The sequence below is a fragment of the Myxosarcina sp. GI1(2024) genome (assembly GCF_053543375.1).
On sequence record NZ_JBKGTY010000001.1, the window covers coordinates 1 to 113,696 of the forward strand.

Consider the following 113,696-nt stretch of genomic DNA (forward strand, 5'->3'; position numbering starts at 1 on the left):
TTCTTTCATAAAGTAAGTGCGATCGGGCTTTAGAATAATGTTAAAGTTAATCAGTAAAGGTATTCTATCTTATTTTGTCTGTTTAAATTGTTTAAGTACCGCTAATTCAATACCCTCTAGCTTTAGTTCGTATTTACTATTCGAGACTACTTGGGGTTTATGAGTAAAGGTAGCTTTTTCTGCTATGTCTAGGATTTTGGTCAGATAATTCCCATAGTCATAAGCTCTTTGTTTTGCACTAAAGGCTACAAACGCTGTCTTATCTACTGGAATATAAATTATCTCAGGACTAATCTCTACCTTATTTACAGGGGTCATCCCTTCCTTATAATCTGCTAGCTTAATAGGTATTTTGGGGTCTGGGTAATGAGGTTTTTCGTACAACTCCTCCCTAACCTTTATTGGTTGCTTCGCGGGAGGTTTGGTAAAGTCGTGGACTTCTACTAGTTCTCTAGCTAGTTGTAGGGTAATGCCCTCAATAATTAACTCTTTAGGATAGTCCTTTAAATATTCGGCTTCCTCGAACCAAGATTTAGTTGATAGCCCTTGTTTGTAGCAAAGCTCATCCCTCCAGTCGTAGCCATCTGAAGGGATTTTAAATCCAATGTGAATACAGTCTGTGTCTCGGTCATAGACTACATTGTCTGCTAATTTTACTAGATGTTGTTCTTTATCTATTTCTGGCGTGTGGGGTATATCTGGTTGTGGTGGATTGAATACTTTATGCTCTTTTTCTTCAAGATATTCTTCACTATGAAATACAGCTATATTGTCGGGGTCTTCTTTTTGTAGCTCCTCAATAAATTTATAGTTTGGGTTGCTATCATCTATATACTCAATTTCGTCTTCTTCTTGAGAAACTTCCTCAAGGTATTTAGGTTGTTCCTGTGGAAAGAGGTTTAGTATATGCTCTTTGAATAGCCATAGATATTTACCTACCCCAATCTGTTCTATCGCTGATTTAACGGTACTTAAACAATTTAAACAGACAAAATAAGATAGAATACCTTTGCTGATTAACTTTAACATTATTCTAAAGCCCGATCGCACTTACTTTATGAAAGAAACTACTCCCGCAGCCATGCCTCCCTGTTTCGATAGATGAGATGGTGTCAAAAGTTTGATGATTTACTGAGAACTAAAGCGCAAAAAAGGGAATTCAGACATTATTTAGGAGGATTATTAGGGGAAAGTGAGCGAAAAAATGTATCTCAAATGGCTAAAGACGCAGTAGAGGTCACATACCACAAATTACACCATTTCTTAACTGAAGCAACTTGGTCAGCGAACAAGATAAATGAACGTCGCTTAGAAGTGATGAACAAGTGTAATCAAACGAGAATCAGTAAGGGATTTAGTCTAATTGTTGATGACTCTGGGCATAGAAAAAGTGGTAACTTTACCGCAGCAGTAGGTCGTCAATATATTGGGGAAATTGGGAAAACAGATAATGGCAATGTTGTAGTAACAACTCATCTATATGATGGCCAAAAAAGCTTACCTTTAGACATAGAACTATATCAACATGGTAATTCGTTGCCCGAAGGAAAGAAAGACAGAGAATTCAAGAAAAAACCCACCTTAGCCTTAGAATTAATCGATAAAAGTTTGAAGAGGGGATATCGACCAGGACTAGTATTAATAGATTCGTCCTATGGTAACAACACAACTGTTTTACTCGAACTGGAAAAAAAGAAATTAAAGTATATAGGAGGAATCGCTAAAAATCGTAATATTTTGGTTAAAACTCCATCAAATCAATTAGAAAAAATCAGAGTAGATGAATATGCTCAATGGTTATCTGATGAGGAATTTAAGGAGATTCAAATCCAGGGTGAAAAACCTAGAACCGTCTGGGTAGCAATAATAGAAGCAGAAATATCAAGGCTAGAAGGAATCAGAAAAATAGCTATCGTCATGAGTGCACCAATCTTTGAAGATGCTGAAGATATTGACTACTTACTCACAAATGTTGAGGGAGAAATAGGGTAATGTTGCAAAAACTTAAGACAAACTTGTAGTATTTAACAAACGTAAATAACTACTAGACCAGATGAACTCAAAGCAACCATTTAAGTGGAAACATTTTCAAGGAGAAATAATTTTACTTTGTGTGAGGTGGTATCTCCGCTATGGTTTGAGTTATCGTGATTTAGCAGAAATCATGCAAGAGCGAGGACTATCTGTAGACCACACCACGATTTACCGATGGGTGATGATTTATGCACCACAAATAGAAAGAAGAGCCAGAAAGCATCTCATCTCAACTAATGACTCTTGGCGAGTAGATCAAACTTATCTCAAGGTCAAAGGAAAATGGAAATATCTATATAGAGCAGTTGACAGCAATGGTATTACCATAGAGTTTATGTTTAGTGCCAGGAGAGATAAACAAGCTGCTAAAAGATTCTTGAAGAAAGCCCTGAAATCGAGACATAATAAGCAGCCAAGAGTTATTAACGTAGACCAAAATCCTGCTTATCCCGCAGCAGTTGAAGAACTTCAAACGGAAGAAATTATCTCTAGTGAGTGTGAATTGAGACAGAACAAATATCTTAATAATATCATCGAGCAAGACCATAGATTTCCGAAAAAGCAGGCTAAGTATAAATTATACTTTCAACATTTCCACTCAGCATGGCGGACATTAAAAGGGTATGAAATCATGAATGTGATTCGCAAAGGGCAAATAAAAAATATCGCTAAAGGTGACATCTTGGGACAAAGAAATTTTGTCTATTCTCTGTTTGGGATCGCTGTCTAAAAAATTAGTTAATCACAGGTATATTCTCTCTGTTCGGATTTTTTGCAACAGAACCACTCTGGAGAATGCCACCACCAAGATTAACCTTTGTTTTGTCAGACTGATGCTCAAAAGATTAGCTGCTGCTTAGATAGATCTCAAATGGGTTCTATAAGTGGATTGTTTATTTTATTCCCACTCGATCGTTCCCGGTGGTTTTGAGGTTATGTCATAAACTACTCTATTTACCCCTTTAACCTCGTTGACCATACGATTGGAAATGGTTTCTAACATCTCGTAGGGAACTTTTGCCCAATCTGCAGTCATACCGTCTTCGCTAGTGATAAAGCGCAAGACAATCGGGTAAGCATAAGTACGTTTATCTCCCATTACGCCCACACTCCGAATTGGCAACAACACGGCAAACGCTTGCCAAAAATCGTGATAGACTCCTTGTCTGCTAATTTCGTCTCGTACTACATAATCGGCATCGCGCAAAATATTGAGTCTTTCGGCGGTAACTTCGCCAATAATCCGAATTGCCAAACCAGGACCCGGGAAAGGATGGCGGCGCACGATTTCTTCTGGCAATCCAATCGAACGAGCGACTTTGCGCACTTCATCTTTAAATAGCTTGCGTAGGGGTTCGACTAATTTAAAACGGAGGTTTTTAGGTAAGCCGCCTACGTTATGATGACTTTTTATTTTTACTGCGACTCTTTCGCCAGTTTTCGGATCGACATTGGTATCGGCAGATTCGATTACGTCGGGGTAGAGGGTTCCCTGGGCTAAATAGTCAAATGGTCCCAATCTTTGAGATTCTTCCTCGAATACGCGGATAAATTCATGTCCGATGCGACGACGTTTCAGTTCTGGATCGGTCACGCCTTTCATTTGTTCGAGAAAGCGATCGCGGGCTTGAACGTATTCTACGGGAATGTGAAACTGCTCTTTAAAAATTTGCATCAATCGTTCGGGTTCGCCTTTACGCATAAATCCCTGATCGATAAACATACAGGTCAAGCGATCGCCAATGGCTTGATGGAGTAAAAAAGCCAAAGTAGATGAATCTACTCCTCCAGACAGAGCCAGCAATACTCTCTTGTCTCCTACTCTAGCTTTAATTTCACGGATTGCTTCTTCGACAAAAGCCTCTGTCGTCCAGGTGGGTTCGCATTCGCAAATATGATAGACAAAGTTACGAATTAAAGCGATACCGCCTTCAGAATGCACTACTTCGGGGTGAAACTGAACCCCAAATAGTTTGCGCTCGGGATTGGAAATTGCCGCGCAGGGAGTATTTTGGGTACGAGCTAAAACCGAAAATCCTGGTGGTAACTCAGTACAGGAGTCACCATGACTCATCCACATAATCGAGCCATTTTCTACATTAGTTAATAGATCTGTGGGGTCTTCAATTTCTAGGTGCGCTCTGCCGTATTCTCCCAGCTTGACCTGCTCTACCGTGCCTCCAAGCTGTTTGACCATCAGCTGCATTCCATAACATACCCCTAAAACAGGAATATTTAGCTCCCAAATTTGCGGGTCGCATTGAGGTGCATTTTTATCGTAGACAGAATTAGGCCCTCCAGAAAGAATAATTCCTTGAGGATTGAGTTGGCGTAACTGTTCTGCTGTAGTTCGGTATGATATTACTTCTGAATAAACCTGAGTTTCGCGAATTCTACGAGCAATTAGCTCGGAATATTGAGAGCCAAAGTCAATGATAATAATTTTTTGGCGATTGAGAGTACTAGCTAGAGACTTGGAAGATAGAGTCTCTGAGTTTTTAGGGCTTGGTTTTGTCTGAATAGTCACTATTCTCTAGAGAATTTTGTTGGTTTAAGCAGTTGAATGAGTTACACTAATTTACAAACTTTAGGCTTTAACTACTCAACTTTAAATTTATGAGTTATAATTGCTAGGGGCTTTATGGATTTTTTGATGAATTTATTAAGTATTCTTAATAGAATATCATAAATTCGATAGTAGATGGATCGCATTAGGGCTTTTGGTAACGATTTTTCTTTGGCGGTCAAATAGCACCGAACCCAAAATTAATTTACGTTCGCTGTACTTACTGATGTAAGCTGTAGTGCGAGTGTCGATTTGAGAGGCGATCGCATCGTATAACAATTCTACCCAGTTACTACCATCTCTAGCATCTAAATTGCGCAACAAACATAGAGCTGCTTCGGTAGTGGTGCAGGCAAATACCTGTCGTAAAATTTCAACGGGCATACCGAGTAAAGCGCAATGGGTAGTAAAAATTTCTAGCCTACCATCGGCTAAATGATTGTGAGTGTGAAAAATTCCGCCAGCTAGTTTGATTAATTTGCCGTGATAACCAAACAAAACAATCGATTTAACTCCACAAAGTGCCGCGGCGACTAACATCGAACCCAACCAATTAGCAGTTTTTACCATTCGTTCGGAATCGATCCCCATTTGTCGTGCCAGATCCATACCATTTTCGCCAATGCAAAATACTAAAAGCTTGAATAATTGTGCTTTGGCTTCCAATTCAGCCTGGTAAGCTGCCAATTGACTGGGGGCAACTAGGGGCTGGACGATACCAGTAGTACCTAACAGAGATAATCCTTCAACCACCCCAAAAGCCTCATTGGAGGTGCGCTGGGCTAGTCTACGTCCTTCTGGCAAAATAATAGTTACGGTAAGATTTTCTTGAGGATGTAATAAAGGCTGAAGGTTGGATATTATCAGTTCTCTGGCGTAACTGTAGATAGCGGCGCGATTGCAGTCGTTTAGCTGACGACCGATGCCTTCTCCTCCTTTAATTTCGATTTTTCCGGCAGTAGTTGCCACACTCAATGCCACTAATGCCCAGACGGGTGTATTGCGAGTTAAATCTAAATGATCTCCAGGATCGCTACGGGTAATAGCAAGAGCTTCTCTTTGGTTTAATTGAGCTACTTGTTCGATGTCGATAGTTACTGTCTGGGCGGGTTTGATGAGATTGACCATCACCGACTTTAGTTCGGCTTCTCGATGGAGGTGTCTTAAAGCAGCGACCGCCGAAGCACAGGCAAAAACAGGTAGAGTATATCCTTTCAATTTATTTGATTTCCTAGATTCAACACAAGAATAATTAGATTTAATCGAGGGAAACTTTTCCCCAGGCTCTGTTGAGTAAATCGAGATCTACTAGAATTAAATTAAACCAAAACACCTCACTATGATTGTCTCGACTCTACATATAATTAATTGCTGCAACCTAATCTTCGACAAACTGCAAATTATTACAGGCGAGCGCTACATTATTTGGAAAAATATTATTCAATAAATACCGATTAGATTTCTCGTACGAATCAGCTACAAAACCTTTTTACTGTTCCCGGCGATCGAAATAGTCGATCGTGATTGGTGCGAGAAGTATATTACTTTAATATTTTAAAAAACTATTGGAGATAGCCAGTCAGAGGGAATAAATGACTAATAAAATTGACTATTTGAGAATTAGCGTCATCGATAAGTGCAATTTTCGCTGCCAGTATTGTATGCCAGAAGGTGCCAAACTCGAATATATACTCGGTCGAGAATTACTGACAAATCGAGAAATAACTACATTAGTCAAAGATGTGTTTATTCCCGTAGGCTTTACTAAGTTTCGCCTGACGGGAGGAGAACCTTTATTGCGTCCGGGAATTGTCGATCTCGTCAGGGATATTGCCCGACAGCGACAAACCGAAGATCTGGCGATGACTACTAATGCCTTTTTGCTTGCCGATTTGGCACGAGAACTCCATGATGCTGGTTTGAGTCGAATTAATATTAGTCTCGATTCGTTGAATCCCCAAACTTTTGACAAAATTATCGGCAATCGGGGACGCAGTCGCTGGCAGCAAACTTGGCAGGGAATTCTCAAAGCGCATCAGGTAGGATTCGATCCCTTGAAGTTAAACGTGGTGGTGATTCCTGGTTTAAACGATCGCGAAGTTCTCGATCTGGCTGCTTTAACCTTCGATCGCAATTGGCACGTTCGTTTTATTGAGTTTATGCCTATCGGCAATCCCGAACTGTTTGGCGATCGCGCCTGGATTGCTTCTGAGGAGTTGCGGCAGTTAATCCGGCAACGGTGGGGTTTAGTAGAATCAGGGGTTAACGGTAACGGTCCGGCGGACGTGTTTCAGATTCCCGGTGCTAAAGGAACCATTGGCTTTATTTCCCAGATGTCTGAGTGTTTTTGCGATCGCTGCAATCGCATTCGGCTATCTGCCGATGGTTGGTTGCGTCCCTGTCTATTAAACGAACAGGGTCAAATCGATCTTAAAACTATGTTGCGTCAAGGAATGAGCGCGAGGGAATTGCAGCAACGAGTTCGACAGCTACTGGCAATCAAACCAGAAGTTAACTTCAAACAAAGAGATTCGGGTACTAAGACAGGAATTTATAGTCGTACTATGTCCCAAATTGGCGGCTAATTTTTTTATTTGAGGGGTTGAGGTACACTGGGAGACAAGGACACTAGGGGACTGGGGGAAGTATTACCCATCATTAATTAATTTACAGACCACTACAAGATCTGGGATAAAAACTGTTTACTTCGTTCCTCTTTGGGGTGATTAAAAAATTCCTCTGGAGTAGCAATTTCGACAATCGTGCCATCATCCATAAAAACCAAGCGATCGGCTACTTCTCTGGCAAATCCCACCTCGTGAGTTACACACACCATTGTCATTCCCGACTCTGCCAAACTCCTCATGGTGTCTAAAACCTCTCTGACCATTTCGGGATCGAGTGCCGATGTGGGTTCGTCGAATAACATGATTTTAGGCTGCATTGCTAGGGCACGGGCGATCGCCACACGCTGTTGTTGCCCTCCCGATAGCTGTCCGGGATATTTATGGGCTTGTTCGAGAATGCCCACTTTTTCCAGTAGTTGCATGGCAATTGCTTCAGCCTGCTTTTTCGATTTTCTGCGTACCCAAATTGGCGCGAGGGTGACGTTTTTTAGAACGGTGAGATGGGGAAACAGATTGAACTGTTGAAACACCATTCCTACTTCTCGGCGAATGGCTTCGATATTTTTAAGATCGCGAGAAAGCTCGATCCCGTCAATTTCAATCCTACCTTTTTGGTATGGTTCGAGGGCATTAAAGGTGCGAATAAAAGTAGATTTGCCCGAACCAGAAGGACCCATAATCACTACCACTTCTTGTTTTTTTACGTTCAGGGTTACCCCTTTAAGAGCGTGGAAGTTATTGTCATACCACTTTTCCACATCTTGGGCGATAATTATCGATTCTGATGTTTCTGGTTGTGGTAGATTAATCTGATTTTGAGATTGGGTCATGGATCGAGTTTAATTAGATAAGAGCGAGCAACTATTGCTCTACCATGTTTTGGTTCGAGAAAAGCGATGCCTCGAAAAGCGATCGCTTACTTATTTTTATCTTAATATCGACCGACAGACCACAGACCAATGATGTTTATTTTTTAACTAAACCTCTACAGGCAGAAACCAAATCTCGATGGACTTCAGTTGAAGTAGCAAAGATCAATCCAGGCAAGCTGAGATCTTCGCAAGCAGAAAGAACCGGCAATTCGCCGCCGTCGAAAGTAGTAACGATACACCCTGCTTCTTTAGCTAAAAAGGCTAACGCGCCGCCATCAATAAACTTACCTCTCCTGATAATTACACCCGCTATTTCATTACTGGTAAAAATACCATTAGTATTGGGAATGCGATCGCTAGCTGAATAATCTTGTCTGACATCAATAACGCGATATTTATCGTTTAAACTAGCTTTTAAACCGCCCATTTCCCATCCTAATAAAATGTTTGGTTGGGAATTACTAATTTTCAAGGGACTACAGGTCTCTAAATCTTTATCTAAAGTGCCTTGATAAGCTCCTTCTCCTCGAAATGCGTAGTAATAGGTATTAGCAGCGGGAGAAATAGCTATTACCGCTTCAAACTCGTCTGCATTGAGAATAGCAAGAATAATTTGATAGTTATCGTGTCCGTCGAGATAGAATTTAGTACCGTCGATCGGATCGAGAGTAATTAAATAATCGTCTGGTTCGCCTAAATCTATAGCGCGAAAATACTTAGTATTTCGCGACTGTTCGTATTCTTCGCCGTGAAAGCGAATATGGGGAAAAGCACCCAACAGCGCGACTTCTACTAAGGTTTGGATCGAGAGGTCGGCATCGGTTAACGCCGTAGCAAAAAAATTATCCCCTTCATCTTTAGCGGGAAGTGCGGCAATTTTACTTTGAATACAGTCTGCATAGGCAGCAGCTACTCGCAGATAGGGTAACAAAGTGCGAAGAATTTGACGGGGTGTTGGCTGAGAGACCATGATTTATTATTCAAACAAAAATTTACGAGATGAGCCAATCTTATCTAGCTTCCCAGGTAGTGTAAAATGACTTTGGCTAAAATTTCCAAAGGTTTTAAAAATTTATGAGACAAATTGAAATGGTGGCTTCTATAAGTGAGCTTTGTTGTACTATACAACTACTGCTATTTCGTGCAATGTAAACGGCTAGCGAGCGGTTGAATATTCTTACAGCTAATACTCGATCCCCTCAATTTTTTCTACGAGCTAAATAGTTAAGACTTCGATGTCGATCTCACTCAAAGGGTATAAAAATTTAGAAAAAATCTCCGAAGGAATTAAGATTACTATTTATCGAGGCGAGCGTATTCGAGATCGTCAGGCAGTTACGATCGCCTTGTTGCCAGATCGAGATAGAAGTCCAATCGAACTTAAATTTGACGATCATCGCTTGATGTTCCCGAGCGACTCTATATTTGGGGGGCCGATCGGTCAACTTCAAACCGAAACCACTGAAAACCTCAAGCAATGGCAGCAGAAGTTATTGAGGTGATTCCCGAATTAGAAACCATTGTCGGCAAACAGCCTCCCGTTGAAGAGTTAGAGCCTACTGCCGCTCAAGATCGATTTAATCTGATTTTTAACCAATTTATGCGCCTATTTGCCACTGCCGAACGTCTTTTAGTGCTTTTTCTCAATGATTTACAGTGGGCGGATTTGGCTTCGCTCAAATTCATCCAGTTCTTGATGGGCGATCGCTAGTTTTGACAAAATACGATCTAATCATCAACCAACATCCAAGGGTTTAGAATGCAACTGATGTTCTTCTGCTAGTAGCTTGGGTTTAACGTAAAGATTTTCCAGCAACACCCCACCGCCTGCAATCCAAGGTGGAACGATTAAAGCACCAATAATACCCAGTACCTGTGCTCCTCCTAAAACGGCGAGTAATTGATAGAGAGGGGGAACTTTGACCGAACTGCCAACTAACAGAGGATCGAGTACATAGGTTTCCAAATTCTGCACGATGATAAAGAGCAATATTACCCAAACAAAAGTTAAACCCCCTTGGGCGATCGCTACGATTAAAGCAGGCACCGCTCCTAAAATAGGTCCAAAAAAGGGAATTAAATTGGTAAAACCAGCAATTACCCCCAAACCTAAGGCTAATTCCGATAATCCCAAAAATCTCAGACTGATGCTAATTACCGTACCCAAAATAGCCGAAACTAAAATTCGCCCTTGAATGTAACCTCCCATTCTTTGACCTACTGGCTTAATTTGGTCTGCCAATTTTTGATTCCACGGGTAGGGAAAAAGATTGAAAATATCGTCTAACAACTGTTTGGCGCCAGATAACATATAGGCAGAGAGTAACAAGGCTAACACCAGACTAAAAACGCTGCCGATAATGCCTCTGGTAACTCCATAAGAACGAACTACTAACTGTTGACTAGAACGAATTACCCAGGCAGTCAATCCCTGAACGTCTAGCATTTGACTGATGATACTAGGTGTACCTGGTTCGCTCATGCCGAAGCGCATCGCCAAACTATCGAGTAGCGATCGCAAGGTTTCTAAATAAAGCGGAAATTTTCCAATCAAACGTTGAATTTGTTTGGCGACGGTCGGTCCGACGATTAGCCCAAATCCCGTCAGCGTGGCGATCAATCCCAGATATACTAGCAATACCGCCAACCAGCGAGGCACAAAGCGATTGACCAGATTGACGCTAGGAGCGAGAGTGGCAGCTATTACTACCGAAATCATCAATACCACGATCAAACTTCTTAACTGCCAGAGCAGAATTACCAACAAAATAACCGCCGCAACCAGCAGAGTGTTAGCCAGAGAAAGATTGTTACGTTTATTGGACATACAAGATGCGCTCAACCAGCGATCGCGAAAAGTTTTTCCGAATTTGATATTACTCTAAACCAAAGATAGTTCGATATTTTCTCCCGATTTTAAATTTATTGCCTTGGTATTGAGATTATTTTGTTGCAGCATTTGATTAATTTCTGCTTCGCTACCTTCAGCATGCAAGATAGCCGGTATAAAACCCTCAAATTCGAGATCGCCTCCTGCTGCGGTAGACAAAATTACTTGAGGTTTCAATCGCTGGCAAACTTTTAAAGCTGTCTCTTGACCTCTAATCACCGCACCAATTAAGGGTAACTTCAAACTGATAAACGGCGTGATAATTACATCGATGGGAGTGATTTCTGAAAGGGAATCGTCGTGGTGTCCGTGGGGTTCGTAGTAAATATTTTTACCAGATTTCAATCCTTTAATAATATAGCCGTTTTCTATCAGAGACGGACCGATGGGAGAGCCAGGTACGGCTTGAATTTCGATTTTGTCTTGCCAAGTAAAACTTTGTCTGTGCTCTAAAGTAGTCACGTTGTGGTAACCGAGTTCTTTAACTACTTTAGCGGCATTGGGAGAAGCAACTACGGGAAGGTTGCGATCGAGTTTTTTTAGGGTAGGCGGATGGGCGTGGTCTTCCAATCCTTGTGACAGCAGAATTAGATCGATATTTTCGGGGATGGTATAGGCTTTATTTTTTTTGCCTCGAAATAACCAAGCCTGATTGCTAAACACTAAATCTCCTACAAACCAGGGATCGAGCAGTATCCTGGTTTCATCATGTTCGATTAGCCAAGTGTTGCTGTCAAAATGAGTAAGCTGCATCGAGTCTATTAAATAAAATTACGATTACTATTTTTATTGTAAATATATTTTAAGAAATCGAAATTATGAGCGATCGTCATATCGGTAGAGTCCAAGAGTTGGCTCAAAAATATTACGCTCGTCAAGATGCAACGGGCTGGTTTGAAGAACTATATTCTCGAGCTGAGGGCGATGTGGAAGCAATCCCCTGGGCAAAATCGACCGTAAATCCCTATTTAGCAGGCTGGCTGACGGATAACCAGGTTCGAGGAGAAGGAAAAACGGCTTTAGTAATTGGTTGCGGTTTGGGAGACGATGCTGAAGCTCTAGCCAGTGTGGGCTTTAAAGTAGTAGCATTTGATATTTCTTCTAGCGCGATCGCCTGGTGTAAACAACGCTTTCCTGACTCCTCGGTAACCTATCTGGTAGATAACTTGTTGCAGCCCCAGACTTTAGTAGGTAGTAGATTCGATTTCGTCCTCGAATCATACACGATTCAGGCCTTACCTGCGGAGATTAGAATTCAAGCGATCGCCAAGATTGCCGGTTTTCTGGCTCCAGGCGGTCAATTACTAGTGATTTGTCGTGGTAGAGAAATTGACGAACCAGCAGAGCGATTACCCTATCCCCTAACCAAAGCCGAACTAGCTTACTTTCAGGAAGTGGGTTTGCAAGAAGTTAGTTTTGAAGAATGCGGTGACTATCAGGTTAGACGGTTTCGTATCGTCTATACCAGATAGAAGCCAATGGTTATCGAGGAAACGAAAACGTACTAAAAAGCGATCGCCAATCAGTCAACGAAATGAGGCGATCGCTATAAACATAGTGTAAGGGTGAATGGCAATAGGTAAGCTTTAAGAAGCGACTCCAAAAACGATGACAAAACCCAACACCGCTGCAAAGATAATCAAAGCATAAAATTGAGCCCGTCCGTTTTCAAAGTATTTCAAGCCTTCACCACTGAGAACGGTAACCAATCCAGTCAGATTGACTGCCCCATCGACGACGCGATAGTCTACTTCCATGATTTGTCTTGCCAAACGGCGACAGCCTAAGACAAACACCTGGTGGTAAATATCGTCAAAGTACCACTTGTTGAGAGACAGTTTGTAAAGAGTAGGAATGCGTTTGGCGACCGCTGCAGGATCGATTTTTTTCTGTAAATACATCAAAGAGGCGATAGTGATGCCAATTAAGGCAATTCCCACCGAGTTACCTGCCATAATTAGAAACTCAGTGCGATCGAAATGTGTCGCCATTTCAATTGCTTGAGTTACGGTTTCGCCTGGGGCAAAGACAAACTCTTCAAAATAATTTTCCCAAGGACGACCCAGAAAACCAATTGCAGTAGAAGGTACGGCTAAAATCAATAGTGGCAGCGACATAGTTAACGGTGACTCGTGAGGAGTTTCGCTATGTCCGTGATGTTCCCCTTCTTCTACGTCCATTGCCCCAGGACCGAAAGCAACTCCAGATTCAGTTAACAACTTCTGACGAATGCCGCTATCATTGCCGCGGAATTTTCCTTCAAAGGTCATAAAATACATCCGAAACATATAAAAGGCAGTCAAACCAGCAGTTGCCCAACCGATAAACCATAAAGCTGGGTTGGCTTCAAATGCCTGTCCGAGTATTTCATCTTTCGACCAAAAACCGGCAAAAGGAGGAATACCACAAATTGCCAAATTGCCGACAAAGAAAGTCCCTGCAGTAATAGGCATATACTTGCGCAAGCCCCCCATCATGCGCATATCTTGCGCCAAGTCGGGGTTATGACCGACGACTTCTTCCATACCGTGAATTACTGAACCCGAACAGAGAAACAGCATCGCTTTAAAATAAGCGTGAGTCATCAGGTGGAATAGACCCGCCGTATAGGAACCAATACCCATTGCCATTACCATGTAGCCTAGCTGGGAAATGGTTGAATAAGCCAGTCCTTTTTTAATATCGTTTTGGGTCATGGCAATACTGGCACCCAAGAAAGCGGTAAACGCCCCCGTCCAGGCAATGGTGGTCATCGCTAGAGGAACGTGTTCGAATACGGGATACATCCGCGCAATCAAAAATACGCCAGCCGCTACCATTGTCGCCGCGTGAATTAATGCCGAAATCGGTGTAGGACCTTCCATAGCATCTGGTAGCCAGACGTGGAGGGGAAACTGCGCCGATTTAGCGACGGGACCCAAAAAGACCAAAATGGCAAATAAGGTGGCCAAACCAGCACTCAAAGCCCCAGAATTAACTAGTTCGCTGAGGCGATCGCCCATAACCTCAAATTCAAAACTGCCAGTCGCCCAATATAAACCGAGGATCCCCAGTAACAGACCAAAGTCACCGACGCGGTTAGTTACAAAAGCTTTTTGACAGGCATCGGCGGCAGCTTGGCGATCGTACCAAAAGCCGATTAACAGGTAGGAACACATCCCTACCAATTCCCAAAAGATATATATTTGTACGAGATTGGGACTGATTACTAGCCCCAACATCGAAGAACTAAAAATGCTTAAATAGCCGTAGAATCTCACATAACCAGGATCGTGCGCCATGTAACCATCGGTATAAATCATCACCAAAAAAGCTACGGTAGTAACGATCGCTAGCATTACAGTAGTTAAATGGTCGATAGTGTAGCCCATTGACAGGTGAAAGTCCCCTGCAGCTGCCCATTCAATCGTACGAGTATAGACTTCGTGTCCGTGAATCTGACTCCAGAGGAGACCAAAGGACAGCACCATTGAGGCACCGAGAACAGAGACGATAAAAACGGCAACGATCTGACGGAGATTACTCGTTGCCTTACCAAAAGAAATTAGTCCAATTCCCACTAACATTGCACCCAGCAAGGGCAAAACGGGAATCAGCCAAGCATATTGATAAAGGGGTTCCATATTTCACTCTATGTTATTAATTGCTTCACTGCATTTAATGCTCGACGCTAATCATTTTGACACAAACATTTACATAAAGATGTAGTCAATATATGTATAGATTACATTTGAGCAATGCTCAATCGCAGCGCTGGTTTTACATCCAGCGACCGATTGAGTAGGTCAAGATCGAAAAACTCGAAAGTAAGCAGGAAAAGTTAATAATTGTTCTCCTAGTCTCCTAGTTCTCCTCTGCTACTTGCTTGTTCTTCCTTAGCTCGTCCACAACCAAAAGGATAGGCTGTTTTGTAGGTGGTTTCTCGTTTGCCAAACCAACTATAGCGGTTGTCTCTGATTTGTTCGTAACTGAGATCTCCAAACCATTTCATTCCTGGTATCGCTCGGTAGACGGCGACAAAAGCATCTCCCAAAGGCAATAGACGAGCGATTTCTTCAGCGGCTGCACTACCCTGCCACCTTCGTTCGGGGCGATCGCCATCGATCAAAATTATTCCCGCCTCACAAGCTTCGGGAGTAATATTAAACTGAGCCAGTGTATCTTTATCCTGCATCGGCACGTAGTCAAAGATTTTGCCGCGATCGTATTTTTCTAATAATTGAGCGAAAGTGCTACAAAGATTGCACTTGCCGTCGTAAATTACGTGATATTTCATGCCGAGTTAATTTGCTTTTTTTATTCATCTTAAAGGTATGTCATCCGCAAAGCCTATAATAGTTAATCAGTTTAAAAAAGGAGCAATGTCGCAGATACTAGATCGCGCTCCTCTCTTAATCTAGCTATGAAGCAGGTTGGAATGGCTATTCATCTCGCTTATTACCATCAATTATCTGGAAAAATCCCCGAACATTATATTTCTCAGCACATCATTAGCATTAACTATATTTAAACTATCCTTTTGCTATAACCAGTCTAGAAGAGACTATTTTAAGAGACTATTTTATATTTTAAGAGACTATTTTATTTATAACTGCGCTGGGTTAACTGCACGCTATCAAACTCTAACTGCTCCTTATTCATGACGGGGGTTTGTTCGTCAGCCGTATATTGCCAAGCACTAACATAGACAAAATCTTCATCGTTGCGTTTGGCTTCTCCTTCTGGAGTTTGATATTCTTCTCGGAAATGTGCGCCGCAGGATTCTTCCCGACTCAATGCGTCTCGTGCCATTAATTCTCCCAGTTCGAGAAAGTCGGCGACTCTACCGGCAAATTCTAAGTTTTTGTTGAGAGTGTGGGGATTGCTAGGGATTTTGACATTTTGCCAAAATTCCTGTCTGAGTTCGGCGATTTTGGCGATCGCATATTTCAATCCCGCTCGATTACGAGACATTCCGACATAATCCCAGAGAATTTTTCCTAACTGGCGATGAAACTCGGTGGAGGTTTTTTTGCCTTGAATGCCAATTAACTTGGCTATTTTGTTATTGACAGTAGCTTCTGCTTCTTCAAAAGCAGCATCGTTAGTGTCTACGGGAGCTAAATCTGTCGTTGCCAAATAATTACCTAAAGTGTAGGGAATGACAAAATAGCCATCGGCTAAACCCTGCATCAAAGCACTAGCCCCCAGACGATTAGCACCGTGATCGGAAAAATTAGCTTCCCCCAAAACGTGTAAGCCAGGAATCGTACTCATCAGGTTGTAGTCTACCCACAAGCCACCCATAATATAGTGAACCGCAGGAAAAATCCGCATTGGAACTTGGTAGGGATTTTCGTTGGTGATGCGCTGATACATCTGAAAGAGATTGCCATAGCGATCGCTTATGGTTTGTTTACCCTGTTTCTCTATAGCATCACGAAAATCGAGGTAGACGGCTAATCCCGTGTTACCAACTCCTCGACCTTCGTCAGTTACCTGTTTGGCATTGCGAGAAGCTACATCGCGGGGTACGAGGTTGCCAAAACTAGGATATCTAGTTTCTAGATAGTAGTCTCGTTCTAATTCGGGAATATCGTGAGGGTGGCGTTTATCTCCTGGCTTTTTGGGCACCCACACCCGTCCATCATTGCGTAAACCTTCACTCATTAAGGTTAATTTGGACTGATAATCGGCCGCTACGGGAATACAAGTAGGATGAATTTGAGTATAGCAAGGATTGGCAAAGAGCGCGCCTCGTTTGAAACACCGCCAAGCCGCCGTAACGTTAGAATTTCTGGCATTAGTAGAAAGATAGAATACATTGCTATAGCCGCCAGTACAGAGTAGTACGGCATCGCCGACGTATCTTTCTATTGCTCCTGTTACCAAGTTACGAACGATAATTCCTCTGGCTTTGCCTGCAACTAAGACCAAATCGAGCATTTCTCGACGGGGAAACATCTGAATTTTACCTGCGGCAATTTGACGAGACATGGCACTATAGGCACCCAATAGTAATTGCTGTCCTGTCTGTCCTCTGGCATAAAAAGTCCTAGATACCTGTGCTCCACCAAAAGAACGATTGGCAAGTAAACCGCCATACTCTCTGGCAAATGGTACGCCCTGAGCTACACACTGGTCGATAATCTGATTACTAATCTGTGCTAGGCGGTAGACATTGGCTTCTCGGGAACGATAGTCGCCGCCTTTAATCGTGTCGTAAAACAACCGCCAAACCGTATCGCCATCGTTAGGATAGTTTTTAGCCGCATTAATTCCTCCTTGAGCAGCAATGCTGTGAGCGCGACGGGGAGAATCTTGAATGCAAAAGCTTTTGACGTTGTAACCCAATTCTGCTAGAGTTGCCGCCGCTGATGCCCCCGCTAAACCAGTTCCCACAATCAAGATATCGTGCTTTTTTTTATTGGCAGGACTGACTAACTTGCAGTGGTCTTTGTAGTTATCCCACTTTTCCTGTAGTTTGCCTGGGGGAACTTTCGAGTCGAGTTTCATTGATTGAGTGGCGATCGCGTATCAGAAGTTCATTCAACTATCTTACGTAGTTAATTTTAAACTAAATAAAAAGCGCTCGCTATAAAGCTCGCAGCATTTTTTTTTTAATTATTCATAATTATTCAGCCAAGAACAAGAAAATTATTTACGATCCCTCGTTCCTCATTCATGATTTAGATAATTTTTGTCATCGTTCAGCTCGAGTTTAAATAGGTATCGAACTTCTTTCGCATCCAGCTAGAGATAGTATTACAACTAATGAATATCTTGCTTAATTGTTCAATTTATTTCCTAAGTAAGAAGAAAATAAATTACTCTTCAATTAAATTTATCTTATAGACTAATAGCGCTTAATAAATACATTATATGTTTGGCGATCGAACACGTAAATATTTTACTAAAATCTACAATAAACTCTATCAAACTCCATTAATTTTTTTGGGAATTTTTAGTTTGGTATTCCCTTTAGAAGCGAATGCTACTTCTATAATAAGAGAAAAACGGAGCGATCGCATTCTTTCTGGTGAGGTCATTAGTTTAGATTTTCTCGATTTGTTTAGAAATGCTGTCCGCTACGTGCAAGTAGCAAATATTTCTAATGAGGAAGAGGTTGCAATTGGCAGGCAAATAAATCAAAAGCTGTTAGATCGACAGTATCAACTCTACAGTAACGCTCGAGTTCAAGAATATGTAGACAATATCGGACAAGAATTAGTTGCCAGTAGCGATAGTCGCGATATTCCCTACACTTTTCAAGTTGTAGTTAGCGATGCGGTTATGTTTATGTAACTACAGGATTACTTAGACAAGCAGACAATCGAGCACAGCTGGCATCAGTTATCGCTCACATCAATCAAAGACATAATATTAAAGATTTAAAGCAAGCCGTACTCGCTCAAGGAATTGCCGAAACTGTTGGCGTAAGTACTAGTACCTTGGCTCAAATTGGTTATCAACTAGCTTTGGATTTACCTCAAAGTCGCGAATTTGAATATGAAGCCGACCGCGTTGGTTTGGAAATTTTACAACAGGCTGGCTATTCTCCTGTAGCTTTTGTCAATTTTCTTCAACAGTTAGAAGCAAATGGTCAACCTGAATTTTTGCGTACTCATCCTACAAATACCAATCGCATCCAAGCTCTTACTGAAGAAATAGAATCTGCTGGAGTTAATTCTAATAAGGGTCAAAACGAAGCAGCCTACAGAAATAACCTACTTTCTTTACTTTGATAGATAAATTTTTAATCAGATGAATACCAATAAACTCAAACGCGCTATCGGAACATTTGCCACCAGAAGCAATGCCGAAACTGCCTTGAGAGAATTAAGAGATGTGGGTTTTAACATGGACAAGATTTCGGTAATTGCTCGCAATCTCGAACCAAAAGAAAACCTTAGCGGCGCAGAAGTCAAACCCCCTAGCCAACAAGCCAAAGGTGCAGCTAAAGTAGGGGTTGCCACGGGCGCGGCCACAGGAGGACTTATGGGGCTAATTGGAGGCTTAGGAGTACTGGCGCTTCCAGGCGTGGGTGCGGCAGCAGAATTAGGTATAGTTTTAGCTCACACTCTTTTAGGCAGCAGTATTGGTGCTGGGGGTGGCGGTTTAGTCGGAGCGTTACTCGGTTGGGGAATTCCCGAAAAGCAAGCTAAATACTACGATAATTCTGTCTCCAAAGGATTTTATTTAGTTCTACTTGAAGGAACGGAAGCTGAAATTGATGGTGCACGAGCAGTTTTGCAAAAACGACAGGTCCGCGATTGGGGAGTTTATGCTGCACCCATAACTGACTCTACCACTGGAATGGGAGTTGTTTAATTAAAATCAATTAGAATTATTTGACATGCCGCAGTGATATGCGGCATGTCAGTAACAAAAAAGCGATTAGAGATTTTGAGCGCCAAAATAAAAAAGGCGTTCTCGCGAGCGATAGGAAACACCTTTGTAAAATAAGAAATTAACTTGAAGTGCTAACAACGAGCCAAAAACTTTAGACTACACTACCTGACAACAAATACTCTTTTAATCGAGCGGCTTTGTTGTTTTTTTCCCAAGGCAAATCTAAATCGATTCTGCCAAAATGACCGTACGCCGCAACGTCTTGATAAAAACGACCGCCTCTTTCTTTAGGTAAATTTCGTAGATTGAGAGTTTGAATAATTCCCGCCGGTCGTAACTCAAAATGTTCTTGAACTATCTGGAATAATTTCTCTTCTTCTATTTTGGCAGTACCAAAAGTTTCGACCAAGATGCTCGTCGGTCTAGCTACTCCAATGGCATAACTAACCTGTACCTCGCACTTATCTGCCAAACCGGCAGCTACAATGTTACTGGCTACATAACGACAGGCATAAGAGGCACTACGGTCTACTTTTGTAGGATCTTTTCCAGAAAAAGCTCCACCGCCATGACGAGAATAGCCTCCATAGGTATCGATAATAATTTTTCTACCCGTCAAACCCGAATCTCCCTGAGGTCCGCCAATTACGAATTTACCCGTAGGATTGACTAAAAAACGAGTATTTTCATCCGGTTTAATCTCAAAATCGCCAAAAACTGGTAAAACGACTGTTTCCCAGAGATCTCCTTTAATTTTTTTTTGTACTGCGTCATTGTCGCTCAAATTATCGATAGTTTCAGTATGCTGGGTGGAAATTAAAATAGTATCGATACCTACTGGTATACCATCTTCATAGCGCACGGAAACTTGAGTTTTACCATCGGGACGTAGATAACTCAGTTCCGCTTGTTTTCTTACCGCAGCCAAACGTCGAGACATACGATGTGCCAAACTAATGGGCATTGGCATTAGTTCTGGAGTTTCGTTACAGGCAAAACCAAACATAATGCCCTGATCTCCGGCACCAATTTCGTCTAGCTCGTCATCACTGAGTTTGGCTCTCTGTTCTTGTGCTGCGGTTACACCTTGGGCAATATCTGAAGATTGTTGGTCTAAGGCTACTAAAACCGCACAACTATCGGCTGAAAAGCCATTTTCAGCATGAACATAGCCAATTTCGGCAATTTTCTTTCTAACTAAATCGACATAGTTGACTTGGGCTTTAGTAGTAATTTCTCCAGTCAATAAAACTAAGCCTGTATTGACTACTACTTCGGCGGCAACCCGGCTGAGAGGGTCTTGAGTCAACAGTTCATCGATAATAGCGTCGGAGATTTGATCGCAGATTTTATCTGGATGTCCTTCGGTAACAGATTCGGAGGTAAATAAATAACGACGAGACAATGGTAGTTAGCCCTCGATAAACAATAATAAAAACTGATATCTTTGATTAAACTTCTATGATACTAGATTTAATTTGCAGAATTCAAAATTTGAATTTCTGATAGGCTAGAAATTGTCGCATCTGCACTGTTTAAATCGTTGATAATGCTGCTATTCCAGCTAATGCCAATCGTTCCGGCTGCTCTGGCTGCTGTTGCCATTGCTATATCTCCAGAAGAATCTCCGACCATTAAAGTATTGCTAGGCTTGACTGACAAAGCCTGACAAGCGCGAATAAAAAGTTTGGGATCTGGTTTGTTAAGCTCTCCGTCTACGCCCATTGCTAACTGAATGTATTCTGCTAGAGAAAAACGCCGGACAAAAGCCCGTACTTCAGCAGTAGAGTCAGCAGAAAGAATACCTAATTTTAATCCTGCTTGGGCAAAAAACTCAAGCTTTGGCAAGCAACCGGAAAAGAGTGAAGCAGAATTTGAATCTTTAAAGACAAGCTGGTCGGCAGCAGCAAAAGCATCATTGGCAATCTGTTTGGCAAAAAACCAGCTACAGCCAGTTGCTGCAATACAAGCGGCGGCAGCAATTTGGTTTTCTTGACGACTTCCTACTGCCATCAAACCTGAAGAATCGAGCGTATTCTCTTTAATGCCAAATACTTCTAGTAGTAGTGCTGTAACCCCTGAAATTTGAGCCTCAATTTCTCTTACTCTGGCAAGTGCTAATTGAGTCGAGAAAATTTGAGAATTTTCTAATGTTCCATCTTTATCAAAAATAATCGCTTCAATGTCGTTGAAAATTATTCCCTTACAGAGGATAGTTACCAAAAATTATTTTCTCCACCAATTTATAGGGGTTTAGTAAAAAAACCCTCTGCTAGTTATAGGCGATCGCTCTCTATTTACTCTTCAAAAGAAGCTCCTACCATTTCACCTTCAGTATCTTCAGTACTACTGTTATCATCACCGATTTCTTCTTTGACTATGGCTTCGGCTTCTTCCTCCGTTTCTTGGTTAGCCGATTGAGCGGCATTTAATTCCTCTACGGTAATACCTTCAGCTTCAGCCAAAAGTTTTTGACGATATTTTTCAGCCATTTCTTCGGCTTTTTCAAAAACCAATTCACGGTTTTTGAGCATATCTCCTGGTTCTGGTTCTAGCTGCTTGGTAGATAGGGAAATACGTCCTCTTTCAGCATCTAGATCGATAATCATCACTTTTAATTCATCATTGACTCCAAAGACGCTATGAGGAGTATCGATATGATCGTGCGAGATTTCTGAAATGTGTAGCAGTCCGCTTACGCCGCCAATATCGATAAATGCGCCATAGGGTTTAATGCCTCTTACCGAACCTCTGACCACTTGTCCGACTTCTAAGCCGTTCATCTTGCGTTCTACTAAAGCGCGGCGGTGACTTAATACCAGGCGATTCCGTTCTTCGTCTACTTCTAAAAATTTAAGAGGTAAATCCTCTCCCACCAGATCTTCTTTAGCTTCTTTAGCACTAATGTGAGAGCCAGGAATAAAGCCTCGTAACCCCTCGATCCTCACCAATGCCCCACCACGATTGGTAGCAAAAACGTTAGAGCGTACGGTAGCATCCTCTTGCTGTAGTTGTCTGACCCTTTCCCAAGCCCGCATATACTCGATCCGGCGAATTGAGAGAGTTAGCTGTCCGTCTTCGTTCTCATCAGTTAGAATGAAAAATTCTCTAGTTTCATTGGATTGAAGTACTTCATCGGGATTGTCAACCCGATTGATTGACATCTCTTGAATGGGAATGTAAGCTGCGGTCTTAGCACCAATGTCAATCAGAGCACCTCTTGGTTCCATGCTAAATACGGTTCCCGCTACAATATCTCCAGGACTAAAATGATAATCGTATCGATCTAAGAGAGCGGCGAAGTCTTCATGAGTAAAACCAATGTTGTTGTTCTTGTTTTCTTGCTGATTGACCATGTGGGTTAAATTTCCTTGTTGTATTTTTCTATCTCCTTGATTAATGTGCCTCCTGCTTGATGTACACTCACTAACAGTCGCACTATGCTTTGCTGGAAAACATCTATTTGCTCCTCGTGCAGCCTACACCTACATTCTTTGCGCTTTTCACACGCTAATTTCAAGGGCTACTATAAAATATTCTATACATAATAGCCAGATGAAGTTTTCGTGTTGCTGAGATTCTTGCCTATTAGCATATTGCATTAAAGTATTGTAACTTCTAATTGGGTTTGTAGTTACTATTGTTTAACATTTTTGATTTTTTTCACTAACAAAATAATCTCGAAGACAATTTTGCGATTTTGTTTCTGTAGTGTTTCCAACTTTAGAGCACTTTAGAGCTTCGCCAGCTTTTACCTCTCAAACAATACTCCAGAGAGTTTATTGAGTTGTCCGTGCCAAGCTTTTAGTTAGGTCAGAAATTAGTCCGCCATAAAACGACCAAATACTTTCTGAGTATCGATCAAAACCCGAGTGCCTTAGCTCATTAGATATAAGTAACTAGTAGTAATAAAAATTAACACCTTAATAGTAGATTATTTATAAATTTTTAGCTTTAGGAAAGACAATCTACAGTTGAGGTAGATTCTTCTTCCCAACTATTGACTCCCTCGACACTAGAAGATTTAGAGTTTTCGTGCTGTAGATGCTCTAAAGTTTCGACAAAGTCCTTGATTCCCTGAAAATTACGATAGACTGAAGCAAAGCGAATATAGGCGACCTCGCTTTCTTGACGTAAGTATTCGAGTACCAGTTCTCCAACTTCGACACTGGTAAATTCTCTTCTCAAGTTTTGCTGTAATCTAGCTTCTATTTCTTCGACGATCGCTTCTATTTTCTGGTTGGGAATCTCTGTTTTTTCGCAGGCTCTTATTATACCTCTAAGCAATTTGGAGCGATCGAAAGATTCGCGACTGCCGTCTCTTTTGATTACGGCAATTGGTATAAATTCAATTCTTTCGTAGGTCGTGAAGCGATGCTTACATTTTAGGCATTCTCTGCGGCGACGAATGCTTTGTCCGCTTTCTGTAGAGCGAGATTCTAAAACTCGACTTTCTGTATGCTGGCAAGATGGACAGTGCATGAGTTTAACTAATGCTAGAGATGCAAATTACTATTCTTTCATATAAAAGTGCAAATTATTGAAAATAGCAAACTAGAGTCGCCAGCCAACCCCAATCCGCAATTAAGCACTTCAGGATTGCTAACGACTCACAAAATTACGACAATTAACTGTTAAAAGTTAGTCTTTAATGTGATTACTTTTCAATACGGGGTGGTTCGCGAAAGGCGATCGCAAAAAACAGCACGGCAAGAGCCATGGCTAAAATCAGAATGTAAGCAACACTTTCCATAATTAATCTGTTAACTATCTCTATCTCTAGTTTATCAACAAAATTATCTTTATCATTCTCTAAAGGTATTTTTTTAAGCCTTAATGGAGGCAAGAGAAAAAACGTTCTGACTTACCTCCAAAAGGTTTTAAGCTTCCTGTTGGCGGCGAGTAGATTTGTCACCAACTTTTTGATAGAAGCCCCACTCTACTTGTTCTTCTTCTAGATCTGGATCGATACCAGCAAATACGTCTCTGTACAAAGTACGAGACCCATGCCAAATATGACCGAAAAAGAATAGCAAAGCAAAACAAGCATGACCGAAGGTAAACCATCCTCTGGGGCTGGTACGGAATACTCCATCAGCATTAAAGGTTTCGGTATCGAAACTAAATGGCTCTCCTAACTGAGCGCGACGAGCGTATTTTTTAACGCTTGGGGGATCGCTAAAGGTTTGTCCGTCAAGAGCGCCACCATAGAAGGTAACGTTAACACCGGTTTGCTCGACGCTGAGTTTAGATTCTGCCCTACGGAAGGGAATGTCAGCTCTGACAATACCATCGGCATCAGTTAAGACTACAGGGAAAGTTTCAAAAAAGTTAGGCATCCGACGCACGGTTAGTTCTCTACCTTCTCTATCGGTAAATACGGGGTGCCCCAGCCACTGTTGGGCAATGCCATCGCCGCTATCCATCGCGCCAGTACGGAATAAACCGCCTTTAGCAGGACTATTGCCTACATAATCATAAAAAGCTAGCTTTTCAGGAATTTTCGACCAGGCTTCTGAGCGAGAATCTCCATCCGCCATATAAGTTTCGACGCGGCGTTGAATTTCTTGATTGAAGTACCTCTGATCCCACTGATAGCGAGTTGGACCGAAGAGTTCTATAGGTGTAGTTGCACTGCCGTACCACATAGTTCCGGTTACTACAAAAGCGGCAAAAAATACAGCGGCAATACTACTAGACAGTACAGTTTCAATGTTACCCATCCGCAAAGCTCGGTATAGTCTTTCGGGCGGTCGAACGCTGAGGTGAAATAAACCTGCAATGATACCAACTATTCCTGCTGCAATGTGGTGGGCTACTACTCCTCCCGGGTTAAAAGGATTGAACCCCGCAGGCCCCCACTCGGGAGCCACCGCTTCTACGTGACCGGTCAACCCATAAGGGTCAGACACCCACATTCCCGGTCCCCAAAGCCCAGTCAGGTGAAAAGCACCAAAACCAAAGCAAAGCAAACCAGATAAAAAGAGATGAATGCCAAACATCTTGGGTAAGTCTAGAGCGGGCTGACCCGTGCGAGAGTCGATAAAGAGGTCTAAATCCCAATAGACCCAGTGCCATACGGCAGCTAAAAATAGTAAACCAGATAAGACGATATGAGCGATCGCTACTCCTTCAAAAGACCAAAAACCTGGATTTACCCCAGTTGCTCCAGTTACGCTCCAACCGCCCCAAGAGCCTTCTACCCCCAAACGTGCCATAAAAGGTAAAACGAACATACCTTGCCGCCACATGGGGTTGAGTACGGGATCGCTAGGATCGAAAACTGCTAGCTCGAAAAGAGCCATCGAACCCGCCCATCCTGCGACCAAAGCAGTGTGCATTAAGTGTACGGATATTAGTCGTCCCGGGTCGTTTAAGACGACTGTATGAACTCGATACCAAGGTAGTCCCATTGACTACGCTCCTCCTATTGAAATAATAATTTGTCTTTGACGACGAATATTTTTTATTTGTATTTTATTGTCTCAACTTCTCGTACTGTTGGGAAATTTTTGACAGTGAGAATTAGTAAATAAGAACGATTCGAGTAAACTTCGAAATTCTTATTTATTTAAAGAAGTGTAACTATTGTTAGAATCCATTGCAAGAGTTAAGGGCTTTTAGCCACCAAAAGTCAAGATTTATTACAAATTATTAAATCTATTTAACAAGATTTATTCCCTTTCGAATTAAACACTAGGTCGGAGCGGGTCAAAATTTCAATCACCTGTTCGGCAGTAATCAAACGTTTGAGCACCACTTGTCCGATACTTGAAGCTTCATTATCATCTAAGGGACTAACTTCAATCATAATTACGGCATCTTCTACTTGATGGAGCCATAACGTTTCTTGTCGTTCCAAGATACCGCAGTTAAGACGCTCGATCTGAGGTTTACGTCTCCAACTAGAAAGATCCCAAAGTCCGCCAAATTCCCAGACTCTTCTGTAAGTCCAACCATCAGATAGAAAAAAGTATTTCACTGCTTGAAGTAACTACCAACTAACTTTGAGAAACTTTTAGATAGTAACTGATGTTACGCAGCCAAACGAGATTTGGATAGTTTGAGCTAGGACTCAGCAATCAATTTTGAACGAAATTTCAATAGTTTCAGTTGTTAAGTGCGTAACATCAGATAGTAAAAAAAAGTAAAAAGGAAATCGAACCAAGGAAATCCCTTTAACTATTTACCAGTCCCACATTACAGGATTATCATCCAAATAATCTGTTACTTGTCTGCCAATTCGGTCGATTTCTTCAACTTCTGCCTTACTAAGGCTTACTTCTACTGCCTTAGCATTATCCTTGACTTGAGTAGCGTTTCGCGCTCCGGCGATCGCATTAGTTTGAGGTTGGGCGATTAACCAAGCTAAAGATAGTTGAGCTAGAGTACAGTTGTGACGCTCGGCAATGGGTCGTAGTTGTTGCAGTGCAGTTTGGGCGCGTTGATAGTTTTGACCCTGAAATAGAATATTGTCGGCACGATGATCTCCTTCGGCAAACTGGTGGTCTGAGCCAAATTTACCGGTTAGTAAGCCTTGGGCAAGGGAAGAATATGCCAAGATAGAAATATTATTTTCGATACAGTAAGGTGCGGTATCTTTTTCGACTTTACGCCAGAACAGAGAATAGGGAGGTTGCAAGCTGTCAATTCTACCGTACTGGGAAGCCTCTTCTAATTGAGCGCGAGAGAAATTAGATACTCCGATCGCTCTAATTTTTCCTTCTTCCTTAAGTTTATTCAAGGCGTTCATGGTTTCTTCTATCGGTATGACTTCCGTATCAAAAGAACCACTGGGCCAGTGAATTTGATAGAGATCGATATAGTCAGTGGCGAGATTTTGCAAGGAGCGATCGCAAGCGGCAATTACCTCATCGTATTTGAGATGACTGGCAAAGACTTTAGAGGCATAAACTAGCTTGTCTCTCACGTCGCCTACAGCTTTAGCTACAATTTGCTCGGAATGTCCATTTCCATAAACTTCTGCCGTATCGATGGTGGTTATTCCTGCTTCATAGGCAGCGCGGATGGCTTTGATACTTTCTTCGTCTTCGATACCAGTCCACATTCTCTTTCCCGCCTGCCAAGTTCCCATGAGGATAGGAGTAATTTGAATATCGGTCTGTCCGAGCGATCGCGTTTTCATAGATTTACCTAGCTCACTACATAGCAATGATATCGAGTAATCGTCTATATAAGCAGCTCGCCCCAACAAGTTTGAGCTGAGTTACTCGAAAGCAGTCGAGCTTTTGAAAAGCTGTTAGAGTCAGCATTTAAAATCTAGCTTTTATTAAGAGCTATAGATTACCCCTGTTAAGGTGAGCGTTTGTACTAATTAATCTCGCTGCTATTCAACGAAATAATAGGGGTTTACAAGCTTATAATTCGAGACATTGCTTCGGAATATACGAAATGCTTCAAAAAGAAACTTATGAGGTTGGCGATCGCCAGCTCGAAACCCTTTTAAATTTAAGATAGTACTTTTGTTCACCTTAACAGGGCTGGAGCTATAGATATAGATGAAAAAACTTAATAAGTTTTTGCCAAGAGTCTTCAGCAGCTAAGCAGTTGTACGAAGGTCGCTCGTAACAGAAAAAGCCATGATTGGCATTGGGATAAACTTTTAACGTATAGTCTTTTTCTAGTTCTTGAAATCGATTCTCGATTTGCCCGATGCGATCGCTTGAAATAAAAGGATCTGCTCCTCCAAAGAACAAACATATGGGAATGGAAATATCTTTAATAGCTTCGATCCACTCATCAAAAACCATACCGTAGAAAACTACAGCAGCAGCTACTCGATCCGAAAATTTGGTAGCACAAAAAAAAGAAAGACCACCGCCCAAACAAAATCCAGTTACGCCAATTTTATCTGAATCGACATCGGCTCTAGACTCGATATAAGTCAGTGCCGCATCGATGTCCTGCTCGATAGGCTTGCCAAAATCAAGTTGCCACATCATTGCCATTGCTAATTCTACTTCGTCATAGTCAAACTTATTGTTTGGCAATTCACGATAATACAGATCGGGGGCGACAACCACATAGCCTTCGTTAGCAATTCTCCTAGCTACATCTTTGATATGCCGTGTCAATCCAAAAGCCTCCATTAGTAACATAACGGCTGGCTTACGGGTATTTTTAGCAGGAGAACACACAAAAGCAGGCATTGCTCCATCAGGAGTTAAAATCATTATTTCTTTTTGTTCGACTTGCATCTTGTTACCTCTATACGCCGATCGCACTTACAGATAACTTAAACAAGATGCTGCATGAGACTATAGAAGAAAACTACACAGTTTTAGTAAATTATTGCGATTTAGCGCTGAACTTTCTCGGTGTAATCCCAGTAATGTGCTTAAAATATCTAGTAAAGTGGCTCTGGTCGCAAAAGCCAACGGTAGAAGCAATTTTGGCGATATTGCAATCTTTTTGTTGTAATAAACATTTCGCTTTGACGATGCGACGCTGCAAAATATACTGGTGTGGAGTTTTACCAGTGCTTTGTTTAAACAGACGAATAAAATAATACGGACTCATTTGCGCGATCGCCGCAAGTTCGATAACTTTTAAATTACGGTCGAGATTCTCATGTATGTAATCGGTTACCTGCCGTAGTTTCGATTTGGATAAGCTATCTTCACAGCAGAAGAGTTTGGGCTTCTTAGCACAGTATTTTCTTAACAGATGAATTACTAAAGTAGTTTTAAGACTGTCAATTAATAGCTCGCTACCAATTTGGCTAAACTTCACTTCGTCTTTTAGGGTAGTAAAAATCCCTTTTATCAGTGCGTCTGACTGATTCATAAACTTAGGAATGAGAGAAATGCGATCGCAGTCTACTAAATCTCGACCTACTTCTCGAAGAAGCACGGGTTCAATTGCCAAAATTACAAACTCAGCAGAAATTTTCCAATTACATCGGTGAGCGATACCAGCAGGAATAACTGCAATGTCTCCGGGATTTCGTCTTTCTCGTACCATCTTTCCCTCTAACCGTCGTTCCCCCGGAGAGTCAGAAACTCCATAGGCAATTACGTGCATAGTATGTTGATGCTCTAGGGTTTCAAACTCTGGCTGTTGGTGTTCTTCGAGATGAATACCATCCCATCTCGAACTTGAAAGCAAAGGTGGGTTCGGTACAAAAGGAACGGATGCTTTTTGTTGTCGGTAATCTAAGAGTTTGACTGTAGGTTCTGACATCAATCTCAGTGCTCTCTAGAATGCTAGGAATCAAAAACTTTATTCCATCCAGTTTTTCGCTCGCTCCACTGCTTTTGACCACAGTTCGAAGTTAGCTTGCGCCTGGGGTTGACCTTCTCCTGGTTCAAACACGCGGTCTATTTGACGGCTGTTAACCAAAGCATGATAGTCATCGTAAAATCCGACAGCCAAACCCGCACCAAAAGCTGCACCTTGAGCAGTTGCATCGAGAATAACCGGGCGTTCTAAGGAAACTCCTAGAGCATCGGCTTGAAACTGCATTAAGAAATTATTTTTGGTCGCACCACCGTCTACTTTTAGTAGTGAAATAGGCTTATCACTGTCTCTATTAGTTGCATCAACTACTTCTTTTACCTGATAGGCGATCGCTTCTAATACGGCTCTGACCATGTGTTCGCGCTTTACTCCACCTGTAATTCCCAAAAAGGCACCGCGAGCACTCATGTCCCAGTGAGGAGCACCCAAACCACTTAAAGCAGGAACGAAGTAAACTCCGTCTGTATCGGGTACTTGTAAAGATAACGCTTCGGTGTCGGCAGCACTGTCAATTAGTTTTAAGCCATCCCGCAACCACTGAATCGAAGCACCTGTGGTAAAAATCGCTCCTTCTAAAGCGTAGTTAGTTTGTTTTTCCGTACTCCAGGCGACGGTAGAAAGTAGCTGTTCGTGCGATCGCGTTATTTCCGTTCCCGTTTGAGCTACCAAAAAGCATCCCGTACCATAAGTGCATTTCAGCAAACCTGGGCGATCGCAACCATGAGCGAATAGAGACGCTTGCTGATCGCCAAAAATCGCGGCGATGGGAATTTCTGCACCCATCAATTCGCGATTGCTATGACCAAAGATGCCCATACTGGGCAAAATTTCGGGCATGATCTGTTGTGGAATATCGAATAGTTCTAGTAACGAATTATCCCAATTTCCCGTTGACAAGTTCATCAGCATCGTGCGGCTAGCGTTACTAATATCGGTAGCGTGGACTCGTCTACCAGTAAGATTCCACAGTACCCAACTATCTACAGTGCCAGCAAGGATATTATCCCAATTGGTATCGGGCTTTTGTCGTTTTACCCAGTCTCTCAACCAAGCAATCTTCGTAGCAGAGAAATAGGCATCTAAAACTAATCCTGTTTTTTGTTGAATCTCTGCGGCTTTTCCCATATCTCGCAGTTGGTTACACATCGAAGCGGTGCGGCGATCTTGCCAAACAATAGCGGGATGCAGGGGTTCTCCTGTAGTTTTATCCCACAGCAAACAGGTTTCTCTCTGTACCGTCAAACCAATAGCGGCAATGTCTGAAACTGTAACTTGGTGCTCGTTAATAAGTTGTTTGATACAGCTTTGAGTATCTTGCCAAATCTCGGTGGCATCGTGTTCTAACCATCCAGGGTGAGGATAATATTGGGTTAACTCATGATAAACTTGACCGACTATATTTCCCTGTTTGTCAAATAAAATTGCTCTATTTCCTGTAGTCCCCAGATCGAGAGCTAGTACGTATTTATAATCAGTCATAGTACGATCATTATCCCAATTGTTTCTTAATAAGGTAGATTTACCAAAAAAGCCGCCGCTTTTGGGTATTTATTAAGTTTTATAAAATTTATCATTTTTTAAGCACCAGACACTAAGCATTAGAGAGTCGGGGGAGACTAAACAACATAGAAAAGTAGAAAGTATTGCGGAGTAGAGTTTTAATGCGACTTATTTTTCCCTTAAACTCCTGTTTGCTTTGCTCTTCCTATGTTTTCTAACACTCAATAGCTCGATGCTTGACAACTCAACCTTGTAATATAGAGACAGGCTCGTTATTAGAACTCATTATGAAAGCGCAACGCACCCGATCTCAAGAGCGAATTATCGAAGTTCTTCAAAATTTAAAACGCTCTATTTCGGCTCAAGACCTTTATATTGAACTACGTAAACGCAAACAGAATATGGGGTTAGCTACGATTTATCGTTCTCTAGAAGCCCTTAAATTACAGGGAGAAGTGCAGGTGCGGACTTTATCTAATGGCGAGTCAGTTTATAATCACGTCGGCAGCGATCGCCATCATCTTACTTGTGTCAACTGCGGCGTTTCAGTGGCTATTGATGAATGTCCCGTTCATGACTTAGAAAATCAGCTCGAAACTTCCCACCAGTTTAAAGTTTACTATCATACTCTAGAATTTTTTGGCTTGTGCGATCGCTGCCATTAGCAATTATGTATTATATTGGTAGCAAATATTTCCAATCAACGCGGCTAGCTTATGATTACTAATTCACTTAGTCGCGACTGCCTACTTGCTACCTAAAGGAAATTTAGCGATCGCGATCTAGTTTGTCTAAGTCCAACTCCACGGGAGTATACTCACCGTTGTCATTACGATTGGAAATCACGGCACGCATTCCTTCAATAGTCGAAATCATACTGCGAGGATCCATAAACATTACTTTACTACTATCACTGCTGCCCACTTGTCTACCCATATCGAGATAGCTTTGAGCGAGAATATACTGTAAAGCTTCTCGTGCCTTGGGCTCGCTTTTCAATTTTTCCGTAACTATTTGCAAAGCCTGTGCCGTAGCTTCAGCTTTGAGCACCTGTTCTTGCTGTTCGGCTTCCGCTCTCAACACGATCGCCTGTTGGTCGGCTTCAGCTTGTAAGATTGCTGCTTTTTTCATCGCTTCGGCATCTAGTACCCTAGCCTGTGCCTGACCCTGAGCCGAGTTTATTGCCGAGTCTCTTTGCCCTTCAGAAGTCAAAATAGCGGCTCTTTTTTTTCTTTCTGCTGCCATTTGTAGTTCCATCGAATCTTGGACGGCTTTAGAGGGCATAATATCCCGCAATTCCACTCTAGTAACTTTTACTCCCCAAGGATCTGTAGCAATATCTAGTTCCCGTAGGAGAATTTCGTTGATTTCGGTACGGGCGGTAAAGGTTTGGTCTAGCTCTAATTTACCCATTTCCGAGCGAATCTGGGTTAAAACTAAGTTTACCATTGCATCGCGCAGATTTTCGACTTTATAGTACGCTTTGTACATATCCATAATCCGCCAGTAAACTACCGCATCGACGGTAATCGAAACATTATCGCGGGTAATACAAGTCTGAGCGGGAATGTCTAAAACTTTTTCACGAGTAGTGTTTTTATAGACAATCTGATCGATAAAAGGCGTAACGAAATTCAAGCCTGGTTCTAATTTCTTTTTGTAGCTCCCGAGGCTTTCAACCAAATATTCTTCTTTTTCTTTAACAATTTTGACCGATCCTGCCAGTCCAGAACCAAATAATACTAAAAAAACTAAAGTTAAAAATTGTCCCATAACTATTTCCTCTTCCTCATATTTTATAAAATCAATCTGAGAGTATATTTCTCGGCAACACAATTAGAGTGTTCCCTTTTTTGCCTACTATATAAACTAATTCGTTAGAAGCAATTTCCGTGGTCTCATCGGCACATATAGCCCGCCAAGAATTACCCTCATATAAAACTCTGCCGCTTTTACCTGCAGGAATAACGGTAAGTGTTTCTCCTTCCGGGTCGTCACTACTTATGGACTTGCGCTTCGGAGTAAAAAATCGTCTAGTGAGAATAGTGAGTACAGTTGAAAACAGCAACCATAAGGCTACGAGCAAACTATACTGTGATACGACTAAAGAAACTATTGCTACCAACAGAGCAGCTATGCCCATCATAAAAGTTACAAAAGCTGTCGGCAGGACGAATTCTAGAGCACAAAGAATTACCCCGGCAATTATCCATATTAAGGTTGGATCTGGCATAGGTAGTGTTTGAATGCTATCTGACGCAATTAGGTGTAAACATTTATCTCGTCGCGGCGAGAAGACTCCTTAGACTTTAGGAGGATACGAGGCATTTAAAACTACGGAAGTTTTTCTAGATAGCCTCTTAAGGAGGAACGTATAAAAACATCTTCCTGCTTTCCTCTTCCCTCTTACTTAGTCAATTATCGTGAGGATATTCTAATTTCTATGATACTTAGCTTCGATCGCGATTGTCCTCCTATCTAGTTGAAAGTTCCTTCCTATGCAAAAATGATAAAGTTGTCTCAAAGATTAATCTGGGAGCAAAACAGACAATATGAAAAAAGGCGATCGCGTTAGGGTTAAAAAATCTGTAGTCGTATATCATTATCCCAAACAAAGAAATAAACCCTTTGACATTAAAGGTATGGAGGGAGAAGTTTTAGATATCATGCACGATTGGCAAGGAAGACCGATTAGCCCTAACTTACCCATAGTGGTGGAATTAGAGCCAAAATTTAAAGCTCACTTGCGTGAAGATGAGTTAGAAGTAATTTAAGCTCGCTCGTTTTCCAACTTACTTAAACTTTAAGTTAGGCAAAAAGTAATCGCCAATTACTGCCAGAGCGATAGTCATTCTTAACAATGTTAGACGAGCCAGTATTGAAGATTTAATCGACCTTCTTAAGTATTATTCTGCCATTGGCGATCGGGCAATTCCTTTACTATTAGAAAATTTAGAAAATCTCCAGACACCCATTTTCAATTTAAAATACGCTTGTCTCTTAGGTATCAAACAATTGGGAGAAACTAGCGGTTGGGCATCATCGGTTCGCACTGATGAAAATTTGTCGCTCATAGTAAGGCAGAGACTAAAATAAAGTCAACAGTAAATTATTTAATAATTCTTCACCAATAAGATTAATAATTTTAATAATTAGTAATTTTTCAATCTAGAAAAAGTGTGGCAAATCCCCGCTAATAATTTAACACTATCTCATAATGAAGTTCATGTTTGGCAAACTCGACTAGATCTACCAACTAACAAAATTATCCAGCTAGAAACTCTATTAACTGAAGATGAAATACAAAGAGCTAATCGGTTCTACTTTCCCCAACATCGCCGTCGTTTTATCGTTGCCAGAGGAACCTTACGCCAGCTTTTGGGTGTTTATCTCGATTTAAATGGCGAATTGCTGAGATTTGAATATAGCGAACGTGGCAAACCCAAATTGGCAGTGTCTTGGGGAACTAGCGACCTGCAATTCAATCTTTCCCATTCTGAAGAGTTGGCGTTATACGGATTTACTCGCAATCGGCGTATTGGCATCGATTTAGAATATCTACGCGACCTTAAAGATATAGAAAATATGGCACGGCGGTTTTATTCGGCAAGAGAAGCTCGACAAGTACTCAATTTAAGCGGTGAGGCACAAAAACGAGCTTTTTTGCAGATTTGGACGACTAAGGAAGCTTATCTTAAAGCTACGGGTGAAGGATTATCGAGTTTGTTAGAGACTGTAGAAACTACTATAGATCGACGAGTTATCAGATTATCCTCCGTGAATGGAGATAAAAGTATTGCCGAGGATTGGTTTATTGATAGTTTTATTCCTGCCTCTGACTATATTGCTACGGTTGCAGTAGAAAATACCAAAGTCAAACCCTCAGTTGGCTTTTGGATTGCCAACGCGGATTGTTAGAGAGTAGAAAATAAATTCAACTAAGATAAGAAAGATTGATGTTGGAATATAGAGTTTAAGAAGCGATCGATGTTTATAAACCCCAGTCAATTAACCGACAAATCAGAAATTCGTTGTATAATTTTTGGCTGTTTACCTAATATTATAGTAATAGAGACATTAAAAGAGAAATTTTTTTATGACAACCATCACTTTTGTGAAGGATAAAAAAGGCAAAGAGGAAGTAATTACCGAAGTAATTGCGGCTAACGGTGCTAATTTAAGAGAAAAAGCCCTGCAAAATAATGTTGATATCTACAAACTCAAGGGTAAATTAACAAATTGTGGAGGTGTCGGTCAATGCGCTACGTGCATTGTCGAAATACTGGAAGGAATGGAAAATCTCTCTCCCAAAACCGATTTTGAAGAAAAAAGACTGCGGAAAAAACCAAAAACCTACCGATTATCTTGTCAAACTCTAGTGAATGGACCGATTAAAGTAAAAACCAAACCGTAGTAATTAACCCAGTTGATGCAGCGATGCTCACAGTAGATGATATTCTAATAGGGTAGTAATATTCAACAAACTGCATAGGGGGTTGCTGTCGCATGGAAGTCAACGATCTAGGATTTATAGCTACTATCTTATTCGTGTTGGTTCCAACTGTATTTTTACTCATTCTCTATATCCAAACTGATAGAGGACAAAGAGAGAGATAATCAGTTGAACCCAAACATTCAACAGCTTTAAGTAAGCCATGAGACGAGCGGCATGAACGTCTGAAGCAGTCGGCTTAGATTGCAGAAGTAATTTTCGCAGTCGCCAGTTGGTAAATTCAGACGGCGCGCCCTCCTCTAAGCCTAGATTATTTGTAGCAACTACAGTTAAACAATTTAGTTAGTGGGAAATTGCGTTCTACTACCGAGCGAAAACTTTTAAAAAACTTCGATTTTAACTGAGGTTTTATATTTAATTTAGTTTAAAAAAACTAATTTAGGCGCTCGCCGATTTGGTTGGGTAGAAGAATTTAGCTCGAATAATTTGGAAATCGAGTTTTGTTTGAGTTTTATTTGCTCCCAAATGACGAGCGATTGCTAATTGCTCTTGTTTTTGTTTCTAAAAATATTTAGCACCAACTAACTTTTTAATTTTCGTTATCAAAGAAGGAGAGAGGAGTCAGAAGCCCGAATTCAAAATGATATATGCAAGCTTTTCTGTCTCCCTCGGGTTTAAGAACTACCAAGTCCCACGTGGTAGTTCTTAATTCTGTAGGGGTCTGATTCCTCTTCAGAATTAATCTTTATCTTTTGATTTCAGACTCCTGAATTCAGACTCCTGATTCAATAACAAACTGCAAGATAGACTTGAAATCTCGCTCAATGTTCGACAAATTATCTTCGGTCAAGAGAGGAACATGAACGAAAATACAGGGTAAATCGCGACGAACAGAGCGCAAAAAACTTAATATTTGATAGTACAATCCTTCACAAACAAATTTTCCTGCATCGTCACTGACGGTGGTATTAAATAACTGTTCGATCAGTTTCTCTAAATCAACCTGAGTATAGATGCAATCATCTCTACAAGTTGCATTAGATTCTATAGTAAGGTACTGTCTAGATTCTGCCATACCGCAACAAATAATTCCTTGGGGCTGTATCGCTTCGATCGCAGCGATCGCTTTTTGACTGGCTAGTTGGGTATCGACGGGAAGCCGTCTTAACAAGACTAACTCAGCCCGAGGGAATTTCCATTCCTCTACTGTAGCCAATAGGCGATCGGATGAATTATATTCTTGGCGATCGAGCCAGGTTTGAAAGGAAGTTAACAGCAGTTTATTTTTCATACCAGCTAGCTAGATCTATACTCTATTTATTCGATAACTTAAATTATGGAAGTACAATTTCGAGAATTCGATCCTTTCGATCTTTGGATTTGGTTGAAGTTTTATACGGTTCCTTCAAAAACAGAAAAACAGTACGTTGAAGAACTGTTTAACTCTTGGTTTTATCTCGGTAAGTTAGGGGGATTTAATGCAGAAAATCTCCAAGTTCAGGATGCTGGAATTGATATTAGCTATATGAACTATACTTTAGAGGATGACAAAACTTTGATGGCTCCCATGCACAACATGGGTAGTTTTGAGTATCTTGGGGTTTGGGGCAGATGCTGGTTCGATCTCGGTACGAGCGATTTGATTGCAATTGATATTTTGCTCAATGCTTTAGATCGCTTAGATAAAGAGTACGTACAGATTGAAACTACTATCATCGGCGGACAAAACGAAGATTGGTCGCTCGGCGATGGCGATCGCCATCATTATCTCCAATAAAATTCTTCCTGGTTAAATTTTTGAACTGTAACTCTGTACGGTGTTGCTCAGTAACATGGCAACCGTCATCGGTCCAATTCCCCCAGGAACGGGAGTAATGTAACCAGCCACTTCCGCCACAGCGTCGAAAGCAACATCCCCTACCAATCTTACTCTTCCTTGACTGTTTTGCTGGCGGTTAATTCCGACATCAATTACCATCGCCCCTGGTTTGACCATATCTTCGGTAACTATTTCAGGTTTGCCTACTGCTGCTACTAAAAGATCCGCATCTCGACAAACAGCAGCCAGATCTTTTGTATGGGAGTGAGCGACTGTTACGGTAGCATTTTGTTCTAACAGCATTAATGCTAGAGGTTTACCGACTAAAATACTGCGTCCTATTACTACCGCTTTTTTTCCCTGCAAGGTGAGATCGTATTCTGCTAATAATTTCATCACTCCTGCAGGAGTACAGCTACGCAATCCAGACTCACCTCTAACTAATTTACCCAAATTTACTGGATGTAGACCATCAGCGTCTTTATCGGGATGAATTGTATGTAGCAGAGAAACTGCATCTAGATGACTGGGTAGGGGTAGCTGAACTAAAATACCATCTACTTGCTCATTCTGATTTAATTCGGCAATAACTAGCTCTAACTCGGTTTGAGAAGTGTTAGCAAAATGACTTCCTACTGAAGCAATGCCTACTTGTTGACAGGCTTTTTCTTTATTACGTACGTACACGGCACTAGCAGGATTATTTCCTACCATCAGTACCGCTAGTCCTGGAGGACGACCGATTTTGGGCTGTAGCTTAGCAATACGCTCTTTAAGTTGCAGTCGAATTTTTTGGGCTAAAGCTTTACCATTTAGCAGACAAGTGGTAGGAGCAGACATAGTAGTTTTCAGTATAGTTTCAACGAGTTAAGCTAGAGAAGTTTCTTGGCGGAGATGCCTCAAAATGTTATTTGCTTCTAATGCTAAATCCAAAAGAATTAAATTTTTAACTTGGGGTATTTTCATAATTTTACTTGGAAGTTTAGCTAGTTGCGGAACGCCAGAAATTACTATTGAAGAAATTCCGCAACTAGAAAGCGGTAGGATGGTCTATCTTACAGGAAAAGTAACTCAGTCTGCTCCTTTTATCGATGGTGCCGCTTACCAGTTAGAAGACAACACTGGTAAAATCTGGGTGGTTAGCGACAAAAAACTTCCTAAATTAAATCGCAATTTAGCTATTAAGGGTGAAATTCAATATCAAAGTTTGCCACTAGCTCAACAAGAATTTGGCGATTTCTATGTCATCGAGTTGGAACGGTTAGAAACAGCTAAACCTAATAAGTAATATAACTCTAGTTTTTGTTTAATACATTTAGTCTTAAAAAAAATGGTGACACGCTGCTTATAGTTAATCTTGGGTTTTATAGTTCAACTTAATTTGCGAAGCTGGGATCTCGTTATCGATAAGAAATGAAATTAGCAAAGCGATCGCTACAATAACCAACAACCTGACTATTTATAATTGAACTATAAAATCTTCTAATCGGCAATTGAGTAGATTATGGAAGAAATACTGAAGTTAATAGTATGGTTCAAATGATTTGCGATCGCTTCCCTGTTGGTCGTTTAGAATAGTGCAATTATCTCGTCTCTATGCAATTTAAATACTGTTTATTTTTAGTACATTTAACTCGACGCACTAGTATAAAAACACAGTGCAAATCGCCAGAATAGAATTGAAAACATCAATAGAACTATAGCTAAAAAGCCAGCACCTAAAATTAAAGCAAAGTTACCGCGATCGAGCATGGCTTGAGCGGGTATGGTAGTTAGAAAGGCGACGGGAACGATAAAAGTAAAAAAGAAACGATAGGCAGCCGGATAAGCCACCATTGGGTATCTTCCTGCTTCTAATAATCCTCTTAAAACTTCAGTAACATTATAGATTTTGACAAACCAAATGCTAGTCGCACCGAGAACGAACCAGAGGCTGTATAAAATAATAAAACCAAAACTAATGGGAATGAGACTGGCTAGATAATTTAACCAATTAAAACCCAATTGGGAACCTGCATAAATAATTAAAATAATTCCAAAAACTAAATCTGGCAAACCCCAGGGAGAGACAACTCTAGTAGATAACCAAAACTGACTGCTTATTGGTTTGAGCAAAACAAAATCTAATGTGCCTTGCTCTACTTGTTGGACGATACGATTTAAGTTGGGTACTAAAAAAGTAGCAGAAAAACCTTGCAAAAGGGTGAAAATACCCAGAACGATAGTTGCTTCTTGCCAACTCCAACCTTCAAAGGTATAGCCAGTTCGATAAAATAAAAATAAGCCAAATAAACTGCCAGCTAAATTAGCAATACTGGTAAAAGTAGCAATTAAAAAATTAAGCCGATACTCCAATTCTGCAGCGATCGCGGTTGACCAAAACAAACTTAAAACTTTTAAGTAACGAGACATAATTTTTCAGAAAAATTGAAGTATTTATTACTATTCTCTACGCCAGTTCATAATGTCCCAGGTTCGCATATCCCAAGGAGTTAATTCGTAACCGGAAATATTATTTGCAAAAGCTACGACATCGGCGCGATGAACTAGTGGTATGACATGATGTCCCTCGACCAAAAGATCGTTCATAGCAATAAAAATTTGCTCTCTAGCAGCTGGATCTAACTCGGTAGTAGACTGTTGCCACAGGCGATCGTACTCTGGATTACAAAAACGCGAATTGTTATCACCAGACCAATTATTAGCTTTTTGGGGAATTTGGTCGCAAGTATAGAATTTCATGTAGGCAGCAGGATCGGGGCTAGTGTTGCCCGTAGTGTACATTTGCAAATCTGCATAAAAGCGTTCTACAGTCTCGTTAGAGCTAGGATCGCTAGAAAAATAAACGCTGGGATCGATGCTTTTTAATTCTACCCCTACATCAATAGCTTGTAAGCCCTGCTTGACTACGGTTTGAGTTTTTTGGCGCAGGGGATTGACTGAAGTTTGAAATAACACCTGCATTTCGGTACCATTTCGATCTCGAATACCGTTACCGTTAGTATCTTGCCATCCTGCTTCATCTAGTAATTGGTTGGCGCGCTCTAAATTGTATTCATAACTAGTATTCTCAGAAACGTACTGTTCGGGGGCGACTAAAAAATTCGGGGTAGCTTGACCCGTAATTCCATATAATTGCTCGGCAATAGTATCGTGATCGATCGCCAAAGTGAAAGCTTCTCTAACTTGAGGCTCGCTAAAAAAGGGGTGGGGAAACTCAACACTAGAACGTTCTCCTGAAGGGGCGACTCGATTGGGATCGCTGTGGTTGATAACAATCCTCTCCATTATAGCTCCATAATTAGCCTCTACTTTACCTTGCCCCGCGCTTTCTAGTTGCTGTAAAATTGGTGCTTCTACCTGGAGGTTATAGGCGTAGTCAGCATCTCCCGTCTGTAATACCGCTCGTGCTGCCGAAGTAGCATCGCCTCCACCTTTGAGTTCTACCCTGTCAAAACCCAATTCTTCTACTTGGCGAAATTCGGGGTTGGGTTCGTAAATAACTGTATCCCCCGGTCTAAATTCTACTACTCGATAGGCTCCAGTACCGATGGGCTTTAAATTAGCTGGTGCTTCTCTAGCATTCGCGCCGTTATAGTCTTGATAGATATGCTGGGGTAGAATCATTCCTTCACCACCAACAAAAACTAGATGCCAAGCAGGGTTAACATTTTTAAAGTTGACTCTAACCGTGTAGTCATCGAGTGCCTCAACGCTTTCAACTATATCGTAAGTACCTGCCGATACTGCACCTACTTGGGGATTAGCGATAAAGTTATAAGTAAAAACTACGTCGGCAGCAGTAAAAGGCTTACCGTCAGACCAGTTAAGGTTTTGTTTGAGTTTCCACGTAACCGATTTGCCATCGGCAGCTATACCTCCATTTTCTACCGTCGGTATTTCGGCAGCCAGAAAGGGAAACAATTCTCCCTCGTTGTTAAAACTAGCCAAAGGTTCTAAACTAATGCGACTGGCTTCGGCATCTTTAAACCCTGTAGACAGATGGGGATTGAGAATAGTAGGTGCTTGCCAATATAGTAACCTTAAGATGTTATTGTCTTGCTCAGTGGTAGATACTGTAGTGGAATTACTGCAAGCAGTTGATAAAGCAACTAAACAAAAAGAGAAAATTGATAGGAGTTTTCTAGCAGCCACGAATTTTTTGATTCCTCCACCAGTGTTCGGGTATTGGAGATATTTTAATCGATCGCCGCAACGAGAAAATTTCTAGCCAAGGCGAGGGCTGGTATTTTTACTTGAGTTATTATTTCGTGCAAATTATTAATTACTAAACCGCCAGCAAGTTTATCAAACAAAATCTTCAAAAGTATATAATTCAGTTTCATTCCCTAAATAAAATTCTTCAATATTTTTGACTGTTAAAATTGAATCAGAATTTTCAAATGTTAGGGTTTTATTGGTAGAAGATCCAGCGATAATCGTATAATTTTCTATATCGTTCGATACTTTCAATACATCCCGATCTCTACCTCCGTCGAGATAGACATTGCCACTAAAGCCGCCTATTTCAAAGAAATCGTTTCCTTCTTCTCCAAAAATTTTAGCGTTTTTAATCGCGTCTGTTTGGTCTGGTAAAAAACTAATATTTCCTGTCAATGGATCGCTTTCGATTTTTGCTGCATGAATATAATCGTTACCTTTTCCAGCTTTAATTTCGCCATTTAAAATTCCAATGCTAGTACCGTAGCCGATAATGCGATCGTCACCTTTGCCAGTTTCAATCCTGCCAGAGTTGTTAATTCCTATCCCAATGCTATCTAAAGTGATAGCTAAAGTAGAGGTAAAGGCATCACTGTTGCTGGCATCGCCAATAGCTCTAGCATTGGCGGTGGCAGTTACAAGAGCAGAAGGATTAATATCAGCCACACCAATAATCAGATCGTCACCTCTGCCGGTGTTGATTCTGCCAGAGTTATCAATTCCTACCGCTATCCCATCAGCAACAACTATTGCTTCTACTTCGGCAGCAGCAATGGCTGAGGTGTTAGCAACGGCAATTGACTCTACTTCAATTTGAGAGAGCGCTAAACTATTGGTCTCGGCCACACCAATAATCAGATCGTCACCTCTGCCGGTGTTGATTCTGCCAGAGTTATCAATTCCTACCGCTATCCCATCAGCAACAACTATTGCTTCTACTTCGGCAGCAGCAATGGCTGAGGTGTTAGCAACGGCAATTGACTCTACTTCAACTTTAGAGAGAGCTAAACTATTGGTCTCGCTATTACCGATAATGAGATTTTCAGAAGCGATTTTACCAAAAATGCAAATTCTTTTATCTAAAAACAAATCATCGTCAAAAATAACACTTTCAAATAAACTCTGTAGAATATTGTTTTCTTTAAACATAATTATCGATCTAGTGAATTACTATTAATTTCCCCAAGTTAATTTTCTAGCTAATCAACAATATTTTTTATGAAATTTGAATAAATATTTAAATTGTTGGATAAAAAAACCAAAAGATTTTTTATACGTTCTGTAAAATTTATTAATTTCACGTAAAGCAAAAACAACTAAAAAACACGCTTTAAAAACAGAGTCAGCATGATAGGATTTTTGCCTCACTCTAAACAATATGTATGTATAAGCTTAAATATGTATATAGCTGTTCTCAAACTCATGAAGTACAAAATTAAAACAACATGAACTATTTCCGTCCTGCGATCGCCGCGACACGAGGTTACACTCCTGGAGAACAACCCAAACCAGGAACGCCAACGATCAAACTCAATACTAATGAAAATCCCTATTTGCCTTCTCCTCAAGCAGTAAAGATATTACGAAATTTGGATAGCGAATGGTTGCGACGCTATCCCGATCCCTATGCCAGAGAATTTTGTCATGCAGTCAGCGAATCTATAGAAGTACCAGATGATTGGATAATCGTAACTAATGGTAGTGACGATCTGCTGAATATTATCATTCGTGCCTGTGCTGAAGGAAGAGATCGCTCCGTAGTTTATCCCATGCCTACTTATGTGTTGTATCGGACTCTATCAGCTTTGCAGCCAGCCGGTGTAGTTGAAGTTCCCTATTCTGAAGATTACCAGCTACCCGTAGATGAGATAATTGCTGCTAATGGTGCGGTTACATTTATCGCCTCTCCCAATAGTCCTTCTGGTCATGTCGTACCTTTGGAAGATTTACGTCAATTAGCTAGTAAGTTGTCGGGTATTTTAGCGGTCGATGAAGCTTACGTTGATTTTGCCGAAGCTTCCGCTTTATCCTTAGTGACAGAGTTCAATAACGTTATCATCCTGCGAACACTTTCTAAAGGATATTCTCTGGCGGGATTGCGTTTGGGTTTTGGTATCGCTAATCCCAAGGTGCTGCAAGGTTTGTTTAAAGTAAAAGATAGCTACAATATCGATGCGATTGCCACTTTAGTCGGCGCGGCGGCGATGCGCGATCGCGATTATCATGATGCTTGCGTGGCAAAAGTCAAAGCTTCAAGGGCAAAATTAGCCGTAGACTTGAGAAAATTGGGTTTTGAAGTTCGAAATTCCCAAGGAAACTTTTTACTCGTCACTCCTCCAGGCGATCGCGCCAAATACCTTTATCAAGTTTTGAAAGCAAAAGGAATCTTAGTTCGTTATTTCGATTTGCCCCGACTTGACGACAAACTAAGAATTACCGTAGGAACTGAAACACAAAATAAAATACTAATTCAGACTCTAGAGAATTTATCTATCAGCTTTTAGCTTAAAGTTACTTTTCTAAATCTTCATTTCTCCTAGCAACTGTTCCATTTCAGCCAGAGTTAGATTGCTTTGAATGTACTGAGGTTCGTTGGGATTGTAGGGACTAGCCAGGCGATCGATAGAAATGATTTTGGCATCGGGGGCAATAACTGGTATGTCTGGATTGTAAGGAGTCGGGTTAGTTAGAGAACTAGAAAAGCCATTGTAGATTGCAATTGTCTCTGGTTCGTCATCGGCACTCTCAATATTTACCAGCAAAACTTCCTGTTTGCGTTTAAGAGTATACTCTTCCAAGCGTAAACCAATTGGTTTAGACATCATAATTATTCCAGAGTTTAACAATAGCTACAAAATTACCGTTCCAAAGCCGAGCGCCCTTGTCTGCCAAGGCGAATTGCCACAAAATAAGCTAGATAAATCAGGTAAATAATTAAACCTAACGCTCCAAAAAAGCCCAATACTCCCTCGTTATTGGGTTCGGAATGAAAAAATTGCTTGTATAGTAAGGGTGCTTCCAGCCAAACCTGACAAGCAGGGGTGTTTAAAGTTTCATTAGATAAGCCACAGGACAGAAATAAAGCATTGGCGATCGCGCCTAGTAAGCAGTAAAAAGTAATTGCCCAACGCCAAGATCTAAATACTAACTTTAAAGTGCTTTTGGGTATATCCCGGATTTCTTCGTTCAAATCTACCCAAAACCATAAGGAAAAGGGAATTAGAATACGAGCGGCAAATGCAGTAAAAAATCCAATTTTCCAACCCGGAATTAGTAGGTATACGGTAATCATTAACAAGCTGGCAACTCGCCAATAAATAATTAGCAATCTTTGCATTGCTTCTTGTCTCTGAAATAAAGACCAAATTAATAATACAACCGGAATAATTACGGTTAATAGCACTCCCAAGCGATAGTCCATCCAGACTAAAGGTCTAAACCAAACTTCATTCATTAATCTAACTTGACTGTTTTTACAGTTAATACTCGAACCACTTTAATTTATCTTTGTATCAAAAGACAAATGATTATCGCTCTGGCTCAAGAGCGATCGCTTTGGAGGTGGCAAGGCTAGTTACGAAATTACCTCAAGAGTTGGTAAGTAGTAGTTAAGGTTTAAGAACTTAGAGTATCGATAGCTCGTAAACAATTCGGTAACTGCCACTACGATGAATTGAATTACACGCATTATTCCGAACCCATCGCCATTAACAATAAAAAAGTGGGAATACTACTGTAAATCCCACTGGCAATGGCTAAAAACTATTTGCAACTTTGTCTCTAAGAAAGCAGTAGCTCTTTTGAGTTTATTCTTCATACATACGACATTCAGGAGCATCGGGATTGTCATCGCAATACTGCTCTAAAGAATTCTTCTTAGGAGCTTTGGCGCGTTGGTGTGATGCTTCTGCCTGCAATTCTTCTACTGTATCCCAGGCAACGGCACAATCTTCAGAGGTATTTCCTTCAAGATCGCATACTTCTCTAGCTTTCTGTCTTTCTAAGTTAATTTGTTCTTGTATATCGCTCATTATTCCTCTTATTTCAACTTGTTTAAAATTATAATATGCCAAATTTAGTTATAACGAATCTTTTTGGTTCGGTTTGCCGATTGACCATTTTTGCCGATAGCTGCAGTAAAATCTGTCTTAAGCTATACCTTTGTTTGGTTTGTTTATGTCGGTTTTTAGTAAATAAATATGTAGCTTATTTATTGTAGCGTCTGAAAATTTTGGCTTCTTTGGGAAATGGCTGCCGATGGTTGATTGACACTAACCAATTACTCCGCCTCGTTCCCCGAATAGGTACGTAAACAAACACATTCTGCCAGACTCGGGATTATAACACTTTTTCTAGTTCCGTAGCGAATAACTGCTTAAAAGTGCCGCAAAAGTAACCCTGATGCTACTTTTACACTCCTGCGAGTACTTCGCAACGTAATTTGTAATCTAGCAGCACTAAATTATTCTTAAAAACAATTTTTGTTTTTTACTTTCTGCTTTTATGGTAAGGATTCAGGTATCAGGGTTGACAAAAAGGAAAAAGAGATTAAAGTAGCCAATAATGAGCGAAGCTAATCACCCCTTCAAAGCCGAAGAACTGCGCCAGTTGTCCAATGAGAAACTGGCAGAAATCGTGACTACCCAACAAAAGCTGATTGAGAAGCTAGAAAAAAGAATAGAACAACTGGAACAGAGCCTCAACCTCGACAGCCAAACCTCATCGAAACCCCCTTCAACTGACTTGCTGAAAAAAAGCGAGAGAAAACCAGAAGTAGGGTTGGAAGAAGCCAAAAAAGAGACAAAAAGAAAACCAGGAGGACAACCAGGACATCAAGGGAAGACGAGAAAAGGATTTGGGCGTGTAGACCGCTACGAAGTATTGAAACCGACCATCTGCTCCAACTGTGGAAATCAACAATGGAAGACTAAGGGGGTACGAGTAGATACTCAACAGGTAGCCCAGTTGGTGGCAAAACCGATACAAGTCGTAGAGTACCAACGTCATCACTGTCAATGCGGCAAGTGTGGAGCAATAGAGGCAGCTCGACGGTCTCCCACAATGATTCCAGGTCAAGACTTGGGAGTCAGACTACAGGGGTTACTTTCCTGGCTGGGAAACTATGCTCATATGTCCTATGCTAAACAGCAAGAACTGTTGTGGGAACTGGGAGCAATAGAAATTAGTAGGGGAACTTTAGTTGCCACCAATGAACGAACGAGTACAACAAGCGAGTATCAACAGTGTTGAAGGGTTGAAAAAGTCGATTAATTCAGAGCATCCTCCTCTACATTGTGACGAAACCCCCTGCTCAGTTAAAGGAGTCAAAGAATGGCTCTGGGTTTTAGCTGGGTCAGAGTTCTGCCTGTTTCATGCCGGCGATACTAGAAAACGCAGAGAATTGGAAGCTGTATTAGGAGTATTCTATGATGGAGTTTTGATTAGCGACGATTTTAGTGTCTACAACGGCTATTCAGTAGCAGGACAACAAAAGTGTTTGGCTCATCTACGTCGTCATTTTCAAAAACTGTTAAAGACTAAAGGGGTAGATAACCAAGAAATTGCTACCACCTTTCTGTCTCTAATTGATGAGGCATTTAAGCAACATCGGGTTTGGCGACAGACCCATCAGGAAAGCCACTATCGAGATTGGGCAGAGGATTTCCGAAGGCGAGTGACTAGCGCAATTAAGACTTGGCTCAAGAATGCTGGTCATGAAGCTGGAAAACTGCTACGTTCGCTGCGTGATAAGGCGGAGCAATGGTGGTATTTTCTGACACATCCTCAGATACCCCCCGACAATAATCTAGCTGAACGATGTTTGAGAACTGCTGTAACCAAGCGGAAAGTTTGTGGTGGCTCTCGTTCCATCGAACGGTTTCAACATACAGCCAACCTGCTGAGTGCAATTCAATCTTGTCGTTTGCAAGGACGTTCGGTGATTACTTTTTTTCAACAGACTTTACAAGCTACAGTTGGACATTGTTCTTATCCTTCTCTTATTCCTCATGCTTGCACCTGAATCCTTACCTTTATATCTTCTTTAATTTTTATAATTCAAACAGGATGGCTATAAATGCTGAGTAATTCTTAAAACTAGAATATGCAATTAGATATTGGGTAGAGCCAAATATTAAAGTTTTTGTATTTTTATGATTTTATAGACATTTATATTTGCCATTCTGGTATTAACTAAGACAAAATATAAAAAATTTAAAGTGCTTTCAAATATTTTTAAAACTTTAGTTGTAAATATAATATATAAAATTATTATAAATCATAATGTCTACCATATTTACACATAAATCAGAATATTTAATTTCTGTAAAATTACTAAAAGATGGACTTAGATCCAGTCTAAAAGAACTAGATTTAAAGTTTGGCGGGAGCGAACACAGGCAGCTTGAAAATGCTTTATTGGTTGCTCCTCCTCAAAAAAATATAAATGAGATTTTTTCTTCAGAGCAAATGGATAAATTTTTGCTTGTAGATGAAGATACTGGGGATTATACTGAAATTCAGCCCAATTTTAGTATAACTGATATTATTATTAATAATTTTTTGTTATTTTTATTTACAATTATTGCTAGAATGCTCTCTCTAATTGTAACTCTTGTCTTTATAGTTCCGTTAGTAAAAACTTTCTTCCGTAATATTATTAATAAAAATTTTAATTAAAATAGTTAGATTAAGAGCTATTACTGATATCGGTAAGCTCGATAAGCTTTTGTTGGTGTTCTTGTTGCCTAGCTTTAACTCGCTCATAAAGATAAATTAGTTCTTTATCTTCAATGTTTTCTGTTAATAAACCGTTGACAGTTTGCTCGAGGTAGTCAGAAGATGAGCCTAAAACTCCTTTTGCCGTAGCCAGACGATCGATCGTCTGCTCGGTGGATAAATTATTAATATACATCGAGTGTTGCGGATTAATTGTAAAGGCGAGCGCTTCAATTGTCTCCCTACCGTCAAAAGCTTTAACCCAAGTGGGAAGATAAGAGCCAACAACCATTTCTCTTCGCCAAAGCAATAGTAGTTCTGACTCTAAATTACTGTCGATTTCCAAGCGATAGGCAACTCCATAACAGCTACCACCCCTTTCTAAACCCAAAACTAAGCCGGGATTTTCTAGAGTACCTCTACCGAGAGGAGCTTTAAGACAAAACTGACGATGCCAACCATCAATACAAACAGTACGGCGTTCTCGATATTTAAACAAAGGATTCCAAATTAACGAACCGTAAGCAAAAATCCAAAGCTCAACTGGCTCAAACCAGTCGTCGAAAGAGATCTCGGTAGAACTTGGAGTTGGGTTTTTCTGTTGTAAAGTAGTTCGAATTGAGGCTAATAATTCTTCATCGCTTAAAATAGTTAGATTTAATTCGGGATGAGCCAATAGTTTTTGCAATAATTTGGATTCAAGAGCTTGACGATTTAATACCATGTACTCAGAGTGACTTTAACTTATGCTCAATAGTTTAGCAATGCTCGATTCTCAATAGTCAAAATTTCTGACTAAATATAACCTTTCTCAAAATAGAGGGTTACGAGTGTTTTTGAGAGCAGGTCATACCAAATTCTTGCTTCTGCGTTTTTGTTCGATGGTGAGTGAAATTAAAGTCACTCGTATCTTGTATTGCTAAGATAATTTCTTTTTTGGTGGCTCTCGCGGATGTCTGCCTCTGATATGCCTCAATTATGTCTTTTGCTTCTATTCGTTTTAATTTCCAGTAGGTTATATGTGACTTTTGTATTTGCCCAGTCTTCGCTTGCTTGGGGTACACTAGCATGAAGAATCTGTTAGTTGCGATCGCACCTTAACTTTTCTGTTTTGCTTCTGGTAAAATTAGCATCGCATCGCCAAAGGAATAAAAACGGTAGTTATGGGCGATCGCTTCTTGGTATAAATTTAACAACCGTTTTCTACCAATTAACGCACTAACCATCATCAGTAAACTAGAACCAGGTAGATGAAAATTAGTGATTAACCCATCCACTACCTGCCACTGATAACCAGGATAAATAAACAGGTCGGTTTTACCCGTATAGGACTGTAACGAACTTTTGCCTTCCTGCTTTGCAACCTTTGCCGCACCTTCTAAAGCCCGACTTACAGTAGTACCTACAGCGATAACTCTACCGCCCCTTGCCTTAGTTTGCTCGATTTTCTTTACCGTTTCGGAACTGACATCGATCCATTCTTGATGCATGGTATGGTCGAGAATTTTATCTGTCTCTACGGAGCGAAAAGTACCGATGCCTACATGAAGAGTAATATAGCTTTGCTCGATACCGCAGTGTTTCAGTCGCTGCAACAGTTCGGGAGTAAAATGCAGTCCTGCGGTAGGTGCTGCTACAGCCCCCTCTCGCTTAGCATAAACCGTTTGATAGCTGTCGCGATCGCTTTTAACATCGGTAATGTAAGGTGGTAATGGCACTTCTCCAAATTGGTCTAAAATTTGCCAAAAAGACTGTTGACAAGGAAGTTCGAACTGCAAAATTCTCCCTCCTGTAGCCTCATCGCGAGCGACTACTTTGGCTTTAAATTCGAATTGAGCTTGCTCCAAACAACTGCCGAAATCAGAAGGTTCTGACGATGTTGCATTGTCAGTTTGCCTTCGGGCGTATTCCACGCTTTGTTCGAGGGAACTTTGAGGCTGAGGATTATTTACTTGAGAGGTAAATATGATTTCAGTTCCCAGAGTAAAACGCTTACCGGGTTTGACTAAAGCCAGCCATAAATTTTTCGCTTTCTCTTCTAGGAGTAAAATCTCTACAGTCGCGCCCGTTGATTTTTGACCGTATAAGCGCGCGGGAATAACCCGGGTATCATTAAAAACTAACAGGTCTCCCGGTAACAGCCAATGAGGTAAATGGCGAAAAATGCTGTGAATATGGTTATTATGGGAATTCACTACTAACATTCGCGAACTATCTCTCGGTATAGCTGGTTTTTGTGCGATCGCATCTGAAGGTAATTGATAGTTGTAGCTAGAAAGTAACAAGTCTTCGTTCATACTCGATTAGTAATTCGCCGTAAACCTTTAAGTTGGGTAATTTCACCTAATTTAAATTTAAAAGATCGGGTGCTTTTCCCCAAGCGTAAACAGCCCATCGTCTGTCAAACTAATATATATGAGGATTCCAAACAAAACAAAGCATTTTTAATGGACTATCTTTATTTTCTTGCCAATGCCAGCGTAACGTTAAGAACGATTGATTATCTACGTACGATTGAGCACAAGGCAAAAGCTTCGATTACAGTAATTCATCAAATTGACGGTTGGATTGTAAAGGTTCGTTTTCTTCAACCTCTCGAACCTTTACATCATGGCAACTTTCGCGCTTTCATGAATGAACTAGGCATACCCTACGAACCTGAAATGCGTTTGAGAATGGTCTTTTGGAGTTTAGAGACGGGACAATCTCCAGTAGAGGTAATGCGCCGCTATCAGGTGGCAATTGTGGCTCATGGCGAGCCAGATATCAAAGAAATTGAAGCTTTTCGTCAGCAGTTTACTAGAGGGTTGGGCTATTGTCCAGAAACTCTAGCTTAAGAAAACAGTAGAGCTAAAGTGATCGCTCCAGTTATTAGCATTATCCCTGCGGGCATAAATTTCTTGGTTTTTACCAGACGAATGACAAACACGACCATTAAAAGCAGAGTTATAATTCGAGCCAAAATTAGACCAACTGCTAAGTTTTGCAACTGCAGCCAAGCAGCTATGATTAACAAAATACCGCTCAGACATCCAGAAACTAAGGAGGCTTTACTTTTGGCTCGAACGTAACCGATAATGCCACCGCAAAGTACGATCGCGCCGTAAGCGGTCGCCGCAAATACAGTCAAATTCATCTTCTTTTAGTCGCGACTGTGAACAAATCTTGCTAAATATCTTAACTGGAAATAATTTGTAAGATTTGCTCGATATTATCTAATTTGCCAACAACTCTTTTTACTGGTGGAGGAGACACTCTAATTAATGTCGGAGTTACCATCACTTGTTCGTTTTTTCCTCGTTCGCGATGCTTATCGAGATCTATTACTTTAAGAGTGTAGGGAGAGGTTAAACCTCGTTCCAAAAGTTGATGGATGTTTGCTAGAGTCTTCTCGGCAGAGGGATTGCTACCTGAAATAAACAAACGTAAAATATAATCTGTTTTAACGCTGTTAGCGATCGCTTCTACTTCTGGTTTCGCTGGAGAATTGTCAACTTGTAAATTGTCTACTCTAACTTGGCGATCCTGGTGTTGAGGATCTAGGCGAACGATTAAATCGCGCTCCTCCCAAAGCTGGGGAAACTGCTGGCGATAAGTTTCCAAAATAGCCTGACTGCAATACTCTTCTTGCCAAGAAATAATTTTCCATTCCTGGTGGTTTTTGAGTCCGAAGGCAATATTAAGCAGAGGAATGTAGCGGCGAACCGCAGGATATACTTCGGCAATAATCTTTAGTTGCTGAGTTCGAGGATCACGCCAGCGTTCCACTGTAGCCGTATATGCGGGTACCAGAAAATGTGGAAGTTCGGGCAAACTCCAGATTTCCTGTAAACCCGAACATAAATGAATGTGCCAGCGTGCTTGCCGACTAGCATCTATACCGTAGACTAAATCCCCTCCCGGGGTAAAAAGAGCTATAGCTTTAAAACTTTCTGGTAAAAGGGATGAATCGAGCGACATAAATGGCTAGCATTTGACTTGCTAAAACCTACCTCTTAACATCATTGCCATTTCATTAGGTGTAGGCGATTGTGTCAAAGCGGTTTCTTCGGTAATTCTACCATCTTCATAGAGAGCGAATAGCGATTGATTGGTGGTAATCATGCCGTCATATTCTCCGTTTTGCATTAAACTATGGATCTCCTCGTACTTACCTTGTTTGATATAGTCTTTGACGGTTTCGGTGTTGACCAAAATATCGTGATATGCAGCTCGTTTACCGTCTGTAGTACGACACAATCCTTGAGCGATGATTGTTACTAAAGATTCTGAAATAGCTACCCGCATCGCATCTTGTTCTTCGGCACTGTAAAGAGTTAAAATCCGCTCGATAGTTTTAATCGCGCTATTGGTATGTAAGGTTCCCATAACTAGGTGTCCTGTTTGAGCAGCTTTTAAAGCGGTATTGACCGTGCCGCGATCTCGCATCTCCCCAATTAAAATCACATCGGGGTCTTCCCGCAGTGCTGCTTTGAGGGCATTATCAAATTCTAAGGTATTGATTCCTACTTCTCGTTGTTTGATCAGAGAACGACGGCTTTGATGGACGAACTCAATCGGGTCTTCGATAGTAATAATATGCTTGGCATGTTCTTTATTGATATAATCTACCATCGCCGCCATCGTGGTGGATTTACCCGAACCAGTGGGTCCCGTTACTAAGATCAATCCTTTATGAGCATCAGAAATATTTCTAAATACTGGCGACATTCCCAACTGTTCCATCGTTAGTATTTTTAAGGGAATCAAGCGCATGACTAAAGCAGGTCCCTTGAGGGTATCAAAAATATTAATTCGCACCCGAGCAAAGTCATACTGAGTTGCGCCATCAAATTCTAGTTCTCTTTTAAACTGCTCTACTTCTTTATCAGTCAATACTTCATACAGCCAACTCATAAAAGTATTCCAATCGGTTACGGGATATTCGGTTAATGCCATCTCGCCGCGATCGCGCATTCGCGGCACTTCTCCTACTCCTAAATGAATATCTGAATATCCAGAGTCAAATGCAGTTTTAATAATGGTTTCTAATGATGGTTGTCCGGAAGAACGTTGGGGATGATTGGTTTTAGTAGCCGATCTTGAAATTGGTAACCCTTCGGACATCGACTTAGGAGGGGAGATTTGGGGCTGACTTTTTGATGCCGAGTCACGATTTTTTTTGTTGCCCAAACTTCTGGGGGGAGGTGGCGGCAATGGAGGCAAACCAGGTTTTTGATTCATTATTTAGTACTGTTCCTAAAAATTAACTTTTTGTTACTCCTAATGTGCCCAAAATAAATAATGCTGTTAACAGTTATCCAAGGATGAAAATTGGCAATTGGCATTTAACTACTTTTTTGAACTCGTTTTTCGCTCTGTTCAGTACAAATACCTAAAAAAATACTCAAGCACTACTAACAGTAGATCCCTAACTATTATCTATAAATTGCGTCAGTTTGTTTGGTTATTTTGATTGTTTTAGTTTAATTTCGCCATATTTTTCCAAAATCACTAGATTAGATCCTATATCATCAAATATAAATCTAAAGATAGAAACATTTGATTGAGTTAGGAGTAACAACTTTTTTTCTTACCTGTTGAGATTGCCATACTCTAGTTTTGAACAAAGATATATAATTTTCTGCATTTTATTTTGTACATTTGATTAGTTATTTTGAACTAAACAGACGAAGCAGGCAATATTTAATCCAGCCATTTTTTTAGTTTAGATGTAAAGTAGATTCAACTACAATAAAATACAAATCTAGTTTTGTTAAGAAATATAAATCAATTCGATAGTGTCGAGAGGCTAGAATAATGCTCGAAGAAAAAAAAGACTTAAACCCAATAGGGATCCATATTTATGCAGGCTTATTGATTTTTAAGAAAAAGCTAAAATGTAAAATTTTATTTAAAAATAGTCAATAGTTGATTAGGTTTCTATATACTAAAGTTTAAGTAAACTAATCGAGCGCGATAAGTGAGCTCGAGTTTTTTTCTTTAATTGTTGTTGTTGTTTATCCCGGTTAAAATAATGGAATTAGTAAGAAAGAATAGTTATTTGGCTTTGATCAAAAGCTTTCTAATTTGGAGCTTTACTCTAACGGTCTGTTTGTTGGTAGTAGGTTTTCCTGTCGGAGCTTTGGTAGTTACAATCGGTATTTTGGCAGCGATTATCTTGCAAACAGTCTTCCCTACCAGTGCGGTTTTACTAGTAACGGGAAGTATCCTAGCGATTAATTTGTCTGTAGTAATTTTAGGAGCAGCAATGCTAGCTATTAAAGGTATACATCCTGAAGAAGTTAGTTGGTTAAATTGGCTACATGGAAACAGCAAATTAAGCACTGGTTCTATTTATGCTTCTTGTCCTCTTACTTGCCAGCTTAATACCACTAATTAAATCGATTTGAATAGTAAAATCACGAAAGATAATATTTCGCTTTAAAAGATTTCACGCTCAATGAATGAGAGCGAGCTCAGTTTTTACTGAATACTAGGTAACATATAAAATTCAGTTAAAGCTGAGTTTTTTTTTGTCAACATCAAAATTAAATCTATAGCAATCCTTAATGGTATGAGAGAATTTCTGTTCCCTGTTCCGGGTTCAATATTTCCTTTGCCAATAATGTAATTTTTTAAATGAAATAGGATTAATATATAGTTATTTCGTACTGTTGTTATATTGGTTAAGCAAAAACTACATACTCAAATTTAAGTTGCGATCGCCGAGCGCACGATTTTAGCTTGCGCTGACGATTTGTGACTTACAACGCCAAAGTGAATGACTTTACCAACTTTTTCTGTTTGCGTAATCCTCGGAACGCGCCCAGAGGCGATCAAACTCGCACCAGTAATTCAGCAACTTCGTTCCACTAGACAGATCGAAACTCATTTAATTTTGACAGGACAGCACAAAGAGATGGTCGACCGAGTAATGGAGTTATTTGGGTTACAAGCCGAATGCAATCTAAAAATTATGCAGCCCAAGCAAACTCTAACTGATATTACTTGTAACAGTTTGCAGGGTTTAGAAGCAGTATTTGAAAAGCTCGAACCACAGCTAGTTTTCGTTCAGGGAGATACGACTACCGCTTTTGCTGCGGCTTTAGCTGCCTTTTATCAACAGATACCTCTGGCTCACGTTGAAGCAGGTTTGCGTACCAATCAACTGTTCGATCCTTATCCAGAAGAAGCAAACCGCCGTCTAATTTCTCAAATAACTCAGCTTCATTTTGCTCCTACAGAATTAGCAGTACAAAACCTCAAAGCCGCCGGAGTTACAGGTGAAATTCACCATACGGGGAACACTGTGATCGATACTCTTCTGACCGTGGCAAAAAAGCAGCCCAGTTGCGACGTTCCCCATCTTGACTGGCAGAAATACCGAGTTATTTTAGCTACAGTTCATCGTCGCGAAAATTGGGGAACCCCGTTACACAATATTCTGCAGGGATTTAAAGCGATTCTAGACCGTTTTCCGGACACGGCATTATTGTTACCCTTACATCGTAATCCGACTGTTAGAGAACCTATTGTTGCCGCTCTAGGAGAGCTTCCCCGGGTGTTTTTAACCGAACCCTTAGATTATCCTCAGTTAGTTAGTGCGATCGCTAAATGTCATTTATTGCTGACAGATTCTGGAGGGTTACAGGAAGAAGCACCTAGTTTGGGTAAACCCGTTCTAGTTTTGAGGGAAACCACCGAAAGACCAGAGGCAGTTAATGCAGGCACTGCCAAACTAATTGGTACTGACCCCGAACGAATTTTAAATTTCACTGCAGAATTACTATCATCTGAGGCTGCATATCAAAAAATGGCGACTGCGATCAATCCTTTTGGGGACGGTCTAGCTTCAGAGAGAATCGTGCGGATTACTAAAAATTACCTACTTAATAATACTTAAAGAAAATCTCTGCCTTAGCTAGCGGTCGTACAACTCTTTCAAACGTTCATTCCATTTTTTTTGATTGTTGACGGCATCTCGGACGAAAGGAGAAGCAGCAATGACTCTCAGCAAAAGATGATTGACTAAAGATAGTGGGAAACGTAGCGGTCTCACTACATCTAAAAATAGCACTACTCTAATTCCTTCCGTTTCATTCCACGCCTCGTGGGGAAAAGAATCATCGAAAATCATTGCTTTTCCTTCTTCCCAATGTCTAATTTCATTGGCAACTCTCAAGCGGCATTTTTCTCTAGGTTCGGGAACTTTTAGACCTAATAAACAGCGAATTACTCCTTTATACGGACCTCGATGTTCGGGAATGTGCTTTCCAGGCAGCAAAATTGAGAAAAACGCCGTCTTCATTCCCGGAATCCCTTCTATTAGACGAGTGGTTTCAGGACATCGCCGGCAGTTCTCTTCGGTTTTAATTCCGTAACCATAGAGAAAATAAGTTTTCCACAGAGAGTCTTGACTAATGTTGTAAGCCTGATCGGGGGAAATATCTTGAAAGCTAGGTAATTCTGTAGCGTGTTTGAGAATTTCGTCTAATTCTTGACGAATCGCTTGCCAATTAGCTTCTAACTCTGCCGTCCAGGACAACTGTTGGGGATCGATAAAGGGCGTATTGCTTACTAGAGAATAACTGGGAATTAACCGTTCGTATTTCTGCAGTAGTTGAAACCCTAAATCGTAAATTAGCCAATCTCTGATTTGTTTGCCAAGAGTCGATCGCCATTGCCTCATACCAGAGAAAGGGGAATTTTGCTTGAGTTTACTCCTCATTATCACCAAAACAATAGTGTTTCAGTGAAGATTTTAGCGCGATCGGCTTCGTTAGTGTTTCAAGCGCGAGCGACTGAGATATCAGAGATTGTTTATAAAGTAAATCTTAAGACGAGTATAACGTTTAATTTTGTTGGGTTACGGCGAATAGCAAATCATAAGAGTAATTCTAGAAAAATACTCGCCTAACCCAACCTACACAAGCATTTAATTTTTGTTTAACAAACAGTCTCTCAATCTTATTAGTAATAAACAAGCCAGAAAAAATTACCAATTTTTTTATGAGTAATTCTGTAGAATCTAGCTCGAGTACGAACCGCTGATAACTCCTTCCTCTCTGTCGTGCTACTTAAATACTCGGTCTACAGTAGCAATTTTGGGATATATTAGGTACATTTCGGTTCAGTTAGGCAACAGGCAATAGGCAATAGAAATTTCAGAGATAAACATCGAACTGCCACTAGGGTACAGCAATAGCAGAAAAACTAGATTATTTAACACTATTAAGTTAGATAAAATAATAGTTTAAATTTAATCTCGCTTTACTAATTTTTCCTAAAAGCCTATCTACTGTAGCTATTTTTTGGTTTATCTGGCTTGATAATTCAGAGTTTTTATTATAAGTTACCTGATGATTTTGCAGCTTGACTAAGGTAGACTTTACAGTATTTAATTCTTTTTCTATTTTAATTAATAAAATAATTAATCTAGCTACTTTAATAGTTTTTTCTTCAGCCACAATCTCTTGCTGAATCGAAGCTATGTAGTTATTGAGATTTTCCATGAATTTATTGTAAGATCGAGTATAAGTGAAATTTTTAGTTGTTTAGTTTACTTAATCTAAGTATATCGGTAGATACTTAGGATAAATATAAAGTTTGGGTAATTGTTGCGGAATTATATGTAAACACTATATAAATATACTAAAGGCATTTGGGACGAGATTTAAAAAGCCCTAGAAGTAGTTGAATATTAGGTTTAAGGGCGAAGATTATAGGAAGCGTATTCGTAATTAGACTAGAGTCGCTCTTGAAGATAAATTTTATCTACCATTAGTTAGATTTTTAATTTCGAGCGCCTAGGTTCTGTTGACACAATTAACGCAACCAAATTAAAGCCGAAGCAAATTCGGCAAATCCCAAATAACATTCGTCAGTTTTGTCAAAACGGCTGAAAACGCGACGATAGTATTTAAGTTTGTTAAAAAAGCACTCAACTAGATGTCGCTCCTTGTACAGATGTGAATCGTAATCTCTAGGGTTGAGGCGACCAGAACGAGGCGGAATCACGCCTTGAGCACCAGTTTCCTCAATCAAGACCACAAAAGCATCACAATCATAGCCTTTATCGGCAATTACCTGTTGAGCTCGATAACCAGCCACCAATGCCTCTCCTTGACTGATATCGGCGGTTTGCCCTGGAGTCAGAAGCAACCGCAGCGGATTGCCCAACGCATCTACCACAGCATGTAACTTGGTACTAAATCCGCCACAAGAACCTCCTAAAGAGTGTTTTTCTGACCCCCTTTTGCTCCTGCTGCACAGGGATGAGCACGAATCATGGTGCTATCGGGAATTAAACTTTCTAAGTCAGCAGAGTGGGACATTTCTTGCAAGAGACGATGCCAAACTCCCTTCTGACACCAACGCCGATATCGTTTGTAGAGGCTGTTCCAGTTGCCAAAACGTTTGGGTAATTCACGCCATTGAGCACCTGTGCGAGTAATCCAGAGAACCGCATTCAGAAAACGACGACAAGCTTTGGGGTCTTTGATACGGATGTCTTGTTGGTGGCTCAGAACAACGAAAATTTGCTGCCAAGCAGAATCGTCCAACTTAACACGAGATTTCATGAAGAATTTTTTGACTAAAATCAGCAACTTCAGGTACTTTCTCATCTTTGCCTCTTTACGTCAACAGAACCTAGCTTATCGTAGCTAAATCTATATTATGGGATTATTATGGGATTTGCTTCTAGTAGTGAGAACTAAAAATGAGCTATTAATTAAAAGCAGAATGATATACTAGAAAATTACCAGCGAACAGATTATTAACCGATGGGAGATCGACAGACCAATATTAAGATTATTAGTGATAACCGACAGGCTCGTTATCTTTATGAGATATTAGAAACCTACGAAGCAGGAATCGCACTAGTAGGTACGGAAGTAAAATCTATTAGAGCCGGCAAAGTTAATCTTAGAGACGGCTACGCTTTTATTCGTGGAGGGGAAGCTTGGTTATCAAATGTCCATATATCCCCCTATCAAGCAGGGGGAGATTATTTCAATCACGATCCTCGTCGCGTTCGTAAGCTACTGTTACACCGTCGCGAAATCAATAAACTGACCGGACAAGTAGAACAACAGGGATTAACTTTGGTTCCTTTAAAAATGTATTTTAAACGAGGCAAAGTCAAAGTTAGTATCGGTCTGGCTAGAGGTAAGAAATTGTACGACAAACGCGAAACAATAAAGCGTCGTCAAGACGACAGAGAAATGGCTAGAGCTATGAAAAGATACTAGGAATTTTTCAACGGTAAATCCTCTTCTGTAAGATAGTCATAAAAACTAGCGACGATCGCCAACATAAACCACCACAAAATGCTAATTTGAGGACGATACCAAACCGTATCGACAATGCCGTGAACCGATAGTCCCGCGATCGCAGCTATTGCTCCAATCAACCAAAAACCTCGTCTGTTGTTCTGGACACGCAAGCGCCTAAGCTGGCGGATACCATAACTGATGGTAATTATAAGCAACCATAAAAAACAGCCTAGTCCCAGATATCCCATTTCTACCAAGTGTTCGAGATAAACAGAATAGGCACTTAATGCAGGGTAGCGGCTGTTCATATAGCGAGGATAGACTTGGTAAAAAGCTTCGTGACCGGGACCGATGCCAGTGAGAGGGTAGTCGCGAATCATTTTAAACACGGCTTCCCAAACATTAATCCGAAAATTATTGCTGCTATCTTCTCTGCCGGCAAATATACTGGCAAATCGCAAACGCAAAGTTTCTGACTTCAATATAGCTACGGCTAACAACCCTGCTAGAGAACCAAACACCAACGGTAGTAACCAAATTCGCCAAAAACGGGGTAAGTATTGTTGCCACCAATAATAAAATAGGAATAATAAGGTAGCAATTAAAGCCGCCATCGCCAGCCAAGCACCGCGACTGTCGGTAAAATACAGACAAGTCGAATTAATCGCAACCATGATTGCGGCTAAAGTTTTTTGAATCCAACCCTGCCAGACAAACAGTGCCGCGATACTGAAAGCGATCGCTGGCAGTAAATATCCTCCTAAAAGATTGGGATTTCCAAGATAACTATAGACTCTCGTATCATTAGCTAGAGCCGAATTAGGATCGTTCCAAGTAGCTAGCTGTACTGCGCCAAAAAATTCTTGACGCAGTCCATAACAACTGACAATTAAAGCGACGAGTAAAAAGCTAGTAATTATCCAATTGCTCAAACGGGGCGATCGCAGTATTCTAGAGGCTAAGGCAAATAAGAATAAATATAAAGTTAGAGTCATCCAACCCGTTACCGCTGCCGATTTGACTGGTGAAAAAGCTGTGGCAACAGTCGCAATAGACCAGTACAAAGCAACTAATAAATGTATTGGCGTAATTATTTTTAATGGTGAATTTTCGGAGATAGTAATTACCAGCCAATATCCGGCAATGGCAACTAATAGCACTCCAATGAGACTAGTAGAAACGAAGGGGGCGAGCAAAAAAACTATACTCAATAAGCCAGCTCCTATTGCCTCTGACCACTGAAGTAACCAGCTTCCCTGTTTCCAAGCAGAAAACCAACCGACCAGTCGATAGAGATGGCTGGCATAGAACCATTGGCTCGATTGTGGTTCTAAAAAAATAATTCTCTTCCAAGTCGCTCTCACAAAACTCAAGTAGATAATAATAGAAGACTAAAGTAAATTTTAGGCGATATTTTCTTCTTCTTCCAGCTCGGCTTTAGGTAACTGGAGCACATAACGATAACCAGATTCTAGCGAACCTTGAACGATTACTTGACCTTCGTGAAGTTCGATTAAATGACAACAGAGCAAAAGTCCCAAAATATCACGAGGAATTTTTTCGCTATCGTGAGACAATTCTTCTCCACTATTAATAGCAGTCATCAAAGCTGAAGAGGTAAGTAACTTGTTACCCAATAAAACCTGGCTCGTACTAGAATTAAAGCTATTTTCTATATTGGCTTCATTAATAGCTAAAGCTTTAGAAACTGACTGAGAATATAGTTCTATGGGAGCAAAACCTTCCCCTAACCAAGGATGAGACATCCAAACTGCGATATTTAGAGTTTGATTGCGACGAGAAATATGAATTTTTGTTTCTCCACCGACCTCAGACATTTCCAGAACACCATTGATTAAATAATAAAGAGCCTGTCTGACTTTGTCTTTATCTAAATGCCAAATGCGATTTCCCGGTTCTACAGATAGACGTAGGGCTTGCTGGTACTGTTTGGCTTTATCACTTAGGCTATTAATGACTTGCTGACAGAGCATTTCAATATCGACAGAAGTAGCATTAATCCCCAACTCTCGATCGTTCAGAACTCCTAAACTAACGATTTCATCGACTAAAGAAATTAAATTTTGACCGCTATCGTGGATAATTTGCAAATATTCTCTTTGCTTGAGAGTCAAAGAACCATATACTTCTCTACACAGAACGCTTGCCATACCGATTACAGAAGTTAAAGGTGTTCTTAATTCTTGTGTAAGCTGTGCTAAAAGTTTTACTTTAATTGGATAGGAAATAATTGTTTCTGAACTAACCGAGCTGAATTTGGCGATTGCTGTTGCAGCAGGCGATTTTGCTGCTTGTCGGTTATCTAAAGGCGAACTAGCATTCGAATTGGAAATTGATTTTTCTTGCCAGCAAACTACCTGATTGCGTTCGAACTCTCTCAAGCACCAGCGGGCAGTTAAACCCAAAAAATCTACCTCTTTGTCACTAAATTGTCTCGTTTGTAGATCCATCACTTCAAGACTGCCAAGACAAATACCTTCCGAGCTAATTAGAGGAACTCCTAAATAAGCTCGTATACCATAATGTTGTGTCAACAAAGACTTGACAAACACTGACTCGCTCAAGGTATCGTCAATAACCAGAGGTTGTTGACTATCAACGACATACATACTAAAAGATTCCTCGAGAGCGATTTTTCTTTGAGATGCGAGCTGATTCATTAAACCTATAGTTGATAAACCAACTGCGGATTTAAATCGCAGTTCATTTTCCACTACCAAACAAAGAATGCAAATCGGTGTTTCTAAAAAAGCTGAAGCGGTTTGAGTCGCTTCTTCAAAAACGGGGACTAACTCTGATGACAACAAACCAAGTCGATTGATAATTTTCAATCTCTTCTGTTCTCTGGCAATGGGAGTTAGATCATCCAAACGGCAAAAAAGTCTGTTTCTTGGTTTGGTCATATTGTTGACTCTCAACCCTAAATCTACTGCTTGCACTGGTGTCACTAAATTTTAATAATCGGTGTAGTTGTATACGACTTTAGAGAAGGCATTTAAGGGTAAAATTTCATGAGAAAATTTTCTTTATTAAAAAATATTACTAATGCCTTCCTTAGTTTTCTATTTCTAAAGTTCCCGAAAAACTTTTCAAACGAACATTTTAAGCAGAGATTATTGGAACTAATAAAGATTAAGCACCAAAAAAGTTCTTCAATTTAGGATTTTGCTGGAGATAACAAGTTTTTTTCCGTAATTTTATCTAAATACTTGGCGTTTATCTATCGCTTTAGTTGGGCGTTGAGGCTTGAGTCCAAACTGGATGGGAAAATATTGAGGCAATAACTCTAACACCTCTAAGCTGGTTGGATAAGGGTAAATGCCCTTTGGGAGCAGTCAAGTTCCAGGTAAATTCTTGAGGATAGCGAGTCCAACCATTATCGGTTCTCCAACCAATTAGCTGCCACAGTCGCTCGAAATCTTTGCCAACAGACAGCCAAATTTGCCTTTGTACGGAAAAGCCAAACTTACCCTCAGAGTACAGCATCCAAAGCCGGTCAATAGTTTCTAGATCGGTGGCGGGGAAGTTATCGACTTCACTAAAATAAAGCCACTTACGTTTTTGTGCTGTTGCTCCTGCTAATTCGCAGAGCTTTTGTAAAGTTAAAGCATCGGCATTCTTAAAATCTTGTTTGGCTAGCAACTGCTGTAGACTTTGATAATCAATGTTACGCTGCGATGGTAAGGAGACAATTCCGTTAGGAAATCTCGTTTGCAAAAATTCTCTAGTTTTTGGGGTATTTGCTAGGTATAGAGCTTGATATGCTTTGACTAATGCTAGATTGGGTGATTGGTTGCGGCGAGAATCCATCCATTCCATCAGAGCTTCTAAACCCGTTTCTCCTGTAGCGACTAGCTGGGGAATGAGCTGTAGTTGTTTTTTTTCGGATTGCGATCGCAGTTGAGACTTTAGATCGTATTTGTCTTCCATATAACTTGACTTTAGCAGCGACTACACTTGCGTTTTTAGTTCTAAACGGTCACAGTAGGCGAGTCACCTTTGAATGTAAAAGTAGGAAGTGACCAATCCAGTTCGATCTTCTCTGGCAGAGCAACGGCAATTATCTCTCAACTTAGAAAGTCTAAATACCCTACCGTCGTTTTGTTAGAAAAACTCTACCATTCTACGAGGGAACTTTCACTGACTAAGTACAAACACTGAGTGTTTTTACTCAGTGCTCCTTGGCAATATTATCATGATTTGACTATCTTTACATGCTCGAGTTTCCTTCTTTTGGTTAGATGTTAAAACTTTTTTTTGTCTGCTGAGATTAAGTAAGATTTTTCAAGTTATTGTATTCTAGCTACTTTAGTTTCTCAATCGACTCAACCCTATGTACGAAAAACTCACTCCACCTACGACTGGCTCGAAGATTAGTTTTAAAGATAGAAAACCAGTCGTTCCCGACAATCCAATTATTCCCTTTATTCGCGGAGACGGTACGGGAGTAGATATTTGGCCGGCAACACAGACAGTAATCGATGCTGCGGTGCGGGCCGCCTATGGAGAAAGTCGTAAAATCGAATGGTTTAAAATTTATGCCGGAGATGAAGCTTGCGATCGCTATGGAACCTATCAATATTTACCAGAAGATACTCTAAAGGCAATAAAAGAGTATGGTATCGCTATCAAAGGTCCCCTGACAACCCCCGTTGGCGGCGGAATTCGCTCTCTTAATGTCGCTTTAAGACAAATATTTCAACTCTATGCCTGTGTTCGCCCCTGTCGATATTACAAAGGTACGCCTTCGCCGCATAAATATCCGGAAAAATTAGACATTATCGTCTATCGCGAAAATACCGAAGATATATATTTGGGAATCGAATGGAAACAAGGGAGTGAAGTTGGTAAAAAACTGATCGATTTGCTCAATCAGGAATTGATTCCTGCTACTCCAGAACACGGTAATAAACAAATTCCTCAAGATTCAGGAATTGGTATCAAACCAATTAGCAAAACTGGTTCTCAGCGTTTAGTTCGCCGTGCTATTCAACATGCCCTACAACTACCTCCAGCTAAGCAACAGGTAACTTTGGTACACAAAGGCAATATAATGAAATACACCGAAGGAGCGTTTCGTGATTGGGGCTACGAATTGGCAAAAACTGAGTTTCGTCATCAATGCGTCACTGAAAGAGAATCGTGGATTCTCAGCAATCGCGAAGCAGATCCCGAAATCACCGTAGATAACAATGCACGTAAAATCGAACCTGGATATGATTCTCTGACACCCGAAAAGCAACAAGAAATTTGTCAGGAAGTCACCACAGTACTAGATACAATTTGGCATAGTCATGGTTCCGGTCAATGGCGCGATAAAGTTATGGTCAACGATCGCATTGCTGACAGTATCTTTCAACAAATTCAGACCCGTCCTGATGAGTACTCGATACTTGCTACTATGAATTTAAATGGAGATTATCTTTCTGATGCGGCAGCTGCAATTGTCGGTGGCTTAGGTATAAGTCCTGGAGCTAACATAGGAGATGATTGTGCCATTTTTGAAGCTACTCACGGCACCGCACCCAAACACGCTGGTTTAGACCGAATTAATCCTGGTTCGGTAATTCTATCGGGGGTAATGATGCTACAGTTTATGGGCTGGCAAGAAGCAGCAGACTTGATTCAGCGGGGCATGGCAGCGGCGATTGCCAATCGTCAAGTTACTTATGACTTAGCCAGAATGATGACTCCAGAGGTGGAACGACCTCTTAAGTGTTCTGAATTCGCCAAGGCAATTACCGATAATTTTGTCTGAGGTTTCTTATAGCTTTATGACTTGGGGTAAGAGGTAGCAAAAAAATAGATTAGCACCGCTATGATGCGGTGTAATACCTTAAGCTTAACTCATAGACTGTTTATTGATTTACTGTTGACTATTCAATTAATTATTTATGAACTTATACTTAGTTTTCTTGAGTAATGTCTGCCATAACACGGCAGTATCTAATTATTAAATATCCTTTAATATAGTTTTCGATCGCGCTAAATTCATGACAGATTGTATTGACAAAGTTAGATTGGGTTTAAAGTTAGATTGGTTTTAGTCTCGAGCCTTCCTTCGAGGGACGCTTAGCTGCCCTGTCTTGCTGCCTAATCTATGTCTGCTAACAAGTTTACTCTGTTACCTAAAATGAAACAGACCAGATAAATTGACGATCTAAATTCACCAACTACCAACCCTATGTCTGATGAGTTAGAGTTAATAGGAGGACGCTACCGAGTTATTAATTGCTTGAGAAAAACAGGCTTTTGTGAAACTTATATCGCACAAGATACTCATCTTCCCGGTTATCCTCGCTGCGTAGTCAAAAAACTCCAGCCCCAATCTAATGAAGCTTTTGTGTTAGAAACTGCTAGGAGGTTATTCGGTAACGAAGCAAGCGTTCTTTATAAATTAAATAATCATCAACAGATTCCTCGACTACTGGCTCATCTAGAAGTAGACGAACAGTTTTATCTGGTACAAGAATTTATTGAGGGTAATGACCTCAGTCAAACAGAAATTATTCCTGGAAATCGCTGGAATGAATCTCAAGTCAGAAATTTTTTATTCGAAGTTTTAGAAATTTTAGACTTTGTCCACAAAAATAATGTAATTCATCGGGATATTAAACCTTCTAATTTGATTAGACGAGCTAGTGACGGCAAGATCGTACTAATTGATTTTGGAGCGGTTAAAGAAATTAGTAACATGACCTTAACTGAGGGACAGGGAAATTTGCTGACTGTAGCAATTGGAACTCCCGGTTATATGGCAAGCGAACAACAGCGGGGCGATCCTCGCTTTAACAGTGACATTTACGCTCTGGGAGTAACAGCGGTTCAGGCAATTACAGGTTTTCATCCCGATTTACTACCTCGCGATCGCGATACAGGAGAAATTAGCTGGCGAGCTCGTGCTCCTAAATGCAGTAAAGAGTTTGCCGATATTCTCGACAAGATGATTCATAATGATTTTCGTTTACGTTATCAAAATGCCAGCGAGGCGCTTGAAGATTTGCGGAGAATGGATGCGCCCCCACCCCCACCCCTATCCCCTGCACCTCCAAAACCCAACTGGACACGTTTATTACTACTGGCTTTAATTCCTCTAACTTTGGGTCTATTTATTATTACTCCTAAAATTTTGAGGACTTTAGAAGCACTCAATGAGTATAATCGGGGTAACGAGCTGATTGAGTCTGGAGAATATGAAAGGGCAATTATGGCGTTTCAAGAAGCTGTCAGAAGTCGCCCCGATCTCGCTCAAGCCTGGAAAAATATGGGCTTTGCTCAGGGGAAACTAGGCAGACATCTTGAAAAATTTTCTTCTTGTGCCAGAGCTACCAACGTAGCTCCCAATTTTGCTGAAGCTTGGAATTGCCGTGGTTTAGCTCGTTTCGATCTCCAACAATACGAGGAGGCTCTAAGAGAATACAACCAGGCGATCGCGGTAGACCCGGATTTTTACCGAGGGTGGTTTAATAAAGGTCAAGTGTTATTAAAAATGGGCAGACCTAGAGAAGCAATTGCTGCAACTCGCGAAGTGCTATCTCGTCGTCCTGAATACTTTTTAGCGTGGACGCAGATTTGCCGTGCTTTATACGAGTTACAGCAATATCAGGATGCCAAGGCACATTGTGAAGAGTCTTTGGGGCTAAATAGTAGCTATACACCAACTGTGGAACTTCTCAAACAAATTGAAGCCAAGTTATAAATATTCCTTTACTAGTAAGCATTTATCTCGAAAATTTGAGACCGCCAATGCCGAGTAAATCTAACAAACTAACTTTATACGAGAATGATTGAACTCCTCGGTCATTAGACTCAGTATTTAACCGCTCGGTCTGAAGATTTTTGTCTAAAATTGCTGTCAATACTTCATTAGCCTTATCAATTGGTCGGTCGGTCGGTGCGAGAGTGAACAACACGGTGCAACTATCATCTATACCAGTAGCACAAATTGCTGGTAAACCCCCTTGCTCGTCGCTCTTAAAGTTAATTGCCGAGAGGTCGTGTCCCTGGTTGGAGTAGTCTTCTAGCTTAGCAGAAACGCGATCGCACAGCTGTAAAGCATTGGCAGAGTCGGGTGGTAAATCTTCCTGTTTCCAATGAAAAATTTCTAAGGTGCGATCGCTGTCTGTCGCTCGAGCCATAGTAGTCGGAACGCCATTATTTATCTGACAAATAAAATTTAACTCTGACGATTGGGAAGTTTCAGCTAAGGCAGGAGTAACTCCTGTGGCTAACGTGCTAGTAGCTAATAAAATTGATAGGTGTCTAACTTTCATAATATCTAAGGCTCTCGATGTAACAACCTCTTTGTGTAGTGACTATAGTCTAAGTGTATATACGGTTTAATTTTATGTCATATGCAGAGTTATAAATGTTTAAATTTTTAAATTATTCAAGAAATTTTAATTACTCTAAAAATGGTCAAGCGAGTGACAAACTTAAACTTAATATCGTCGCTTAATTTAAACTAAGTAGTTGACGGGCGAACTAATCTATGACAGACAATATTTTAGAAGTAACCAATGTTTATGCTGGTTATGTCAAAGATTTGAATATACTTCAGGGAATTAATTTTCAAGTCGCTCCTGGAGAATTAGTAGCAGTTATCGGACCGAATGGTGCGGGAAAATCTACTCTTGCTAAAGCTATTTTTGGACTAATTAAGCCCAATCGTGGCAAGATTATTTTCAAGGGAGAAGATATTACTAGTTTCAAATCAGATCTAATTGTAAAACGCGGAATGTGTTACGTTCCTCAACTATCTAATGTTTTTGCTTCACTATCGGTAGAAGAAAATTTAGAAATGGGTGCATTTATCCGTCAGGGTTCGCTTCAGTCTCTCAAAGATTCTATTTATAATATGTTTCCTCGTTTGGCTGACCGTCGCCGACAACGAGCGGGAACGCTATCGGGGGGAGAAAGACAGATGTTGGCTATGGGCAAAGCTTTGATGCTCGATCCCGATCTACTGCTTTTAGACGAACCTTCTGCGGCTCTATCGCCGATTTTAGTCAATGCCGTGTTCGAGCAAATTCAAGCCATCAATCAGACGGGAAAAGCGATAGTTTTAGTGGAGCAGAATGCTAAAAAGGCTTTATTAATGGCCGACCGGGGATATGTTTTAGAAAATGGTCGCGATCGCTTTGAAGGAACGGGAGCAAATTTACTCGACGATCCTCAAGTAAAAGCGTTGTATTTAGGTACTGGTTACAAATAATAACATCCGCATTAATAAAACTTTATGTAGTTTTGTAACTTTACTGAAAAAGAGCCGATCTTTCCCCTGTATTATAGATTATGGCTCAGAGATAAGAGCTATTTATAGATATAGATTCGGTTGGGCAAGTTTATAGGAGAAAAAATGGATTTTATAACTAACCTTTTTAGTCCCTTTGGCGGTATTGATTTTAATTTAATTTTCCAGCTTCTGTGTGTCGCTTTAATTATGCTTTCAGGTCCAATAGTTATCTTTTTACTGGCAGTGCGAGGCGGCGATTTGTAAATTCGGGTAAAAAGCATACCTGAGCGGAGGAGAATGAAAAACCAAGGAAAGGGGAAAAGTAAAGTGTTGGTGAGAGTTCATTATCTTGAGACATACCTTTAACCCTTTTCCTTTATCACTCTTTCTCAAGACCTAGAGCCTAAGTCATTTTAATCTTAGTCAATAAACTGCGAGTGCGCCGAGTAATTTCTCGCCAATTTCCCTCGGCAACAGCGGTAGGAAAAAAGAGATCGCTAGATAGTCCAACAGCGATCGCCCCAGCATCTAACATCCCTTGAGCATTATTTAGAGTTACTCCTCCCGTAGGAATAAAATCGATCTGACTTAAGGGCGAGCGTAAGGTTTTGAGATAGGTAGCTCCCCCCATAGCCTGAATCGGAAAAATTTTAACCGTGGTTGCCCCTGCCTGCCAGGCAGTAACGATTTCGGTTGGAGTGAGCACTCCAGGTACTAAAGGTGTGTAATGCTGGTATACTGCAGTTTCTAATAAGGGAGGGCTAAAGTGAGGACAAAAAATAAACTGCGCTCCAGCCGCGATCGCCTCTTCTAATTGCTCTAAATTTAAAATCGTACCGACACCTATAGTACAATCGGGTAGCTGCGATCTTAGCTGAGAGACTAGTTTTGCGGGTTGAACACTATTCCAAGTAACTTCAATTAATCTGATTCCTCCATCAGCAACGGCTTTTGCCATCGCCACACCGATTTTAACTTGTGGGGCACGAATTACGGCGATTACTCTATGTTGTAATAGTAATTGTTGCCAAGTTTTTACCAGAGCTAGATGATGGGATTTCAATTCTTATCTTCCTGTTAAGATCTCGTACGAGTGAGGCTAGAAGAACAGCTATTTCATTTGGAAAATCATAACTTCAAATTCCAATTCCTAACTTCGAACCTGGGTTAGGTTAGAGAAGCAATCTCTCGCTTATAGGCTCCTTGATTTAAACCGTCTCCCACTTGGGCAGTTGCGGGATCGATTTGTTGCTGTAAAGCGTCGATCCGTTCGCTAGTACCAGGATGAGTGCTTAAAAAACTGGGAACAGAACCTCCTTGCCGTAGAAGTTTTTCCATAAAGCTAATCATCCCTGCAGGAGCATAGTTGGCTTTGCGGAGGTTTTCTAGACCCAGGCGATCGGCTTCTAACTCATCAGAACGGCTATTAGGTCTGCTTACGGCTAATTCTACTCCAATTTGAACCGCTTGAGAGCGGTCTAATCCTGCTGCTGAAAGTAAACCTTGGGAAACTGCTCTTTGGCGCATTTGTTCGACAGCGTGGCGACCAACTATATGACCGATTTCATGTGCAACAACGCTAGCTAGTTCGGCTTCATTATCTGCAGCTAAGATCAACCCCGTATTGATATAAACAAAGCCACCCATAGTTGCAAAAGCATTAATATTTTCATCATCTACTACTTGGAAAGTGTAGGGAATATCAGGACGTTGGTTAGTTTTTGCCAATCTCTGACCGATTTGTTCGAGATAATTATTTATCGCACGATCGCGGTAGAGTTTTGCTTGACCAGAATCAATTAACTGTTGGTTAATTTCTTTGCCGATAGCTACTTCTTGTTTATCGGAGATATTCGATAATTGAATTACCTGTACACCTCGTATTAGCAGTTCTACCCAAGAAACAGCATAGCTCGCTCTAATATCAGTTAAAACAATGCTGAGAGTAATTATTAAAGATAAACCACCATATAACCAACGTCGTCGATAACGTCTCGAAAAAAAAGAAAATTGCTCTAACATGTTTGCCAACAATTACAATTAGATAATATTTTTATTACTATTATCAGACGCTAGCAAATCACATCGAGTTGCATTTTCTAAAACTTTCTCTTCTAGTACTTATGCACTTGGTCTCTATAATGACAAAGGTAGACTTAGACCTATAAAAATAACGGGACTTAAACAATTAATACCGTCTTAATACTCCGAGAGTGAGATAAGCGTTCCCCGAGCAGAGATCGCTCATAATAAATCACAGAAAACGATCGGCAGACATAGACGAGAAATCCGCTTAATAAAAATGGTGGTCGCCTGACAGTTAAAGAAGTCTACCAACGAACGCTCACCGAATGTGACTGTCAAATTGAGGAATCGACTTAGACATTTTAGACTTCTCTACGTTCAAGAATCTCGACTTTAAAACACTTAAAAGTAATTCAATCCCTGTATTTTGGTAAAAATTAGATTTCTCAAATAAAGTATCTCGATGCTTTCAAGCGATCGCATCATCAGAAAATACCCTTTGAACAGAATAAAAGAAAACTAATTACTACAAAATTAGAAGAAAAAGTACAAGAACTTTGTCAACCAAGTATAAAAATTTATCAAGCTATACGAGAACAAATTGAGAAATAATTTATCTAATTTATAAAATAATAATTAAAATTTTTAAAAGGACTGAGACGAATTAGGAATGATAATACTTTTGAGATTTAATACCGATCCCTCAAGATAGCAAGCGCTAGATAAAAACTAGCGATGGACTTACTATCTATCGGTTCGCCAGCTAAAATTGCTGCTTCTAATTCTTCCCCGCTCATCAACACTACTTCGATATCCTCGTCTTCATCTTGTTGTGGCGGTTGGGCTAACTTTTCCAAATCTCTTGCCAAAAAAACATAAATATATTCATCGGAGTAACCAGGAGCGAGGGGAAATTTACTGAGAGATTCCCATCTATGAGCGCGATAGCCAGTTTCTTCTTCAATCTCGCGCTTAATTGTTTCGGCAGGATTTTCATCTGGTTCGACAGTACCGGCAGGAAACTCTAACAATCTTCCATTAACAGTAAAGCGATATTGTCTGACTAGCACGAACTTACCTGCTGAGGTAACGGGTACGGCTAAAGCTCCTCCGGGATGGCGAATACATTCCCAGTCCCCCTCAATGCCGTTAGGTAACCGCAATTTGATGACTTCATAGTCAAATTTACGACCTTGATAATATAGTTTTCGTTGTAAAATTTCTGAGGGTTCGTTGCCTGCTGACATGATAAATTTGGTGAAAATTCCAATATACTAGGATATCATCAGCTAACTTGTCGGTATTTTTCAACTCCCGAAGCGTCTACTAACTTAACCAGTTGTGCGATCGCTCGTTGAGAAACTGGTTCGATCCAATCTGGGGCAATTTCGGCTAGAGGTATCAAGACAAATGCTCTATCTTTCATTCTTGGATGGGGAATCGTGAGCTGGGGAAGATTTAAAATTAAATTGTCGTATAAAAGTAAATCCAAATCTAAAGTTCTGGCTCCCCACCTTTCGCTTCTAACTCTACCGAACTGGAGTTCGATCGCCTGAAGGATAGCTAATAATTCTTCTGGAGTTTGTTCTACCTGCAACAGCGCACAACCATTTAAATAGTCTGGTTGAGCGGTAGGAGTTCCCACTGGTTTGGTTTGGTACCAGCTAGAAGTAGCTTCTAAATCTATGCCGGGAGTTTCATTTAATAACGCCAGCGAACTATTTAAAGTATTTAAGGAATCGCCTAAATTACTTCCTAAAGCGATCGCGCATTTAACCATTATCGATCGTCTGTATATTTTACAGAACTCTGCTCCATTATTTATTTTACGTTCGATTATCTACAGCAAAAGTCTCAACAGTAAAGAACCGACTCCGCCTACAAATTTGCCAAAGTTAGTGGCTCCCCGTTCGCGCTCGCTGGCATTCTGTTCTGCCTGACGGATAAAGTCCATTTTTCGCTGAAAATTCTGGACTGTTCGATAACCGAGTTCGTGTTCTTGTGCTTCAAAGAGCTTGGCAGCGATTTTGGCATTTTCTCTTGCCGCAGTTTCGTTATCAAATTGATATTGAATCAATCCCAAACCGAGATAGGCAGGAGCAAATTCGGGATCGAGAGTAATGGCTTTCTGGTAATGGGCGATCGCCGCTTCATAATTACCCAGTTCGGCTTCTCTAACTCCCCACCGATGAAACTGTTCTGGAGTAGCTGCGGTTGCTGCCAAACCTTTAGCACTATCTAAATAAGCCGTATTGAGATCGACACCAGTTAAGTTAGTCTGGGTTAAATAAGCGTGTCTAAGATCGGTTCCCACCAAATTCGCCCCAGTTAAATTAGCTCCCGTTAAATTAGCTCCATTGAGGGAAGCACCAGTTAGATTCGCGCCGCTTAGATCTGCACCGATTAAATTAGCTTGACTGAGATTAGCTCTGACTAAATTTGCCCCTTGCAACTGCGCTCCTGCCAAGTTTGCCATGACCAAACCAGAGCTACTGAGATCGCATTGAGGGCATTCTTTAGTGCTTAGTAGTTGATTGAGATGGCTGAGATTTTCTGCTTGGGTAGGAAGAGATAGAGCGGCAGTAAATAATGCCGCGATCGCAGTTCTAATAGATAATTTCATGGGCTTTACTTCATCAGAGCGCAAAGACCCCGCTATCTTAACCTCTCTAGCAGTTAGTGACCAGTAATCACCGAATAACGATTACTCAAAGCCGCTCTATCATGCTTATTCTAGTTCGGGAGCGAATTCGCTCGGAAAATATTCGGCACTGATGCAGGTTTCCATTGCCTCAATTCCAGACAAATCAGGAATGGAGCCTTGTAAGCCAAGAGTGCAGTCTGCATAGCGATTTGGTAGTAAAGAGCGACGGCAATTATTGAGGGCAATAATTGGTTCGGTATCTGCCAAACTAGTATTGATGTCGACAACGCAACTAGCTAACTCTTCTGGCCTGCGAACCCGATAGCAGGCTAAAAGAGCCTCTTCTGAGGCAACTTCAGTATTATTTTGAATATTAGTAACGCAAGCAGATAGCTCTTCTGGATCTAAACTATCGGCACAGGCGATCGCCGCAGCTTCTCCCGAAATGCCGCTATTAATCAGACCACTGGCGCAGTCACTAAAATCATCTCTGGAGGCTTCATAAGCTTGTGCTGTTGCTCTAGAGGGAGAAAACGCTAAAAATAAAATTGCTGGTAGAGAAACTAAAGTAGTCCCACGAATAATAGTGTTTACCGGGTTTTTCATCGTAGTTAACCATAAATTCTAGTTACACCTATTATTAAACGAGGAGTTAGCGAAAATGGCTAGTATTTAGATAAAATCGGGTAATACCAATTTGAAAAAATAATCTCACCAACTTGGCGATCGCAATTTGCTCACAGCTTCATTGCTAAAGTCACACCATCGGCAATAGGAAGCATACTTATTTTGACTCGCCAGTCTTGATGTAGCAGTTGATTGAATTCTCTGATGGCAATAGTTCGCTTGTCGGTGGCTTCAGGACTCGCGACACTTCCCGACCATAGTACATTATCGATCGCCATTAAACCACCAGGACGAATTAACTGCAAACACCGTTCGTAATAATTAGGGTAATTTCTCTTGTCGGCATCGATGAAAGCAAAGTCAAAACTGTTGGTTTGTCCTGCTTGAATTAGTTTATCGAGTGTATCTAAAGCTGGTGCTAGTCGCAGGTCGATTTTATCGCTGACTCCTGCCGCTTGCCAATATTTACGCGCGATCGCAGTATAATTTTCGTCGATGTCGCAAGCAACTATTTTTCCGTCATCTGGTAAAGCCAAAGCTACTGCTAGAGAACTATAGCCAGTAAATACGCCAATTTCTAAGGTTTTTTTCGCCCCAATTAACTGTACTAGCAAACTAAAAAACTGTCCCTGATCGGGAGAGATTTGCATCACGTTCATTGGCAGCTTAGCTGTTTCTTGGCGCAATTCCCAAAGAATTTCTGGTTCCCGTAACGATACTGACACCAGATACCGGTATAGTTGGCTATCTAGTCCTAAAGTTGTTTTACCCATAAGTTAACTAATAGTTGCTTACCCCGTGTAACTCGGTTTAATACCATAATTGCGATAGTGCCAATATTCTTTAATTACGCGATCGTGATCGAAACATAGTTGAGTCGGTACTTCCCACTGCTGAAAGATACCGAGGTTTTTGGCATCGTCTGCGGCTTCAGGATTTCCCGTCGCGGTGGCAATAAAAACGATTGACAAAGTGTGTTGACGTGGATCGCGCTCGGGATCGGAATAAACTCGAAGCTGTTCGATTAATTCTACTGCTAATCCGACTTCTTCCTTTGCTTCTCGAGTAGCGGCAGTTTCGGCTGACTCACCATAGTCGATAAATCCCCCAGGAATTGCCCAACCATGAGGAGGATTGAGTCTTTCAATTAAGACAATAGGTCTGAAGGCGCGATCGATTAGTTCGATAATGATATCTACAGTCGGTGCGGGATTGCGAGGAGTCATTTTGATTGGCAACTATCAATAGATGATAGCTAATGAGATCTAAAAATTTTGACTATGCAACTTTACCATGCTTTGCTTCGTCTTGAAATCTATAAAATTGGTGATTAAATCGATATCAAATGGGGAAATATTTAGCTAATAAGCTATTAAAGACAACCGAACAAAATTTACTCTCTAGGAAAGCAGAGATCTTGCACGGCGAACTCTTCAAGCCAATTGCACCTCGTTTATTGGTTGCCCTCTTAACTTTTATTACTATCCATAGTTCGCCAGTTTTTAATCCACCACATCCTTTATTTAAATCACTATCTTTAGGGGATAATTTAGCCGTTGCCGGTAACGAACTCAATAACGTAGATCTGATTACCTTACCTACGCCACCTTTCGAACGAGAGCCTCCTGGTAAGGTTGAAACTCAATATACTCCCGTAAATCTCAATGTTTTATCAGTAACTGGTAATAATATTACCGACGATCACGCTTGGTTTGCTAATAATAATTTATCTTTGCCGACCTACGAAATACCAAATCTGAGTCGAGATCTAGCTATTAATTTGCCAGATCGCATTCCTCAAACTTTTAATGACAGTATTTTAGTTAAGGTCATCCGCTATCCCCATAAAGAATATTTAATTTATGGTAATAATTACGGCGATGGCAAATATTTATTTATTTACGATTTAGAAAACCAGAAGTTTACCTCGGGTTACGACTTCAGTAATTATCTCTCGCCACCCGATTACTCAACAGCCAATGGCGATTTTACCGACCAAAGTTTGACTTGGGTAGTACTAGAAGATAACGTTCTCTATGTTTCTAACCGCCATCGTACTTATGCCGAATCTTCTCAGGGAATGAATGGCTATTTAACGGCGATCGATCTCGATACCAACCAAATACTCTGGCGCAGCAAACCTCTAGTATGTAATACTGAAAACTTCGTAATTATCAATCGCGTTATTGTCTGCGGTTATGGCTTTACTGCCGAACCAGATTATCTTTACTCGATCGATAAAGAAAATGGCGAAATTTTGCAGCAAATCAATCTCAAAACCGCACCAAACTATATCATTCCCAAAGATGATATACTATTGGTCCGTACTTACGACACTAACTACGTTTTTGAAATTATACAGCAGTACTAGACTCAAGTAACTCGTCGCGAGCCCGTAAACGCTCTAAAACTTGCTTCTCGTAGGAGTAAAGTTACGCAACCGAGTTTTCTCTTACGGGTTCGACGTTTGACAGCGATTTTCAGTTAAATAGAACTTAACTAATAACCTTATTGCTTCTACTGCTTTCTGCCTAACACCAAGATGCGATCTACACAATAAAAAACTGCCGTAATTTTTTGCCGATCGCTTAAATTTCTCAACCCACATCACCCAGATAACAGTAAGCTTTATAGATGGTGTAAGTAAAAAAAGATATATGGCAAGGATCAACGATAATTATCTCAAACTCAAAGCAGGTTACTTATTTCCCGAAATTGCCAGAAGAGTTAATGAATTTGCGAAAAATAATCCCAACGCCTCAATTATCAAACTAGGTATTGGCGATGTCACCGAACCTTTACCTCAAGCTTGTCGCGAGGCGATGATTGCAGCTACTCACGAAATGGGCGATCGCAGTACTTTTAAAGGCTATGGTCCGGAACAAGGTTATTTGTGGTTGAGAGATAAAATTGCCCAACATGATTTTCAAGCGAGGGGATGTGAGATAAATCCGGCAGAAATCTTTATCTCTGACGGTTCTAAATGTGATTGCGGCAATATTCTCGATATTTTCGGCAAGGATAATAAAATCGCCGTCACCGATCCCGTATATCCGGTGTATGTAGATACTAACGTGATGGCGGGACATACGGGAGAAGCTAACGGTAAGGGCGAGTACGAAGGTTTAGTTTATCTTCCCATTACTGCTGACAATAACTTTACGGCAGAAATTCCCGATCGGAAAGTAGATTTAATTTATCTTTGTTTTCCCAACAACCCTACAGGCGCGACGGCTACCAAAGAACATCTTCAAGCCTGGGTAGATTATGCTAGAGAACGGGGTTCGCTAATTTTGTTCGACGCGGCTTACGAAGCTTTCATAACCGACCCAGATCTGCCTCATTCGATATACGAAATCGAAGGTGCCAAAGATTGCGCGATCGAATTTCGGTCTTTTTCTAAGAATGCTGGATTTACTGGCACTCGCTGTGCTTTTACCGTAGTTCCTACCGAACTAACTGGTAAAGCTAGTGATGGTTCTGAGGTTAAACTATGGCAACTGTGGAATCGTCGTCAGTCTACTAAGTTCAATGGCGTATCTTATATCGTCCAGCGAGGTGCAGAAGCGGTTTATTCTCAAGCAGGAAGAAAACAGATTAAAGAGTTAGTTGACTTTTATTTAGACAATGCCAGAATTATCCGCGAACGTCTAAGCGCAGCGGGAATCGAAGTTTATGGTGGAACTAACGCACCTTACGTTTGGGTAAAATCTCCCAACGGTCTTTCTAGTTGGGATTTCTTCGATAAGCTTTTATATACCTGTAATGTAGTTGGTACGCCTGGTTCTGGCTTTGGTGCGGCTGGTGAAAGTTATTTCCGCATCTCTGCTTTCAACAATCGCGAAAATGTCAATGAGGCAATGAAGCGAATAACCGAGAAATTTAAAGTTTAATCGTTTATCATTAATGGCGATCGCCAGTCTCCCTGCTAATTTGATTCCAGCGCGATCGCCTTTTTTTATCTAAAATGGCTTTAGTCATGCCAAGTCTGTTAGTTTTTTCGCAGCGAGCGATGATTTTACCGTAATGCGTAAATTATATTTTTTGTTAATTCCCTTGCTGATTATTGTCAATGGTTGTCAAACTTCAAATGAAGCTACATCAGTTGAGGTGGAGACAGAGCAAGTCAGACCTGCAAATATCGAGCGCGCAAGACCTGCAGAAGAGTTTATCGATTCTTTGGGTATTGCGACACACATCGGTTTCGCTGAATCAGTATACAATCAAAAATTCGATGAAATTATCAAACCTCGTCTCCAAGAATTAGGCATCAAACACATTAGAACCGATCTCAGCGGTCAGAAGTTCTACTTTGAACATATGAGAGAATTAGCCGAACTGGGAATCTCAGCTAATGTCGTTACTCGTCCTCAAACAGGAATGTCTCTAGAGAGTATTATGAAAAATCTCAAAAATATTGAGGATATGGTAATTTCTTTAGAAGGTCCCAACGAACAGGATGGCAGTGAGAACACTGGAAGAGGTAAAGCGATTTACCAAGGCAAATTTTATCCTCAAGGTTTAAAGTTATTTCAAAACGATCTTTATCAGGCTGTAAACTCAAATCCACAAACTAAAGATATAAAAGTAGTAGCACCATCATTTTTTACTAAAAACTTAGCCGAAGCCTATACCATGCTAGGCGAATTGAAATGCGACCTCAATAATATTCATAGTTATTCTGCGGGACGTGGCATAACAACTAGAGGATTAGACGCCAGGGGTGGTGCCTTAAATGACGCGCTCAAATTTTGTGGCGAAGATAAGCCAGTGGTGGCTACGGAAACTGGCTATCATAATGCAATCTATGTAAGAGGTAGAAATCATGATGATGAAAAGTCAGCCGGCACTGGTGTTTCTGAAGAAGCTGCAGGAAAATATATCAATCGATTATTGTTAAATTATTTCAACAGAGGCATCGAGCGTACTTACGTTTACGAACTTATAGATAAAAAGCCAGAACCATCGTTAACCGAATCCCAAGCTCATTGGGGTCTACTGCGATATGACGGTTCCCCCAAACCCGGCTTTATTGCCCTCCGTAATGCGATCGCCCTACTTAGCGAAGAAGACTCGACAGCTACAGCAGAGAGCGATAATCGACTGGGCTATACCCTATCGGGAGATACGGCTAACGTCAGCCATACTTTACTGCAAAAAAAAGACGGTAGATTTTACCTGGCACTCTGGCAAGAAGTAGATTCATACGATCGCGTAAAATTACAGGATGTTGAGATAGAACCTGTAAACCTACAGCTGGTTATAGATGAGGCTGTCAAGGAAATAAATTTTTACGATCCCTTGCAACAACGAGAAGCAATTAAACAAATTACCGAGCAGAACTCTATAGAAGTTGCAGTCAGCGATCGCCCGATCTTTTTAGAGATTGCGATCGGGGGTTAGATTTTCTATCCAGAGGCAAACTACGGTTCGCCTCTAGCCCGAGCAAGATCGGTCTCTGACTATTGGCGATAAATTACCTTAAATTTCATCCCAACCACTCACGCCGCTAGACATCACGTAGCTAGTAACCCCAGCTTCAAAGAAATTTGCCTTGGTATGACCCGCTTTTTTAGTATCGGAAAATCGTTCTAGATGCTTATAGGGACTTTTCTGATATTTTTCCTCGTTATATAACGGTGATAAACCGATCGCTCGCAGGCGTAGATTGGCTAGATACTTGGTATATTGTTCGGTACTGGCTGCGGTTATACCTAAAATGTCGTCCCCTACGATGTGATTTGTCCAGCGACATTCATGTCGTACTGCCGTATCAAACATTTTATATATTTGTTCGACTGAATGGGGAAACTGTTTCATAGCTTCGGGCAGCAGTTTTTGATAGAGTCGCACGTGGGATAGTTCATCACGATTGATCATTTTAAAAATATCCGCGCTTCCAGGCATGAGCATCCTCGAAGCTAAATTGTAAAAGAAAATAAAGCCATTATAAAAATAAATTCCTTCTAATAAATAGTCGGCAAGCAGAGAAACAAAATAATTTTCTGGAGTAGGATTATCGACATATTTCTGATACATTGTGGCGATAAATTCGCAGCGCTCTGATAATACTTTATCCGTACGCCAAAAATCATAAACCAGACTGCGGCGCTCGCTGGGAATAACTGTTTCAATAATGTATTGATAGCTTTGATTGTGCATTGCTTCCTGGGAAATTTGTTCCGCCATACACAAGCTAATTTCTGGTGCAGTAACGCAACTTTTAATATGAGGAATATTGCAAGTTTGTACTGAATCTAAAAAGGTTAAATAACTTAAAATACCATCATAGGCACGTCGTTCTTCAGGAGTTAAATTCCAGTAGTCAGTGACATCCTGGGTCAAGTCTAGCTTCTGAGGAATCCAAAAGTTTTCCCGCATCTGTTGATACAAACCAATCGCCCAAGAATAACGCACATCGTTGAGCTGCATTAGGTTGGTGGTATTGCCAAACCAGATGGAACGATTTTCAATTCTGTCATCGCCACGAGGATTAAAAATAGGATTGGCTAATATATTATTATCGGTCATAGTTTTAATTGTATTCTTTTGTTTAGGAATTAGGCACTAGGCACTAAGCACTGGGCACTAGGTTTTATATTACAATAATATTTATTAGAGCCTTAACTACCTACATAGAGCCTAAAATAAACCTTGTCAAAAATCTTAAGGTTTATCAAAAAGCCTTTACTCTCTCAATAGTTGTTTACAAATTAACTAAAACATTTCCAAAAGATGAGATATATGGCTTAACCTCTCAAATAAGACGATGTGCTGTTTCCATTCCTTCCAACATTGCAGAGGGAAATGTGCGATATAGCGATAAAGAATATGTTCGATTTTTAGCAATCGCCAGAGGCTCGGTTTTTGAGTGACAAACATAGCTTGATATAGCTCATGAACTAAACTACATAAACGATACTGAGAACGCAAAGCTCGCTAATAGCTTGTGCGATGAAGTTGGGCGTATGCTTACATCAATGATTAACAAGCTTTTCTAATGTCTAGCGCCTAGTGCCTAGTGCCTAATTAGCACAAGCCACACAAGTATCACCAGACTCTTTAAAATCGTCTTTTTGAACGGTGCGAATATAGTAAACCGCTTTACAGCCTTCTTGCCAAGCCAGAATCAAAGTGTCAAAAATATCCTTAGCTTTGATAGTTCTTTCAGGTTCTTCTGGAAAATAAACTCCCTGGTTAAGATTAAATAACAATTCCATCGAAATTCCCGTATCGATCCACTGCTGCATAGCAGCGACGGCTTTAACTACGATTTTTTGGTCTAAACTTTTGTTTTCGTGATAGTACCAGAAATGGTCTCGAATAAAAGGAGGTGCGATGGGAACGGTACCCTTTGCCCATTTATCGTAGAAGAATTTACTGTAAACTGGCAGAATGCTGGCGGTACATCCTTGGACTAGAGAAGATGAAGTATTAGGTGCGATCGCGGTAATATGAGAATTACGAATGCCGTATTGCTGGATCTTTGCGGCTAAATCTACCCAACGTTCTGGCTCTTTCGCGTTCGCCAGAAACCATTCTACGGGCTTGGCTCCGATTAACCTGCCCTTACTCCATTCACTACCTGCAAAGGCGGCATATGCCCCTCGTTCTCGAGCTAAATTCATCGAAGCTGAAGTACACTCGAAGGCAATTGTTTCAAATAAATTGCTAATTTCCGACAGGCTTTGGTAAGAAAGATGGCGTTTGGCTAACCAGTCGGCTAATCCCATACAGCCAACCCCAATGGTTCGATATTTATCATTATGTGTCTTACTAGCAGCAAAAGGAGGATTGGTTAGATCGATCGTGTTATCTAAAATTCTTACTGCTAGAGTACATACCTTGGAAATATCATTTTCCTCGACGTTGGCGAGATTGAGCGAAACTAAATTACAGCAGTGGGCTTCTACCCCTGGTTTAACATTGCTAAAGCTCTCACAGCATAGATTGACTCCTGGGATATAACCTTCGTGCTGATTGGGATTTGCCCGGTTGATTGTATCTTTAAAAGCCAGATAAGGCATTCCCGTTTCTACCTGAGAACGCATGATGTGCTTGAACAGTTCGCGAGCATCTACTTGTTTGTAGAGTGTTATCTTGTTGCCCAGTTCGGTTTCGATTAGCTTATAAGCCGCTTCAAACTCGTCGCCCCAGAGTTCTGCTAATTCGATACCCAATTTAATTCTAACTTCGTAGGGATCTACCAGCGTCCAGGTTTGTTTATCGATTACCCGACGCATAAATTCATCTAGAATTACCAATTGAGGAAAAATATCGTAGGCTTTACGGCGGCGATCGCCATTTTCTGCCTGCATCTCTAAAAATTCGGGTACGTCTAGATGCCAAACATCCACTCCCACGGTAACTGCACCAGCCCTACGCCCTCCCTGATTGACGGCTATCGCCGTGTCGTTGAGTAATTTAATCCAGGGAATAATACCACCTGAAGCATTTTCTTTTTTCATTACCCAGCTGCCAGTGGCACGGATGCGGGAAACGTTTACGCCCACGCCGCCGCCATTTTTGGAAATCCTCGCCGTATTAGTAATTTCGGCAAAAATACTTTCTAAGTTGTCGTCCATGCCCGTAATAAAGCAACTGCTAAGAGAACCGCGAGGCACTCTTAAATTCGCTAAAATCGGGGTTGCCAGGGAAATTTTCCGTGAAGCGATCGCTTCATAAAATTGCTTGGCAATACTCAGTCGATTTTCTGGTTTCTCTACGGACGCTAGCAATAGGGCACAGGTCAAATAAGCTTCTTGAGGTAACTCGTCTGGGAGTAAATAACGTTTGATCAATAAAACTGCCCCTGCTAAATCGTAATCTTTATCCCATTCAGGATTAATCCATGAACCAGCAATTGCCAGCTCTTGCTGAGAATAATTTAAAATTTTCCTGTCGTAGCGATCGGCATTAACTTGTAATCGAACCGTAGCAGGATAATTACCATATCCATACCCTCTACTAACGATGGTGTCTTTCCATAAACTCCAAATGTGCAGTCTTCCCGCCACATAACGCCAATCTGGTTCTGAAGGACTACACATAGACAAAGCGCAGTCAATTAAATTATCTTGGATTTCTCTAGTGGTGACCCCGTTACGTAAGCGAGTTGTCAATCCAGCTTCGAGGGTAATAGGATTGACCTCTTTTCCTAAGCAAGCCCATTCGGCAACAGAACGAATCTTGGTGATATCTAAAGGAGTTTGAGTGCCATCTCGCCTGACTACACGAGCGATACGAACTTCTGACGAGGAAGCCTGTTCAGAAGATCCTACCTCTTGTGTATCCTGAGAAGACTCGCTCCCTAGGAGCTTAGTAGAAGCCGACGGAGAGGGGTTCTGGTCACTAGCCGTCCATTTAACATTTTTATTAGATGTAAGTATTGAAGTGTCTCTAGAAGAAAGGGTTGGCTGCATATAATAATAATTTAAAGAAATTGCTCGGACTGGAATTATACTATAACCTAACTCGAAACAACATATATAGTGTCCGAAGATATAAAAATAGCTATAGTCACTCTATATATAGCTCAATTTTGCCGGAATAATTAAATAGAGGGCGCAATCTATCTACGGAAAATTCTCAAGTATTTCAGTCGTCAGTCAAGAAATCGAGGTATTATATGATACATCATGTTTTAGATGTATTCAGCTCGACTCAAACCCATTTCTGGCTAAAGATCGCGAAACCCCTGGCGAGACAATTTCGCTATAGTAAACTGTTGGTTTGAGTTTGCCTAAATTTATAAATTTCTTTGTAGCTAGATTTTTTGAGGCTGTTGACAGCTATGATAGTTTTGACAGAGAGAGTCTACCGTTCTACGGTCGAGTTTCCTGTAATTTTGTGAATGTTGATGGCAACTAGAAAGAATCTATTATATTTATTAAGTGAATAATCAGAGGAACGAAACCTATTTAAACCATCCAACCTTCGGACTTCTATACAGAATCTGCGCTCTTGATGAAGAACAGGAAATTTTTACTACCTTATACGCCCAACGTTTGTTTTTTATAGTAACTATTAAGGTAGATCGCTTTACCTTTGAACCAATGAGTCGTTCTGATGCTCGCTTATTAATCGAAACTCGTCTGCGTCGCTTGCGCAATACTGCACCAGAGCAACACCAAGAACTTCTGGAAATATATCAACGTACTTTCCAATAATTTCATTAATGATTGCCCAACAAATCAATCGCATTCAAGGACAAATAGGCAATCGCGTTCGCCTGGTAGCAATTACCAAACAGGTATCAGTCGAGCGAATGCGCGAAGCTTATCAAGCAGGAGTGCGAGATTTTGGGGAAAATCGCTTGCAGGAAGCTGTAGCCAAACAACAGCAACTTCAGGATTTACCGGATATTTGCTGGCATTTTATCGGTCATATTCAGAAAAATAAGGCAAAAAAAGTCTTAGAGAGTTTTGAGTGGATCCATTCAGTAGATAGTTTGGCACTAACACGAAGATTAGAGCGCTTAGCTGCAGAGTTGTCCTGCTCCCCCAAAATTTTGCTTCAGGTCAAAATTTTACCCGATCCCAATAAGTATGGCTGGCACGTACCAGAATTACTAGCAGATCTATCTGCACTCAATGAATGTCAACATTTGCAGATATTAGGTTTGATGACAATTTTGCCTTTGGGACTCTCTTCCCAACAAACACTTAACTGTTTTCAAGAGGTCAAACAACTAGCTCGAGATATCGAACGGCAAAATTGGAGTTTTTTAAAAATGCACCAGCTCTCGATGGGAATGTCTGCTGACTATCTTTTAGCGGTAAAAGCAGGAGCGACAATGATTCGTCTGGGAAGAGAAATTTTCGGCGAACGCTAAGCTCGGTTACTAACGATTAATCTCTCAATGTCGGTCAATTTAGCAGCAAGTAAAGTTTAGTAAAGTTAAAGCGCCAAACTAACGATGGAAAACTGTACAAAATAATTTTTCTAGAGTAGAATGCGATTGCCAAACCATAAAAAGATAATCTCTAACCATAGAGCGATACGATTATTTACTATTTATCTCAGCCAAATAGAAACTATTCTTATTGCTCTATAGGTGATTTGCATAATTCAATATAGGCGAACAATTCGATCGTAAATATTAAACAATTCTGGTTTTTAGCTGTTCTCCTCTTAATTGGAATTAAAAATCACTAGGAGATCTTCTACCAACCACCATTGAAGTCGTAAATATATTAGGAATTGAGCAATATGCTAGAGGCAATTAAAGAAATGTTGGGTATAGACAGCAACAGATATGAGGGGGAAGAAGAAGGATACTTCGAATATTACCCAGAACCTTCTGAAGTGGACAATTCGACTCATTCAGAGCCAGTAGCAGAAAGAGCGGAAGCCGCAACAGTGGCAGCTCATAATCGTCAACCTCCCACAGGAAAAGAAAGAAAAGTGAACAATAAAGTAATAGGAATGCCCGGGTTAGCTAATAATAATTCAGAAGTAGTCGTAATCGAACCCCACTCTTTTGAAGAAATGCCTCAAGTAATTCAAGCATTGAGAGAACGCAAATCTGTAGTACTCAACCTCAATATGATGAACCCGGAACAAGCACAAAGAGCAGTAGACTTTGTAGCTGGAGGGACTTATGCTATGGATGGACATCAAGAAAGAGTCGGAGAAAGTATCTTCTTGTTTACTCCTAGTTGCGTTAAAGTAAGTAGTCTCACGGGGGTAATTCATGAAGTTCAACAGCCCGAAACTCACGTTCGTCGTCCCACGCCCGTTGCCGAAACCTGGAGTGAGTCCAGCGCGATCGCTCAGTAAACTAGATTATTAGATATGACATCTAGTAATATCTGTTTGGGTATTATTGGTGGCGGGATAATGGCAGAAGCTATTTTGTCCCGCCTTGTCGCACGGCAAATTTATGCGGCAGACCAAATATTAGTTAGCGATCCTCAAGCACGGCGCCGCGAGTTTTTGCAACAGCAATTTGGTGTCGGGATAACCTCAGACAATCAGCAGGCTGCAAGAGCTTCAGAAATTTTACTTTTAGCAGTCAAGCCTCAAGTTTTAGATGCCGCAGTTGCCGAACTTAGCCCCCATCCAAAAAATCTTGTCGTTTCCATTCTCGCAGGAATACCTCTAAGTAGATTGGAAGCTGCTTTTCCTCAAAAACCAGTTGTCAGAGTTATGCCCAACACTCCTGCTACTATAGGAGCGGGAATTTCGGCAATTGCTCCAGGTAATTATGCCCGAAGCGAGCATATTCAGCAAGCTAAAGCTCTACTAGGAGCAGTTGGTGAGGTAGTAGAAGTACCAGAGTCGCAGATGGATGCAGTTACGGGTTTATCTGGTTCTGGTCCCGCTTTTGTGGCGCTCGCCATTGAAGCTCTAGCAGATGGCGGAGTAGCATCGGGCTTGCCCAGAACAATCGCCCTTAAATTATCAATTCAGACGGTTTTAGGTACCGCCAAACTCATTCAAGAATCGGGAATGCACCCGGCAGAATTAAAAGACCGAGTTACTAGCCCTGGTGGCACGACAATTGCAGGAGTAGCCGAACTAGAAAGCAGAGGATTGCGTTCGGCATTAATTGAAGCAGTAAAAGCTGCTAACGCTCGCTCTCAGCAAATGGGTAAGTAGGTTTACTTAACTTTCTCTTAGAATTAGCCAGATATGATTTAAATTGTTGGCATTCTGGAAATATGCGTCGATAATTGTCTAAAAGACTGAATACAATATTTACTTGCTTGCCAAGTATAGTGGCTCGAGCGAATCTTTAGTTCTTGTAGTATAAAAATATGCATATGGCCTCTGCCAAAATTCTTGTTGTAGACGACGATCCAGCAATCCGCAATCTAATCTTTCGCTTTCTCAATCAGAAAGAATATCAGTTAGAGTCTGCCGCAGACGGAGAATCTGCCCTAAAAATATTTGAGCAATTCAACCCCGATTTAGTCATCCTCGATGTCAATCTACCCGATGCCTTGGGTTACAATCTGTGCGAGGAGATGCAAAGTCGTACCGACGTATTTATATTATTGTTAACTAGCCGTTCCGATGCGGCTGATAAAAAAGAAGGATTTATTAAGGGAGCAGACGATTATTTAACCAAACCTTTCGATCTTTTGGAATTAGAATATCGCGTTAAGGCAATCTTAAAACGTCAGCGAACGGTTACGACCTCCGAAAAACAACCCCTTATTTTTAATAACTTAGAAATCAATCCCGTACGGCGAGAAGTAAAAATCAACAACCGTCTCGTCATACTTACTGCTCTAGAATTCGATTTGCTACATTTTTTAGCAACTCGCCCAGGACGAGTCTGGCGTAGAGAAGAACTAATTCAAAACGTTTGGGATTATGAGTACGTTGGCGATCAGCGCGTAGTAGACGTTCACATCGGACAAATTCGCAAGAAAATTGAAGCAGATCTTTCCGAACCTTCCTACATTCAGACAGTTAGGGGTGTTGGTTATAAGTTTGAAGTTGAATCTTAGCTGAAGGTCAATAATAGCTCTAAAAAAATGCTCTAGTTAGAGTCTTTTACCAACGCATCTCAGACTGCCGATTGATTTTACAGCCAAAGTACTCATTCATTAGGCAAACTGGAAAATTCGGCTTCTTGAGTTTTATTGGATTCGGGAGAATTATCGCGATCGCCTTCTAGTTCGGCGTTCATTTCTACCGATTTTTCTAATTGCCGGGCTTCGCGCTTGAATTCACTTTCAAATTCCTTGGAGGCATCCTGGAAACCCCGAATAGCTTTGCCCAAACTGCGACCGATTTCCGGTAGTTTTTTAGGTCCAAATACCAATAAGGCTACTACCATAATCAAAGCCATTTCCGGTAAGCCAATGCCAAAAATATTCATACTCTACATTAGATTTTTTAAAAGCATTTACGAATATTATGACAGAAAAAAACCCCGATACACGGGGTTCGTACTTTATTTTCCTATTTTGCTTAGCTTCAATAATTAACTAATAAAATTATTGACTTAAGCTCCGCCAGTCTACATTAATTCCTTCCAATAAAAGAGAAGAGTTGTAAAGTTGCAAAATAATCAACAGAAAAACTAAAAATAAGAGCATGAAAACTCCCATCAGAGGTGTCGTACCCCAACCGGGAGCAACTTTACCATATTCTGAATTTAATGGTTTGAGGAGATTTCCCAAACGAGTTTGCTGTGCCATAGTTCACCAACAATTTATCTAAGCTAATTTTCGTAAACTTCTGTAATATTATAAAGTAAGAGTAATCATTATTTATTTAGCTTATGGAACCTGCAATAGTTCTTATTATCAGTATTGGAGCAATACTGGTTGCCGTTACCGGATTTTCTATTTACACTGCTTTCGGTCCTCCATCAATGGATTTAAGCGATCCTTTTGAAGATCATGAAGATTAAGGTTGACTAATCACAAGAGTGAAAATTATTTCCACAGTTAATTTCAGCATCTCATTTAGCAAAAAATAGCAATCTAAGTATAAATAACGAACGCTGCTTTTTAGCACGAATCTTAATAAATAGTCAAATACTGAGTTTAATCCGTAGATATCTGGTTAACTAGAACTGTGATTTTTAGAATTTATCGGAGTAAACAATGACTAAACTACGCAACATTTTAATCGGAGCTGGTATTGCGGCTGCGGGTGCAATTGGTACTAAAAAAGCAGTAGACTATTTTCGCAATCGCGGTAAAGAAGAGGTTGTGGATGAAAGTCAGGGGGATGTGGAATCGACAGCTCCTGACGAAGTAGCTTATGTTAGCGTCGAACCCGATTCGGTTCGCGATTTTCTCGATAAAAGCTTTGGTAGTCCTGGTCGTTATGTTCCCACTCGTGCCCCCAAGATTTTTGAATATCAAGACGAGCAGTATATGGTGATTTGGGCAGAAGATACCCAGAAAGATAAAAACCAAATGATGGCTTTTAAATATACCGATGCCGGTCGCAAAATGGTTGCTAGCGTGGGCTATACCAAAAATGAAACTGACTACAATCTCAACCTAGACAATACGGACTTTGCAATAGAAGTCAACGGAAAAAAGATGACTTCGGGACAGAGAACGACTGAGGGTACAGACGAAGTTGATTTTGTTTTAGCTTAGTTTCTAACATAATGATTATTAAAATTTCAATTGCCGCCGATTCTCGGGGATCGGTGGTTTTTTGTTGGTTAGAGTTCGATGCCAATCCTTATTTTAGTTGCTAAACTTATTACGGAGTCGTCATTCGATCGAGTAAATTGAAGGTCGGTCGCCAGCATCGATAGCCCATAAACTAAAAACCAACAATAGTTACATCTAATACCCAATTTTTAATCGATCGCGCTACAATCGCCTGCAATAGTGCGGTAGTTAAGGTTAAGTAATAAATGGTTGGTTATCTTATTTTCCTGACAATTTCAGTAGGATTGTTTGCCTTATTTGCCTTGGGTTTAAACCTGCAGTGGGGCTATACTGGCTTGATTAATTTCGGACACGTAGCCTTTATGACTGTAGGTGCCTACGCTACAGTATTATTGAGTGCTCGGGGGGTACCGTTAATTATTGCAGTCCTTGGCGGAGCGGCGATCGCCGCCTTGTTGGGTTTGGCAATTGGTATCTCTACTCTCAGATTGCGAGAAGACTATTTAGCTATTGTTACTATTGGCGTTTCCGAACTATTACGCCTGATCGCACTCAATGAAGAATGGTTGACCCAGGGAGCATTTGGCGTACAGCGATATCCTCTGCCACTCAGTGGTTTCGATCCCAATCCCTTACAAAAATACATGGCGATCGCCATACTGACTTTGCTGGCAATTTTTGCTGTCGCTCAACTGTGGCAGGGATTGCGCAGACAGTGGCAAGAAGGTAGAGAAATTAAGGGCAAAAGCTACCAGCCGACTAAACTAATTAGTTTGATTATTTGGGGCATTATCGGTCTGGCTTTGATTCTAACCGTATATATCAACGGCTGTATTGCTTTGTTAGATTACAGCTACAAGGCAGGTTTGATGTTGTTAGTCCTCATAACTCTGGCTTTAGTTTATTGGGGTTTACAGCTATTGGTAAAATCTCCTTGGGGAAGAGTATTAAAGGCAATTAGAGAAGATGAGACCATCCCGAGAGCTTTGGGTAAAAACGTATTCTGGTATAAACTACAGGCTTTGATGTTAGGTGGTGCGATTGCGGGAATTGCTGGAGCTTTTTATGCTTGGCAATTGACTACGGTCTATCCGAGTAATTTCGAACCATTAGTTACTTTCAACGCTTGGACGATGGTAGTTTTAGGCGGTGCGGGAAGTAATGCCGGTACTCTTTTAGGGGTAGTTATTTTCTGGGCTTATGATGCTCTGACTCGTTTTTATCTACCAAGATTGGGCTTGCTGACTAGCTCGGATCTCGGTGCATTTCGGATTATGGTAATTGGTTTAATTTTAATGGTCTTAATGATTTGGCGACCTCAAGGAATTTTGGGTAAAAAAGAGGAATTAACTCTAGGAAAATAAATTTCTTAAAAGTGCTTCAATTACTACTTGGTATGGAAAGCGATCGCCTTTCTTGATTCGAGCAAAATATAGTAACGTTCGAGCGGTTATTGATGTCGCAATATTCGATAAATTCATGCAAACTACCACCATTTTTGCGCTCGGGAGATGTAGTTACAGTCGTGGCTCCTAGTGGAGCACTCAAAGAAACCGAAGTGGCAGCAGCAGGAATAGAAATCTGGCGATCGCAAGGTTTTCGAGTCAAATTAAGCAGTAATTATCAATCTAGGTATGGTTATTTGGCAGGAGAGGATCTTGAAAGAAGACAGGCATTAGCCGCAGCTTGGCAAGATCCCCAATGCAAGGCAATCATCTGTCTTCGTGGTGGTTATGGCAGCGCAAGGTTATTGGAAGATTGGAGTTGGCAGCAAAAAAGCACGATTTACCCAACTTATATTACTAACCCTAAATGGCTCATCGGTTTTTCTGATGTGACCAATTTGCTTTGGAATCTGGCTAGAGAAGGTATCGCCAGCCTGCACGCTCCCGTATTGACTACCTTAGCGTCAGAGCCACAATGGTCGATTGCTCGTCTGTTTGACTGTTTGCGGGGCGGCACTCTCGCACCATTGCAGGGTGTGGGTTGGGGAGGTGGCAGAGCTCAAGGAATTTTACTACCGGCAAATCTAACTGTTGCCACTCACTTATTGAGAACGCCGCTTCAACCTTCATTAGCTGGAGCTATTTTAGCTTTTGAAGACGTTACCGAATATCCCTATCGCATCGATCGCCTGTTGACTCAATGGCGATTGATGGGGGCGTTTAAAGATGTCAAAGGGATTGCTCTGGGTCGTTTTAGTCGCTGCGAAGCTCCTCGAGGAAGTAATAGCTGGACGATAGAAACGTTGCTGCGCGATCGCTTGGGAGATTTAAATCTTCCCATTGTTTCCGAATTACCTTTCGGACACGATGGAGCTAACGCTGCTTTATTAGTGGGAAGACCAGTCCAATTAGATGGAGAATCGGGTACCCTAAGCTGCAACTTGTCCTAAGCTGTAAGTATGGTTGAATATTGGCTATTCGCTCGACCATTAAATTACTAAAATCTAGATAGTTAGGAGAAACTACTGTGCCTCATACTATTGTTACCGAAACTTGCGAGGGAGTAGCAGATTGTGTCGATGCTTGTCCCGTAGCGTGCATTCATGAAGGACCGGGAAAAAACGCCAAAGGACATAACTGGTACTGGATTGATTTTGCTACCTGTATTGACTGTGGTATATGTTTACAAGTATGCCCGGTCGAAGGAGCAATTGTGGCAGAAGAAAGACCAGAGCTACAAAAAACTCCCAACTAACTGTCCAACTAACTCTCAACAGCAGAGAAGCTCTGACTCGGAGGATAACTAAACGATCGCCATAAATCAGTCGTTCGGAGTTGCTGACTCGATAACTATGTCTATTGCCAAGCCGAGAGCCTATATTTTTCAGGGTTCACTAACTGCGGAGACGAGCTCCGCCAATAATTAGCAATCTTTTTTACCCCTCTCAATCTCTGTTTTTACAGAGAGGGGTAGAAAAAGGTGTTTGAGTCGTGCGAGTAGAGATTGCACGAACCGTTATTAGAAATCATTCAGCCAATATATTATTTATACGACAAATGGGCGATGCAAACTATTAATCATTTATTTACCATTTTATTTATCGATCCATTTAGCTCTTAGCAACTGCTTAATAATTAGATATTTTCATGAATAGATGGAGTAAAAGATTTGCCATAGGACTAGTGGGATTGGTTTTATTCATGTCCCTGTCAGTGTTTCCTACTATAGCTCGCGACACTCCTCAGTTTTCCATTTTAGACAGTGAACCACAGCAGACTGAACCATCAGAGCCCTCAGTAACTCCATCACCTCTAGCACCAGGTATGAGGGATCCTCAAGAATTTGCCGCTTTTGCCAATGAGTTTTTCCAACAGCAACTATCTCAGACAAAAATTCCGGGTGCGGTTATTTCGGTAGTCAAAGATGGTGAAATCTTGTTTAGTAATGGCTATGGTTATGCAGAACTTTCCTCAAAAACTCCTGTAGACCCAGATCGCACTTTATTTCGCGTGGCTTCTCTTTCCAAGCTATTTACGGCAACTTCGGCAATGCAGCTTTACGAAGAAGGACTATTAGATATTCATCAAGATGTCAGTCCCTATTTAGAAGACTGGGAGCTAGAAAATCCCTACTCACAACCAGTAACTGCGGCTCAGTTGATGATGCACGTTGATGGTGCTACTCAGCGTTTAATCGGTCTAGCTGCAGACACAGAAGCCAAAATGAAGCCTCTGGAAGAGTATTTACCAGAGCATATGCCGCCAATTGTTTATCCTCCAGGCAAATTTTACAGCTACTCCAATCACAGTATTGCTTTACTAGGTTTGCTAGTAGCCAAAATTTCGGGTCTTCCGTTTCCAGAATATGTCGCTCGCAATATTTTCCAACCCTTGGAAATGAACCGAAGTAGCTTTCTTCAACCGCCACCACCAGAGTTGGAAAATGACTTGGCTACGGGATACCAGATCCAAAATAGTCAACCCCAACCCGTTCCTTATCTCTACCTTAATATCGCTCCTGCTGCAGCTTTGAGTACTACTGCGACGGATATGGCTCATTTTATGCTGGCTCATCTACAGCTCGGACGCTACCAAAATAGCCGAATTTTAACTCCAGAAACGGCGCGAGAGATGCACCAAACTCACTACAAAATTCATCCTCAGTTACCGGGAACGAGTTACGGTTTTCGTGAGCGGTTGGTCAATAACAAACGAGCCATTGGACATTTAGGTAGTTTAAGAGGATATTCTAGTTCTTTAACTTTACTTCCCGAAGAAAATATCGGTATTTTTATTGCGGTTAATAGTTTTAGCAATCTACATGGGGAATTTCTCGCCAAATTTTTCGATCGCTATTTTCCTTCACCGACAACCTTCAATCCTCCCGAGTCACCAGAACTAACCCAACAACAGCCAGCTCGTTTTGTCGGAACTTATCGCGATATGGAATACCCGCGATCGACCATTGCCAAGCTAACGGGAATTTTTAAACACATTCGCGTGGTTGAGAATAATGATACTCTACGAGTCACAACTCCCAATCTCTTTTTCTTACGACAGTTTCCAGGTACAGATCTCTTTCCTACAGAACAGCCGAGATTGTTTCGCCGACAAGACGGTTCTTATGTGTTTTTTACTGAAAGTGAAACTGGTGAAATTACCCATGTTTCCAATCCTCTCTATCCTAAAATCGGTACTTACCAGCGAGTTGCCTGGTATGAAACAGCCAAGGTTCAATTAGGGATATTGGCTGTTTGCGCGATCTTGTTTGTCGCTGTCATTTTTACCGATGGAATTGTCCCTATATTTAAAGCCTTAAGAGGTAAGAGCGAACAATTTTCCCAGTTGACTGCGGCTCGAAAGGTAGCTCTGGCGATCGCTATTTTGAATTTAGTTTTTTTAATCGGTTTGCCGTTGTATCTGTGGCTATGGGGAGCGTGGAAACTGGCTTATAGCGTTCCTATCGTAGTTACAATTTTCTTCGTTCTGCCCATATTAGCGACGATTTTAACTGTAATTTTATTAGTGCTATTGGTTCGAGTTTGGCAGAAAACTTACTGGTCGTGGCAGCGACGTACTTACTATACTCTAGTTACCGTTGCCGCGATCGCCTTTATTCCCTGGCTCAACTATTGGAATTTACTAGGATTTCAATTTTAGTTAGTCGATTGTCTAGAGTAGAACGGTTTCATTTTGCGAAAAAAGCCAAATTTTGTGTTTCTAGGATTAGTTATTATATGAAATCAAAAAAAAGAATGCTACACATAGATTTTGAGAGGCAAGAGGCAATCCCAATGAATAAAATTCACCAACATCAATGAAAGTAGTTTTTATATTCTGATTGGGTTACTTTCAAGTTTAAAGAACTACTCTCTATACTTAATTTTCTCATTCGTAGCAAAAATTTAAGTCTTTCATAAGACTAGGGAAATCTCTATCTCAGCAATTTTATCCCTCTGCTGTCAGACTCCGAAAACTATAGCAAATTCTAAGTTCTGTGCCCATTATCTACTATGCGATCGCGGAGTTTTTTCTGAATAGAAATTTTTTTAGGTGGGCGGATGACGGAAATTTGACTACAAATGGCTCAATGAATTGATATTGTTTCCCTTGAAAACCTTTTCCTAATATGAAATATCCGAAAGTGACAGAAGAGGGATACATCAAAGATCGAACCCTATATAGATGCTTTTGAGATGTTTGCAATTCTATTTTGTAGATATATTGCTCGAAAATGAAAATTATTAAATGAATACGACCAATACAGTCAAACAACTAGCCACACTCAAAAAAATTCGCCGTCTCTCTCGATTGTTAGACACTGCCATTGGTATTCCAGGTACTAAATTCCGTATCGGTTTAGATCCTATTTTGGGTCTAATTCCTGGTGGCGGAGATTTGATTACTGCTGCTTTTTCTCTCTACATTATCTTTCTAGCTACTCGTTTCAAATTGCCTGGCGAAAAAATCAATAAAATGCTGTGGAACATCGGTTTAGAAGCAGTAGTCGGTATGGTTCCTTTGTTTGGCGATATCTTTGATGCCTACTATAAATCTAATATCCGCAACTTAGAAATTTTAGAAAATCACCTACAGGAAGTAAAACCAGAACTAGAAGAACTCGCAGACACCAAATCAAATAGTGCTGTAGCTACTTCTCGATCTGGCTATTAGTCCAATTTCGAATACTGTTGGGAAACCTTATCCAAAAACTTCAAGCCGATTTTTTTCTAAGTACTGCAATTCCTCCAGTATTCCGGGTACGGTCGAGCGTAACGCCTGATGCACCGCTTCCATTTTTACCAAGTCTGGCTGATGAGTCCATTCGCTCATAAAGAATTTCTTTACTTCAATAGCTAGTACGCAACCAGAACGGGGAAAGTGTTGATGAACCCACTCGGCAAAATGCCCTCCCATAAACTTAATGTTTTCTCGGACATCTAACTGCCTGCCGAGAAAATCGAACTGGCGCATATCTTCGATAAAGCGTTCGACTACGGGTTGCCAATATTCTCTGTGGAGACTTCCGGTACCTAAATTAATCTCTGGGTTGTACGACTCATCGGCAGGGGGAGCGTGTCTTCCTTGACGATAATGATTGTAGGTGTGCAAGTCGTAAATAACAAAACGTCCGTACCTTTGCTCTAGGGATTTACAGATTCTTCCGACAGCAGCATAGAAAGCATCATACTCGGCTAAAGAGCGTTCGATTATAGCCTCAGAAGGCATTTCTTTCCAAATCTGCATCCCCCAAGCATCTTCAGGCTTAAGATAAATCGCTCGATTTCGGGGACGATTGAGATCGAGTTCGAAACGCGATCGCAAAACGATTAGTCTCGTTTCAGCAATGTCTGTCCAGGCAGCCGTAAAGGGGTCTTCTTCTCGCTTGCGGTTGTCTTTACTAATAGCTAGTAATTGCTCTACTTCAGAGCGCACATAATGACCATCGTGAAGTGCTACGGCAACGAACGGTTGATGTCCCTCTCTTAATACCCAAAGCTGCGACATATTTGAAGTTTGTTGGTTTGTTGGTATAAATTGGTGACAAACTAGTAATCTTTTTTTTACATTACTCCAATGACTGAAAAACATCTGTTAAATATAAACATCAATAGACCGAAAATTTATTAGACAATTGTCAACTAAGTAAATGGACTAAATTAAAGTTAACTGTGAAGGTTAGGAGACAGGAGACAGGAGTAATAAAGATTTTAGGCAAGCTACTAACTCTTGTTATTTTGCATTTAATTCTGTCTACCTACTTATAGGATGCTTAATGTAGCTTATGTAAATCTCGCCAGAGGATACAAAAGTGTTTTGAACCAACAGTTTTGAAGGAAAGTTGGGTTTTATATAGAGGATTGTCGATCGCCGATAACTAATAACTGATAAATTGATAGTTGTTTATTTCAAGAGGATAGAAGTTTGGCTACTCGCGTTATCATCGTTCGACACGGACAAAGCACCTACAATGCAAAGCAATTAATTCAAGGTCGTTGTGATGAGTCGGTTTTGACCGAACGAGGCATTGTCGATGCTCAAACCGTAGGTAAGACTCTGCAGGATATTCCCATCGATGCAATTTATTGTAGTCCGTTACAGCGAGCCAAACAAACCGCCGAGATAATTCACTCCAGTCTGAATAATCTTAGTACTTTGCAGCCTGTAGATAAATTGATGGAAGTCGATTTACCTCTTTGGGAAAAACTCAGCAAACAACTAGTCAATGAAAAATTTGCCGATGATTACCGCCAGTGGAAACAGCAGCCCCATCAATTTAAAATGATCTTGGAGGGAGGCAAAGAACATTATCCTGTAATCTCTCTTTACCAACAGGCGCAGCAGTTTTGGCAAGAAATCATTCCTCAGCATCGCGGACAGACCATCTTAATTGTGGCGCACAACGGCATTAATCGCTGTTTGATTATGACCGCCATCGGCATGAGTAGCGATCGCTATCATTCAATTCAACAGTCCAATTGCTGTATTAACGTACTTAATTTTACCGGAGACTACAACAACGATCCCGTACAATTAGAATCTCTCAATCAAACCGCTCATTTAGGCGTTTCAATTCCGCCAACTCGCCCCAATCATCTCGGACCTCGTTTACTTTTGGTACGTCATGGGGAAACTCAATGGAATAAAGAATCTCGCTTTCAGGGAATTAGAGACATTCCCCTCAATGAAAATGGCAGAGAACAAGGACGCAAAGCCGCTCAATTTCTGAAAAATCTTTCCCTTGATTTTGCCGTAACTAGTCCTCTATTACGTCCCAAAGAAACAGCCGAGATTATCCTAGAGCATCATCCGGAAATAGAATTAGAAACCACTGACGAACTCATTGAAATTTGTCATGGTTTATGGGAAGGTAAACTAGAAACGGAAATTGAAGCCAACTTTCCCGGTTTGCTGGGGCAGTGGAAACAAGCTCCCGAAACCGTACAAATGCCGGAAGGGGAAAATTTACAGCAGGTCTGGGATCGGGCAATTGCTGCCTGGGATAAAATAGTCGCTAAGTTTAGTAATAGCGGTCGCCCCCTCACCGGTATCGTGGTCGCTCATGATGCGATTAATAAAACGGTCGTCTGTTACTTGTTAGGTTTAGAACCCAAAAACTTCTGGAATATCAAACAGGGTAATGGCTCGGTTAGCGTTATTGACTATCCCCAAGGTGCATCGGGACCACCAGTTTTGCAAGCAATTAATATTACTACCCATTTAAGTGGAAGTGTTTTGGATAAAACTGCTGCAGGTGCGCTTTAAGATGAAATCTAAAAAAGAATGCTATGGCAGAAGGCAGAAGAAGAAATTATTGGCTTTATCCACTTTAGTCATCTGTAGTAAACATTGCAGAACAATTAATCTTAATAGTAATAGTGATAGTGGGTTGAGTTTCGTTGCTCGACACAACCCCTAACTTAACCCAAACATACAGCTCGAACTCGGTCGCAAATCAACAATCGACAATTAACAATTCAGAAGTTACGCACTTCAATTACTTGCGCTAGACTAAAAGCAAGACGGATAGCGGTACACACCCCCACGTTGCTAGCGGATCGCAAGATAAACATTGCACGCTGGGAAAGCATTTTAAACTCAACTGCGTAACTCCTGCAATTAATAAAATAATAAAAATGTCCTTTCAACTGCCGACTATTTTAGCGTTAGATTTTGATGGCGTTGTCCTTGATGGCTTAGTTGAGTATTTTGCCACTACTAAAAAGACTTATCAGCAAATCTGGCGAGATTGCGCCATTGACGAAGAGTTGGCACCTAGATTCTATCGACTGCGCCCCGTAATTGAAACTGGCTGGGAGATGCCTCTATTATTACGGGCATTAGTTTTAGATATCGATGAAGGAGTTATTTTACGAGATTGGTCGGCTGTAGTAGCTCAAATTATGAGAACCGAACGGCTAGATAAACAAGTCTTAGCCCAGAAATTAGATAGTGTCAGAGATAGCTGGATTGAAGAGGATTTAGAGGGCTGGCTGGGATTACATCGTTTTTTTCCGGGAATCATCCCTCGCCTTCAGCAAATAATTGATTCTCTAACCAAATTGTATATCGTCACCACCAAAGAGGGGCGTTTTACTCGACAATTATTGCAACAACAGCAGATTGACTTACCGGCAGCCAACATTATTGGTAAAGAAAGCCAAAGACCTAAATATGAAACCCTGCGAATTTTAAAAGATACGGCAAGGGACGACAATATTAGTATTTGGTTTGTCGAAGATCGCTTGAAAGCCTTACAACAGGTAACACGACAGCCGGATTTGCAACCCGTTACCAGATTGTTTCTCGCCGACTGGGGATATAATATCGAGCGCGATCGCCAAATTGCCCGTCAGGATTCTCAAATTCAGTTATTGTCTTTACAGCAGTTTGGAGAAGATTTTAGCAACTGGTAATGCTACTAGCGATCGCCACTCGTACTTTATTACTTGTTTGAACTGCTATTTGAACTGCCAGGACTTACGCACTTCAGCACTCTAAACCTTGATTTACCGTTACTGACTCGCTGCTCAAACAACGAAATTTCATTCAACTGCGTAAGTCCTGACTGCCATTTAAGTATCGTTGAGAATTTTGAGCCAAAATTCCGTATTTGGGTGCAAACACCATGGTTACGATAAATACCATGGTTAAAAGTACCACGATCGCGCCTCCAGTAGATACATCTAGATAATAGCTGAGATAAGTTCCCATCACACAAGAGAAAACACTGGTTGCCAGGGAAATCCATAACATGCGATCGAAGCGATCCGTCAATAAATAGTCTGTCGATCCAGGTGTTACTAACATCGCAATGACTAGAATAATACCTGCAGTCTGTAGAGCAGTTACGATGGTAAGAGCCAGTACGGTAAGTAGAGTATAGTACATCAACTGAGTGTTAAGACCGATCGCCTTAGCGTGGTTGGGGTCAAAACAAAACAGCAGCAAGTCTTTGCGCCGCAGTAAAATCACTACCAGAGTAATCGTGCCGACAATAATAGTTTGAATCATATCCTGTTGCGAAATTCCTAGGACGTTGCCAAACAAAATGTGAAACAAATCGATATTGCTGGGAATTTTGGTAACTAGCACCAAGCCAAAGGCAAAAAATCCGGTTAAATACCACCCCAATCACTGCATCTTCCTTCAGGCGGGTTTTTGATTTTACATAGCCAATAGCTACCGTTGCTCCAAAACCAAATAAAAACGCCCCTACAGCAAAAGGAATCCCAAGGGCATAAGCAACCACTACCCCAGGCACAACTGCATGAGAAACATCACCCATGAGCGACCAGCCCTTGAGCGTAATATAGCAAGAAAGCACCGCACACACCAATCCGACAAAGGCACTTACCCAGATGGCTTGGACTAAAGACTCATACTGCAAGGGTTCGACTAACCAGTTCCAGAGAGGAATGGCAGCAAATATCTGACTCATGAATCTTCTTCAGTTTTGTAGAACATCGGACTCAGGCTATTATTGACTGATAGACTGTTGAAGGTCATCTCGAGGTTTTCTTCGGTTAAAGTTTTTTCAGTCTTTCTAGAAGCTAGAATAGTTTGGTTGAGGAGAATGATGCGATCGCAAAAGCTAGAAATAGAAGCTAAGTCGTGAGTAGAGATCGAAATTGTGTGTCCTTCTTCTCTCAATTGTAAGAGCAAATAGATAATGCGTTTCTCGGTTTTGATATCTACCCCAGTAAAAGGCTCATCTAGCAAAAACACCTTACCTTTTTGGGCTAAAGCTCGTGCTAAAAACGCCCGGTTTTTTTGACCTCCAGAGAGTTCGCAAATTTGATGATGGCGAAAGTCACTCATCTCAAACCTTTCGAGACTTTCCATCACTAGACACCGATCTTGGGCACTAGAAATTCGCAGCAGGTTCATATAGCCATAGCGACCCATCATCACTACATCATAGATATTTATGGAAAAATTCGAGTCTACTTCGTCCGACTGAGGCATATAAGCCCTCAACTGCTGCTGTTGTGCCTCTCTAACTGAAATCCCACCAATGCGAATTTTTCCCTGAGTGAGCTGTAAAAACCCCATGATAGATTTGAACGAGGTAGACTTGCCACTGCCGTTCGGTCCTTATAGAGCGGTAATGGTGCCTGGTTCTACATTCCTGTTAGCATCGTATAGAGCTAGTCGAGCATTACTGTAAGTAACGCTGAGGTGATTTTATAGTAACATTTAGTAATTTAGTCATAGATTGCGCGATCGCCATTATTTCATAATTTTGAGTAAGGAAAGGCTGAGTCGTACCTTTTACTCAACATTTAACTGCACTTTTCAGTTCTCAATTACCCTTTGTACTTGTTTGGGAGTAAACTGCTGCTCGGCATTAATCGACCACATATAAATTTCTTTTAGGTCATAGTCGCGAGCAAGATAGGAAAATGCTCCTTATCGTATCATTTTCTTTTCATATTTATTTCATAATTTACTTAAAACTGCACTCGTGCTTAAACTTATTGCACCGAAACGAGTTAGTCTCAACAGAAATAGAGCTTACCCTGGGTAGACTCAAAAACTGTAGGTCATATTTAAAAGCGATCGCCATGAAGGTAGCCAAAAAAAAGAACCATGAAAGGGAAACGGTTTGCCATCTTTGAATTTAGCTTAAGGACGGTCAGCTCAGGCTATGTTACTATTAGAGCCAAACAATCAGTCGGTATAGGTTAACCATGAAACTCTCAGAATATAACAAAATGCCTACCGTAGCAGCTCTGATGAAACCATTTCCCTATTTTGCTCGATCCGACAACACTGTTGCTGAGATCGACAGGTTGATGAAGCAGCATCAGATTCGACACATACCGATTAAGCAAGGGGAGCAAGTGGTAGGAATTGTTTCGGAGCGAGATTTGCGCTGTATGAGAAGTCCGGCACTTTTACTACCCGATCCTGAAGAGATTCTTGTTGCTCATGTTCAAGTTAATAACCCTTATACAGTAGAAATAACTACTCCACTTAATCAGGTCTTACACGAAATGTCTGAGAAAAAGATCGGTGCCGCAGTGATAGTCAAGTCAGGAAAATTAGCAGGTATTGTTACTGTTACTGATATTTGTAGCGCCTTGTCCGAACTGTTGACAGCCCAATTTAGTCAATTTCCCGTTGCTTGAGTTCTACAGAAGAGTCTACTCGAGTACACTTAGAATATTTAATGATCTTCTTTACTTAAAAATTGAACAACTTGCCGATTAAATTCATCAAGATTGACTAGAAATACCCAATGATTGCCAGAAACTTGTTTAATTTGCAAATTAGATAAATAATGTGACATCTATTTCGCTCGATGTTGAATTACCATTTGCTAAACTTTTCAAAAAGATAAAGTCGGATTCAACCAAATTGAAATTTCTTGTTTTAGGCGAGATAAATCTCTCGAAAAACTTTGATTGAACCATTGCCCGAGCGCATCTATCGGAGTATATACTTCTCCAGTTTGCCACTGAATTTCTTGGCTTAAAGGAGTTAGGTGATTGCCCGGAAGATTTAAGAGAGCCACCATATTAGGAAACCGCTGTTGTAATAAAGAATTGAGCTCGACTGTTTGATCGATATTATCATTAGTAAATTTCACTAACAGATTGCGGCGAATGGGGTAATTTTTAGCAATTAATTCCTGAGTTTCTGTCGGTGAAGGGCTAAATTCAAGCTCGAAAACCGGAGCTAAATTGAACTGTTCGATAAAAGGAATGGCACGATTGACAGGATAATTATTAAAAGAAATAAGAATGTTACCCGCTCTTTCGACATTGTAGATACTACCGATAAGAAGATGCAGCTTACAACCCATGCTGTGTCCGATGCCATAAATTGGTAAGTAACGTTGACCCAATTTATTGGTTCGGTGCAAGCGATCTAAGATAGTTTCAAAGCGATTTAAAACTTCACGGGCGATCGCCAAATGATCTAAAGTATTTAAAAAGGGCGTGGCAATAACTGCATATCCCTCTTTCCCAATTCGTTCGAGAAGCAAACGATACGATATTTGTGGTGCCGTAGCTACAAATGCTCCTCCTAAAAAATGGATGATTCCCCTAATGTCTCGTTGTGGGAGATATATCCAGCCCCCCGAAATTTCCAACCATTCCATAAATTTCGATTGTGTTTGCGGTGACAATTTTAGATTTTTACCTGAGGCTCTGGTAAAACTACCATAACGAACTAGAGCAAAAAAATGGTAGAGAATAATCAATTCTCTACCGGATCGATCTAACTATTGTTTTAGGAGTTATGAAGATGGAAGTAATTCCAATTTTTCTTTTTGAGGTAGAATTTTTACTTTTCCTTCTTCATCAACATCTACTACAGCCGTATCTCCTTCACCTAAGCGACCAGAGAGGATTTCTTCTGCTAGAGCATCCTCTAACAGGCGCATAATTGCTCGACGTAAAGGACGGGCACCGTAGGCAGGGTTGTAACCTTCATCTACCAAACGATCTTTGAACTTCTCAGTAACTTCTAGAGTAATTTCCTGCTCGGTTAGACGGGTAAACAGTTCTTTGAGTAAGATATCGGCAATTTCTTTGACTTCTTCTTTGGTCAATTGACGGAAGACGATGATTTCATCTAAGCGGTTGAGAAATTCGGGACGGAAGTAGCTCTTGAGTTCTTCGTTGACCAGAGAACGGATGCGATTGTATTTTGCTTCCTGCTGGTCGTCAGCAAATTCAAAACCAAGACCGCCACCACCTTTTTCGATTACTTTGGAACCGATGTTAGAAGTCATAATTAACAGCGTATTTTTGAAGTCCACCGTTCTACCCTTAGCATCGGTTAAGCGACCGTCTTCTAAAATCTGCAACAGCATATTGAAGATGTCGGGGTGGGCTTTCTCAATCTCGTCAAACAAGACTACGGTGTAGGGACGACGACGGACTGCTTCGGTAAGCTGACCGCCTTCATTGTAACCTACATACCCTGGAGGCGAACCAATAAGTTTAGAAACCGTATGACGCTCCATATATTCGGACATATCGAGGCGAATCATTGCTTCTTCCGAACCGAAGAAGTATGTAGCTAAGGCTTTGGTAAGCTCGGTTTTACCTACTCCGGTAGGTCCAGAGAAGACAAAACTAGCAATGGGTCGGTTGGGATTTTTCAAGCCGACTCTGGCGCGTCTGATGGCTCGAGAAATTGCTTTGACTGCATCTTCCTGACCGATAATCCGCTGATGGAGTGTATCCTCCATGTGTAGTAGTTTTTCCGATTCGGATTCGGTAATCTTGTTAACCGGTACGCCAGTCCAGGAAGCGACAATGTGTGCGATTTCTTCTTCATCCACTACGGGTGAAGAATCTACCCCATCCTGTTCGTTTTTCTTGCTAGAGGCGATATTGCGAATTTGCTCTTTAATTTCCATTTCCCGATCGCGTAATTCTCCCGCGCGATCGAAGTCCTGGGATCTGACCGCATCGTCTTTTTGCTTGAGTACGTCTCTCAGCTCTTTGTCTAATTCTTTCGCCGCTGGAGGTAGCTGAGAATTGATCAAACGGACGCGAGAACCGGCTTCATCGATTAAGTCGATCGCTTTATCTGGTAAGTAGCGATCGCTAATGTAGCGGTCGGACAGTTTGGCTGCGGCTTCTAGAGCTTCATCCAAGATTTTCAACTTGTGGTGTTGTTCGTAACGTTCCCGCAAACCGTAGAGAATTTCAATGGTTTCTTCTACAGAAGGTTCTCCTACCTGTACTGGTTGAAAACGGCGTTCTAAAGCCGCATCTCGTTCGATGTGCTTGCGGTATTCATCGAGAGTGGTAGCACCAATGCACTGTAGTTCGCCTCTAGCTAAGGCTGGTTTGAGAATATTCGCCGCGTCGATCGCTCCTTCTGCCGCTCCCGCGCCAATTAGAGTATGAACCTCGTCAATTACTAGAATTACGTTTCCAGCTTGGCGAATTTCATCCATAATTTTTTTCAGACGTTCTTCAAATTCGCCGCGATATTTAGTTCCTGCGACCAACAAGCCAATATCTAGAGTAACTACTCGTTTTTCTTCGAGAATATCGGGAATATCTTTGTTGGCGATACGTTGTGCTAACCCCTCGGCGATCGCGGTTTTACCTACCCCTGGTTCGCCGATGAGTACGGGATTATTTTTAGTACGTCTGCCCAAAATTTGGATTACTCGCTCGATTTCTTTTTGTCTGCCGACTACGGGATCTAGTTTACTTTCTGCCGCCATTTGGGTCAAATTGGAACCAAATTCGTCGAGAGTCGGAGTCTTATTTCGCCCTTGTCCGCTAGATCCTGCGGCAACTTCTGCAGTTTCACCGAGCATCCGAATTACCTGGGTGCGGACTTTAGATAGGTCTACACCCAGATTTTCCAACACTCTAGCTGCAACCCCTTCACCTTCTCTAATCAAACCGAGAAGCAAATGTTCCGTACCGATATAGTTATGCCCTAACTGGCGGGCTTCTTCTAACGATAGTTCGAGGACTCTTTTGGCTCTAGGAGTAAAAGGTATTTCGACAGCGACAAAGCCAGAGCCGCGACCGATAATTTTCTCAACTTCGATGCGAGCGTCTTTGAGATTGACTCCCATCGATTTAAGAACTTTGGCGGCGACACCAGTGCCTTCACCGATTAAACCTAAAAGTATTTGTTCTGTTCCTACAAAGTTGTGACCCAGGCGGCGTGCTTCCTCCTGAGCTAGCATAATTACTTTGATTGCTTTTTCTGTGAAGCGTTCAAACATAACCTATTTCCATCACCTGCTGCTTGCCCTGTTAAGCTGATTCTAGCACAGCATCCCAGTTGACAGATTATCGGATCGTGGGCGAATGGGTAGGGTAAACCCCAGTAATGATTCTCTTAACAACGTTTTTCGAGAATATAGTTAGGATACAGGCGATCGCATATTTGTTGTTGACAAATAGTTAATTCTTGTTGAAATTTCGGAGCATCGATTGCCTGGCGCCACAAAATCAAGGCATCTTCTCCCGTGTTGGGATAATATTTTCTCCGTTTACCAGCGATCTCAAAGCCAAAGTTTTGATATAAATTTAAAGCTTGTCGATTGCTGGCAGCAACTTCTAAAGTGGCTCGCTCGAGTTGATATTTATTTACTGCCAGATCTAGTAGAGCACAAAGTAACAATTTTCCCAACCCCTGTTGGCGATATTGAGGAGCGATTCCCAACAAAGTGATATGAGCTTCTCGCAAGATTGCCCAAAAACAGCCAATGCCAATTACTCGATCGATTGAATTAATTGGCTCAGTTTCTAATAAGGCAATTAAGCAACTATTGGGGCTATCGAGTTCGCGTCGATAACCTGCCTCAGACCACAAACCACCGAAACATAGTCGATCTAAAGCCAAAACTGCTGGTATTTCTTGGGTCGTAAGCAAATTAATTTCTAAAATTTTCACGTAATCTAACTGTACACTAAAAATATAGGATTCATTTATTGAGATAGCTGACCGAATCTTGGAGTCAGCTAATTTATTTAATTTAATTAATCCCTTTCAAAATTTAAATAAACATAAGTTATGCTTTCAGCCAATCCTAGTTTGCAGAATACTAGTTATCGTTACTTACCCAAAATTAGTAGCTTAGAATTTCCTCCATCACCCAATCAAGAATTATTACCATTAACTGCCAGAGTCAATCGTGAAGATAAGTTAGAAATTGGCGGTTGTGAACTCGGTCTTTTAGTAGAGCAATTTGGTTCTCCTTTGTACGTACTAGACGAGTTTACCTTGAGAACTGCTTGCCGACAGTATTGCGATAGTTTTGCTACTTACTATGGCGGCGAATCTCAAGTTATTTATGCTTCTAAAGCTTGGAGTTGTCTGGCAGTATGCCGCATTATCGATAGCGAAGGATTGGGATTTGATGTAGTTTCGGGAGGAGAGTTATACACTACCCTTAAAGCAGGAGTCAGCAGTGACAAAATTTATGTTCACGGTAATAATAAATCGCCAGCAGAATTAAAGTACGCTCTCGAAACTGGCTGTACGATAATAGTCGATAATTGGCTGGAGTTGAAAACCCTCGCTGCTATAACGGCAAAAACCGAAGGGGTAGTCAAGATGATGGTGCGCCTGACTCCTGGAATTGAATGTCACACTCACGATTATATTCGCACGGGACATTTAGATAGTAAATTTGGTTTTGACTCCCAGCAAATTGATGCAGTTTTTCGTTTCATCAGCCAACAGTCAAAGCTCAACTGTATCGGTTTACACGCTCATATTGGTTCGCAGATTTTCGAGCGTCAACCCCATCAAGACTTGGCAGGAGTATTAGCAGAATGGCTTTGTAAAGCTAAAGAATATGGCTTACCGGTTAATACCTTAAACGTAGGAGGCGGTCTGGGTATCCGCTATACTGAAGCTGACGATCCCCCCAGTATTTCCGAGTGGGTTAAAGCGGTAAGCGAAGCAGTAGAATCTGCCTGTATTCACCAACAACTACCGTTACCCAAGCTGATCGCCGAACCTGGGCGCTCTCTAATTGGCTCAGCTTGTGTTACTGCTTATACAGTAGGCAGCAGCAAGGAAATTCCTGAAGTACGAACTTATATCGCTGTCGATGGGGGAATGTCGGATAATCCCCGTCCAATTACCTATCAATCGGTTTATCGAGCCGTAATCGCTAATCGGATGTCGGCACCTCTGACCGAAAAGTTAACAGTTGCAGGAAAACACTGCGAATCGGGAGATGTCGTAATTAAAGATGCTTCTTTACCCATAACCAAATCGGGAGATATCTTAGTAGTAATGGGTACGGGAGCGTACAACTATAGCATGGCATCTAACTATAATCGTATTGGTAGACCCGCAGCTATTTTAGTCAATCAAGGAGAAACCAATCTGATTATCGAACGAGAAACCTATCAAAATTTGGTAGAGCGCGATCGCTTGCCCGAAAGGTTGGTAGATTCAGAAGATAATGTAAACTAATAAATTAAATATAAACAGTTTTTGTTTAGTTTCACACCTTGAATTTTAAGGTTTCATCCCCCGCTCACCATTCGTAGCCGAGTATTTATAATGTCGTTGTCGGGTTTTGTTCCTGACTTTAGTTGGATTCCTTCCTGGTTAACCCATAGTATTGACCTGGGTCTAGTTTTAGCTTTGAGTTACGTCTTGCTTTTAGTAATTGGCGAAGGCGAACGCCGTAGCTTGTGGATGGTCAGAGGATTTATCGTCCTGATGTTAGCCACAGTAATTAGCAGAGAACTGGATCTGGCTTTACTAGGTTTTTTGCTGGAAAAACTAGTTTTAGGTGCTGCCGTAGCTATGGCGGTTATTTTTCAATCTCAGTTTCGCCGTTTTCTAGAGCAAGTAGGACGGGGAGAATTACTACAGCTATTTCAATCATCGGGAAATCCTCGAACTCAGCCTGACAGCGTAATCGATCGCATCGTCGAAGCGGTCAAAGAATTATCTCAAAATCGTACCGGTGCTCTAATTTTAATGGAAACTACGGGCTCTTTAGCAGAGGAAGATTTTGTCTCTTCAGGAGTAACTCTAAACGCTGAAGTCTCTAAAGAGTTACTCCAAACTATTTTTCAAACTACAACCTTGTTACACGATGGGGCAGTTTTGATTCGCGGTTCGCGAATTGTTTCGGCAGCTGTAATTTTGCCGCTATCAGAACGCACGGCGTTACGGCAACTAGGTACTCGTCACCGTGCCGCTATGGGAATTACAGAACGAGTCGAACAGTGCTTGTGTATCGTGGTTTCCGAAGAAACTGGCTCAATTTCTCTGGCTGAGAGAGGAACCCTCAACAGACCCCTAACCAGCAGTAAACTCAAAGAACTATTGCAAGCTCAGTTTACTCCAATTGCCGAAAGAGATGCTGTCCGCTTTAGTCGTAAGCTAGGATTTCAGGGAAAAGCTTTGCTGGAACGTATCTTTGGTCGAAAGTCCTCCATTTCTCGCAAAAAAAATCATTAGAAATATTCAATAAAGGAAGATCTCAATACTTACGGTCCAGAGAATACTGCATCTTCAATATCTTGACGGCTGAGAGAATATTTAAACGAACGATTGATGACTTGGTTTTGTTCTCCTGCTTCTAGGTAACGCACTACTAGTTCTTCAATATCCAGACAAATTTCCGCTTTCCAAGCTGGTCTTTCGACATACCAACAATGAAGTTTATCTCGGTCTTGCTGACAGCCGCGGTGGCTCAACCATCTTTCGATGGTGGGTAAAGAATGATTGTATAAAGGTGTATCTGGGTTGGGTAATTCCATAATTTAAAACAACTTGCCAGCTCAACAATTATAAAAGATCGAGCTAGTTTCAGCTATAATGCTACCCCCGCCAGTAAGCGATCGCCACAACTAACAATAAGCAACCGATAAAGGTAACTCCTAACAGAAGCAGTACGAAAACTTCGCCAGCCGAGAGAGGACGGTCGGTTGGATCTAAATAAGCTGTCTTACTCACTCGTTCTAAATTAGAAGTTGCCCAATTTGGTGCTTGAATCACATTTAGGCGAGAATAGCCAATTTCTAGATCGTAACGGGATCGCCGTTCGGGATTGCTGAGAGTAGCGTAAGCCTCATTTAGTTGCTGAAATTTGGCTTTGGCAATGTGGAGCGGCAACTCAGTAGTATCTGGATGATATTTTTTGCTTAATTGACGATAGCTTCGGCGTATAGCAATGTTTGATGCGGCCGGATGAAGTTCTAGAAGAGCATAATAAGTCTCGTCGGCTAATTTAGCCCGTGCCGAAGATGACATATTAAATCGGTTGTTTGCCTGCTGATGAGTCACCCAATCTGCGTTTGCTCTAACTTCTGATGGTAAAAAAGTTTTTATATCGTTCTGTATTTTACTACGATCTCACTTTAAATTGTCATTGGTCAGTCTATTTATATACTTTCAATGTTAATCGCTACAGCAGGGAGAAAAAATAGTAGCAATGGTAACTCCAAAAATCGAGCAACGAGCAAAACAACTTAAAGAACAGCTACAGCGAGCGGGATATGCTTATTACGTGCTCGATCGTCCGATAATGCCGGATGAGGTATACGATCGCCTCTATCGCCAACTGCAAGAGTTAGAAACTCAATATCCCCAACTAATTACTCCCGATAGTCCTACCCAAAGAGTAGGAGACCGACCGACATCTCATTTTACCTCGGTCAAACACAACATTCCTCTCTACAGTCTGGAAAATGCTTTCGACTTGGAGGAATTACACCAGTGGGAAACTAGATGGCAACGTCAAGTTCCCGACGTGGATGATTTTGCCTATGTCTGTGAGTTAAAAATCGATGGTTCGGCGTTAGCTTTGACCTATGAAAACGGCATTTTGGTTAGAGGTGCTACTAGAGGAGATGGCATTAGAGGAGAAAACATTACCCAAAACGTGCGTACTATTCGCACTATTCCTTTAAAATTAAATTTAGATAATCCGCCGCCAATGGTAGAAGTTAGAGGCGAGGCTTTTTTACCTCTAGATGCATTTGAAGCGATTAACCGAGCAAGAGAAGCCCGAGCAGAAAGCTTATTTGCCAATCCTCGCAATGCGGCGGCTGGTACTTTACGTCAGCTAGATTCTAAAATAGTTGCTCAACGCCGCTTGAATTTTTTTGCCTATACGCTGCACTTACTAAATGAAGAAGAACTCATTAGCTCTCAGTGGGAGTCACTGGAATTTTTGCAGCAGATAGGCTTTTTAGTCAATCCCAATCGTCAATTATGCCAGTCTATAGAAGAAGTAGACGAATACTATCGGCATTGGGATTTAGCCAGAAAAAACCTAGACTACATGACCGATGGAGTTGTAGTCAAGCTTAATAGCTACCAGTTACAGCATCAGTTAGGATTTACCCAAAAATTTCCCCGTTGGGCGATCGCCCTTAAATATCCTGCCGAAGAGTCTCCCACTATAGTTAAAGACATTATTGTCAACGTCGGTAGAACGGGAGCAGTGACGCCGATGGCGATAATGCAGCCGGTTCAGTTAGCGGGAACGACAGTGCAAAGGGCAACTTTGCACAATAGCGATCGCATTGCCGAACTAGACATTCGGGTAGGGGATACGGTAATCGTACGTAAAGCAGGAGAAATTATCCCCGAAGTCCTTCGGGTTCTAGTTGAGTTGCGCCCTGCCAATACCGAACCCTATCAAATGCCCAGTCATTGTCCTGAATGTAATTCGTCTTTAATTCGTCCTCCAGAAGAGGCAGTAACCCGCTGCGTCAATAGTTCTTGCCCTGCCATTTTACGTGGTAGTCTGATTCACTGGGCTGCTCGCGACGCGATGGATATTCGCGGTTTGGGAGAAAAGATAGTAGCTTTATTAATCGAGCGGGATTTAGTTAGCTCGATCGCCGATCTTTATTCTCTGACTGTCGAACAAATTGCCAGTTTAGAGCGAATGGGCACTAAATCGGCAGCAAAATTAGTTGCGGCGATCGCGGCTTCTAAACAACGACCTTATTCGAGAGTTATATATGGTTTGGGCATTCGCTATGTCGGTAGCGTTAACGCCCAAATATTAGCCGCAAGTTTTCCTACCATAGAAGAATTGTCTCGGGCATCGGTATCAGCTTTAGCAGAAGTTTATGGTATTGGGGAAGAAATTGCGCGCTCGGTTTTTGAATGGTTTAGAATTGCCGCCAATCAGGCACTGATTGAAAGTTTACAGGAAGCAGGTTTACAATTTCGTGACTTTTCCCAATTTCAAGCTCCTGCTTCTGGCTCTTTAGCTTTAACGGGAAAAACTGTGGTGATTACCGGTACGTTACCGACTCTAAAACGAGAAGAAGCAAAAAATTTAATCGAGCGAGCTGGAGGAAAAGTTACCGGTTCTGTTAGCAGTAAAACAGACTATGTAGTGGTAGGAGAAAATGCCGGTTCTAAATTGACTAAAGCCCAACAACTTAGAATTACTCAACTCGATGAAGCACGACTCTTAGAGTTAATCGAGTCAAAAAGCTAAGATCGACTTTGTCTGGTTCGAGAAGTCGAGTTTTGAGGCAGGCAAGAGAATTTGATTGGGATCTTTCTCGAACAGTTTGAGTGCATTCGAGCGACAATTAACCATCAACGAGCGACCAAAATTAATCAAACCATTCTACCTTATCTTGAATGGGACTGCGAGCGCTCTTAGTAGCGGGACTATCGCTATAGCCAAGATATAAATATCCCAAACAACGATCTTGAGGATTTAAACCCAAGAACTGTTTCAGTTCCTCTGTATAAGTGACTCCTCCCGAACCCCAAAAACTGCAAATTCCATACGCGGCTGCAGTTAACGCCATATTTTGAACGCTACAGGCAACCGCTTCTATTTCTTCGAGCTCCGGTATTTTCCCGGATACTTGACGGTGCATACAAATAACTATTACGTGAGAAGACTTAAATAAATTTGTCTTCATTCGTTCGTATTTTTCAGCTTTGAATTTTTCTTTTGGAGTTAACTGCCGATAAAGCTCTGCTTGAAAATTAGCTAATTTCTCTAAACCGCGATCGCTGAAAACTTTGAAACGCCAAGGTTGGGTCAAACCATGGCTGGGTGCCCAATTGGCATTTTCCAAAATCTGCCAAACTAGTTCGGAATCGATCTTTTTTCCATTAAATAAACGCGGTTTGGTAGAACGCCGCGATTTGATTAGCTGATTAAATCGATCGATAAAATTATTCATAAACTAGACTTAAGCAGTGACCCAAAATACTATTTAAGTTAATTTTTTACGGTAATTATACTGAGAATAACCGATCTAAAAACAGCAATTCAAAAAAGCCAAATCATCTCGGAACTGCTATTTAGAATTAAGTTTAATTGCCTAACCACTACAATGAAGATTAAAATTTACTTTTAATACGAACGAGATGGTGATAAAAACAGTGTCAAAAATAGACAATGAGGTTAGATTATTTATAGATTATGTAATTTTACAGTTTTTTCATCTTCGATATGTTGTTATTGTCTAGTTAAATTAGCATTTGCCTATAAACACCAGCTTGCCCTTCATTCTATACCTAAATAAATATAGGGATACAGAAGCAAGACAGTACAGCCAGCATCCAAGTTTGAAACTTTAGCGTATTACCTATGAAAGACAACTTTCCCAAACATAATAAAAAACTGCTACTTATTGATGATGACCCAAATTTGATTTTACTCGTAAAAGATTATCTTGAATTTAGAGGTTACAGCGTGGCAACTGCAGAAAATGGTCGTGAAGCTTTAGAAATTCTCGAGGACAATATTCCCGATTTAATTATCTGCGATGTGATGATGCCTGAAATGGATGGTTATACCTTGGTCCAGCATATTAGAGAAGAACCTGCTACCAATAGAGTTCCCGTTCTGTTTTTGTCGGCAAAAGGTCAAAGTCAAGATAAAGTTAAAGGTTTAAATGAGGGTGCTGATGTCTACATGGTCAAACCATTTGAGCCAGAAGAGTTAGTCGCTCAGGTAGAATCTTCTCTCAATCAAATCAAACGTTGGGAACTAGGTCGCCCCAAAGCACTAGATGGCGCACCTTCGATTAAAGTTCCCCACAATGTAGAATTAACTCCAACTGAGTTAAAAGTAGTCCAGTTAGTGGCAAAAGGTATGGCAAATCGAGAGATTGCCGAAAAACTCAACGTCAGCCAAAGAACTATAGAAAGCCATGTTTCTAACATGCTGAATAAAACTAGCTTGAATAATCGCACTGAGTTAGCTCGCTGGTCGATCGAAAGTAGCATGGCTTAAAATGCGACGGGTAATTTGCCCTATTAGCTAGTGTTAATGGGGCGATCGCCTCTAAGCGGAAAATGTTTATCTTCGACCGCGAGACGAGTGCAAAAAACAGTGATGACGGAGCTAAAATCTGTTACTATAAGAATCTATGCTGGCGTAGCTCAGTTGGTAGAGCAGCTGATTTGTAATCAGCCGGTCGCAGGTTCGAGTCCTGTTGCCAGCTTTAAGTAGAAATTGCTAAAAGCTAAGGTTGTTAGTCATATTAGTTTACTTAGACGCAAACTAATAGCCGATCGCTTTCGCTCGCTTCAAAATTTGCGCTCTACAAGCGAAGATAACGGATTTAATTAAGACTTAATATGATAAATA

General features: G+C 41.0%; 109 protein-coding genes, 1 tRNA gene and 6 pseudogenes. 51 read left to right on the top strand and 65 right to left on the bottom strand.

The features are described 5' to 3' along the window. Positions 1–69: 69 nt before the first annotated feature. The gene (locus ACLFKQ_RS00005) at positions 70–1,029 is read right to left on the bottom strand and encodes a hypothetical protein (RefSeq protein WP_448997901.1); all 960 of its coding nucleotides are present in this window, start codon (positions 1,027–1,029) and stop codon (positions 70–72) included. Between the two features lie 28 nt (positions 1,030–1,057). Here ACLFKQ_RS00005 and ACLFKQ_RS00010 point away from each other — a divergent pair. Both ACLFKQ_RS00010 and ACLFKQ_RS00015 read left to right on the top strand, forming a co-directional pair. Next, positions 1,058–1,986, top strand: a pseudogene (locus ACLFKQ_RS00010) (IS701 family transposase); the annotation flags it as partial. Positions 1,987–2,053: 67 nt separating this feature from the next. Next, the gene (locus ACLFKQ_RS00015) at positions 2,054–2,764 is read left to right on the top strand and encodes an IS6 family transposase (RefSeq protein WP_448997902.1); all 711 of its coding nucleotides are present in this window, start codon (positions 2,054–2,056) and stop codon (positions 2,762–2,764) included. Positions 2,765–2,932: 168 nt separating this feature from the next. On the opposite strand, the gene guaA is transcribed toward ACLFKQ_RS00015, so the two are convergent. Beyond that, positions 2,933–4,561, bottom strand: coding sequence for a glutamine-hydrolyzing GMP synthase (gene guaA / locus ACLFKQ_RS00020; RefSeq protein WP_448997903.1), 1,629 nt, complete (start codon positions 4,559–4,561; stop codon positions 2,933–2,935). 156 nt (positions 4,562–4,717) lie between these two features. Then, the gene (gene cbiD / locus ACLFKQ_RS00025) at positions 4,718–5,818 is read right to left on the bottom strand and encodes a cobalt-precorrin-5B (C(1))-methyltransferase CbiD (protein ID WP_448997904.1); all 1,101 of its coding nucleotides are present in this window, start codon (positions 5,816–5,818) and stop codon (positions 4,718–4,720) included. A gap of 374 nt (positions 5,819–6,192) precedes the next feature. On the opposite strand from cbiD, the gene moaA reads away from it, so the two are divergent. Further along, positions 6,193–7,185, top strand: coding sequence for a GTP 3',8-cyclase MoaA (gene moaA, locus ACLFKQ_RS00030; RefSeq protein WP_448997905.1), 993 nt, complete (start codon positions 6,193–6,195; stop codon positions 7,183–7,185). Between the two features lie 92 nt (positions 7,186–7,277). Here the strand turns inward: moaA and ACLFKQ_RS00035 are convergent, their stop codons facing one another. After that, positions 7,278–8,057 carry an amino acid ABC transporter ATP-binding protein gene (locus tag ACLFKQ_RS00035; protein ID WP_448997906.1) on the bottom strand — a complete coding sequence of 260 codons (780 nt, stop codon included), beginning with the start codon at positions 8,055–8,057 and terminating at the stop codon, positions 7,278–7,280. A 136-nt stretch (positions 8,058–8,193) separates the two neighbouring features. Next, positions 8,194–9,069: an inositol monophosphatase family protein gene (locus tag ACLFKQ_RS00040; protein WP_448997907.1), complete on the bottom strand. Its 876-nt coding sequence runs from the start codon at positions 9,067–9,069 to the stop codon at positions 8,194–8,196. Between the two features lie 265 nt (positions 9,070–9,334). On the opposite strand from ACLFKQ_RS00040, the gene ACLFKQ_RS00045 reads away from it, so the two are divergent. Both ACLFKQ_RS00045 and ACLFKQ_RS00050 read left to right on the top strand, forming a co-directional pair. Then, positions 9,335–9,601, top strand: coding sequence for a hypothetical protein (locus ACLFKQ_RS00045; RefSeq protein ID WP_448997908.1), 267 nt, complete (start codon positions 9,335–9,337; stop codon positions 9,599–9,601). Next, complete coding sequence (locus ACLFKQ_RS00050) at positions 9,577–9,810, top strand: AAA family ATPase (RefSeq protein WP_448997909.1); 234 nt, start codon at positions 9,577–9,579, stop codon at positions 9,808–9,810. Before ACLFKQ_RS00045 ends, ACLFKQ_RS00050 begins: the two co-directional genes overlap by 25 nt. Positions 9,811–9,834: 24 nt before the next feature. Here the strand turns inward: ACLFKQ_RS00050 and ACLFKQ_RS00055 are convergent, their stop codons facing one another. Next, a complete protein-coding gene (locus ACLFKQ_RS00055) occupies positions 9,835–10,926 on the bottom strand; it encodes an AI-2E family transporter (protein WP_448997910.1) in 1,092 nt (363 codons plus the stop codon). A 54-nt stretch (positions 10,927–10,980) separates the two neighbouring features. Next, on the bottom strand, positions 10,981–11,742 hold the full coding sequence (locus tag ACLFKQ_RS00060; protein ID WP_448997911.1) for an MBL fold metallo-hydrolase: 762 nt from the start codon (positions 11,740–11,742) through the stop codon (positions 10,981–10,983). Between the two features lie 65 nt (positions 11,743–11,807). On the opposite strand from ACLFKQ_RS00060, the gene ACLFKQ_RS00065 reads away from it, so the two are divergent. Continuing rightward, a complete protein-coding gene (locus ACLFKQ_RS00065; RefSeq protein ID WP_448997912.1) occupies positions 11,808–12,461 on the top strand; it encodes a class I SAM-dependent methyltransferase in 654 nt (217 codons plus the stop codon). Between the two features lie 114 nt (positions 12,462–12,575). Here ACLFKQ_RS00065 and ACLFKQ_RS00070 read toward each other — a convergent pair whose 3' ends face one another. The 3 genes from ACLFKQ_RS00070 to ACLFKQ_RS00080 all read right to left on the bottom strand — a co-directional run bounded on the left by ACLFKQ_RS00070 (position 12,576) and on the right by ACLFKQ_RS00080 (position 17,484). Then, positions 12,576–14,612, bottom strand: a complete 2,037-nt coding sequence (locus ACLFKQ_RS00070; RefSeq protein ID WP_448997913.1) for an NAD(P)H-quinone oxidoreductase subunit 5 — start codon at positions 14,610–14,612, stop codon at positions 12,576–12,578. Positions 14,613–14,824: 212 nt separating this feature from the next. Beyond that, positions 14,825–15,265 (bottom strand): thiol-disulfide oxidoreductase DCC family protein, encoded by a 441-nt coding sequence (locus ACLFKQ_RS00075; RefSeq protein ID WP_448997914.1) that lies wholly within the window; start codon positions 15,263–15,265, stop codon positions 14,825–14,827. 305 nt (positions 15,266–15,570) lie between these two features. Continuing rightward, on the bottom strand, positions 15,571–17,484 hold the full coding sequence (locus ACLFKQ_RS00080; protein ID WP_448997915.1) for a fumarate reductase/succinate dehydrogenase flavoprotein subunit: 1,914 nt from the start codon (positions 17,482–17,484) through the stop codon (positions 15,571–15,573). 366 nt (positions 17,485–17,850) lie between these two features. Here ACLFKQ_RS00080 and ACLFKQ_RS00085 point away from each other — a divergent pair, with 366 nt between their 5' ends. From ACLFKQ_RS00085 to ACLFKQ_RS00095, 3 genes are read left to right on the top strand one after another with little or no spacing between them, the layout of a single operon-like run. Further along, positions 17,851–18,273, top strand: a complete 423-nt coding sequence (locus tag ACLFKQ_RS00085; RefSeq protein ID WP_448997916.1) for a hypothetical protein — start codon at positions 17,851–17,853, stop codon at positions 18,271–18,273. 38 nt (positions 18,274–18,311) lie between these two features. Next, on the top strand, positions 18,312–18,713 hold the full coding sequence (locus ACLFKQ_RS00090; protein ID WP_448999415.1) for a M48 family metalloprotease: 402 nt from the start codon (positions 18,312–18,314) through the stop codon (positions 18,711–18,713). A 19-nt stretch (positions 18,714–18,732) separates the two neighbouring features. Beyond that, positions 18,733–19,299: a hypothetical protein gene (locus ACLFKQ_RS00095; protein ID WP_448997917.1), complete on the top strand. Its 567-nt coding sequence runs from the start codon at positions 18,733–18,735 to the stop codon at positions 19,297–19,299. A 172-nt stretch (positions 19,300–19,471) separates the two neighbouring features. On the opposite strand, the gene metK is transcribed toward ACLFKQ_RS00095, so the two are convergent. From metK to glpK, 11 genes are all read right to left on the bottom strand, one after another. Then, entirely contained in the window at positions 19,472–20,725 is a 1,254-nt protein-coding gene (gene metK / locus ACLFKQ_RS00100) for a methionine adenosyltransferase (protein ID WP_448997918.1), read from the bottom strand. 68 nt (positions 20,726–20,793) lie between these two features. Beyond that, positions 20,794–21,543, bottom strand: coding sequence for an HAD family hydrolase (locus ACLFKQ_RS00105; RefSeq protein WP_448997919.1), 750 nt, complete (start codon positions 21,541–21,543; stop codon positions 20,794–20,796). 74 nt (positions 21,544–21,617) lie between these two features. After that, positions 21,618–22,676 (bottom strand): 30S ribosomal protein S1, encoded by a 1,059-nt coding sequence (locus ACLFKQ_RS00110; protein WP_448997920.1) that lies wholly within the window; start codon positions 22,674–22,676, stop codon positions 21,618–21,620. 598 nt (positions 22,677–23,274) lie between these two features. After that, on the bottom strand, positions 23,275–23,802 hold the full coding sequence (gene nrdR / locus ACLFKQ_RS00115) for a transcriptional regulator NrdR (protein WP_448997921.1): 528 nt from the start codon (positions 23,800–23,802) through the stop codon (positions 23,275–23,277). Positions 23,803–23,977: 175 nt separating this feature from the next. Continuing rightward, positions 23,978–24,073: a photosystem II reaction center protein T gene (locus ACLFKQ_RS00120; protein ID WP_036484496.1), complete on the bottom strand. Its 96-nt coding sequence runs from the start codon at positions 24,071–24,073 to the stop codon at positions 23,978–23,980. 127 nt (positions 24,074–24,200) lie between these two features. Further along, the gene (psbB, locus tag ACLFKQ_RS00125; protein WP_448997922.1) at positions 24,201–25,733 is read right to left on the bottom strand and encodes a photosystem II chlorophyll-binding protein CP47; all 1,533 of its coding nucleotides are present in this window, start codon (positions 25,731–25,733) and stop codon (positions 24,201–24,203) included. A gap of 251 nt (positions 25,734–25,984) precedes the next feature. Further along, the gene (locus ACLFKQ_RS00130) at positions 25,985–26,302 is read right to left on the bottom strand and encodes a hypothetical protein (protein ID WP_448997923.1); all 318 of its coding nucleotides are present in this window, start codon (positions 26,300–26,302) and stop codon (positions 25,985–25,987) included. Positions 26,303–26,506: 204 nt separating this feature from the next. Further along, positions 26,507–27,466: an aldo/keto reductase gene (locus tag ACLFKQ_RS00135; RefSeq protein WP_448997924.1), complete on the bottom strand. Its 960-nt coding sequence runs from the start codon at positions 27,464–27,466 to the stop codon at positions 26,507–26,509. A 361-nt stretch (positions 27,467–27,827) separates the two neighbouring features. Continuing rightward, a complete protein-coding gene (locus ACLFKQ_RS00140) occupies positions 27,828–28,538 on the bottom strand; it encodes a dienelactone hydrolase family protein (RefSeq protein ID WP_448997925.1) in 711 nt (236 codons plus the stop codon). A gap of 91 nt (positions 28,539–28,629) precedes the next feature. Continuing rightward, positions 28,630–29,523: an AraC family transcriptional regulator gene (locus ACLFKQ_RS00145; RefSeq protein WP_448997926.1), complete on the bottom strand. Its 894-nt coding sequence runs from the start codon at positions 29,521–29,523 to the stop codon at positions 28,630–28,632. A 39-nt stretch (positions 29,524–29,562) separates the two neighbouring features. After that, entirely contained in the window at positions 29,563–31,059 is a 1,497-nt protein-coding gene (gene glpK, locus ACLFKQ_RS00150; protein ID WP_448997927.1) for a glycerol kinase GlpK, read from the bottom strand. Positions 31,060–31,367: 308 nt separating this feature from the next. Between glpK and ACLFKQ_RS00155 the strand changes: the two genes are divergently transcribed. Beyond that, positions 31,368–31,745, top strand: coding sequence for a Fur family transcriptional regulator (locus tag ACLFKQ_RS00155; RefSeq protein WP_448997928.1), 378 nt, complete (start codon positions 31,368–31,370; stop codon positions 31,743–31,745). A 103-nt stretch (positions 31,746–31,848) separates the two neighbouring features. On the opposite strand, the gene ACLFKQ_RS00160 is transcribed toward ACLFKQ_RS00155, so the two are convergent. After that, positions 31,849–32,853, bottom strand: a complete 1,005-nt coding sequence (locus ACLFKQ_RS00160) for an SPFH domain-containing protein (RefSeq protein ID WP_448997929.1) — start codon at positions 32,851–32,853, stop codon at positions 31,849–31,851. Positions 32,854–32,884: 31 nt separating this feature from the next. Beyond that, a complete protein-coding gene (locus ACLFKQ_RS00165; protein WP_448997930.1) occupies positions 32,885–33,313 on the bottom strand; it encodes an NfeD family protein in 429 nt (142 codons plus the stop codon). 319 nt (positions 33,314–33,632) lie between these two features. On the opposite strand from ACLFKQ_RS00165, the gene ACLFKQ_RS00170 reads away from it, so the two are divergent. The 4 genes from ACLFKQ_RS00170 (at position 33,633) to psbM (ending at position 35,697) form a co-directional block, all read left to right on the top strand. Next, positions 33,633–33,854: a ferredoxin-thioredoxin reductase variable chain gene (locus ACLFKQ_RS00170; protein ID WP_448997931.1), complete on the top strand. Its 222-nt coding sequence runs from the start codon at positions 33,633–33,635 to the stop codon at positions 33,852–33,854. Positions 33,855–34,257: 403 nt separating this feature from the next. Beyond that, positions 34,258–34,998 (top strand): 4'-phosphopantetheinyl transferase family protein, encoded by a 741-nt coding sequence (locus tag ACLFKQ_RS00175; RefSeq protein ID WP_448997932.1) that lies wholly within the window; start codon positions 34,258–34,260, stop codon positions 34,996–34,998. A gap of 178 nt (positions 34,999–35,176) precedes the next feature. Further along, the gene (locus ACLFKQ_RS00180; RefSeq protein WP_448997933.1) at positions 35,177–35,494 is read left to right on the top strand and encodes a 2Fe-2S iron-sulfur cluster-binding protein; all 318 of its coding nucleotides are present in this window, start codon (positions 35,177–35,179) and stop codon (positions 35,492–35,494) included. Between the two features lie 92 nt (positions 35,495–35,586). Continuing rightward, positions 35,587–35,697 carry a photosystem II reaction center protein PsbM gene (psbM, locus tag ACLFKQ_RS00185; RefSeq protein WP_448997934.1) on the top strand — a complete coding sequence of 37 codons (111 nt, stop codon included), beginning with the start codon at positions 35,587–35,589 and terminating at the stop codon, positions 35,695–35,697. 608 nt (positions 35,698–36,305) lie between these two features. On the opposite strand, the gene ACLFKQ_RS00190 is transcribed toward psbM, so the two are convergent. Further along, the gene (locus ACLFKQ_RS00190; protein WP_448997935.1) at positions 36,306–36,824 is read right to left on the bottom strand and encodes a pyroglutamyl-peptidase I family protein; all 519 of its coding nucleotides are present in this window, start codon (positions 36,822–36,824) and stop codon (positions 36,306–36,308) included. Positions 36,825–36,869: 45 nt separating this feature from the next. Here ACLFKQ_RS00190 and ACLFKQ_RS00195 point away from each other — a divergent pair, with 45 nt between their 5' ends. Then, positions 36,870–37,310 carry a DUF3531 family protein gene (locus ACLFKQ_RS00195; RefSeq protein ID WP_448997936.1) on the top strand — a complete coding sequence of 147 codons (441 nt, stop codon included), beginning with the start codon at positions 36,870–36,872 and terminating at the stop codon, positions 37,308–37,310. Positions 37,311–37,322: 12 nt separating this feature from the next. On the opposite strand, the gene folD is transcribed toward ACLFKQ_RS00195, so the two are convergent. Beyond that, positions 37,323–38,192: a bifunctional methylenetetrahydrofolate dehydrogenase/methenyltetrahydrofolate cyclohydrolase FolD gene (gene folD, locus ACLFKQ_RS00200; RefSeq protein WP_448997937.1), complete on the bottom strand. Its 870-nt coding sequence runs from the start codon at positions 38,190–38,192 to the stop codon at positions 37,323–37,325. A 64-nt stretch (positions 38,193–38,256) separates the two neighbouring features. On the opposite strand from folD, the gene ACLFKQ_RS00205 reads away from it, so the two are divergent. Next, a complete protein-coding gene (locus ACLFKQ_RS00205) occupies positions 38,257–38,640 on the top strand; it encodes a hypothetical protein (RefSeq protein WP_448997938.1) in 384 nt (127 codons plus the stop codon). A gap of 341 nt (positions 38,641–38,981) precedes the next feature. Here ACLFKQ_RS00205 and ACLFKQ_RS00210 read toward each other — a convergent pair whose 3' ends face one another. The 3 genes from ACLFKQ_RS00210 to ACLFKQ_RS00220 form a co-directional block, all read right to left on the bottom strand. Next, positions 38,982–39,764 carry an ABC transporter permease gene (locus tag ACLFKQ_RS00210; protein WP_448997939.1) on the bottom strand — a complete coding sequence of 261 codons (783 nt, stop codon included), beginning with the start codon at positions 39,762–39,764 and terminating at the stop codon, positions 38,982–38,984. Between the two features lie 30 nt (positions 39,765–39,794). Continuing rightward, the gene (locus ACLFKQ_RS00215; protein ID WP_448997940.1) at positions 39,795–41,507 is read right to left on the bottom strand and encodes a peptide ABC transporter substrate-binding protein; all 1,713 of its coding nucleotides are present in this window, start codon (positions 41,505–41,507) and stop codon (positions 39,795–39,797) included. Between the two features lie 153 nt (positions 41,508–41,660). After that, complete coding sequence (locus ACLFKQ_RS00220) at positions 41,661–42,722, bottom strand: hypothetical protein (protein WP_448997941.1); 1,062 nt, start codon at positions 42,720–42,722, stop codon at positions 41,661–41,663. Between the two features lie 296 nt (positions 42,723–43,018). Here ACLFKQ_RS00220 and hisC point away from each other — a divergent pair, with 296 nt between their 5' ends. Then, positions 43,019–44,077: a histidinol-phosphate transaminase gene (gene hisC / locus ACLFKQ_RS00225; protein ID WP_448997942.1), complete on the top strand. Its 1,059-nt coding sequence runs from the start codon at positions 43,019–43,021 to the stop codon at positions 44,075–44,077. A 15-nt stretch (positions 44,078–44,092) separates the two neighbouring features. On the opposite strand, the gene ACLFKQ_RS00230 is transcribed toward hisC, so the two are convergent. From ACLFKQ_RS00230 to ACLFKQ_RS00240, 3 genes are all read right to left on the bottom strand, one after another. After that, entirely contained in the window at positions 44,093–44,395 is a 303-nt protein-coding gene (locus ACLFKQ_RS00230; RefSeq protein ID WP_448999416.1) for a DUF7734 family protein, read from the bottom strand. Positions 44,396–44,430: 35 nt separating this feature from the next. Further along, entirely contained in the window at positions 44,431–45,027 is a 597-nt protein-coding gene (locus tag ACLFKQ_RS00235) for a DUF3177 family protein (RefSeq protein WP_448997943.1), read from the bottom strand. Positions 45,028–45,379: 352 nt separating this feature from the next. Continuing rightward, a complete protein-coding gene (locus tag ACLFKQ_RS00240) occupies positions 45,380–45,604 on the bottom strand; it encodes a CP12 domain-containing protein (RefSeq protein ID WP_448997944.1) in 225 nt (74 codons plus the stop codon). A gap of 532 nt (positions 45,605–46,136) precedes the next feature. Here ACLFKQ_RS00240 and tnpC point away from each other — a divergent pair. Beyond that, positions 46,137–47,595: pseudogene (gene tnpC / locus ACLFKQ_RS00245) on the top strand (IS66 family transposase). A 260-nt stretch (positions 47,596–47,855) separates the two neighbouring features. Then, positions 47,856–48,251 carry a hypothetical protein gene (locus ACLFKQ_RS00250; RefSeq protein WP_448997945.1) on the top strand — a complete coding sequence of 132 codons (396 nt, stop codon included), beginning with the start codon at positions 47,856–47,858 and terminating at the stop codon, positions 48,249–48,251. Positions 48,252–48,261: 10 nt separating this feature from the next. On the opposite strand, the gene ACLFKQ_RS00255 is transcribed toward ACLFKQ_RS00250, so the two are convergent. After that, positions 48,262–49,014, bottom strand: coding sequence for a gamma-glutamylcyclotransferase (locus tag ACLFKQ_RS00255; RefSeq protein ID WP_448997946.1), 753 nt, complete (start codon positions 49,012–49,014; stop codon positions 48,262–48,264). A 373-nt stretch (positions 49,015–49,387) separates the two neighbouring features. Then, the gene (gene queA / locus ACLFKQ_RS00260) at positions 49,388–50,587 is read right to left on the bottom strand and encodes a tRNA preQ1(34) S-adenosylmethionine ribosyltransferase-isomerase QueA (protein ID WP_448997947.1); all 1,200 of its coding nucleotides are present in this window, start codon (positions 50,585–50,587) and stop codon (positions 49,388–49,390) included. Positions 50,588–50,737: 150 nt separating this feature from the next. Between queA and ACLFKQ_RS00265 the strand changes: the two genes are divergently transcribed. Continuing rightward, on the top strand, positions 50,738–51,127 hold the full coding sequence (locus ACLFKQ_RS00265) for a hypothetical protein (protein ID WP_448997948.1): 390 nt from the start codon (positions 50,738–50,740) through the stop codon (positions 51,125–51,127). On the opposite strand, the gene ACLFKQ_RS00270 is transcribed toward ACLFKQ_RS00265, so the two are convergent. Genes ACLFKQ_RS00270 through ACLFKQ_RS00280 form a run of 3 tightly spaced genes read right to left on the bottom strand, consistent with a single transcriptional unit; the run spans position 51,124 to position 53,513 of the window. Next, a complete protein-coding gene (locus ACLFKQ_RS00270; RefSeq protein ID WP_448997949.1) occupies positions 51,124–51,426 on the bottom strand; it encodes a TMEM14 family protein in 303 nt (100 codons plus the stop codon). The two genes, ACLFKQ_RS00265 and ACLFKQ_RS00270, sit on opposite strands and share 4 nt — an antisense overlap. Before the next feature lie 41 nt (positions 51,427–51,467). Next, positions 51,468–52,250 (bottom strand): circadian clock KaiB family protein, encoded by a 783-nt coding sequence (locus ACLFKQ_RS00275; protein ID WP_448997950.1) that lies wholly within the window; start codon positions 52,248–52,250, stop codon positions 51,468–51,470. Positions 52,251–52,271: 21 nt separating this feature from the next. Continuing rightward, positions 52,272–53,513 (bottom strand): PilT/PilU family type 4a pilus ATPase, encoded by a 1,242-nt coding sequence (locus ACLFKQ_RS00280; RefSeq protein ID WP_448997951.1) that lies wholly within the window; start codon positions 53,511–53,513, stop codon positions 52,272–52,274. A gap of 793 nt (positions 53,514–54,306) precedes the next feature. On the opposite strand from ACLFKQ_RS00280, the gene ACLFKQ_RS00285 reads away from it, so the two are divergent. Together ACLFKQ_RS00285 and wecB are read left to right on the top strand one after the other, a co-directional pair. After that, positions 54,307–54,672: a hypothetical protein gene (locus tag ACLFKQ_RS00285; protein ID WP_448997952.1), complete on the top strand. Its 366-nt coding sequence runs from the start codon at positions 54,307–54,309 to the stop codon at positions 54,670–54,672. Positions 54,673–55,053: 381 nt separating this feature from the next. Next, a complete protein-coding gene (gene wecB / locus ACLFKQ_RS00290; protein ID WP_448997953.1) occupies positions 55,054–56,175 on the top strand; it encodes a non-hydrolyzing UDP-N-acetylglucosamine 2-epimerase in 1,122 nt (373 codons plus the stop codon). An 18-nt stretch (positions 56,176–56,193) separates the two neighbouring features. Here wecB and ACLFKQ_RS00295 read toward each other — a convergent pair whose 3' ends face one another. From ACLFKQ_RS00295 to ACLFKQ_RS00305, 3 genes are all read right to left on the bottom strand, one after another. Beyond that, positions 56,194–56,961, bottom strand: coding sequence for an aspartyl/asparaginyl beta-hydroxylase domain-containing protein (locus ACLFKQ_RS00295; protein ID WP_448999417.1), 768 nt, complete (start codon positions 56,959–56,961; stop codon positions 56,194–56,196). Between the two features lie 547 nt (positions 56,962–57,508). Then, complete coding sequence (locus ACLFKQ_RS00300) at positions 57,509–57,784, bottom strand: chromosome segregation protein SMC (protein WP_448997954.1); 276 nt, start codon at positions 57,782–57,784, stop codon at positions 57,509–57,511. A 313-nt stretch (positions 57,785–58,097) separates the two neighbouring features. After that, positions 58,098–58,852, bottom strand: a protein-coding gene (locus tag ACLFKQ_RS00305) for an IS5 family transposase (protein WP_448998612.1) whose coding sequence is annotated in 2 segments (ribosomal slippage) — positions 58,098–58,529 and positions 58,532–58,852 — 753 coding nt in all. Because the reading frame shifts where the segments join, the coding sequence is not laid out codon by codon here. Positions 58,853–59,056: 204 nt separating this feature from the next. Here ACLFKQ_RS00305 and smpB point away from each other — a divergent pair. Further along, positions 59,057–59,524 (top strand): SsrA-binding protein SmpB, encoded by a 468-nt coding sequence (gene smpB, locus ACLFKQ_RS00310; RefSeq protein WP_448997955.1) that lies wholly within the window; start codon positions 59,057–59,059, stop codon positions 59,522–59,524. On the opposite strand, the gene ACLFKQ_RS00315 is transcribed toward smpB, so the two are convergent. The 3 genes from ACLFKQ_RS00315 to ACLFKQ_RS00325 all read right to left on the bottom strand — a co-directional run bounded on the left by ACLFKQ_RS00315 (position 59,521) and on the right by ACLFKQ_RS00325 (position 63,499). Continuing rightward, positions 59,521–60,912, bottom strand: a complete 1,392-nt coding sequence (locus ACLFKQ_RS00315) for an IctB family putative bicarbonate transporter (RefSeq protein ID WP_448999418.1) — start codon at positions 60,910–60,912, stop codon at positions 59,521–59,523. The genes smpB and ACLFKQ_RS00315 overlap by 4 nt on opposite strands. A gap of 39 nt (positions 60,913–60,951) precedes the next feature. Further along, positions 60,952–62,472 (bottom strand): GAF domain-containing sensor histidine kinase, encoded by a 1,521-nt coding sequence (locus tag ACLFKQ_RS00320; protein ID WP_448999419.1) that lies wholly within the window; start codon positions 62,470–62,472, stop codon positions 60,952–60,954. A gap of 325 nt (positions 62,473–62,797) precedes the next feature. Continuing rightward, on the bottom strand, positions 62,798–63,499 hold the full coding sequence (locus ACLFKQ_RS00325; protein WP_448997956.1) for a GUN4 N-terminal ARM-like repeat domain-containing protein: 702 nt from the start codon (positions 63,497–63,499) through the stop codon (positions 62,798–62,800). 403 nt (positions 63,500–63,902) lie between these two features. Here ACLFKQ_RS00325 and ACLFKQ_RS00330 point away from each other — a divergent pair, with 403 nt between their 5' ends. Then, entirely contained in the window at positions 63,903–65,327 is a 1,425-nt protein-coding gene (locus ACLFKQ_RS00330; RefSeq protein WP_448997957.1) for an NADP-dependent isocitrate dehydrogenase, read from the top strand. Positions 65,328–65,753: 426 nt separating this feature from the next. Beyond that, the gene (locus ACLFKQ_RS00335; protein WP_448997958.1) at positions 65,754–67,268 is read left to right on the top strand and encodes a protein kinase domain-containing protein; all 1,515 of its coding nucleotides are present in this window, start codon (positions 65,754–65,756) and stop codon (positions 67,266–67,268) included. A gap of 22 nt (positions 67,269–67,290) precedes the next feature. On the opposite strand, the gene ACLFKQ_RS00340 is transcribed toward ACLFKQ_RS00335, so the two are convergent. After that, a complete protein-coding gene (locus tag ACLFKQ_RS00340; RefSeq protein ID WP_448997959.1) occupies positions 67,291–67,842 on the bottom strand; it encodes a COP23 domain-containing protein in 552 nt (183 codons plus the stop codon). 218 nt (positions 67,843–68,060) lie between these two features. On the opposite strand from ACLFKQ_RS00340, the gene ACLFKQ_RS00345 reads away from it, so the two are divergent. Beyond that, entirely contained in the window at positions 68,061–68,783 is a 723-nt protein-coding gene (locus tag ACLFKQ_RS00345) for an ABC transporter ATP-binding protein (protein WP_448997960.1), read from the top strand. Positions 68,784–68,927: 144 nt separating this feature from the next. Beyond that, on the top strand, positions 68,928–69,068 hold the full coding sequence (gene psb30, locus ACLFKQ_RS00350; protein WP_448997961.1) for a photosystem II reaction center protein Ycf12/Psb30: 141 nt from the start codon (positions 68,928–68,930) through the stop codon (positions 69,066–69,068). Positions 69,069–69,207: 139 nt separating this feature from the next. On the opposite strand, the gene ACLFKQ_RS00355 is transcribed toward psb30, so the two are convergent. From ACLFKQ_RS00355 to ACLFKQ_RS00390, 8 genes are all read right to left on the bottom strand, one after another. Next, the gene (locus ACLFKQ_RS00355) at positions 69,208–69,867 is read right to left on the bottom strand and encodes a bifunctional 4-hydroxy-2-oxoglutarate aldolase/2-dehydro-3-deoxy-phosphogluconate aldolase (protein ID WP_448997962.1); all 660 of its coding nucleotides are present in this window, start codon (positions 69,865–69,867) and stop codon (positions 69,208–69,210) included. Positions 69,868–69,971: 104 nt separating this feature from the next. Beyond that, positions 69,972–70,826: a M48 family metallopeptidase gene (locus ACLFKQ_RS00360; RefSeq protein ID WP_448997963.1), complete on the bottom strand. Its 855-nt coding sequence runs from the start codon at positions 70,824–70,826 to the stop codon at positions 69,972–69,974. Between the two features lie 692 nt (positions 70,827–71,518). After that, positions 71,519–72,076, bottom strand: coding sequence for an NUDIX hydrolase (locus tag ACLFKQ_RS00365; protein ID WP_448997964.1), 558 nt, complete (start codon positions 72,074–72,076; stop codon positions 71,519–71,521). 38 nt (positions 72,077–72,114) lie between these two features. Beyond that, entirely contained in the window at positions 72,115–72,609 is a 495-nt protein-coding gene (gene folK / locus ACLFKQ_RS00370; protein ID WP_448997965.1) for a 2-amino-4-hydroxy-6-hydroxymethyldihydropteridine diphosphokinase, read from the bottom strand. A 60-nt stretch (positions 72,610–72,669) separates the two neighbouring features. Beyond that, a complete protein-coding gene (locus tag ACLFKQ_RS00375; protein WP_448997966.1) occupies positions 72,670–73,452 on the bottom strand; it encodes a pentapeptide repeat-containing protein in 783 nt (260 codons plus the stop codon). A 105-nt stretch (positions 73,453–73,557) separates the two neighbouring features. Continuing rightward, positions 73,558–74,079 (bottom strand): hypothetical protein, encoded by a 522-nt coding sequence (locus ACLFKQ_RS00380; protein ID WP_448997967.1) that lies wholly within the window; start codon positions 74,077–74,079, stop codon positions 73,558–73,560. A 131-nt stretch (positions 74,080–74,210) separates the two neighbouring features. Further along, positions 74,211–74,873: a class I SAM-dependent methyltransferase gene (locus ACLFKQ_RS00385; RefSeq protein ID WP_448997968.1), complete on the bottom strand. Its 663-nt coding sequence runs from the start codon at positions 74,871–74,873 to the stop codon at positions 74,211–74,213. An 18-nt stretch (positions 74,874–74,891) separates the two neighbouring features. Next, positions 74,892–75,326, bottom strand: a complete 435-nt coding sequence (locus ACLFKQ_RS00390) for an NUDIX domain-containing protein (RefSeq protein ID WP_448997969.1) — start codon at positions 75,324–75,326, stop codon at positions 74,892–74,894. A 119-nt stretch (positions 75,327–75,445) separates the two neighbouring features. Here ACLFKQ_RS00390 and ACLFKQ_RS00395 point away from each other — a divergent pair, with 119 nt between their 5' ends. The 3 genes from ACLFKQ_RS00395 to ACLFKQ_RS00405 all read left to right on the top strand — a co-directional run bounded on the left by ACLFKQ_RS00395 (position 75,446) and on the right by ACLFKQ_RS00405 (position 79,503). Then, positions 75,446–76,471, top strand: coding sequence for a hypothetical protein (locus ACLFKQ_RS00395; protein ID WP_448997970.1), 1,026 nt, complete (start codon positions 75,446–75,448; stop codon positions 76,469–76,471). A gap of 286 nt (positions 76,472–76,757) precedes the next feature. After that, positions 76,758–77,993: an LL-diaminopimelate aminotransferase gene (locus ACLFKQ_RS00400; RefSeq protein WP_448997971.1), complete on the top strand. Its 1,236-nt coding sequence runs from the start codon at positions 76,758–76,760 to the stop codon at positions 77,991–77,993. Between the two features lie 133 nt (positions 77,994–78,126). Continuing rightward, positions 78,127–79,503 (top strand): hypothetical protein, encoded by a 1,377-nt coding sequence (locus ACLFKQ_RS00405; RefSeq protein WP_448997972.1) that lies wholly within the window; start codon positions 78,127–78,129, stop codon positions 79,501–79,503. Between the two features lie 78 nt (positions 79,504–79,581). Here the strand turns inward: ACLFKQ_RS00405 and ACLFKQ_RS00410 are convergent, their stop codons facing one another. Next, a complete protein-coding gene (locus tag ACLFKQ_RS00410) occupies positions 79,582–80,631 on the bottom strand; it encodes a ribonucleotide-diphosphate reductase subunit beta (protein ID WP_448997973.1) in 1,050 nt (349 codons plus the stop codon). 116 nt (positions 80,632–80,747) lie between these two features. Here ACLFKQ_RS00410 and ACLFKQ_RS00415 point away from each other — a divergent pair, with 116 nt between their 5' ends. Further along, the gene (locus tag ACLFKQ_RS00415; RefSeq protein WP_448999420.1) at positions 80,748–80,975 is read left to right on the top strand and encodes a four helix bundle protein; all 228 of its coding nucleotides are present in this window, start codon (positions 80,748–80,750) and stop codon (positions 80,973–80,975) included. Positions 80,976–81,125: 150 nt separating this feature from the next. Here the strand turns inward: ACLFKQ_RS00415 and ACLFKQ_RS00420 are convergent. After that, positions 81,126–83,336, bottom strand: a pseudogene (locus ACLFKQ_RS00420) (ribonucleoside-diphosphate reductase subunit alpha); the annotation flags it as partial. Positions 83,337–83,993: 657 nt separating this feature from the next. Here ACLFKQ_RS00420 and pipX point away from each other — a divergent pair. The 5 genes from pipX (at position 83,994) to ACLFKQ_RS00445 (ending at position 87,560) form a co-directional block, all read left to right on the top strand. Next, positions 83,994–84,269: a transcriptional coactivator PipX gene (gene pipX / locus ACLFKQ_RS00425; RefSeq protein ID WP_448997974.1), complete on the top strand. Its 276-nt coding sequence runs from the start codon at positions 83,994–83,996 to the stop codon at positions 84,267–84,269. 8 nt (positions 84,270–84,277) lie between these two features. After that, positions 84,278–84,934, top strand: a complete 657-nt coding sequence (locus ACLFKQ_RS00430; RefSeq protein WP_448997975.1) for a YggS family pyridoxal phosphate-dependent enzyme — start codon at positions 84,278–84,280, stop codon at positions 84,932–84,934. A gap of 368 nt (positions 84,935–85,302) precedes the next feature. Next, positions 85,303–85,881, top strand: coding sequence for a cell division protein SepF (locus ACLFKQ_RS00435; protein WP_448997976.1), 579 nt, complete (start codon positions 85,303–85,305; stop codon positions 85,879–85,881). Positions 85,882–85,896: 15 nt separating this feature from the next. Next, positions 85,897–86,703 (top strand): pyrroline-5-carboxylate reductase, encoded by an 807-nt coding sequence (proC, locus tag ACLFKQ_RS00440; protein ID WP_448997977.1) that lies wholly within the window; start codon positions 85,897–85,899, stop codon positions 86,701–86,703. A 158-nt stretch (positions 86,704–86,861) separates the two neighbouring features. Beyond that, positions 86,862–87,560 carry a winged helix-turn-helix domain-containing protein gene (locus ACLFKQ_RS00445; protein WP_448997978.1) on the top strand — a complete coding sequence of 233 codons (699 nt, stop codon included), beginning with the start codon at positions 86,862–86,864 and terminating at the stop codon, positions 87,558–87,560. Positions 87,561–87,652: 92 nt separating this feature from the next. Here ACLFKQ_RS00445 and ACLFKQ_RS00450 read toward each other — a convergent pair whose 3' ends face one another. Together ACLFKQ_RS00450 and psbH are read right to left on the bottom strand one after the other, a co-directional pair. Then, positions 87,653–87,934, bottom strand: coding sequence for a TatA/E family twin arginine-targeting protein translocase (locus tag ACLFKQ_RS00450; RefSeq protein ID WP_448997979.1), 282 nt, complete (start codon positions 87,932–87,934; stop codon positions 87,653–87,655). A 118-nt stretch (positions 87,935–88,052) separates the two neighbouring features. Further along, positions 88,053–88,256 (bottom strand): photosystem II reaction center phosphoprotein PsbH, encoded by a 204-nt coding sequence (psbH, locus tag ACLFKQ_RS00455; protein ID WP_448997980.1) that lies wholly within the window; start codon positions 88,254–88,256, stop codon positions 88,053–88,055. Between the two features lie 83 nt (positions 88,257–88,339). Between psbH and psbN the strand changes: the two genes are divergently transcribed. The 7 genes from psbN (at position 88,340) to ACLFKQ_RS00490 (ending at position 95,314) form a co-directional block, all read left to right on the top strand. Then, positions 88,340–88,471, top strand: a complete 132-nt coding sequence (psbN, locus tag ACLFKQ_RS00460) for a photosystem II reaction center protein PsbN (RefSeq protein WP_448997981.1) — start codon at positions 88,340–88,342, stop codon at positions 88,469–88,471. Between the two features lie 196 nt (positions 88,472–88,667). Next, positions 88,668–89,174 (top strand): hypothetical protein, encoded by a 507-nt coding sequence (locus tag ACLFKQ_RS00465; RefSeq protein WP_448997982.1) that lies wholly within the window; start codon positions 88,668–88,670, stop codon positions 89,172–89,174. Between the two features lie 266 nt (positions 89,175–89,440). Continuing rightward, on the top strand, positions 89,441–90,559 hold the full coding sequence (locus ACLFKQ_RS00470) for a branched-chain amino acid ABC transporter permease (protein WP_448997983.1): 1,119 nt from the start codon (positions 89,441–89,443) through the stop codon (positions 90,557–90,559). A 92-nt stretch (positions 90,560–90,651) separates the two neighbouring features. After that, positions 90,652–91,590, top strand: a complete 939-nt coding sequence (locus tag ACLFKQ_RS00475) for a S66 peptidase family protein (RefSeq protein ID WP_448997984.1) — start codon at positions 90,652–90,654, stop codon at positions 91,588–91,590. 77 nt (positions 91,591–91,667) lie between these two features. Beyond that, complete coding sequence (locus tag ACLFKQ_RS00480) at positions 91,668–91,895, top strand: indolepyruvate ferredoxin oxidoreductase subunit alpha (RefSeq protein WP_448997985.1); 228 nt, start codon at positions 91,668–91,670, stop codon at positions 91,893–91,895. 392 nt (positions 91,896–92,287) lie between these two features. Next, on the top strand, positions 92,288–94,300 hold the full coding sequence (locus tag ACLFKQ_RS00485) for a serine hydrolase domain-containing protein (protein ID WP_448997986.1): 2,013 nt from the start codon (positions 92,288–92,290) through the stop codon (positions 94,298–94,300). A gap of 588 nt (positions 94,301–94,888) precedes the next feature. Continuing rightward, on the top strand, positions 94,889–95,314 hold the full coding sequence (locus ACLFKQ_RS00490; RefSeq protein ID WP_448997987.1) for a DUF4112 domain-containing protein: 426 nt from the start codon (positions 94,889–94,891) through the stop codon (positions 95,312–95,314). Positions 95,315–95,341: 27 nt separating this feature from the next. Here ACLFKQ_RS00490 and ACLFKQ_RS00495 read toward each other — a convergent pair whose 3' ends face one another. Beyond that, on the bottom strand, positions 95,342–96,148 hold the full coding sequence (locus tag ACLFKQ_RS00495; protein ID WP_448997988.1) for an N-formylglutamate amidohydrolase: 807 nt from the start codon (positions 96,146–96,148) through the stop codon (positions 95,342–95,344). 417 nt (positions 96,149–96,565) lie between these two features. Between ACLFKQ_RS00495 and ACLFKQ_RS00500 the strand changes: the two genes are divergently transcribed. Both ACLFKQ_RS00500 and ACLFKQ_RS00505 read left to right on the top strand, forming a co-directional pair. After that, positions 96,566–97,906: a histidine phosphatase family protein gene (locus ACLFKQ_RS00500; protein WP_448997989.1), complete on the top strand. Its 1,341-nt coding sequence runs from the start codon at positions 96,566–96,568 to the stop codon at positions 97,904–97,906. A 371-nt stretch (positions 97,907–98,277) separates the two neighbouring features. After that, entirely contained in the window at positions 98,278–99,057 is a 780-nt protein-coding gene (locus ACLFKQ_RS00505) for an HAD family hydrolase (protein WP_448997990.1), read from the top strand. Between the two features lie 133 nt (positions 99,058–99,190). Here ACLFKQ_RS00505 and ACLFKQ_RS00510 read toward each other — a convergent pair. The 3 pseudogenes from ACLFKQ_RS00510 to ACLFKQ_RS00520 form a co-directional block, all read right to left on the bottom strand. After that, positions 99,191–100,082, bottom strand: a pseudogene (locus ACLFKQ_RS00510) (metal ABC transporter permease). After that, positions 100,079–100,856: pseudogene (locus tag ACLFKQ_RS00515) on the bottom strand (metal ABC transporter ATP-binding protein). The pseudogenes ACLFKQ_RS00510 and ACLFKQ_RS00515 overlap by 4 nt, the downstream one beginning before the upstream one ends. 89 nt (positions 100,857–100,945) lie before the next feature. Continuing rightward, a pseudogene (locus ACLFKQ_RS00520) lies at positions 100,946–101,053 on the bottom strand (metal ABC transporter solute-binding protein, Zn/Mn family); the annotation flags it as partial. Positions 101,054–101,334: 281 nt separating this feature from the next. Between ACLFKQ_RS00520 and ACLFKQ_RS00525 the strand changes: the two are divergent. After that, positions 101,335–101,775: a CBS domain-containing protein gene (locus tag ACLFKQ_RS00525; protein WP_448997991.1), complete on the top strand. Its 441-nt coding sequence runs from the start codon at positions 101,335–101,337 to the stop codon at positions 101,773–101,775. Positions 101,776–101,975: 200 nt separating this feature from the next. Here the strand turns inward: ACLFKQ_RS00525 and ACLFKQ_RS00530 are convergent, their stop codons facing one another. The 3 genes from ACLFKQ_RS00530 to rimI form a co-directional block, all read right to left on the bottom strand. Continuing rightward, entirely contained in the window at positions 101,976–102,752 is a 777-nt protein-coding gene (locus ACLFKQ_RS00530) for a DUF1350 family protein (protein ID WP_448997992.1), read from the bottom strand. Positions 102,753–102,890: 138 nt separating this feature from the next. Next, positions 102,891–105,359: an ATP-dependent Clp protease ATP-binding subunit gene (locus tag ACLFKQ_RS00535; protein ID WP_448997993.1), complete on the bottom strand. Its 2,469-nt coding sequence runs from the start codon at positions 105,357–105,359 to the stop codon at positions 102,891–102,893. Between the two features lie 116 nt (positions 105,360–105,475). After that, positions 105,476–106,033, bottom strand: a complete 558-nt coding sequence (rimI, locus tag ACLFKQ_RS00540; RefSeq protein WP_448997994.1) for a ribosomal protein S18-alanine N-acetyltransferase — start codon at positions 106,031–106,033, stop codon at positions 105,476–105,478. A gap of 120 nt (positions 106,034–106,153) precedes the next feature. Between rimI and lysA the strand changes: the two genes are divergently transcribed. Then, entirely contained in the window at positions 106,154–107,569 is a 1,416-nt protein-coding gene (gene lysA, locus ACLFKQ_RS00545) for a diaminopimelate decarboxylase (protein ID WP_448997995.1), read from the top strand. Between the two features lie 90 nt (positions 107,570–107,659). Further along, the gene (cdaA, locus tag ACLFKQ_RS00550) at positions 107,660–108,571 is read left to right on the top strand and encodes a diadenylate cyclase CdaA (protein ID WP_448997996.1); all 912 of its coding nucleotides are present in this window, start codon (positions 107,660–107,662) and stop codon (positions 108,569–108,571) included. Between the two features lie 29 nt (positions 108,572–108,600). Here cdaA and ACLFKQ_RS00555 read toward each other — a convergent pair whose 3' ends face one another. Both ACLFKQ_RS00555 and ACLFKQ_RS00560 read right to left on the bottom strand, forming a co-directional pair. After that, positions 108,601–108,873 carry a DUF3143 domain-containing protein gene (locus ACLFKQ_RS00555; protein ID WP_448997997.1) on the bottom strand — a complete coding sequence of 91 codons (273 nt, stop codon included), beginning with the start codon at positions 108,871–108,873 and terminating at the stop codon, positions 108,601–108,603. A 61-nt stretch (positions 108,874–108,934) separates the two neighbouring features. Further along, positions 108,935–109,366: a J domain-containing protein gene (locus tag ACLFKQ_RS00560; protein WP_448999421.1), complete on the bottom strand. Its 432-nt coding sequence runs from the start codon at positions 109,364–109,366 to the stop codon at positions 108,935–108,937. Positions 109,367–109,547: 181 nt separating this feature from the next. On the opposite strand from ACLFKQ_RS00560, the gene ligA reads away from it, so the two are divergent. After that, positions 109,548–111,575 (top strand): NAD-dependent DNA ligase LigA, encoded by a 2,028-nt coding sequence (ligA, locus tag ACLFKQ_RS00565; protein ID WP_448997998.1) that lies wholly within the window; start codon positions 109,548–109,550, stop codon positions 111,573–111,575. A 121-nt stretch (positions 111,576–111,696) separates the two neighbouring features. Here the strand turns inward: ligA and ACLFKQ_RS00570 are convergent, their stop codons facing one another. Beyond that, positions 111,697–112,281 carry a nitroreductase family protein gene (locus tag ACLFKQ_RS00570; RefSeq protein ID WP_448997999.1) on the bottom strand — a complete coding sequence of 195 codons (585 nt, stop codon included), beginning with the start codon at positions 112,279–112,281 and terminating at the stop codon, positions 111,697–111,699. A 410-nt stretch (positions 112,282–112,691) separates the two neighbouring features. On the opposite strand from ACLFKQ_RS00570, the gene ACLFKQ_RS00575 reads away from it, so the two are divergent. Further along, positions 112,692–113,339 carry a response regulator transcription factor gene (locus ACLFKQ_RS00575; RefSeq protein WP_448998000.1) on the top strand — a complete coding sequence of 216 codons (648 nt, stop codon included), beginning with the start codon at positions 112,692–112,694 and terminating at the stop codon, positions 113,337–113,339. 138 nt (positions 113,340–113,477) lie between these two features. Continuing rightward, positions 113,478–113,550: transfer RNA gene (locus ACLFKQ_RS00580), tRNA-Thr, on the top strand. The last annotated feature ends 146 nt before the right edge of the window (positions 113,551–113,696 follow it).

Excerpts from the sequence above, each read along its gene's own strand:
- ACLFKQ_RS00005 (WP_448997901.1), bottom strand. The coding sequence starts at position 1,029 with ATGTTAAAGTTAATCAGCAAAGGTATTCTATCTTATTTTGTCTGTTTA.
- ACLFKQ_RS00015 (WP_448997902.1), top strand. The coding sequence starts at position 2,054 with ATGAACTCAAAGCAACCATTTAAGTGGAAACATTTTCAAGGAGAAATA.
- moaA (WP_448997905.1), top strand. The coding sequence starts at position 6,193 with ATGACTAATAAAATTGACTATTTGAGAATTAGCGTCATCGATAAGTGC.
- ACLFKQ_RS00035 (WP_448997906.1), bottom strand. The coding sequence starts at position 8,057 with ATGACCCAATCTCAAAATCAGATTAATCTACCACAACCAGAAACATCA.
- ACLFKQ_RS00040 (WP_448997907.1), bottom strand. The coding sequence starts at position 9,069 with ATGGTCTCTCAGCCAACACCCCGTCAAATTCTTCGCACTTTGTTACCC.
- ACLFKQ_RS00045 (WP_448997908.1), top strand. The coding sequence starts at position 9,335 with ATGTCGATCTCACTCAAAGGGTATAAAAATTTAGAAAAAATCTCCGAA.
- ACLFKQ_RS00050 (WP_448997909.1), top strand. The coding sequence starts at position 9,577 with ATGGCAGCAGAAGTTATTGAGGTGATTCCCGAATTAGAAACCATTGTC.
- ACLFKQ_RS00055 (WP_448997910.1), bottom strand. The coding sequence starts at position 10,926 with ATGTCCAATAAACGTAACAATCTTTCTCTGGCTAACACTCTGCTGGTT.
- ACLFKQ_RS00060 (WP_448997911.1), bottom strand. The coding sequence starts at position 11,742 with ATGCAGCTTACTCATTTTGACAGCAACACTTGGCTAATCGAACATGAT.
- ACLFKQ_RS00065 (WP_448997912.1), top strand. The coding sequence starts at position 11,808 with ATGAGCGATCGTCATATCGGTAGAGTCCAAGAGTTGGCTCAAAAATAT.
- ACLFKQ_RS00070 (WP_448997913.1), bottom strand. The coding sequence starts at position 14,612 with ATGGAACCCCTTTATCAATATGCTTGGCTGATTCCCGTTTTGCCCTTG.
- ACLFKQ_RS00075 (WP_448997914.1), bottom strand. The coding sequence starts at position 15,265 with ATGAAATATCACGTAATTTACGACGGCAAGTGCAATCTTTGTAGCACT.
- ACLFKQ_RS00080 (WP_448997915.1), bottom strand. The coding sequence starts at position 17,484 with ATGAAACTCGACTCGAAAGTTCCCCCAGGCAAACTACAGGAAAAGTGG.
- ACLFKQ_RS00085 (WP_448997916.1), top strand. The coding sequence starts at position 17,851 with ATGTTTGGCGATCGAACACGTAAATATTTTACTAAAATCTACAATAAA.
- ACLFKQ_RS00095 (WP_448997917.1), top strand. The coding sequence starts at position 18,733 with ATGAATACCAATAAACTCAAACGCGCTATCGGAACATTTGCCACCAGA.
- ACLFKQ_RS00110 (WP_448997920.1), bottom strand. The coding sequence starts at position 22,676 with ATGGTCAATCAGCAAGAAAACAAGAACAACAACATTGGTTTTACTCAT.
- nrdR (WP_448997921.1), bottom strand. The coding sequence starts at position 23,802 with ATGCACTGTCCATCTTGCCAGCATACAGAAAGTCGAGTTTTAGAATCT.
- ACLFKQ_RS00120 (WP_036484496.1), bottom strand. The coding sequence starts at position 24,073 with ATGGAAAGTGTTGCTTACATTCTGATTTTAGCCATGGCTCTTGCCGTG.
- psbB (WP_448997922.1), bottom strand. The coding sequence starts at position 25,733 with ATGGGACTACCTTGGTATCGAGTTCATACAGTCGTCTTAAACGACCCG.
- ACLFKQ_RS00135 (WP_448997924.1), bottom strand. The coding sequence starts at position 27,466 with ATGAAAACGCGATCGCTCGGACAGACCGATATTCAAATTACTCCTATC.
- ACLFKQ_RS00140 (WP_448997925.1), bottom strand. The coding sequence starts at position 28,538 with ATGCAAGTCGAACAAAAAGAAATAATGATTTTAACTCCTGATGGAGCA.
- ACLFKQ_RS00145 (WP_448997926.1), bottom strand. The coding sequence starts at position 29,523 with ATGTCAGAACCTACAGTCAAACTCTTAGATTACCGACAACAAAAAGCA.
- glpK (WP_448997927.1), bottom strand. The coding sequence starts at position 31,059 with ATGACTGATTATAAATACGTACTAGCTCTCGATCTGGGGACTACAGGA.
- ACLFKQ_RS00155 (WP_448997928.1), top strand. The coding sequence starts at position 31,368 with ATGAAAGCGCAACGCACCCGATCTCAAGAGCGAATTATCGAAGTTCTT.
- ACLFKQ_RS00160 (WP_448997929.1), bottom strand. The coding sequence starts at position 32,853 with ATGGGACAATTTTTAACTTTAGTTTTTTTAGTATTATTTGGTTCTGGA.
- ACLFKQ_RS00165 (WP_448997930.1), bottom strand. The coding sequence starts at position 33,313 with ATGCCAGATCCAACCTTAATATGGATAATTGCCGGGGTAATTCTTTGT.
- ACLFKQ_RS00170 (WP_448997931.1), top strand. The coding sequence starts at position 33,633 with ATGAAAAAAGGCGATCGCGTTAGGGTTAAAAAATCTGTAGTCGTATAT.
- ACLFKQ_RS00180 (WP_448997933.1), top strand. The coding sequence starts at position 35,177 with ATGACAACCATCACTTTTGTGAAGGATAAAAAAGGCAAAGAGGAAGTA.
- psbM (WP_448997934.1), top strand. The coding sequence starts at position 35,587 with ATGGAAGTCAACGATCTAGGATTTATAGCTACTATCTTATTCGTGTTG.
- ACLFKQ_RS00190 (WP_448997935.1), bottom strand. The coding sequence starts at position 36,824 with ATGAAAAATAAACTGCTGTTAACTTCCTTTCAAACCTGGCTCGATCGC.
- ACLFKQ_RS00195 (WP_448997936.1), top strand. The coding sequence starts at position 36,870 with ATGGAAGTACAATTTCGAGAATTCGATCCTTTCGATCTTTGGATTTGG.
- folD (WP_448997937.1), bottom strand. The coding sequence starts at position 38,192 with ATGTCTGCTCCTACCACTTGTCTGCTAAATGGTAAAGCTTTAGCCCAA.
- ACLFKQ_RS00205 (WP_448997938.1), top strand. The coding sequence starts at position 38,257 with ATGTTATTTGCTTCTAATGCTAAATCCAAAAGAATTAAATTTTTAACT.
- ACLFKQ_RS00210 (WP_448997939.1), bottom strand. The coding sequence starts at position 39,764 with ATGTCTCGTTACTTAAAAGTTTTAAGTTTGTTTTGGTCAACCGCGATC.
- ACLFKQ_RS00220 (WP_448997941.1), bottom strand. The coding sequence starts at position 42,722 with ATGTTTAAAGAAAACAATATTCTACAGAGTTTATTTGAAAGTGTTATT.
- hisC (WP_448997942.1), top strand. The coding sequence starts at position 43,019 with ATGAACTATTTCCGTCCTGCGATCGCCGCGACACGAGGTTACACTCCT.
- ACLFKQ_RS00230 (WP_448999416.1), bottom strand. The coding sequence starts at position 44,395 with ATGTCTAAACCAATTGGTTTACGCTTGGAAGAGTATACTCTTAAACGC.
- ACLFKQ_RS00235 (WP_448997943.1), bottom strand. The coding sequence starts at position 45,027 with ATGAATGAAGTTTGGTTTAGACCTTTAGTCTGGATGGACTATCGCTTG.
- ACLFKQ_RS00240 (WP_448997944.1), bottom strand. The coding sequence starts at position 45,604 with ATGAGCGATATACAAGAACAAATTAACTTAGAAAGACAGAAAGCTAGA.
- ACLFKQ_RS00250 (WP_448997945.1), top strand. The coding sequence starts at position 47,856 with ATGTCTACCATATTTACACATAAATCAGAATATTTAATTTCTGTAAAA.
- ACLFKQ_RS00255 (WP_448997946.1), bottom strand. The coding sequence starts at position 49,014 with ATGGTATTAAATCGTCAAGCTCTTGAATCCAAATTATTGCAAAAACTA.
- queA (WP_448997947.1), bottom strand. The coding sequence starts at position 50,587 with ATGAACGAAGACTTGTTACTTTCTAGCTACAACTATCAATTACCTTCA.
- ACLFKQ_RS00265 (WP_448997948.1), top strand. The coding sequence starts at position 50,738 with ATGGACTATCTTTATTTTCTTGCCAATGCCAGCGTAACGTTAAGAACG.
- ACLFKQ_RS00270 (WP_448997949.1), bottom strand. The coding sequence starts at position 51,426 with ATGAATTTGACTGTATTTGCGGCGACCGCTTACGGCGCGATCGTACTT.
- ACLFKQ_RS00275 (WP_448997950.1), bottom strand. The coding sequence starts at position 52,250 with ATGTCGCTCGATTCATCCCTTTTACCAGAAAGTTTTAAAGCTATAGCT.
- ACLFKQ_RS00280 (WP_448997951.1), bottom strand. The coding sequence starts at position 53,513 with ATGAATCAAAAACCTGGTTTGCCTCCATTGCCGCCACCTCCCCCCAGA.
- ACLFKQ_RS00285 (WP_448997952.1), top strand. The coding sequence starts at position 54,307 with ATGGAATTAGTAAGAAAGAATAGTTATTTGGCTTTGATCAAAAGCTTT.
- wecB (WP_448997953.1), top strand. The coding sequence starts at position 55,054 with ATGACTTTACCAACTTTTTCTGTTTGCGTAATCCTCGGAACGCGCCCA.
- ACLFKQ_RS00295 (WP_448999417.1), bottom strand. The coding sequence starts at position 56,961 with ATGAGGCAATGGCGATCGACTCTTGGCAAACAAATCAGAGATTGGCTA.
- ACLFKQ_RS00300 (WP_448997954.1), bottom strand. The coding sequence starts at position 57,784 with ATGGAAAATCTCAATAACTACATAGCTTCGATTCAGCAAGAGATTGTG.
- smpB (WP_448997955.1), top strand. The coding sequence starts at position 59,057 with ATGGGAGATCGACAGACCAATATTAAGATTATTAGTGATAACCGACAG.
- ACLFKQ_RS00320 (WP_448999419.1), bottom strand. The coding sequence starts at position 62,472 with ATGACCAAACCAAGAAACAGACTTTTTTGCCGTTTGGATGATCTAACT.
- ACLFKQ_RS00325 (WP_448997956.1), bottom strand. The coding sequence starts at position 63,499 with ATGGAAGACAAATACGATCTAAAGTCTCAACTGCGATCGCAATCCGAA.
- ACLFKQ_RS00330 (WP_448997957.1), top strand. The coding sequence starts at position 63,903 with ATGTACGAAAAACTCACTCCACCTACGACTGGCTCGAAGATTAGTTTT.
- ACLFKQ_RS00335 (WP_448997958.1), top strand. The coding sequence starts at position 65,754 with ATGTCTGATGAGTTAGAGTTAATAGGAGGACGCTACCGAGTTATTAAT.
- ACLFKQ_RS00340 (WP_448997959.1), bottom strand. The coding sequence starts at position 67,842 with ATGAAAGTTAGACACCTATCAATTTTATTAGCTACTAGCACGTTAGCC.
- ACLFKQ_RS00345 (WP_448997960.1), top strand. The coding sequence starts at position 68,061 with ATGACAGACAATATTTTAGAAGTAACCAATGTTTATGCTGGTTATGTC.
- psb30 (WP_448997961.1), top strand. The coding sequence starts at position 68,928 with ATGGATTTTATAACTAACCTTTTTAGTCCCTTTGGCGGTATTGATTTT.
- ACLFKQ_RS00360 (WP_448997963.1), bottom strand. The coding sequence starts at position 70,826 with ATGTTAGAGCAATTTTCTTTTTTTTCGAGACGTTATCGACGACGTTGG.
- ACLFKQ_RS00365 (WP_448997964.1), bottom strand. The coding sequence starts at position 72,076 with ATGTCAGCAGGCAACGAACCCTCAGAAATTTTACAACGAAAACTATAT.
- folK (WP_448997965.1), bottom strand. The coding sequence starts at position 72,609 with ATGGTTAAATGCGCGATCGCTTTAGGAAGTAATTTAGGCGATTCCTTA.
- ACLFKQ_RS00375 (WP_448997966.1), bottom strand. The coding sequence starts at position 73,452 with ATGAAATTATCTATTAGAACTGCGATCGCGGCATTATTTACTGCCGCT.
- ACLFKQ_RS00380 (WP_448997967.1), bottom strand. The coding sequence starts at position 74,079 with ATGAAAAACCCGGTAAACACTATTATTCGTGGGACTACTTTAGTTTCT.
- ACLFKQ_RS00385 (WP_448997968.1), bottom strand. The coding sequence starts at position 74,873 with ATGGGTAAAACAACTTTAGGACTAGATAGCCAACTATACCGGTATCTG.
- ACLFKQ_RS00390 (WP_448997969.1), bottom strand. The coding sequence starts at position 75,326 with ATGACTCCTCGCAATCCCGCACCGACTGTAGATATCATTATCGAACTA.
- ACLFKQ_RS00395 (WP_448997970.1), top strand. The coding sequence starts at position 75,446 with ATGGGGAAATATTTAGCTAATAAGCTATTAAAGACAACCGAACAAAAT.
- ACLFKQ_RS00400 (WP_448997971.1), top strand. The coding sequence starts at position 76,758 with ATGGCAAGGATCAACGATAATTATCTCAAACTCAAAGCAGGTTACTTA.
- ACLFKQ_RS00405 (WP_448997972.1), top strand. The coding sequence starts at position 78,127 with ATGCGTAAATTATATTTTTTGTTAATTCCCTTGCTGATTATTGTCAAT.
- ACLFKQ_RS00410 (WP_448997973.1), bottom strand. The coding sequence starts at position 80,631 with ATGACCGATAATAATATATTAGCCAATCCTATTTTTAATCCTCGTGGC.
- ACLFKQ_RS00430 (WP_448997975.1), top strand. The coding sequence starts at position 84,278 with ATGATTGCCCAACAAATCAATCGCATTCAAGGACAAATAGGCAATCGC.
- proC (WP_448997977.1), top strand. The coding sequence starts at position 85,897 with ATGACATCTAGTAATATCTGTTTGGGTATTATTGGTGGCGGGATAATG.
- ACLFKQ_RS00445 (WP_448997978.1), top strand. The coding sequence starts at position 86,862 with ATGCATATGGCCTCTGCCAAAATTCTTGTTGTAGACGACGATCCAGCA.
- ACLFKQ_RS00450 (WP_448997979.1), bottom strand. The coding sequence starts at position 87,934 with ATGAATATTTTTGGCATTGGCTTACCGGAAATGGCTTTGATTATGGTA.
- psbH (WP_448997980.1), bottom strand. The coding sequence starts at position 88,256 with ATGGCACAGCAAACTCGTTTGGGAAATCTCCTCAAACCATTAAATTCA.
- psbN (WP_448997981.1), top strand. The coding sequence starts at position 88,340 with ATGGAACCTGCAATAGTTCTTATTATCAGTATTGGAGCAATACTGGTT.
- ACLFKQ_RS00465 (WP_448997982.1), top strand. The coding sequence starts at position 88,668 with ATGACTAAACTACGCAACATTTTAATCGGAGCTGGTATTGCGGCTGCG.
- ACLFKQ_RS00470 (WP_448997983.1), top strand. The coding sequence starts at position 89,441 with ATGGTTGGTTATCTTATTTTCCTGACAATTTCAGTAGGATTGTTTGCC.
- ACLFKQ_RS00475 (WP_448997984.1), top strand. The coding sequence starts at position 90,652 with ATGTCGCAATATTCGATAAATTCATGCAAACTACCACCATTTTTGCGC.
- ACLFKQ_RS00485 (WP_448997986.1), top strand. The coding sequence starts at position 92,288 with ATGAATAGATGGAGTAAAAGATTTGCCATAGGACTAGTGGGATTGGTT.
- ACLFKQ_RS00490 (WP_448997987.1), top strand. The coding sequence starts at position 94,889 with ATGAATACGACCAATACAGTCAAACAACTAGCCACACTCAAAAAAATT.
- ACLFKQ_RS00495 (WP_448997988.1), bottom strand. The coding sequence starts at position 96,148 with ATGTCGCAGCTTTGGGTATTAAGAGAGGGACATCAACCGTTCGTTGCC.
- ACLFKQ_RS00505 (WP_448997990.1), top strand. The coding sequence starts at position 98,278 with ATGTCCTTTCAACTGCCGACTATTTTAGCGTTAGATTTTGATGGCGTT.
- ACLFKQ_RS00525 (WP_448997991.1), top strand. The coding sequence starts at position 101,335 with ATGAAACTCTCAGAATATAACAAAATGCCTACCGTAGCAGCTCTGATG.
- ACLFKQ_RS00530 (WP_448997992.1), bottom strand. The coding sequence starts at position 102,752 with ATGGAATGGTTGGAAATTTCGGGGGGCTGGATATATCTCCCACAACGA.
- ACLFKQ_RS00535 (WP_448997993.1), bottom strand. The coding sequence starts at position 105,359 with ATGTTTGAACGCTTCACAGAAAAAGCAATCAAAGTAATTATGCTAGCT.
- lysA (WP_448997995.1), top strand. The coding sequence starts at position 106,154 with ATGCTTTCAGCCAATCCTAGTTTGCAGAATACTAGTTATCGTTACTTA.
- cdaA (WP_448997996.1), top strand. The coding sequence starts at position 107,660 with ATGTCGTTGTCGGGTTTTGTTCCTGACTTTAGTTGGATTCCTTCCTGG.
- ACLFKQ_RS00555 (WP_448997997.1), bottom strand. The coding sequence starts at position 108,873 with ATGGAATTACCCAACCCAGATACACCTTTATACAATCATTCTTTACCC.
- ACLFKQ_RS00560 (WP_448999421.1), bottom strand. The coding sequence starts at position 109,366 with ATGTCATCTTCGGCACGGGCTAAATTAGCCGACGAGACTTATTATGCT.
- ligA (WP_448997998.1), top strand. The coding sequence starts at position 109,548 with ATGGTAACTCCAAAAATCGAGCAACGAGCAAAACAACTTAAAGAACAG.
- ACLFKQ_RS00570 (WP_448997999.1), bottom strand. The coding sequence starts at position 112,281 with ATGAATAATTTTATCGATCGATTTAATCAGCTAATCAAATCGCGGCGT.
- ACLFKQ_RS00575 (WP_448998000.1), top strand. The coding sequence starts at position 112,692 with ATGAAAGACAACTTTCCCAAACATAATAAAAAACTGCTACTTATTGAT.